Below are 98,138 nucleotides of genomic sequence, written 5' to 3' on the forward strand. Positions count from 1 at the left end.
GGATCGTCCTCGTACTGGGCGTACTTGGGCGATTCGGGCGTGCGTCCAGGCGGGATGCCCGGCGTCGCGGGCCCGGCAAGATCGGCCGGACAGGGACTAACCCCCGGCGAACCACCGACGGCCCGGCCCCCTCGCACCGAGGGGGCCGGGCCGTTTCGTCGCGGGCCCGTCCGTCCGACGGACGCCGTCACCTCGCGGCGGTCCGACCCGGGCGAACCTCCGTTGATGTTGGTCATGTGCAATGCTATGTACATCGCCACCATCGATCGACGGAGGTATTCGGATGTCCGTGACACAGATCGACATCGATGAAGACGCGCTGGAACGAGCAATGACGCTCGCCGGAGTTCGGACCAAGAAGGACGCCGTCAACCTGGCACTGCGCTTCTACGCCGAGCGGCAGGAACGTGCTGCCCGGATCAGCCGGCATTTCGAGCGGGCTCGGCACTGGGGAGCCGTCGAGGACGCAGAGCGGATGCACCGAGCAGAGAAGGACGCCCGGTGATCTATCTCCTCGACACCTCCGGACTCGTCCGGTTGTTGGGCGAGCCCAAGCTCCTGGCCGTCTGGTACGACGCGATCGACGCAGGGTCGATCGCGTCGTGCTACCCGCAGCGCGCAGAGTTTCTGTACAACGCGCGCAGCGGCCGGGAGTACGACGAGATCACCGAGATGTTCGCCGACCTGTACCCGGACGTCTCGGTACCGAAGAACGCTGGGCGCTGGATCGACACGGTTCAGCGGCGCATGGCCCTCGCCGGGCAGCACCGTAGTGCCTCCGCGGTCGACCTCATGATCGCGGCGACGGCCGCGCACCACGGCCTCACGGTCCTCCACGACGATGCGGACTACCGCACGGTGGCGCGGCACGCCGCCGACCTGAGCGAGCACAGCATCCTCGATCACGAGTGAGCCGGCCCCGTGGTCAGGCAGTGAGCGTCCGGGGCATCGCGGCAGCCGTACGCGCCTCGTCGTAGCGCTCCAGAAGGAGGGTCGCGAGTTCGGGGGCGGGGCCCAGGACGGCGGCGACGGCGTCCGCTCCGGCGGCGGCCTCGGCGATGCGGTCGGGCAGGAGGCCCGGGGCCAGCAGGTAGGGGGAGACGGCGGTGCGGGCGGCGCCCGCGGCGCGCAGGGCGGCCAGGGCGTCGGGCACGCGCGGGCCGGTGGCGGAGGCGTAGGCCACCTCGACGGCGGCCCAGCCGCGGCTGCGGCGCCACCCAGCGGCCACCGCGCGGGTGGCGGCGTCGGCGGCCGGGTCGGAGGAGCCGGCCGCCGCGAGCACCACGCCGGTGCGGGCCCGGACGGCGGCCGAGCGCACGTCCACCCCGGCCTCGGCGAGGCGGCGGTCCAGGGCGGCGAGCAGCAGCGGCGACGGGCCCAGGACGGCGGCGACGGGCAGGGCCGCGCCGGCCGTGCGCAGGGCGGCCGGGACGTCGTGTTTGGCGTGGTAGGCCCGGTTGAGCAGCAGCGGGACGGCCACCGCGTCGTCGAGCCGCCCGACGACCTGCGGGATACGCGGCGCGCAGTGGTCCAGGTAGGCGGTGGCGACGTCCAGCCCGGGGCGCAGCGCCCGCACCTCCTGCACCAGTGCGGCCACGGTCGCGGCGTGCCGCGGGTCGCGGCTGCCGTGGGCGATCAGCAGGAGGGCGGGCATCGGCGTCGGCCTTACTTGACGGCGGCCAGCAGGCCGCGGTTGCGCAGCACCCGGCGTTCGACCGGGGTGAAGACGAGCAGTTCGATGGCGATGCCGACGAACAGGATCAGGATGATGCCGAGCAGCACTCCGGACATGTCGGAGAACTCGCGCTGGTCCTCCAGGAACCGGCCCAGGCCCCGGCCGAGGTCGGGGGAGGAGGCGACGAGTTCGGCGGCCATCAGGGAGCGCCAGGAGAACGCCCAGCCCTGCTTGAGGCCGGCCAGGTAGCCGGGCAGCGCGGCGGGGATCAGCACGTGCCGGGCGCCGGTCAGGCCGGTGGCGCCGATGGTGCGGCCGGCCCGCAGGAACAGCGGCGGCACCTGGTCGATGCCGGCGACCAGGCCGTTGGCGATGGAGGGGACGGCGCCGAGCAGGATCACCGCGTACATCATCTGGTCGTTGATGCCGAGCCAGATGACCGCGGCCGGCACCCAGGCGACCGAGGGCAGCGACTGCAGGCCCTGGAGGACCGGGCCGATGGCGGTGCGCACGGGCCGGACGCGGGCGACGACCAGCCCGATCGGGGTGCCGATGACGACGGCGAGCAGGAAGCCGGACAGGCCGCGCCAGACGCTGGTCCAGATGATCGAGAACAGCGTGCCCTGGTACCAGAGCTCCTGGGCGGAGTGCCACACGTCGGTCGGGCTGGGCAGCTTGTAGGCGGAGGTGAGGTGCAGGCTGTAGGCGCCCTGCCACAGGGCGAGCACGACGAGGACGCCGATCAGCGGCGGCAGGGCCTTGCTCCGCAGCGCCTCGCCGAGCGAGCCGCGCTGGGCGGAGACGGCGTCGAGGGCGTCCAGGCCGGCGCCGACCCCGGCGGTGTCCGTGGCGGCGGCCCGGTCGGCCTTGTCGGTCTTGTCGGCCTTCTCCAGGACCGGGGTGCGGTCAGTGCTGGCCATGGCGACGGATCTCCCCACGCAGTTCTTCGGTGATCTCGATGGACAGGTCGGCGACGCCGGTGGACTCGATGCGGCGCGGTTGCGGCAGGTCGATCCGCCACTCGCGGGCGACCCGGCCGGGGCGGGAGGAGAGCAGGACGACGCGCTGGGCCAGGCGCACGGCCTCGCGCACGTTGTGGGTGACGAACAGGACGGACAGCTGCCGCTCGGCCCAGATCCGGGTGATCTCGTCGTGCAGCACGTCGCGGGTGATGGCGTCGAGCGCGGCGAACGGCTCGTCCATCAGCAGCACCTGGCTGCCCTGGGCGAGCGCGCGGGCCATCGCGACGCGTTGGCGCATGCCGCCGGACAGCTCGTGCACGCGCTTGCCGTACGAGCCCTTGAGGCGGACGAGTTCGAGCAGGCGCTCGGCCTCGGCGCGGCGCTCGGGGCGGGGGACGCCGGCCAGCTTGAGGGCGAGTTCGATGTTGCGGCCGGCGGTGAGCCAGGGGAACAGCGCGTGCTCCTGGAACATCAGCGCGGGGCGGCCGCCCGGGACCTCGATGGCGCCGGCGGTGGGCTGGTCGAGGCCGGCGACCAGGTTGAGCAGGGTGGACTTGCCGCAGCCCGAGGCGCCGAGCAGGGTGACGAACTCGCCGGGGGCGACGTCGAGGGTGATGTCGTCCAGGACGTGGGTCTGCGCGCCCGGGCGGCCGAAGGACTTGTGCACGTGCGAGATCCGGACGGCGGGCGCGGCGCCGCCGGCGTCGGCGCCGGCGGTGTCCGCCGAGGTGGTCAGTGCCGGGGTCATCCGGACACCTCCTGCGTGAGTGGTCTGGCTGAGGGCTGGCGGAGTGGGGGCCGGGGCCCGGCCCCGCCCGTCCCGGTGGGCATCGATCGCGGATCGACCGGGTGGGCGGGGGTCCGGACCGCGGAGCTACTTGGCGCCGAGTCCGGCGTCCGCCACGGGGCCCTGTCCCTTGGCCGCGAGCACCTTGTTGAGCAGGGTGAGGTCGTAGATGCCGTTCAGGTTGGGCTTCTTGAGCAGCCCGGCGGTGACGGCGTGGTCGGCCTCGGCCTGGAGGGTGTTCGCCAGCGGGTCGTCGAGGAAGTCGATGTCGGCCCAGGCCGGGTCGAGGATGGCCGGCTCCAGCGCGTTGCCGGCCTCCTTCTTGATCGCGTCGTTGGCGTCGGCCTTGGCCTTGTCCGGGTTGGCCTTGATGAAGGCGTTGGTGTTCACCGAGCCGCGCAGCACGGCCTCCACCACGTCCGGGTGCTCCTTGAGGAACTTCTGCGAGACGATGATGTTGGTGATCACGAACTTCTTGTCCGGCCAGACGTCCTTCTCGTTGAGCAGGACCTTCGCGCCGAGGGTGACCAGCTTGGAGGCGGTGGGCTCGGGCACCCAGGCGCCGTCGATGGAGCCCTGCCGGTAGGCGTCGGGGGTGACCTTGTTGTCGGTGCGCACCACCGAGACGTCGCCGGCGCCGGACGCCGCGTCGACCTTGTAGCCCTTGCCGGCCAGGTAGTTGAGCAGCGCCACGTCCTGGGTGTTGCCCAGCTGCGGGGTGGCGATCTTCTTGCCCTTGAGGTCGTCCAGCGAGGAGATCTTGTCCGGGTTGACCACCAGCTTGACCCCGCCGGAGGCCGAGCCGCCGATGATCTTCAGGGACTGGCCGTCGGACTTGGTGTAGCCGTTGATCGCGGGGGAGGGGCCGATCCAGCCGATGTCGATGGAGCCGGCGTTGAGCGCCTCGATCTCGGACGGGCCCGCGTTGAAGACCTGGGTCTTGATCTGGGTGGTGCCCAACTCCTTCTGGAACAGCCCCTCCTGGAGGCCGACCAGGGCGGTGCCGTGGGTCAGGTTCGCGAAGTAGCCGATCTTCACGGTGTCCGCGGACAGCTTCGCGCCGGAGGCGCCGGCCGAACCGGCGGCGGAGTCGGCGCCCGGCTTCCTGTCGTCCGCCTTGGAGCCGTAGCTGCACGCCGACAGCAGGGTCACGGCGGTCAGGCCGGCCACCGCGGCCACCGCGGAGCGTCTGATCCGGCCGGCATTGGGGCGGGCGCGGGTATGCGAGGGGGCCAGGTTCGGTGCCATGGTGAAGTCCTGTTCATCGACGGACCGTCAGGAGGCGGTCTCGGGGACGTGGCGGTCGCCCGTCGGGGCGGCCGGGGGTCGCAACTCAGCGCTGTCGGCCCGCACATCGGGTCAGGCCGCCCTGGCCGCTGCCGAGGACGCCGCTGCCGATGCGGCCGCCTTCCTTGTCCATGTCCGAGAACGCCTCGCTGGGCATCAGACCCAGTCCTCCTCAGCGGGTTCGGTGGCGCGTACGGTCGCGAAGGCCTCGCCCGCCATGCCGGCGGTGAGGGTGGTGCCGTCGGCCGGGTCGATCAGCAGGAACGAGCCGGTGCGGCGGTTGTCGGAGTAGGCGTCGAGCGCCAGCGGCTCGGCGGTGCGCAGCACCACGTGGCCGAGGTCGTTGACGTTCAACCCCTCGGCGCCGGAGCGCTGTTCGAGGGTGTCGCCCGCCTTGGTCGGCAGCGCGATGCGGTAGGTGATGTCCTTGACCAGCGCGCGCACGGTGCGGGTGGTGTGCTTGAGCAGGACCTTGTCCCCGGCGCGCAGCGGGCGCTCGTCGAGGTGGCTGACGGTGGCCTCGATGTCCCTGGTGGGCACGGGGATCACGCCGGCCGCGATCAGGTCGCCGCGGGAGACGTCGAGGTCGTCGGCGAGCCGGACGGTGACCGACTGGGGCGCCCAGGCGAGGTCGGTCTCGCGGCCGAGCGCGTCGATCCCGGCGACGGTGGTGGTGTGGCCCGAGGGCAGTACCGTCACCGGGTCGCCGACGCGCAGCACGCCGGAGGCCAACTGCCCGGCGTAGCCGCGGTAGTCGGGGTGCTCCTCGCTCTGCGGGCGGATCACGTACTGGACCGGGAAGCGGGCCGGCTCGGCGCCGGGGTCGCTGCCGACCGGGACGGTCTCCAGGTGCTCCAGCAGGGTCGGGCCGCCGTACCAGTCCATGTGCGCGGACGGCTCGACGACGTTGTCCCCGGCGAGGGCGGAGATCGGCACGGCCACCACGTCGCCCACGCCGAGCGAGGCGGCGTAGGCGGTGAACTCGGCGGCGATGGCGGCGAAGACGGGCTCGGCGTAGTCGACCAGGTCCATCTTGTTGACGGCCAGCACGACGTGCGGCACCCGCAGCAGCGCGGCGACGGCGGCGTGCCGGCGGGTCTGCTCGACGACGCCGTTGCGGGCGTCGACCAGCACCACGGCCAATTCGGCGGTGGAGGCGCCGGTCACCATGTTGCGGGTGTACTGCACGTGCCCGGGGGTGTCGGCGAGGATGAACCGCCGCCGGGGGGTGGCGAAGTAGCGGTAGGCCACGTCGATGGTGATGCCCTGCTCGCGCTCGGCGCGCAGGCCGTCGGTGAGCAGCGCGAGGTCGGGCGCTTCCTGGCCGCGGCCCAGCGAGACGCGTTCGACGGCCTCCAGCTGGTCGGCGAGCACGGACTTGGAGTCGTGCAGCAGGCGGCCGACCAGGGTGGACTTGCCGTCGTCGACGGAGCCGGCGGTGGCGAAGCGCAGCAGCGACGTGGCGGTGGCTTCCTGGGTGGTGCTGGTCATGGTTAGAAGTACCCCTCGCGCTTGCGGTCTTCCATCGCGGCCTCGGACAGCTTGTCGTCGGCGCGGGTGGCGCCGCGCTCGGTGAGGCGGCTGGCGGCGATCTCGGCGATGACGGCCTGGATGTCGGTGGCGTCGGAGTCGACGGCGCCGGTGCAGGACATGTCGCCGACGGTGCGGTAGCGGATCAGCCGCCGCTGGACGGGCTCGTTCTCCTTGGGGCCGCCCCACTCGCCGGCGGTCAGCCACATACCGGCGCGGGCGAAGACGTCCCGCTCGTGGGCGTAGTAGATCTCCGGGAGGTCGATTCCCTCGCGCTCGATGTACTGCCAGACGTCCAGCTCGGTCCAGTTGGAGAGCGGGAAGACGCGCACGTGCTCGCCCACGGCGTGCCGGCCGTTGTAGAGCGACCAGAGTTCGGGGCGCTGGCGGCGCGGGTCCCAGGCGCCGAACTCGTCGCGCAGGGAGAAGACGCGCTCCTTGGCGCGGGCCTTCTCCTCGTCGCGGCGCCCGCCGCCGAAGACGGCGTCGAAGCGGTTCGTCTCGATGGCGTCGAGGAGGGGGACGGTCTGCAGCGGGTTGCGGGTGCCGTCGGGGCGCTCGCGCAGCCGGCCGTCGTCGATGAAGTCCTGGACGTGGGCGACGTGCAGGCGCAGGCCGTGCTCGGCCACGACGCGGTCGCGGTAGGCGATCACCTCGGGGAAGTTGTGGCCGGTGTCGACGTGCAGCAGCGAGAACGGCACGGCGGCCGGGTGGAAGGCCTTGAGCGCCAGGTGCAGCATGACGATGGAGTCCTTGCCGCCGGAGAAGAGGATCACCGGGCGCTCGAACTCCCCCGCGACCTCGCGGAAGACGTGCACCGACTCGGCCTCCAGCGCGTCCAGGTGGGACAGCGCGAAGGGGGTGTCGTCGTGGGTGCGGACCGGGCCGTCGGTCGCGGTGGTCATGCGAGACCCCTCTCGGTCAGGAAGGCGTGCAGCTCGGCGGCGGACTCGGCGACCGCCCGGCCCTGGGTCCGGATCCGCAGCTCCGGCTTCTCCGGCGCCTCGTACGGGTCGTCCACGCCGGTCAGCCCGGCGAGCTCCCCGGCGGCCTGCTTGGCGTACAGGCCCTTGACGTCGCGTTCGGCGCACAGCTCGACCGGGGTGGCGACGTGGACCTCCAGGAACTCGGTGCCGGCCGCCGCGTGCCGCTCGCGCACCGCGGCGCGCGAGTCGGCGAACGGGGCGATCACCGGGGCGAGCACCTTGACGCCGTGGGCGGCCAGCTTCTCGGCGACGAAGCCGATCCGGGTCACGTTGGTGTGCCGGTCCTCGCGGGAGAAGCCGAGGCCCTTGGAGAGGAACTCGCGGATCTCGTCGCCGTCCAGGACCTCGACCTGGTGGCCCTCGGCGCGCAGCCGTCCGGCCAGCGCGAAGGCGAGCGTGGTCTTGCCCGCGCTCGGCAGCCCGGTCAGCCACACGGTGGCGCCGCGCTCGCAGGGGGCGGCCGCGGGGGCCGCCTCCGCGGCTCCGTCGGCGGCCCGGGTGTGAGCTGTCACAGTCTCAAGTCCTTCGTCGGTAGTGGGGGGGGGGTCAGAGGTGGATGCCGCACTCGGTCTTGCCGGAGCCGGACCAGCGCCCGGCCCGGGCGTCCTCGCCCTCGGCGGGCTTGCGGGTGCAGGACAGCGGCGAGCAGCCGATCGAGGTGTAGCCCTCCCACAGCAGCGGGTTGAGCAGCACCCCGTGGGCGGCGACGTAGGCGTCCACGTCCTCCTGCGTCCACCGGGCGATCGGGGCGATCTTGACCTTGCGGCGCCGGGCGTCCCAGGACACCACCGGGGTGTCCGCCCGGCTCGGGGACTCGTCGCGGCGCAGCCCCGTCGCCCAGGCGTCGTAGCCGCCGAGGCCGCGGTTGAGCGGCTCGACCTTGCGCAGCGAGCAGCACAGGTCCGGGTCGCGGTCGTGCAGGTGCGTCCCGTGCTCGGCGTCCTGCTCGGCCACGGTGCGCAGCGGCCTGAGGGTGATGACGTTGACCGGCATGGTCGCGGCCACCGCGTCCCGGGTGCCGATGGTCTCCGGGAAGTGGTAGCCGGTGTCCAGGAACACCACGTCCACTCCGGGGAACACCGAGGAGGCGAGGTGGGCGACGACCGCGTCCTCCATCGAGGAGGTGACGCAGAAGCGGGGGCCGAAGGTGTCGGCGGCCCAGGCCAGGATCTCCCGGGGCGTCGCCTCCTCCAGCTCGCGGCCGGCCCGGACGGCTATCTCCTGGTAGTCAGTCGTCGCGCTGGTCACCGGACGAACCCCCGTCGTTCGCGGTCGAGTTGGCCGAAGTCGCATGGGCCGCAGTCGCAGTCGCGGCCGAGGCGGTCGGGGACAGCAGGCCGAGGAACTTCAGCTGGAAGGCGCGGCGGCACCCGTGGCACTCCCAGGCGCCGTGCCCGGCCTCGGAGGGGCGCAGGTCCTCGTCCCCGCAGTACGGGCAGAAGAACGGCGCGGCGCGTTCGCTCACGACAGCTGCTCCTCGCCGGCCCGGGCCGCCCACTGGGCGAAGCGCTCGCCCTCGGTGCGGTCGGCCTGGTAGCGGGTCAGGACGCGCTCGACGTAGTCGGGCAGGTCGTCCTTGGTGACCTTGAGGCCGCGGACCTTGCGGCCGAACCCGGCCTCCAGGCCGAGCGCGCCGCCCAGGTGCACCTGGTAGCCCTCGACCTGCTCGCCGTTGCCGTCCGGGACGAGCTGGCCCTTGAGGCCGATGTCGGCGACCTGGATGCGGGCGCAGGCGTTCGGGCAGCCGTTGATGTTGATGGTCAGCGGCTCGGCGAAGTCCGGCAGGCGCTTCTCCAGCTCGTCGATGAGCGTGCGGCCGCGCTCCTTGGTCTCGACGATGGCGAGCTTGCAGTACTCGATGCCGGTGCACGCCATGGTGCCGCGGCGGAACGGCGACGGGGTGACCCGCAGGTCCAGCGCTTCCAGGCCGGCCACCACCGAGTCGACCTGGTCCTCGGCGATGTCGAGGACCAGCATCTTCTGTTCGGCGGTGGTGCGAAGCCGGTCGCTGCCGTGCGCGGCGGCGAGGTCGGCGATCCGGCCGAGCAGCCGGCCGTCGACCCGGCCGACGCGCGGCGCGAAGCCGATGTAGTACCGGCCGTCCTTCTGCCGGTGGACGCCGACGTGGTCGCGCCAGCGGCCGCTGGGCTCCTGCGGCGCGGGACCGTCGACCAGCCGGTACCCGAGGTACTCGTCCTCCAGCACCTGGCGGAACTTCTCCACGCCCCAGTCGGCGACCAGGAACTTCAGCCGGGCGCGGTTGCGCAGCCGGCGGTAGCCGTAGTCGCGGAAGATGCCGATGACGCCGCCGTAGACGTCGGCGACCTCGTCCAGCGGGACCCAGGCGCCCAGGCGCACGCCCAGCTTGGGGTTGGTGGACAGCCCGCCGCCGACCCACAGGTCGAAGCCGGGGCCGTGCTCGGGGTGGACCACGCCGACGAAGGCGACGTCGTTGATCTCGTGCGCGACGTCCAGCAGTGGGGAGCCGGAGACGGCGGACTTGAACTTGCGCGGCAGGTTGGAGAAGTCCTTGTTGCCGATGAAGCGCCGCTGGATCTCCTCGATGGCGGGGGTGCCGTCGATGATCTCGTCCTCGGCGATGCCGGCCACCGGGGAGCCGAGGATGACGCGCGGGGTGTCGCCGCAGGCCTCGGTGGTGGACAGGCCGACGGCCTCCAGCTTCTGCCAGATCGCCGGGACGTCCTCGATCCGGATCCAGTGGTACTGGACGTTCTGGCGGTCGGTCAGGTCGGCGGTGTTGCGGGCGTACTGCTCGGAGACCTCGGCGACCGCCTTCAGCTGGGCGACGGTCAGCCGGCCGCCGTCGACCCGCACGCGCAGCATGAAGTACTCGGCGTCGAGCTCGTGCGGCTCCAGGATCGCGGTCTTGCCGCCGTCGATGCCCTCCTTGCGCTGGGTGTACAGGCCCCACCAGCGCATCCGGCCGCGCAGGTCGGCGGGGTCGATCGAGTCGAAGCCCCGGTGCGCGTAGATCGTCTCAATACGTGTCCGTACGTTGAGACCGTCGTCGTCCTTCTTGAACTGCTCGTTGGCGTTCAGCGGGGTGAAGTGGCCCATGCCCCACTGGCCCTCGCCGCGGTGACGGGTCACCTTGCGAGGCGCGGCGGGGCGGCGCGCGGCGGCGCGGTCGGCCGTGGGCTCGGCGGTCTCGGGGGTGGTGGCCATGGTGAAGTCCTTCGGGGCAGATGGCTCTGACGCCGGGTGGGTCGCTGGGGGTACGTGGCGGTGCGGTGCTGCTGTGACCTGCGGGTATTCCCAGGTCCGGGGAGAGCAGTGACCGTGGCCGGCCGGGCGCCCGCGCGTCCGCTCCAGCGGGGACCGCGAGGTGGGTGGCGCCGGGTGCGGTGGTGCGGCGGGGTGGGCTCAGATCGCCGGACAGATGGCGCTGGACACGCGAAGGAGATCGACGTGGAGTCGACCAACTAGGGTGGTTCCGGCGCTCGGCATGGCAAGAGATTGGCACGGCGCGGGACTCGCGGTCCACTAACATCCGAATGGCGGACGCTGAGGTTTCGCTATGTGAGACCACCGGGAATCCCCGCCGCTCCCCGCCCCGACGTCCGTCCACGCGCCCGTACCCCGGGGGAGATCAACCGCGCGGCCCCGGCCCGATACCGTTAGACCCGTGCAAGCAGCAGGCGAGACGAGCAGACCGAACCCCGAACGGCCCTCCCGGCGCCGGGGCAAGGGCTCCCGACGCGCGGCCAAACAGGCCGCCTGGCGCCGCACGGCGTGGGAGCTGGTCAAGGACACCACCAACACCTGCGTCGAGTACCGGGTCACCGGACTCGCCGCCGAGGCGGCCTTCTTCACCCTGCTGTCGATCCCACCGCTGCTCCTCGGCCTGGCCGGCACCCTCGGCTACCTCGACGAGTTCCTCGGCGCCGGCACCATCGACCGGCTCAAGCACGACATCGTCTCGGCCTCCGGGACGGTCCTGTCGGACTCGTCCGTCAAGGAGGTCGTGGTGCCGCTGCTGGACCAGGTCTTCGCCCACTCCCGGCCCGACCTCGTCTCGATCGGCTTCCTGCTGTCGCTGTGGTCCGGCTCCAGAGCGCTCTACATCTTCATCGACACCATCACCGTCATGTACGGGCTCGACGGCAAGCGAGGCATCGTCAAGACCCGGCTGATGTCCCTCGGCCTCTACTTCGGCGCCCTCGTCATCAGCTCCCTGGTGCTGCCGCTGCTGATGGCCGGCCCCGGACTCATCGAGAACGCCGTGCCCGGCGTCGCCGGACTGGTCGGCGCCGCCTACTGGCCGGTCGCCATCGTGCTGCTGATCGTCTCCCTCACCACCCTCTACCACCTGGCCGTCCCCGTCTCCACGCCCTGGCGCGAGGACGTGCCCGGCGCCCTGGTCGCCCTGGTGGTGCTGGTCGTCTGCAGCGTCGCCTTGCGGATCTACCTGGTCAGCTCGGTCGAGGTCCCCTCGGTGTACGGCTCGCTGGCCGCGCCGGTGGCCGTACTGCTGTGGATCTTCGTGGTCGCCCTGGCCGTCCTCATCGGCGCCGCCATGAACGCCGCCATAGACCGCCGCTGGCCCACCCTGGAGACCGCCGACGCCCGCGCCGAGAACGAGCGCGCCCAGGAGGAGGCCGCCGCCGCCGTGGTCCGCGAGGTCGCCGCCCGGCGCGCCGCCGAACGGGCCCGGCGCGCCCGCGAACTCGGCCTCGCCGAAGGCGCCGAGGAGGAGTGGGGCGAGGAGGACGGCGACGACGTCGACGTCCCCGCCGAGTACCCGGAGCGCTGGGCCGACGTCCTGGCCGCCGACAACGTCCGCGGCCGGCTCACCGCCCGTGGCGGGCCCCACCACCGGCCCGGCCCGCCCCCGCCGGACAGCGACCGGCCGTCCGGGCCGCCGCCGGAACGGCGGGCGCCCGACTACCCGCCCCGGCCGCCGTGGGAGCGGCCGTAGCGGCAGGGCTCCGGGCAGGACGACGAACGGCACAGGGCCTCCCCCGCATCCCGCGGGGGAGGCCCTGTGCCGTTCGTCGTCTCCTGACGTCCGGTCGTCGCGTGGCGCCGGTTCGTCGGTTCGCCGGTTGGTCGTTGCCCGGAGGGCGGCCGGCGCAGGGTCAGGCGGTCGCCGGGTCGGGCGGGAAGGGGTACTGCGGGGCCGGGTGGTACCCGTACGGGGACTGCTCGGCCGGGGGGTGCGGGGCGGCCGGGTTGACCTCGGTCCGGTCCGGATCCGGGCCCGGGGCGGCCGGGCGTGGGATCGTCAGCTCCGGGGCCGTCGGGTTCGGGCCGCTCGGCGCGGTCGGGCTCGGGTTCTGGCTCGGGTTCCGGCTCGGATCCATCGCGGCCGGACCGCCCGGGGCCGCCGACCGGCCCGCCGGCCCGGCCTGCGCCGGGAGCGGATCGGGGCTCGGCGGCGCCGGCTCCAGCGCCGTGCGCCCGGCCGAGTCGCTCAGCTTGATCAGCAGCGCCACGATCAGCCAGTTCGCCAGCAGCGACGAGCCGCCCGCCGCCAGGAACGGCAGCGCCTTGCCGGTCAGCGGCACCAGCCCGCTCACCCCGCCGACCACCACGAACACCTGCAGCGCCAGCGCCGTCGACAACCCCGTCGCCAGCAGCTTGCCGAACGGGTCGGTCAGCCCGACCGCCGTCCGCAGCCCGCGCTGGACCAGCAGCAGGTACACCAGCAGCACCGCCGTCACCCCGGCCAGGCCCAGCTCCTCGCCGATCGTGGTGAAGACGAAGTCGCTGCGCCCGGCGAAGCCGATCAGCCACGGTCGCCCCGAGCCCAGGCCCGTCCCGGTCAGGTGCCCGGTGCCCAGGCTGAACAGCGCCTCGGCGGGCTGGTCGGAGATGATCGCCGGGTCGTGGTGCTCCTTGTAGATGTCGAGCGGGTGCAGCCAGGCCTCGACGCGCCCGTGCACGTGCGGCTCCACGGTGCCGACCACGGCCGCGCCGCCGACCGCCATCAGCAGGCCGAGCACCACCCAGCTGGTCCGCTCGGTCGCCGCGTACAGCATCACGACGAAGACGCCGAAGAAGATCAGCGAGGTGCCGAGGTCGCGCTCGAAGACCAGCACCAGCAGGCTGACCACCCAGATCGCCAGCACCGGGCCGACGTGCCGCCCGCGCGGCAGGGTCATCCCCCAGATCTTCCGGCCGGCCAGCGCGAGCGCGTCCCGGGAGGCCATCAGGTACCCGGCGAAGAAGATCGTGATCGCGACCTTCACGAACTCGTCCGGCTCGAAGGAGAGCCCGAACAGGCGGATCCAGCGCTTGGCGCCGAAGTCCTCCGGCCGGCCCGGGAAGAACGCGGGCGCCGCCAGCAGGACCAGCGCCCCCGTCATCAGCAGGTACACGTACCGCTGGAAGAACCGGTGGTGCTTGATCAGGGCGATCAGCGCGATCGCCACCGCGACCGAGACGAACACCCACATCAGCTGCGAGGGCGCGGCCGGAAGCTTCTGGTAGTCGCCCTTCCTGGCGTGCGCCGCCGCGTAGGAGATGTCCAGCCGGTCCAGCAGCATCAGCCCGAAGCCGGTCAGGAAGACGCCCAGCGGCAGGATCAGCGGATCCGCGTACGGGGCGAACCGCCGCACCGACAGGTGCGCCACCCCGGCCAGGCCGCCCAGCGCCAGGCCGTGGACCAGCAGCCCGGGCGGCATCTTGCCGGTCAGTGCCAGATCGGCGTCGATGTGCCCCGCCAGACAGACGGCCACCGCGAGCGCCAGCAGGCCCAGCTCGATGTTGCGGTGGCGCGCCGCCAGCCGGCGGCCCTCGCCGCGTGCAGTGCTTTGCACCCTTGTCGTCCCCTTGTCATCACCCGCGTGGCCGGTATCGCCGACGGTGCATCCTGCCAGACGAACACAGCCCCGCGCCGGTTGCGGTCCGGGGGCCGTCGAGGCCGGAACTTTGCCTGGGCAAAGCTTTTCCCGGGCCCGGTAAAGCTTTGTCCAGGTGCAGGTATAGAGGCGGGCCCCGGGCGCGGCGGGCCCCGGCCGGGAGGCCATCATGGCCGGGCGCCGCGGTCCGGTCCGCGGCGCCCGACGGACCGCCGGACGGCGCCGGCGGCGGCAGCGCGCGAACGAGGTGGGCGGACGGATGGACGGCGCGGTGCGAGTGCTCGCCTACAGCGGACCACCGCCCTGGCAGTGGTCCGACCTGGCCACCTCGTGGACGGCCGAACCGCTGGTGCTCGCCCTCTCCGTGCTGCTCGGCGGCTGGTACCTGGCCGCGGTGCGCACCGTCCACCGGGCGGGCGGCGAGCGCTGGCAGCCGTCCCGCACCGCCGCCTTCCTGGGCGGGCTGCTGCTGTGGATCTGGTGCACCTGCTCCGGCCTCGGCGTGTACGAGCGGATCCTGTTCACCGACCGGGCCGTCCAGGTCGTGCTGCTGCTGATGCTCGTCCCGCTGCTGCTCGCCCTCGGCGCGCCGGTCTCGCTGCTGGTCGCGGCCGCGCCGCCGGCCCGGCGCGAGCGCATCCTGCGGGCGCTGCGCAGCCGGCCGTCCAAGGTGCTGATGTTCCCGGCCGTCTCCACCGCGCTGCTGATGGCCCCGCCGTGGCTGCTCTACTTCACGCCCTGGTACGAGGAGTCGGTGTCCAGCGCGTTCGGCAACGTGCTGCTGCACCTGGCGCTGGTGCTGCTCGGGCTGGCGTACTTCTGGCCGCGGCTGCAGATCGACCCGGTCGGGCGCGAGTACCCGCACCTGGTCGGGCTGTTCATCACCTTCGCCGAGGTGATCTTCGACGCGGGGCTCGGGCTGGTGCTGATCTACGGCGGCCACCTGGTCGCCGAGCACTACTACGTGGCGCTCGGGCGGCCGTGGGGGCCGAGCCTGGCGCAGGACCAGACCTGGGGCGGCAACATGCTCTGGGTGCTGGGCGACCTGGTCGGGCTGCCGTTCCTGGCCGCGCTGGTACGGCGGATGGTGGTGCAGGGGCGGGAGGAGATCAAGGCGGTGGACGCCGAACTCGACGCCCGTTTCGAGGAGGCCGCGGCGCAGGCGCAGGCGGCGGGGCTGCCGGCCGAGGAGGAGGCCGGGATGCGGCCCTGGTGGCTGGACGACCCGAACCTCAAGCACCGGTACGGCGGGTAGTCGGCTCCGGAGGGTTCCCGGGCGCGGCGAGCCCGCACTTTTGTGGGTCCAATGTTGGCCCCTTGTAGCTCCCTTCACCGCGTTTCCGCAGGTCAAAAACCAGTTGGCCCCGCCACCCCGACCAGCTAGCGTTTCTCCCGTCCAGATCGGGGGCCTTCACGGCCGCCCGAGGAGTAGAGAGCAGGAGGTGAACCCCGTGGTCGTTGTCGCCCCGATAGCTGCCTTGGGCAGCACTCGCGTTCACCTCCTCTTCCCGGCCGCCGGCTGACCCTTTCCGCGTCAGCCGCAGCCCGCCGGGATCATCTCCTCCCGAAGGGCCCACCGCGTTGTTCAACGCTGCCTCCACTTCGTCGTTCTCCTCCACCCCCTCTGGCTCCCTCTCCGACGAGCTGCCGCTCTCCGGCTACGGCTGGACGCCCGAGCTCGCCGAACTCTTCACCCCACTCGCCGAGGCCGGGCTGATCCCGGCCCGGATCGTCCGGGTCGACCGCGGCCAGTGCGACGCCGTGCTCGCCGATCCGGAGACGGGCGAGCCGCGCACCGTCCGGCTCGACACGCGCCCGGTCGGCGACGCCGACATGATCAACTGCCCGTGCACCGGCGACTGGGCCGCCGTGGACCTCCACGCCCGGCCGATGGCCGCCGTCACCGCACTGCTGCCCCGCTCGACCGCGATCATCCGCAAGGTGGCCGGCAAGCGCTCCGACGGCCAGGTGCTCGCCGCCAACGTCGACACCGTCCTGATCGCCGCCTCGCTCGCCGCCGATCCGGACCTCGGTCGGATAGAGCGCTTCCTCGCCCTGGCCTGGGAGTCCGGCGCCGACCCCCTGGTCGTCCTCACCAAGGCCGACCTGGTGGACGACGCCGAGTTCATCCGCGCCGACGTCGAGGCGGTCGCGCCCGGCGTGACCGTGCTCGTGGTCAGCGCCGGGACGGGCGAGGGCATGGACGTGCTGCGCGCCTGCACGCCCGGCACCACGGCCGTGATCGGCCAGTCCGGCGTCGGCAAGTCCACGCTCACCAACGCGCTCGCCGGCGTCACGGCGATGGCCGTCCAGGAGGCCCGCTCGGTCGACCAGAAGGGCCGCCACACCACGACCACCCGTGAACTGATCCCGCTGCCCGGCGGGGGTGTGCTCATCGACACCCCCGGGCTGCGCGAGGTCGGCCTCTACGGTGGCGAGGGCGTGGACCTGGCCTTCGCCGACATCGCCGGACTGGCCGAGGAGTGCCGCTTCCACGACTGCGGACACCACACCGAGCCCGGGTGCGCGGTGCAGGCGGCGCTCGCCGACGGCACCCTGCCGCAGCGTCGGATGGACAGCTACCTCAAGCTCCAGCGCGAGAACGAGTGGATCGCCTCCCGCTCGGACGCCCGACTGGCCTCGGCCCGGGCGAAGAAGTGGAAGTCGCTCTCCAAGTCGGTGCGCGCCGCGGGAGGCCCCGTGAAGCGTTGACCAGGAGCTGACCAGGAAAGCCGACGAGGACATCAGGAGGCCGGGCGGGCCGGCAGCCGGAAGTGCCTCAGGGCCACCGGGGTGGCGTCGTCCACGGTGAAACCCGGGTCACCGTGGGCGGCGAGCCGCCCTGGCCGGTGGGCGGACCGCGAGCAACGCGTGCGTGCGCTGAGTGCTGAGGCGCGCTCTTCCGCCGGCGTGGGTCCCCTTATGCGGGCCCTCTGGATGGGTCCCGGTGTGGGCCCACACCGCGCCGGTGCCCGGTGTGGGCCCACACCGCGCCGGTGCCCGGGATGGGTGGGTGGAGGTGGCTGGAGGGTGGGGGGGAGGGGGGGAGGGGGGAGGGCCCCCAACGGCCATGTCCGATTCCCGCCAGTCACCCCCCTCCCAGTGCCGCAGACTGGACAGCGTGATCGACGACGACATCCGGTACCGAGCCGTGGACAGCCGCGACGCCCGCTTCGACGGCGTCTTCTTCACGGCCGTCACCTCCACCGGCATCTACTGCCGACCGAGCTGCCCCGCCGTGACCCCCAAGCGCGTGAACTGCGTCTTCTACCCCAGCGCCGCGGCCGCCCAGGGCGCAGGCTTCCGCGCCTGCCGCCGCTGCCGCCCCGACTCCGTGCCGGGCTCCCCGGAGTGGAACCACCGGGCCGACCTGGTCGGTCGCGCGATGCGCCTGATCGGCGACGGCGTGGTGGACCGCGAGGGCGTCGCGGGTCTGGCCAGCCGCCTCGGCTACAGCTCCCGCCAGCTCCAGCGCCAGCTCATCGCCGAGCTGGGCGCCGGCCCGATCGCGCTGGCCCGCGCCCGCCGTGCCCAGACCGCCCGCCTGCTGCTGCAGACGACCGAACTCCCGGTCACCGACATCGCGTTCGCCGCCGGCTTCGCCTCGGTGCGGCAGTTCAACGACACCGTCCGCGAGGTCTACGACCGCACCCCCAGCGGTCTGCGCGCCGAGGTCGTGGCCGGCCGCCGCGTCGCGACCCCGGCCGGCGGCCTCACTCTGCGCCTGGCCTACCGCGGCGCGCTCGACAGCGACCACCTGATCGACTTCCTCGCCCTGCGCGCCGTCCCCGGCGTGGAGGAGGTCGTCCCCGGTCCGCGCGCAGGCGTCCGCACCTACCGGCGCACCCTCGCGCTCCCGTACGGGCACGGCATCGCCGAGGTCGACGGGCTGGCGCCGGGCGAGCCGCGCACCCGCGGCTGGCTCGACTGCCGCCTGCTGCTCGCGGACCTGCGCGACCTCCCGACCGCCGTCCAGCGCCTGCGCGGCCTGTTCGACCTGGACGCGGACCCGGACGCGGTCGACGAGCAGCTCGGCACCGACCCCGTGCTCGGCCCCCTGGTCCGGGAGCGCCCCGGCCTGCGCTCGCCCGGCCACGTGGACCCGCACGAGCTGGCCGTCCGCGCCGTGCTCGGCCAGCAGATCACGGTCAGCGCCGCCCGTACGCTGGCGGGCCGGCTGACCGAGAAGTACGGTGCCGCGCTGCCCGAGCCGAGCGGCGGCCTGCGGCTGCTGTTCCCGACGGCGGCGGTGCTGGCCACCGCCGACCCGGAGGACTTCGCGATGCCCGCGGCCCGCCGCCGCGCCCTCACCGGCCTGTGCGCGGCCCTGGCCGAGGGGGCGGTGCGACTCGACGGCGGGGTGGACCGGGAGGAGTCCGCGGCCCGGCTGCTGGCCCTGCCCGGCATCGGCCCCTGGACCGTCGGCTACCTGAGGATGCGGGCCCTCGCCGACCCCGACGTCTTCCTCCCGGGCGACGTGGGCGTCAGGCACGGCCTCGTCCGGCTCGGCGCCCCCGGCGACCCGAAGAACGCCGCCCGCGCGGCCGAGGCGTGGGCCCCGTGGCGCTCCTACGCCGTGCACCGGCTGTGGGCCGGGCCCGCGAGCGCCAGCACTGGAACGGAGAAGGCAGAGGCATGAGTACCACCGTCTACACCACCATGGAGAGCCCGTTCGGCCGGCTGCTGCTGTCCGGTGTCCTGCCCGAGGGCGGCGGCGCGGCGGCGCTGGCCACCGTCACCGCGCCCGGGCAGAAGTACGCGCTGGCCGAGCCCGCCGACGACTGGGTCCTCGACCCGGAGGCGCTCGCCGAGCCGGTCGCCCAGCTGACGGCCTACTTCGCGGGCGAGCGCACCTCCTTCGACCTTCCGCTCGCCCCGGTGGGCACCGAGTTCCGCCGGCGGATCTGGGCCGTCCTGGACGAGATCCCGTACGGCGAGACCGTCACCTACGGCCGACTCGCCGAGCTGGCGGGGGAGTCGCCGCGCGCGGTGCGGGCGGTCGGCGGCGCGGTGGGTGCCAATCCGCTGCTCATCGTCCGCCCCTGCCACCGCGTCATGGGCGCCAACGGTTCGCTGACCGGCTTCGCGGCGGGCGTGGACCGCAAGCGCCGGCTGCTGGAGCTGGAGAGCGGCACACTGTTCTGACGCGCCCGCCCGGGCGGCGGCGCGGCTCAGCCCGTCGCCGCCCGCAGGTCCACCCGCCAGTTGTGGCTGCGCATGAACCGCCCGGGCGGGAACTCGAAGTCCGTCTCGCCGACGAGGCTGAACCCGGCCTTCGCGCAGACCGCGTTGGAGGCCGGGTTGTCCACCGAGGGGAAGGCGTGCAGGTGGCGGTGGGCGGCCTCGCGGCGGGCGGCCGCGACGGCGGCGCGGGTGGCGGCGACGGCGATGCCCCGCCCCTGGTGGCCGGGCAGGACGTTCCACCCCATCTCGTGGACGGTCTCGCCCTCCCAGGTGCGGGTGCCGTAGCCGACGGTTCCGACGGCCTCGCCCTCGGGGAGCAGCACGATCCGGTACATGCAGCCCAGGCCGGACGGGACGAAGTCCAGGTAGCGCCGGTGCCGGACGAGGAGTTGCTCCTCGGTCTCCGGGCCGCCGACGTGCTTCTTCATCTCCGGGGTGTTGACCCGGCGCAGCAGTGCGAGGTCGGCGTCCGTCCAGGGCTCGATCAGTACCTGTGCTGTGCTCATGCCGGGGACGGTAGCGGTCCGTACGGGTCGGTGACCAGCGGTTTTGCGGGCGTCAGGGGCGCAGGCCGGGGTTCGGTGGGGGCCCGGCCGGGGTTCGGGCCCGGCCGCGGTTCAGGCCTGGTCGGGGCCCTGGCTGGTCTCGGCGAGGGCGCGGGCGAGCTGTTCGAGGGCGGGCAGGGCGTGGACGACGGCGTCGCGGTCGGTGGGGTCGAGGGTGCCGAGGGCGGTGGCGATGCGGCGCTCGTGGGCGCGCTGCCAGTCGTCGAGCTGGCGCCGGCCGGCCGGGGTGAGGGCGATGCGGGCGGTGCGACGGTCGCCGGGGTCGGCCTGGCGGTCGACGAATCCGGCGTCGAGGAGCTTGCCGATCAGTCCGCTGACGGTGTTGGGGGCGAGCCGCTGCCGGGCGGCGAGTTCGCCGACCCGCAGGGGTGCGGCGGCGAGGGTCTGGAGGAGTTCGACCTGCGCCATGGGCAGGGACTCCCACGGGTAGTCGGTGCGGATGCTGCTGCGCAGGGCGCGGCGCAGGCGGGTGACGGTGTCGGTGAGCCGCCGGGCGTGGTCGACCGCCGTTTCGGGGGTTTCGGTGGCGGGGTCGGGGACGTGTGGTGACGACGGCATGGCGGACAGCGTATCGCCTGGTACGGGCCGGTCCGGCGGACTGTCCACCGTCGGGCGGGGGCCTCCCGGAACTTCGCGGATCCCCCTGGGGCTCGGTGGAACTCGGCGTCCCAGGGCTCCCGTCGGAAGACGAGCAAGTCGTAGAAAGAACATATCTGCATCCGATATATTTGTGGCATGAACGCCACCGCCCTTGCCGCGCGGCTGCTCACCGAGCGGCCCCGGCCCCGCGGCATAGCCGGCTGGCGTCACGCCCACTGGCTGGCCGTCGGCACCGTCTGCCTCGGGGCCTTCCTCGGCCAGCTCACCGCCAGCGTCACCGCCCTCGTCTTCCCGGCCCTCGGCCGGCACTTCGACGCCGGCTTCGCGGCCGTCGAATGGGTCGCCCTCGCCTACCTCCTGGTGCTGGTCGCCCTGCTCGCCCCGGTCGGCTGGCTCTCCGACCTCATCGGCCGCAAGACCATGTACCTCGGCGGCTTCGCCGTCTTCGCCCTGGCCTCGCTCGGCGCCGGATACGCCGGCAGCCTCGGCGTGCTGGTCGCCTGCCGGGCCGTCCAGGCCGTCGGCGGCGCGATGATGCAGGCCAACAGCGTCGCCCTGGTGGCGCGCGGCGTCCCGGAGCACGCGATGCGGCGCGCGCTCGGCATCCAGGCGGCGGCCCAGGGGCTCGGTCTGGCGCTGGGCCCCAGCCTCGGCGGGCTGCTGGTGGAGCACGCCTCCTGGCGGTGGGTGTTCTGGATCAACGTGCCGATCGGGGTGCTGGGCATCCTGGCCGGCTGGTTCCTGCTGCCCCGCACCCGCACCGGGCCCCCGCTTGCCGTCGGCGCCGGGAAGCAGCTCATCGCCGGTACCGGGGGTCCGCTCACCGCCGATTCCGGGACCCTGCCCGCAGGAGCCGCCGCGAGCCTGCCCGCTCCCCGCGCCGCGAACCCGCCCACCACCGCGTCCACCACCACGCCCACCACCGCGTCCGGCGCCCGCTTCGACCTGGCCGGCCTGCTGCTGCTCACCGGCTCCACCACCGCGCTGCTGCTCGCCCTGTCCACCGCCTCCGGACTGCCGCTGCCCGGCTGGGCCGCCGCCGCCCTGCTGCTCGCCGCCGCCGTCCTCGCGTTCGCGCTGGTCCGTCAGGAACGGCGGGCCGCCCGGCCGATCCTGGCGCCCGGCCTGGTCAACACCCCCGGGGTGCGGTCCGGGCTGGTGGTCTCGCTGATCGGCTACCTGCTGCTGTTCTGCCCGCTCGTGCTCGGCCCGGTGCTGCTCACCGGCGCGGGCGTGCCGGTGGCCCGGGCCGGCCTGGTGATCACCCTGCTGCCCGCCGCGTTCGCACTCGCCGCGACCGTCGGCGGCGCGCTGCTGCCGCGCGGCTGGTCGGACGTCGCCCGCTGCCGCGCGGGCGCGGTGCTCGCGGGCGCTGGGCTGCTGCTGTTCGCCCTGCTGCCGGTCTCCGGGGCGGCCGTGGCGGTGCCGCTGCTGCTCGCCGGCTACGGGCTGGGACTGCTGCTGCCCGCCAACAACGCACTGGTGATGCGGGCGATACCGGCGCAGTGCTCGGCGGTCGGCGGCGGCATGGTGAACATGGCCCGCAGCCTCGGGACGGCACTCGGCACCGCCCTGCCCGTCCTCGGCGTCCACCTGGCGGGCCCGGCGTCCGGCGGCCGGACGGTGCTGTTCGCTCTCGCGGCGGTCGCGGTGGCGGCCGTGGCCCTGACCCGGCCGGTCCGCCAGGCCTGAGCCGGGAGCTCCGTCCCCGGGTCCGAGATCTGGCGCTAGGGCTCCGAGCGGACGTTCAGCGCGTCCTGGGCCCGGTTGAGGCCGCGCCGCACCAGCGTGTCCAGCGCGTCCGCGCACCGGTCCAACACCCCTGGCAGGGCGGCCTGTTCGTGGTCCGAGAACTTCTTCAGCACGAAGTCGCCGACGCTCTGCCCCTTCGGGGGGCGCCCGATGCCGAAGCGCAGCCGCACGAAGTCGGGGGTGCCGAGCACCTCGCCCACCGAGCGCACGCCGTTGTGGCCGCCGGGGCCGCCGCCGCGCTTGAGCCGTCCGGTGCCGAACGCGAAGTCCAGGTCGTCCTGCACGACCACCAGGTGCTCGACCGGGACGCCGTAACGCCGCAGCAGGCCGGACACCGGCCGGCCGGACAGGTTGATGAACCACTGCGGCTTGGCCAGCAGCACCCGGTGGCCGTCGACCTCGATCTCCGCCACCAGGGCGCCGATCCCGCGCCGCCGGAACCGCGCGCCGTACCGTTCGGCCAGCCGCTCCACGGTCAGGAAGCCGGCGTTGTGCCGGGTCAGCCGGAACCACGGGCCGGGGTTGCCCAGTCCGGCGATCAGCCAGGGTGCGGCGGGGGTCATCGTGAACTCCAGGGGCTTGTCGCGGACGCGGGACGGCCGGGGCGCGGTACGCACGGTACGGGACCGTCGACCGCGCCCCGGCCGTCCGAGGGCACGCGCAGTGGGGTGGGTCAGGACTCGGGCACGCCGGGGGCGGCGCCGCGCTCCGTGAGCATGTCGGTCATCAGCTGAACCTCCGAGGTCTGCGCGACCACCATCGACTGGGCGAGCCGCTTCTCGGCGTCGTTCTTCGCCAGGTCCACGTAGCCCTGGGCCATTTCGACGCCGCCCTTGTGGTGCTGGATCATCAGCTGCAGGTAGTACACCTCGGCGTCCCGCCCGCTGAGCGAACGCAGCTTCGCCAGTTGGGTGTTGGTGGCCATGCCGGGCATCAGCGAACCGTCGTGGGCCTGGTAGTCGTGGCCCATCCTCATCCACGCCATCGGCTTGGCCGCCGAGTGCTGCGGCAGCCCCCACTGGTCGATCCAGCCCATCATCATCCCGCGCTGGTTGGCCTGGGTGTTGATGATGTCGAAGGCGAGGGTGCGGGTCGCGTCGTCGCCGGTGCGGTCCCGGACGATGAACGACAGGTCCACCGCCTGCTGGTGGTGGGTCGCCATGTCGCGGGCGAACCCGGCCTCGGGCGAGTCGTCCGCCGGGACGGCCACCGAGGCCGACCCGGACGCCGACGTCCCGCTCGCCACCAGGGCGGGCACCCCGAGGGCCAGCGCGAGGGCGGCGGCCAGCGCGGCCGGCCACCACAGCCGCCGACGGGCCGGGCGCGGCGTCCCGGCCTCGTCCGCGAACTCCTCGGCGGCGTGCTCGGAGCCGTCCTCGGGCGGCGCCGCGTCGGCGGTCACATCTGCCCCATGGTGCAGGAGGCGCCCGGCTCCTGGGTCTGCTTGCCCTGGACGTACTTGGTGAAGAACTGGTTCACCCGCGGGTCGCTCGCGCTCTCCACGATCAGCTGGGTGCTCCAGGCGTTCAGGGTGATGGTGCCCTTCTCGTCCGGGTACGGGCTCATCAGCGAGTACGGGGTGGTCTTGACCTTGTCGGACAGGGTCTTGATGTCGTCCGGCGTCGCCTTGCCGTTGTACGTCACCCAGACCGCGCCGTGCTCCAGCGAGTGGACGGCGCGCTCGTTCTCGACCGGCTGGTCGTAGACGTGGCCCATGCAGTCCAGCCAGATCGCGTTGTGGTCGCCGCCGACCGGCGGGGTCATCGGGTAGCTGACCTTGTCCTTGACGTGGGTGCGGCTCAGCTCGCCGAAGGTCTGCACGCCCGGGATGTCCGCGTTGGCGGCGGCCTGCTCCTTCTTCTTGCTCTGGTTGGCGTCCATGACGATCCAGGTGCCGGTGGCGATCGCGCCGATCACCAGCACACCGGCCGCGACCGAGGCGATGACCTTGTTGCGGCGGTCGCGGCGCTGCTCGCCGGCGCGCAGCTCGGCTATCCGGGCGCGGCGGTCGGTCGGGCCGGGCTTGCCGGACTGCTTGCCGGACTGCTTCGAGGCGGAACCCATGGTGGTTGTCCTTGTCCCCGCCGCGCGCTGCTGGAGGCGCGGCGGTCAGCTGAAAGAAGGGGAGGGGCGGATCCGCCGGCGGATGCCGGGCGGTGGGTTCCGCTCAGGACCGGTGTACTTGCAGCTCGTGTAGATCGGGTGCCGGATGCGGACCGTCCAGCAGCCCGGCGGGCACCACCCTGGGCAGCGCCTCGGCTGCCGGCGCGAGCGGTGACGCGGCCGGCTGGGGATGCGGCGGCGGGTTCGGCAGCTGGGCGTCCTGCGCGCAGTACGGGTGGCTGGAGCAGCCGTTGTCACGGCGCGGCTGCCCGCCGTCGGCGGTGCACCACGTCCAGTGCCGCTGCTCCCCGGCGCGCTGGCGCTGGTCGGAGGCCTTGGCGGCGGGGCCGGCGTGCGGGGCGTGACCGGAGACCGTCGCGGCGGTGACGGTGGTGGTGACGGCGGCGGTGACGGTGGTCGGCATCGGAGCGGCGTGCGCGCCGACCGCCTTCGACTGACCGGCGCACGGCAGCGTCGTGAGCAGCGCGACCAGCAGCAGGACCCACAGCACACCCGCCGGGCGGCCCGCCGGTGCGGCCCTCCCCGGTCGAGGTGAGCTGGGGGCCGACGCGGTCATGCGCACATTTAATCAGCCGAACGAGTGAAGCGATGCCCCTCCTCCACCCCCATTTTCGGCCGCTCCCGGACCCGAACACCCCGGAAACGCCCTGCTCCGGGCACATCCGGCAAGCACGGACGGAACGGGACCGAACGCGGGGGTGAACCCGGGGGCGGACGCAGGGGCGGACTCCTCGGTGAAACCCGAGGTGGGCGCGGTGGCCGGGAACGGCCCGGCGCTGACCGGTTGTCGCCGAAACCCGGACAGCGTCGTTGCACTTGGAGACAATGACGTCGAGTCCGGCCCCGCCGGGGGCGGCGCGACCACGGACCGACCAGGAGCCGCCAGATGAGCAAGCAGGGTGCCCCCGCACAGTCGCACCGGCCGGACGACGGCTGGTGGGACACGGTCTACGACGGCCCGGCGGGCACCCTCCCCGACACCCCGCACGCGGACCCCGGCGACGGCAGCGTCGACGACTGGTTCGACACGGCGGTCGGTCTCATCGGCCAGCAGCGCACGGCCGAACCGGAGCCGGTTCTGGACGCGGAGCCGGTGCTGGACGTGGAGCCGGAGCCGGAGTCGGCAGCGGTGCCGGCAGCGGACGAGGTGCTGGAACGGGACAGCATCGACGACTGGTTCGACACCGCGATCGGCGTCATCGGACCCCAGCGGACGGACGAGGAGCGGGTCATCGCCCCTGACGTCCGGGAAACCGAAGCCGACACCGCCCCCGCACCGGTCTCCCTGGACAAGCCCACCCCCGAGCCCGCGCCGCAACCCGAGCCGGAACCCGCGCCGCGACCCGAGCCGGAGCCCGAGCCGGAACCCGAGGCCGCCGCCGAGGAGCCCGAGCCCGAGTCCGAGTCCGAGTCCGAGCCCCAAGCCACCGAGGAACCCGACACCCTCGCCACCGCCACCGCCACCGTCCCCGACCCGCGTCCGGCCGTCCGCTCGCCGCTCGCCGACGGCGCCCCCACCGTGCCGCACATCGGCGAGCGCCCGCCGACCTACGGCCCGGAGCCGACCGCCGTCCCGGAGGCGGACCCGGGCGTCCTCGGGGCGCTCGTGCCGGACACCGTTCTGGAGGGCGCCCAGTACGGGTCGTCCGTCCTGCGCGCCGTCTCCGTCCGCGGCGACTCCGCCCGCTACCGGGGCGAGTCGCGGCGCGACGCGCTGCTGGTCACCAGGTTCGGTGACGGCCCGGACGGACTGCTGCTCGCCGTGCTCGCCGGTATCGACCGGACCGGCACCGCCGCGGACGAGGCGCTCCCCCCGGAGGCCGTCGCCACCAGCACCCGCGAGGCCTGCCACCATCTGGCCGCCGCGGTCGGCCGCAGCCGCGAGGGCCTGGCCGCGGACCTGCGCGACGGCGCCCGGGACCGGCTGCGCTACGGCCTGCAGCGGCTCGCCACCGGCGCCGTCGCCCCGCTGCGCGCGCTCGTGCCCGGGGACGAGGAGGACGGCATGCCGTCCCCGGCCTCGCTGCACTGCCTGCTGCTGTCGCTCGACCCGGCGGCCGGCCACCGGGCGGCCTTCGGGGTCGGTCCGGGCGGGCTCTACCTGTTGCGCTCCGGCCACTGGATCGACGCCTACGCGGCCCGCCTGCTGCACCACCCGGACGGCCAGCAGCCGCCGGAGGAGCCGAGGCCGTTCCGCTTCCGGCTGGTCCCCGCCACCCCGGGCGACGTGCTGCTGCTCTGCACCCCCGGCCTGGCCCGCCCGATCGCCGACGAGCCGGCCGTCGCCCACTTCCTGTCCACCCACTGGGCCCACCCGCATCCGCCCGGCTCCGTCGACTTCCTCCGCCAGGTCCAGGTCCGCGCCAAGGGCTACGCCGACGACCGTACGGCGGCCGCCGTCTGGACCGAGTGACGACTGACCGGCCGACCGGCCGACCGACCGACCGACCGACTGACCGACCGACCGACCGAACGCCGACCGCACACCAGGCGCCCGACGCCCGGTCAGCGCGCCTTGGGAAAGGCGGCGCGCAGCGCGGAGCCGCGGACGGTGACCGCGGCCCGGAGGACGGGCAGCATGCAGACGACCTGCACGGCGGCGTACCAGGGCGGGCAGACGCCCGGGATCAGGTCGACGCCGACGATGGCGATCGGCATGACGAGGGTGAGGGCGCCCAGTCGTTCGAAGGCCCGGCGGGATCCTCGGGAGGCGGCGACCGCCAGCCGGTGGAGCAGCACGGCGACCACCGGCAGCAGCACCGCCCGGACCCACATGAACGTGTTCACCGGGTGGCCGCTGCCCGCCACCGCGACGACCGTCAGGAACCCGACGGCGCCGAGCGCGCCGTAGACCTTGACGCAGGCCGTCACCGTGCCGAAGGCCCGTCGGGTACAGGGGTCGTGGAGCAGCGCCGCCTCGGGCGCGCCGGGCAGGTCGCTGCCGGACGTGTCCGTGCGGTGCGTGTCCGTGCGGTGCGTGGTGGTGCGGTGCGTGTTGGTGTCCATGTCCACCGACGCTACGAACCGCCCCGCCGGGGCGGTATCGGTCTGGGCCCACGGGTGGGTGGGGCCGGCCCCACTCCCCGGCCGATCGGGGCGGTGGCGGGCTCGGCGCGGTGCACAGTTGGGAGCACCGTACGGAAGGGGAGAGACGTGGGACGGCTGGGTTCGTGGGTGGCGCGCGCCGGGGTGGGGTTCGTGCGGGCGTGCGTCGTGGCGGCCGTCTGCCTGCTGCTGCCGGCCGTGTGGGCCGCGGCCGTGGCGCTGGGGGTCTGGTGGGGGGCGGGCAACCCGTGGTCGTGGACGGCGCCGTTCGTGCTGGTGGGCGTGGGCACGCTCGCCCTGCCCCGCCCGGTCTGCCGGATCGTCCGCTTCCTCGTCGCGCGGTGGACCGCCACGGTGATCCCCGCCGGATACCGGCAGGCCGGGCCGGTGACGCTGATGTCCACCGGGTTCTGGTGGAACGGTTTCTCCTACGAGCGCACCCGCCGGGACGCGCTGATGGACCAGCGCTGGAGGGTCCGCTGGCGGGATCCGGCGAACTGGCGAGACCTGCGGTTCACGGGGATCGCGCCGTTCACCGCCGGTCTGCTCGCGTGCCTCCCGCCGGCCGGGGCGGTCGTGGCGGCCCGCGCGGTCCTCGGGTTCGGCGGGCCGGAATCCGCCGCGGGCCCGGCCGGGGCGCTCGGCGCGGTCGTGGCCGTGGCCTCCGCCCCGTACGCCTGGCGGCCGGTCGTGCCGGTGGCGGTCCGCTTCCTGCGCCCGTCGCCGGCGATGGCGCTGGCGGAGCGGGTCGAGGAACTGACCGCCCAGCGCGCGGACGTGACGGTCGCGCAGGCCGCCGAGATCCGCCGGATCGAACGGGACCTGCATGACGGGGCACAGGCCCGCCTGGTCGCGCTCGGGCTCTCCCTGGCGACCGCCGGGAAGCTGATGGAGCGTGACCCCGACCAGGCCAGGGCGCTGATGCGGGACGCGCAGGCCGGTGCCACCGCCTCGCTGGCCGAACTCCGCGATCTGATCCGGGGGATCAGCCCGCCGGTGCTGAGCGAGCGGGGGCTCGTCGACGCCGTCCGCGCGCTCGCCCTGGACGTCCCGCTGGAGGTGGCCGTCAGCGCCGGCGCCCCGCTGCACCTGGACGCGCCGATCGAGTCCGCCGTCTACTTCGGTGTCGCCGAGCTGCTGACCAACGCCGTCCGGCACGCCGGGGCGTCCGGGGTGCGGATCTCCCTCACGCGGGACGGCACCGGTGTCGCCGCCGCGGTCGTCGCCGAGGTCGAGGACGACGGCCGGGGCGGGGCGGACGTCCGGGCCGGCGGCGGGTTGGCGGGCCTGCGCCGCCGGCTGGCGGCCTTCGACGGCACCCTGGAGGTCACCAGTCCGCCGGGCGGTCCGACCCGTGTCAGGATGACGGTGCCATGCGAATCGTTGTAGCCGAAGACCTCTACCTCCTGCGCGACGGGATGGTCCGCCTGATCGAGGCCTGCGGGCACCAGGTGGTGGCCACGGCCGCCACCGGGCCCGAGACGCTCGACGCGTTGCGCAGGTGGCGCCCGGACGTGTCCGTCATCGACGTCCGCATGCCGCCGACCCAGTCGGACGAGGGGCTGCGGGCGGCCCTCGCCGCCCGCGGCGAGATACCCGGGCTGCCGGTCCTCATCCTCTCCCAGCACGTCGAGCAGTTGTACGCGCGGGAGCTCCTGGCGGACGGCTCCGGCGGCGTCGGCTACCTCCTCAAGGAGAGCGTGTTCGACGCCGACCAGTTCATCGGCGCCCTGGAGCGCGTCGCGGACGGCGGGACGGCCATGGATCCGGCCGTCATCGCGAGACTGCTGTCCAACACGCCACCGAACCGGGGGCTCGAACGGCTCACCGAACGCGAGTACGCCGTGCTGGGGTTGATGGCCGAGGGGCTCTCCAACCAGGCCATCGGCCGTCGGCTCTTCCTGAGCGAGAGCGCCATCGGCAAGTACACCACCGCGATGTTCGGCAAGCTCGGCATCACCGACGACGACGACACCAACCGCCGCGTCCGCGCCGTCCTCACGTACCTGAACAAGTCGTAGCCTGACGGACCGCCCGGCCTGTCCACCCCGCCGCGGCCTCCGGGGGTCAGGTGCGCAGGAGGATCGCGGTGACGGCGGTGGCCTGGGTGAGGGCGGCGGGGCGGTGGGTGCCGGGGAGGCCGATGGCGAGGGGGACGGCCAGGCCGTCGAGGAGGGCGCGGATCTGGGTGGCCCGGTCGGCGGCGGGCCCGGGGGTGAAGTGGCCGGTGGCGGTGCCCTCCTCGATGAGGGCGACCAGGTCGGCCTGCCAGGGCGCCTCGATCTCCTGCTGGCCCTGGCGGATCTCGGCGCTGGCGGGGGAGCGCCCCCACACCTCGACCCACAGGATCCAGCGCGGATCGCCCGCCCCGTCGGGCAGGTAGAGGCGCAGGTAGGCGTCGAGCCGCTGCCAGGGGTCGCGGGAGCGGTCGGCGAGGGCGTCGCGGCGCCGGGCGCCGAGCTGGTCCTCGCTCCAGCGGAGGGTTTCCAGCAGCAGCTGGTCCTTGCTGCCGAAGTAGTAGAGCAGGTGTCCGGCGCTCATCTGGAGCTGTTTGCCGAGCCCGGCCATGGTGAGTTTGGCGAGTCCGTGTTCGGCGATCGCGGCCCGGGCGGTGGCGAAGACCTCCTCGCGGGGGCGCGCCGGCCGGCGCGGGCGGGGGTCGGCCATGTGCGGTGCGCTCCCTCGGTGGTGCGGGGGTCGGAAGGCTGCCGGGGCGGGGGAGGTGCCCCCGCCCCGGCAGCCGGGTGGCCCGGGTGCCCAAGGCGGCCCGGGTTCCCCGAGTGGCCTGGGGTCAGGCGGACTTCGGCTGCTGCTGGGTGATGCAGTGGATACCGCCGCCGTTGGCGAAGATCTCGCGGGCGTCGACGAGTTCGACGGTGCGGCCCGGGTAGGCGCGGCCGAGGACGGCGGCGGCCTCCTGGTCGCGCGGGTCGTCGAAGGCGCACAGGATCACGGCGTCGTTGGCCACGTAGTGGTTGATGTAGGAGTAGTCGACCGGTTCGCCGTCCTCGTCCAGCAGGACGGTGGGGGCGGCCAGTTCGATGATCTCCAGGGACCGGCCCCGGGCGTCGGTGGCGGCGCGCAGGATGGCGACGAGCTCCTGGCAGACCGCGTGGTCGGGGTGGGCGGGGTCCGGCTGGACGTGGGCGACGACGACGCCGGGGCGCACGAAGGAGGCGACGATGTCGATGTGCCCGCGGGTGCCGAACTCGTCGTAGTCGCGGGTGAGTCCGCGCGGCAGCCAGATCGCCTTGGTGGTGCCGAGGAAGGCGTGCAGCTCGGCCTCGACCTCCTCCTTGGTCCAGTCCGCGTTGCGGCCCTCGCCGAGCTGGACGGTCTCGGTGACCAGGACGGTGCCCTCGCCGTCGACGTGGATGCCGCCGCCCTCGTTGATCAGCCGGGAGGCGAAGCGCTGGACGCCCGTCAGTTCGCTGATGTGCTCGGCGATGTGCTGGTCGTGGTCCCAGCGGGCCCAGGACTGGGCGCCCCAGCCGTTGAAGATCCAGTCGGTGGCGGCCAGCGAGCCCTTGCCGTCGATCAGGAAGGACGGGCCGATGTCGCGCATCCAGGCGTCGTCGAGCGGGCGCTCGACGATCTCCACCTGCTCGGAGACGTACCGGCGGGCGTCCGCGGTCTCGCCGGTGTTGACGACCAGCGTGACCGGCTCGTACCGGACGATGGTGTTGGCGACGGCGGCCCAGGCCTCGCGGCCCGCGTGCAGGTTCTCGGGGGTGTCGAAGGTGGGGTTGGCGGTGGGGAAGGCCATCCAGGTGCGGTCGTGCGGGTGCCACTCGGCGGGCATCCGGTAGCCGAGGGAGGCGGGCGTGGGGGTGGTCATCCGGGAGTCCTAGGGGGAGGCGTTCGGCGGAGGTGTCGGCGGAGGTGTCAGAGGAAGTAGAGACGGCTGAGCGAGACGCTGTCCGCGGGCTCGGAGCGCAGCGGTTCGCCGTCCAGCGAGACCAGGCCGGTCTGGGTGACGTCGACGCGGCCGATCCGGGCGTTGCGGACCATGTCGCGGGGGCCGATGCCGCGGGTGTTGCGGACGCCGACGCGGCGGCGGCGGGTGGGCAGCCCGTCGGCGGGGCGGTCGAGGTAGGCGCCGTCGGCGGCGGCCTGGGCGACGAAGGCGACCGAGATGTCGGCGGCGGTGGCGCCGTGGGCTCCGAACTGCGGTCCGAGGACGAGGGGTTCGCAGGTGTCGGTGGAGGCGTTGGGGTCGCCGACCACGCCGTAGGCGGGGAATCCGGCCTTCAGGACCAGCTGGGGCTTGGCGCCGAAGTGGTCGGGGCGCCACAGCACGATGTCGGCGAGTTTGCCGACCTCGATGGAGCCGACCTCGTGGGCGAGGCCGTGGGCGATGGCGGGGTTGATGGTGAGCTTGGCGATGTAGCGCAGGACGCGCTCGTTGTCGTCGCCGGCCTCGGTGGTGCCGTAGCCACCGTCCAGGGGGCCGAGTTCGGCCTTCATCTTGCCGGCCATGGCGAAGGTGCGGCGGACGGTCTCGCCGGCGCGGCCCATGCCCTGGGCGTCGGAGGAGGTGATGCCGATGACGCCGAGGTCGTGCAGGACGTCCTCGGCGCCCATGGTGCCGGCGCGGATGCGGTCGCGGGCCATGGCGGCGTCGCCGGGCAGGTCGGTCTTGAGGTCGTGGGCGGAGACGATCATGCCGAAGTGCTCGCCGAGCGCGTCGCGGCCGAACGGCAGGGTGGGGTTGGTGGAGGAGCCGATGACGTTGGGCACGCCCGCCATCTTCAGCACGTTGGGGACGTGTCCGCCGCCGCAGCCCTCGATGTGGAAGGCGTGGATCGTCCGCCCTTCCAGCACCTTGAGCGTGTCCTCCACCGACAGGCACTCGTTCAGGCCGTCGGTGTGCAGGGCGACCTGGACGTCGTACTCCTCGGCGACGCGCAGCGCGGTGTCCAGGGCGCGGGTGTGGGCGCCCATGTCCTCGTGGACCTTGAAGCCGGAGGCGCCGCCCTCGGCCAGCGCCTCGACGAGCGGGGCCGCGTCGGAGGACGAACCGCGGCCCAGGAAGCCGATGTTGACGGGCCAGGCGTCGAAGGCGTTGAAGGCGTGGCGCAGCGCCCACGGGGAGTTGACGCCGACGCCCCAGACCGGGCCGAACTCCTGGCCGATGATCGTGGTGACGCCGGAGGCGAGGGAGGCCTCCATGATCCGCGGCGAGAGCAGGTGGACGTGGGTGTCGATGGAGCCGGCGGTGGCGATCATGCCCTCGCCGGAGACGATGGTGGTGCCGGTGCCGACGACGACGTCCACGCCGTCGAGGGTGTCGGGGTTGCCGGCCCGCCCGATCGAGGCGATCCGGCCGCCGATCAGGCCGATCGAGGTCTTGCGGATGCCCTGGACGGCGTCGATCACCAGGACGTTGCTGATCACCACGTCGCAGGTGTCGCGGACGGCGGCGGCCTTGAGGTGCAGTCCGTCGCGGGCGGTCTTGCCGAAGCCGGCCAGGAACTCCTCGCCGGGGGCCTGGGAGTCGGACTCGACCCGGACGATCAGGCCGGAGTCGCCGAGCCGGATCCGGTCGCCGGCCCGGGGGCCGTGCACCGAGATGTAGTCGTGGGGGGTGATGGACGTCATGACGGCACCTCGGCGTCGTCGAAGGTGGTCAGGTAGCCGGTCGCGCGGGCCTTGGCCAGGGCGGCGTCCTTCGCGCCGGGGGCGTCCAGCGGTCCGTCGACCAGGCCGGCGAAGCCGATCGCGACGCGTTCGCCGCCGATCGGCACCAGGCCGACCTGGACGGTGGCGCCGGGGTCGAAGCGCACCGAGGAGCCGGCCGGGACGGCCAGGTGGGTGCCGTAGGCGGCGGCGCGGTCGAAGGCGAGGCGTGGGTTGGCCTCGAAGAAGTGGAAGTGCGAGGTGACCGAGATCGGCACCTGGGAGGTGTTGTGGACGGGCAGCAGCACCGTCTCCTCGACCGGGTCGTAGCCGGCGCCGTCGCCGGGCAGCGCGCCGCCGGGGGCCTCGTCGCCGAGCGAGCCGGCGCCCCGGAAGGGGTCGTTGACGACGGCCAGGCGGGTGCCGTCGTCGAAGACGGCCTCGACCTGGACGACGGTGACGACGTCCGGCACGCCGGGCAGCACGTCGTCGGCGGTGAGCACGCTGCGGCCGGCCTCGATGGCCTCGGCCAGGCGCCGGCCGTCGCGGGCGGCCTCGCAGACGGTGTCCGCGATCAGGGCGGTGGCCTCGGGGATGTTGAGGCGTACGCCCCGGGCGCGGCGGGCGCGGGCCAGTTCGGCTGCTGTGAAGATCAGCAGCCGGTCCCGCTCGGTGGGGGTCAGTCGCACGGTTCCTCGCTCGCGGTCGCCGGGGAGGGGGTCGGCTTTCGGGGCGATGTTAGAACGTCGTTCAAACATCTCGGGCCATTGAACCCGGACCGGGCCGCCGTGTCCAGCGTTGCCGGTCCGCAGGGGTTCGGCTCGCCGGGCGCGCGGCGGGGGTGAAGCCCCGCGGCGGCGGGGGCGCAGCCCGGGAGGGGAGGGTGCGCGGCCGGGGTGCGCCGGGCGCGCGGAGCGGGACGGGGCCCGGCGCGCGGCGGGGTGCGACAGGGAGCGGGAGGGCGGCGCGGGCCGGTGCCCGGGCGCCGGGTGTGCGCGGGATCGAGCGGGGGCGGGCTCGAAAACAGGCTCTGCGCTTCGCAAACCTGTCCGGCGCGGGCAGTTGGATCACGTGAACCTCCCCGTGCCCCTTTCACCCCACGTGATCGGACGCACACTGTTGCAAACGCCGTCAACTGGGCATGAGGATGGGTGGTCAGAACGTGGGGGCCACCCGGCCGGCGGGGGATCCGGAGGCGGGGGCCCGGATTCGAGGGCGGGGGCATGTGTTGATGGACGGTCAGTCGCGATTCCCGCGGCAGCGGACGAGTTCGGGTGACGCCTACCGGTCCGGGCCCGCCCCGGGCGCAGCCGGCGGCACCGGGACGACCCTGCCGGGCACCTCGGCCCCCGGCTGCGCCCTGCACCGCCGGCTGCACCTGACGCTCGACCCGGCCGACCTGGTCGCGGTCGGCTCGGTCCGCCGGCGGCTGCGGACGGCGCTCAGCCACTGGGGGGTGCCCGAGCTGTCGGACACCGCCGAACTGCTCTCCTCCGAGCTGGTGACCAACGCGCTGCTGCACACCGGCAAGGGCGCGGTGTTCGACGCGGTGCTCGGGTCGGACCACCGGCTGCGCATCGAGGTGCAGGACGGCACGACCCGGCTGCCCGGCCGGCGCCGCGATCCGGACGCCGAGTACGCGACCTCGGGGCGCGGCCTGCTGCTGGTGGAGTCGCTCGCGGACGCGTGGGGCGTGCAGCTGCGGGGCGACGGCAAGGTCACCTGGTTCGAGCTCGCCATGCCCTGAGCCCGGCCGCGCGCGGGGTGCGGGCGCGGGGTGCGGGCGCGGGGTACGGGCGCGGGGTACGGGCACGGAGTACGGAGCAGGGGGCGCGAAGCACGGGCGCGGGGCGCGGCGCATGAAGGGGTGCGCGGTCCGCGGCACGGTTCGCCGTCGATTCATTCGCCTTCGAAGCATGCCCGGAACAGAAGGCGGAGCGGAAGATTTCCGGCCCGTTGCCATTGCCGCTCGGCCCAACATTGGACAGGATGGTGGGAATGTGTGTCCACGTGCGGCAAGCAGCGGGGAGACCGAACCTCGACCGACCCCGCCCGTCGACACCGTCCGATCCAGCACCACCCATCACACCGCCACGCGGCCCGTCCGGACGGTCGGCACGGTCCGCCACGGCAGCGGCAGGAGCAGCATGCCCACTGAGCCCGAGTCGCCGGGGCCGGCGCTTCCACCCGGTGCGCCCACCGTCGAACCGCAGCAGGCAGCCGCCACCCACACCACCGGTCCGAACCCCGCCGCTCCCGCTCCCGTGACGGTCGACCAGCCCCCCGCCGGCCCCACTGCGGCCGGGCCGGGCCGGGCGAAGCCGCCCGCGCAGGCGGTGCGCCGGCCCGTGCCGCGCCCGGCGCCCGCGCTCGCCGCCGGACGGCTGGCGACGGTGCTCCCCGGCAGCCTGCCGCCCGCCTCCGCGGACACCATGCCGGACTGGCTGGAGCCCGCGATGGCCGCCAACGGCATCGGCTCCTTCGACTGGGACATCCGCCGCGACATCCTGGAGGGCGACCACCGGGCCTGCGCGATCATCGGCCTGGACAGCATGGACCAGGGCCGCTTCGACCGCACCGCCGGTTCCTTCCTGGCCCTGCTGCACCCCGAGGACGCGCCGGTCGTGCGCCGCCGGGTCGAGCGCGCGGTGGCCGAACTGGGCCAGTGCGGCGCCTACTACCGCACCGTCGGGCCCAACGGCACCATGCGCGCGGTGCGCTTCCGCGGCCGGGTGCTCGCGGACGCCTTCGGCCGGGCCTCGCGGATGGTGGGCTTCGTCTGGGACGCCACCGTCGAACTGCACAAGCGCGACCGCGCCGACCGGATGGCCCTGCTGCGCGAGGAGCGCTCCCGGTTCATCAAGGAGGCGGCCCGCGCCCTCTCCGAAGCCGTCACCGTCCGCGACGTGGCCCGGGTGTTCACCGGACTGCCGCTGCCCGGACTGCCGCCGGACGGCCTGGTGCTGGCCTCCTTCGAGGCCGGCCGGGCGCAGGTGCTCGGCGCCTCCGGCTACCGGACCGAGGCGCTGGCGGTCTGGGACCGCACGGTGCTGCCGGCCGGGCACCCGGCCGCCGAGGCGGTGCGCCACCGGGCGCCGGTGTTCATCCCGACCCGCGAGGAGTTCCGCGCGTCCTACCCCGAGGTCTGGGAGCCGACCAGCCGTACCGGGCGCGGCTCCTGGGCGTTCCTGCCGCTGGTGGCCAGCGGGCGGGCGATCGGCGTCTGCGTGGTCAGCTTCGACGACGAGCGCGAGCTGGACGCGGACGAGCGCACCCTGCTGTCCACCCTGGGCGGGCTGGTCGCCCAGTCCCTGGCCCGGGCCCGGCTGCACGACGCCGAGCACGAACTGGCGGCCGGCCTCCAGCGGGTGATGCTGCCGCGCACCGTGCCGTCGGTGCCGGGGGTGACGACCGCCGTGCGCTACCTGGCGGCCGGTTCCGGCCTGCAGATCGGCGGCGACTGGTACGACGTGGTGCCGCTGCCGGGTGGGCACGTCGGCCTGGTGATCGGGGACGTCCAGGGCCACGACGTGCACGCCGCCGGGATCATGGGCCAGCTGCGGATCGCGCTGCGCGCCTACGCGGCCGAGGGGCACCCGCCGGCCGCGGTGATGGCCCGCGCCTCCCGCTTCCTCGCCGACCTGGACACCGACCACTTCGCGACCTGCGCCTACGCCGAGGTCAACGTGGACTACGGCGTGGTCTACGCCGTCCGGGCCGGCCACCTCGACCCGGTGGTGCGCCGGGCGGACGGCACCGCCGCCGTGGTGCCGGTGGCCGGCGGGCTGCCGCTGGGCATCGACCCGGACCAGGAGTACCGGGTCACCCGGTTCAGCCTGGACCCGGGCGAGACGGTGCTGCTCTGTACCGACGGCCTGGTCGAGGCGCGCGGCATGGACCTGGACGAGGGCATCGCCCGACTCACCCGGGCGTTCGCCCGCCCGCTGCCGCCCGCCGAGGAGTCGGCCCGCGACCCGCTGGAGGACCTGGCCGACCGGATCGCCTCCCAGGCCGCCGACTCCAGCGAGCGCGAGGACGACATAGCGCTGCTGCTCCTGCGCTGGGACGGTCCGGCCGGCGGCCTGGCCGCCCAGCAGCTGCGCCGCCGGATCGGCCAGGCCGACCTGGCGCGGATCGCCGAGGTCCGGGCGGAGCTGCGCGACGCGCTGCGCCGCTGGGGCGTCGCCGAGTTCATCGACACCGCCGAACTGCTCTCCTCCGAACTGGTCACCAACGCCATCCGGCACACCGACCGGGACGCCATGTTCACCGCCCGGCTCTACCGGGAGCCCGCCGCGGACGGCGGACGGGCCCGGCTGCGGGTCGAGGTGGAGGACGAGTCGGACCTGTGGCCGACCCGCCGGACCCCGGGGGAGCAGGCCTCCTCCGGGCGCGGGCTGATGCTCGTCGAGGCGCTGGCGGACGCCTGGGGCGTGGAGCCGCGCGGGTCCGGCAAGCGGATGTGGTTCGAGCTCAGCGGCACGCCCGCAGCCTGAATCCGGCTACCCGAACTGCTGCTCCAGGTCCTTCAGTTTGCGCTCCAGCGAGTCCAGCCGGGGCAGCGTCACGGTGTCCTCGTCGACGGTCAGGTCGATGGTGCGCCGCTCCGGGCGGGCGGGCAGGCCCGGCTGGGCCACCGTGCCCTCGGCGGGCACCACCGCGCCCTCGGCGGCCTCGACCTCGCGCGGCCCGGCGGGCCGCTCCGCCGCGGGGCCGCCGGCTATGGCGGGTTCCGAGCCGGACTCCAACTGCCGTGCGCCGCCGCCGCGTCCGCGCCAGGCGTTGTTGCTGCGGCTGATCGCCCGGATCTCCGCCCGCTCACGGCGGCCGGCCAGCCTGCGGCGCTCGCGCTCTACGGCCCTCTCCCGCTTGTCCTCGCGGACCTCGTCCACCGCCTCGTCGAGGCTGCGAACGCCTTCCAGGAGCATCAGCGACCAGGCCGCGTAGGTCTCGCGCGGGGCGCGCAGCCAGCGCACGATGCGGATCTGCGGCAGCGGGCGGGGGACGAGCCCCTGCTCGCGCAGCGCGGCCCGGCGGGTCTGCTTGAGCGCCCGGTCGAACAGGATGGCCGCCGAGAGGGACATGCCGGAGAAGAACTGCGGGGCGCCCGCATGGCCGAAGCCGCGCGGGGCGTGCACCCAGTTGAACCAGGCCGAGGCGCCGGCGAACAGCCAGACCAGCAGCCGGGAGCCGAGCGCGGCGTCGCCGTGGCTGGCCTCGCGGACGGCGAGCACCGAGCAGAACATCGCGGCGCCGTCGAGGCCGAACGGCACGAGGTACTCCCAGCCGCCGGACAGCCCGAGGTTCTGCACCCCGAAGCCGACCAGCCCGTGGAAGGACAGCGCGGCGGCGACACCGGCGCAGCAGAACAGCAGCGTGTACGAGGCGCCGCCGTACAGGGATTCCTTGCGGCGGCGCCGTTCCTCGGAACGCTCCCAGGAATCCGGCCCTCCGGCGGCGGCGGATCCCCGGCTCCGGACCAGGGCCACCAGGAGCGCGCTGACCAGCAGCCCCGCACCTCCGGTGACGGCCCAGCCGAGCGGTATGTCGGACAATTTCATCGCCGGAACCAGCCTCGCTTTCCTGCGTCGCGTTCCTGCGTCGTGATGGCGGGGACCATCATGGCGGACGCTCGGCGGGGGAATGGCCGATTCGGTGCCAATGCGCTGAGTAGAGGGATTTCTGACCCCGCGACAATCGCATTTTCTTATGCATTTGAAGCGGTTTATTCCCGGAATTCCGGGCTTTCCGGATCCGGCCTCGCACGTATTTTCGTCAACCCCGCATGACGCGGGGGCAGCCGCCGCAGATGTCCTCCGGTTGGGCGGTGTACACGAGGCAGCAGCTGGCCCGGGCCCGGTCGGTGCCCGAAGCATCCCCGCCCCCGGGCGCCGGCGCGGCGAACCCGGCACCCGGGGTGAAGGGGGATGGGGCCGGAGCGGGGCCGCCGGTCACGCCGGGCGCGCACGCCGGTGCCGCCGCCGCGCCGCCCGCCTGCGGGGGCTCCAGCAGCGCGGACAGCTCGGCGCGCGCCCGCTCCTGCTCCCCGAGCAGCCCGCCGGCGTACCAGAGCCCCTCCACCGCCGCGTCCGTGGCCATCGCCCACAGCACCCGCGGCCCGCGCCGCACCTCGGGCCGGAAGGCGGCCAGCACCGGCTCCAGGAACCCGCCCAGCGCGCACCGCAGTTCGGCGGCCAGCGCGTTCGCGTCCGGCACCGTACGGGCCTGCGGCGCGCCGCCCGCCGGGTCGTCCGGCAGGCAGGCGAACGCCTCCGGGCGGACCGTCAGCTCCACCCGGTCGGCACCGCGGCGCACCGAGACGTCCTCCGGGCCGAGCAGCAGGACCCGGCGCTCCAGGAACCACGGCAGCGTGAACAGCAGCGAGAGCGGCCACACGACGCGGTGCAGGCCGAAGCCGGCCGCCACGTCCGGGCGCAGCGGCCGCCCGTAGCGGGCCAGGCCCTGCCGGGCGTCGTGGGCGATCAGCTCGCGGACCGCCTCGGGCCGGGTGGTCAGGTCGGCGGCGGGGATCCAGCCGTCGCCGCGGCGGGGCGGGGCGCAGCGCACCCGCAGGACGGGGGCGAGCGCGGTGAGCCGGTGGTACGAGGTCGCGCCGGGGGCGGTGGCGGCCGGTGCGGGGGCGAGGGCGTGCGCCTCGGTGGTGCGGGGGGCGCACGGCGTGGGGCCGGGCCGGGTGCTGCTCGCGGTCATGGGCGGGCCCCATCGGGTCGACCGGGGACCGCCCATGGACCGCCCGGCGGTGCCCGGTCGGGGTGGTGGCCCGCCCGGGCCCGGCCGGACCGGGGCATGGCGGTGCCCGGGGAACGGCAAGGCGAACCCGGCCGGGGTACTGCTCACCCCGGCCAGGTTAGGCTCACCTTAGCTGATCGTCCCCCAGGTCTCGCTGGTGATGCGCCCGTCCGGGGGAGGCCCCGGCGTGTGGGCCCCCTCCGGGGGGAGCCCCGGCGTGCGGGCCCCCTCCGGAGGAGGCCCCGGCGTGCGGGTGGTGCCCAGTTGGCGTGCGAGCCAGACCGGCACGCCGCCCAGGGCGTGGACGAGCCGGGCCGCCTCGGCGCGCAGCCGGGCGGCCTCGGCCGGCTCGGACACCTCGGCGAGCGCCGCGAGCGCCGGCGCCACCCCCACCGTGAAGCCGAGTTGCTCGCGCAGCCGGAGCGAGGCGTCGAAGCCCTCGCGGGCGTGGTCGCGGTCCCCGCGGGCCTGGGCCAGCGCCGCCAGGTGGCGCCAGGTGTACGAGCGCAGCAGCTCGTCCCCGCGTTCGCCCGCGCCGTCGTGCGCCCGGCGGTAGGCGATCCAGGCGGCGCCGCGGTCGCGCAGCAGGTTCTCGGCGACCAGTCCGCGCCGGAAGTCCAGCAGCGGTCGGCCCGGCGCGTCCGGCGGCAGCAGTGCCGAGGTGCGTCCGAGCGCGGCCTGCGCCTCGTCCAGTCGGTCCCGGGGGCCGAGCACGCTGGCCACGTACGCCAGGAAGCCGCGGGCGCAGGAGGCGGCCGCGCGCTGCTCGGTGCTGGCCACCACGGCCTCCGCGAGGCGCAGCGCCTGTTCGGCCTGGGTCCACTGTGCGGCGGTGAACAGGCACTGCTCGATGAGGAGTTCGGCCCGTGCCAGGGCCGCCGTCGGGTCCTGTTCGGCGGCCGGGCGCAGCAGTTCGGCCGCCTCCTGCCAGCACCCCCGGGACCTCAGTCGCCACACGGTGTCGCCCGGCTCCTCCGCTGCCGCCCGCCCCCGCCCGTTCGGGCCGTTCGGGCCCCATCCGTGCTCTGACAACGCCACCTCCTTGTGTGCGCCATCCAGCGGGGCGCGGCCCTGCCCGGCGTCGCCGCCGTCGACTGTCGGCGGCACGGCGACGGCAGCGCAAGGGCCCGCGCTGTGGCGGCAATTCAACACGGGGGTGAGCTTGTGCACCAGATCACGAGCGGAGGTTCTTGCATTCGCGGGGGAAATGATCTAGGGCTCGGGCTGATCCGCGAGGCGCGCCCTGGCGGACGCGCCCGGGCGGCTCTCGGCCGGTCAGGACGTCCAGCCGGTTTCCATCAGGGCCTCGGCGGCGCCGTTGGCGGGCTGCGGCACCCCTGCCAGGTCCAGGCTGAACAGGGCGACCAGCAGCTGTTCGCCGCGCACGGTGGCCTGGTGGGAGTAGCCGGCCAGGGTGAACATGGCGGCGGCCATCTCCTCGGCGTGCAGGGTCTGCAGCCACAGGCACTCGACCGACTTCACGTCGGCCGGCTCGGTCCAGGTGTCCACCTGGGCGACCATCCGGCTGCCCAGCAGGGTCACCCCGTCGCGCTCCTGGGCCTCCGTCAGTTCCAGGTCGTCGAAGCCGAGCCACTCCAGGTAGCGGGCGGCGGTGAAGACCGCGTCCTGCGAGGTGCGCACCGGGTGCGGGCGGAACGGCGCGCGGTGGCGGAACGGCTTGGGCTGGCTGCCGGAGCCGCCGGGCGGGGCGGGCACCGGGGCGCCCATCGGGTGGGCCGGGTAGGGGCGGGAGGCCTGCGGGCCGGGGGTGGCGAGCGGGCCGGCCGTGCCGCCGCCGAGCCGGGTGGTGCGGTCCACCGGCAGCCGGACGGTGGCGCCGCAGTTGCAGGTGAACTCGGGCTGCGGCCACTGGTCGGAGCGGCCGCAGTGCGGACAGCGCATGCTCAGCCAGGAGTCCTCCCAGGAGCGGAACCGCACCTGCACCGGCACCCCGCCGCGCAGCAGCGGCACCTTCAGCGAGGCGCCGCACGGACAGGGCAGCGACGGCGGCTCGTAGAGGTGCTCGCGGCGGCAGGCGGGGCAGCGGATCGCCCGGGCGCCACCGCCCGCCCCGTGCCCTGGCCTCGCGGGGTCGTGTCCGGTGAAGTCGTCGGGCAGTCCGGCCATCGCGGGCTCCGTCCGTTCGAGTCGGGTGGTGGAACGGTTTCCATGCTCCCCGAAACGTTGGGTCCTTGGCACGGAATGGGGCAATCCTCAGGGTCGGATCAGGGGTGTGCGCCCGGCCGTTGCCGGCCACGGGTGCTTCGGGCACCCGGGCCGGCCGGGTGCGGTCAGCCGGCGGACCAGCGGGCCAGGTCGGCTGGGGTGTCCAGGTCGTCCGGGACGGCGACGTCGGCGCACTCGACCAGCGTGACCGCGTCCGGGTGCGCGGCCAGCAGGGTGCGGGCCCCGGCGTCGCCGGACGCGCCCGCGGCCGCCTCCGTGAAGTGCCGGGCGCCGATCAGCACCGGGTGCCCGCGCCGCCCCGCGTAGGCCGCCGCGGCCAGTTCCGCGCCGGCCCGGTGCGCGGCCAGCAGCCGGGCCACCGCGGCCGGGGTGACGCCCGGGGTGTCCACCAGCATCACCAGCACCGCCGACACCTCCGGCGCCAGCGCGGCCAGCCCGGCGCGCAGCGAGGAGCCCATGCCGCCCGCCCAGTCAGGGTTGGCCACCAGCCGGCAGCCCGGCAGGTGCGCCGTGGAGCGGACGCGCTCGCCGGCCGCGCCCAGCACCACCGTGACGTCCGCGCAGCCGCCCGCCCGCACCACCGCCACCGCGTGCTCGACCAGCGGGCGCCCCTCGTACCGGATCAGGGCCTTGGGCCGCCCGCCGAGGCGCCGCCCGCCCCCGGCGGCGAGCACCAGCGCGGCGACGGGCCCGGCGGGGTCTTCGGTGGTCTGCATGGGCCCAGCCTGCCCGCCGGGGCCGGGGCCGCGCAGCCGTACGAACCGACAGTTGTACGAATGTACAAGGGGAACCCGCAGGTGGTGGCCGCCGCCCGGCGGTTCGGCCGCTGGTCCTGCGGCCCGCCGACCCCTGTACTGGGTCGATGAACACCGCACCGCGCCCGCTGCTGGACCGTTTCGGCCGGGTCCACACCGACCTGCGGGTCTCGCTGACCGACCGCTGCAACCTGCGCTGCACCTACTGCATGCCGGCCGAGGGCCTGGACTGGCTGCCGAGGGCGCAGGCGCTGGGCGACGACGAGGTGGTGCGGCTGGTGCGGATCGCGGTCGGGCGGCTGGGGATCGCCTCGGTGCGGCTGACCGGCGGGGAGCCGCTGCTGCGGCGCGGCCTGCCGGACCTGGTGGGGCGGATCGCCGCGCTGGGGCCGGAGGTGTCGCTGACGACGAACGGGATCGGGCTGGCCCGCACGGCGGTGGCGCTGCGGGCGGCGGGGCTGGAGCGGGTGAACGTCAGCCTCGACACGCTGCGCCCGGAGCGGTTCGCACGGATCACGCGGCGGGACCGGATCGCGGACGTCTTCGCGGGCCTGGCGGCGGCGCGGGCGGCGGGACTGGGGCCGGTGAAGGTGAACGCGGTGCCGGTGCGCGGGGTGAACGAGGACGAGATCCCGGAGCTGGCGGCCTTCGCGGTGGAGCACGGGTACCGGATGCGGTTCATCGAGTCGATGCCGTTGGACGCGCAGGGCGCCTGGGACCGTTCGGCGATGGTCACCGCCGCGGAGGTCCTGGAGCGGCTCGGGGAGCGCTTCGACCTGCTGCCCGTGGGAAGGCGGGGCAGCGCCCCGGCACAGGAGTGGCGGATCGCGGGCACGGACGCCGTCATCGGGGTGATCGCCTCCGTGACCCGCCCGTTCTGCGGGGGCTGCGACCGGGTCCGGCTGACCGCCGACGGCCAGTTGCGCAACTGCCTGTTCGCGACGGAGGAGTCCGATCTGCGCGTGCTGCTGCGCGGCGGCGCGGACGACGACCGGATCGAGGCGGCCTGGCGGGCCTCGGTGGCCGGGAAGGGGCCCGGACACGCCGTCAACTCCGCCGGTTTCGTCCGGCCCGTCCGCCCGATGTCCGCCATCGGCGGCTGACGACCGGGGTGTGAGCTTCGACATGGTCGGCGGCGTTCGCGTGGCGTCGCCTTGACCTGCTCTCGGACTGGCTGATCTGCTGGTTCGCCGTCAACCCGCCACAGATCCCGGGAGTTATCCGTGCCCGCCCGCCGCACCGCCCTGTCCGCCGCCACCGTGTTCCTGATATGCGCGCTCGCGCTGGCCGGCTGGCTGCTCGGCGGCCGTGACCACAAGAGCGGCGACTCCGCCGCGCCCGCCGGGGGCCTGGGCACCAGCCCGCTGCAGAACCCGGACGGCACCAAGCCCGGCCTGGCCCCGCTGACCACGCCCGAGGAGCAGAAGGCGGGCCGGGACGTGATAGCCAAGGTCGCCACCGCCGCCGCCGGCCCCAAGGACGGCTACGACCGCAACGAGTTCGGCCCCGCCTGGACGGACAACGTCGACGGTGTCCCGCTCGGCCACAACAACTGCGACACCCGCAACGACCTGCTCGCCCGCGACGGCACCGCCGTCGAGCGCAAGGACGGCTCGAACTGCGTCGTCACCGCGATGACCATCTACGACCCGTACACCGGCAAGAACGTCCAGTGGACCAAGCAGCAGGCCACGAAGATCCAGATCGACCACGTGATGCCGCTGTCCTACGACTGGCAGCTGGGCGCCGCCAAGTGGGACAAGGCCAAGCGCGTCCAGATCGCCAACGACCCGCTCAACCTGATCCCCGCCGACGGCTCGCAGAACGCCTCCAAGGGCGACTCCGGCCCGGCCACCTGGCTGCCCGCCAACACCGCCGTCCGCTGCTCCTACGCCGTCCGCTTCGCCCAGGTCTCCCTGAAGTACCAGCTCCCCGTCACCGTGGCCGACAAGCAGGCCATGCTGCAGCAGTGCGGCGGCTGAGGAATCGTTACGGCAGGTGCTGGTGTGACGGGAGCGGGCGCCGGGTGGTATTCGTGGGCGGTGCACTCGTCGAACCCCCGTCGCCCGCTCCGCGCCCTGCTCACCGTCGCCCTCCTCGTGCTCGCCGCGGGCTGCACCGGGCCGTCGGACCCGGGCGCCCGCCGGCCCGGCACCGCGGCCGCGGCCGCGGCCGGGCCCCAGGACCTGGTGCCCGGCACGGCCGCCCCCGCGCTCGCGGCCCTGTACCTCCAGCCGCTGGACTGGAAGGACTGCCCGGACCGGCCCGAGCGCCCGGCCGGGGAGCCGGTCGCGCAGTGCACCGGGCTCAAGGTCCCGCTGGACTACGCCGATCCGGGCGGCGCGACGATCGACGTCGCCGTCTCCCGGATCCGCGCCACCGAGGCCGACCGGCGGATCGGGGCCCTGGTGCTCAACCCCGGCGGGCCCGGCAACTCCGGCGTGGACCGGGTGGTCTGGGGCTGGGAGGACTACCGCGGCACCCTCTCCGACCACTTCGACCTGGTCGGCTTCGACCCGCGCGGCGCCGGCCGCACCACCCCCGTGCACTGCCTCGACGACCGCACCCGGGACGAGTGGACCAGCACCGACGACCCCGGCTACGACCGCGGCCGGGTCCTCGCCGACGCCTGCCAGGCCCGGTACGCCACGCTGCTGCCCCACCTCTCCACCCGCGACACCGCCCGCGACCTGGACGTGCTGCGCGGCGCCCTGGGCGAACGGCGGCTCGACTTCCTCGGCAGCTCCTACGGCACCTACCTGGGCGCCCTCTACGCCGAGGAGTTCCCCGCCCGCACCGGCCGCCTCGCCCTGGACGGCGCCTTCGAGCGCAGCCTCGACCCGGTCCGGATGAACGTCGAGGCCGCCGCCGCCACCGAGACCGCGCTGCGGGACTTCGCCGCCGACTGCGCGGGCCGCGACGGCTGCCCGCTCGGCCGCGACCGCGCCGCCGCCCCGCAGCGGCTCGCCGACTTCCTGGACGGCCTGCGCGCGCACCCGCTGCCCGCCGCCGACGGCCGCCGCCTCACCGCCACCCTGGCCTGGAACGGCACCCTCGACACCCTCTACGACGGCCACCGCTCCTGGGAGCGGCTGCGCCAGGCCCTCGACCCGGCGATCACCCGCGGCGACGCCGCCGAACTGCTCGCCCTCGCCGACGGTGCCAACGGCCGTGCCGAGGACGGCGGTTACTCCACCGCGGCGGACGCCTTCGCCGCCATCAGCTGCGCGGACGCCCTGATGGCCCCCGGCGCCGGGGACCTGCGCACCGACCGCGCCGAACTCGCCGCCCGCGCCCCGCTGATGAGCCGGCACGACACCTCGGCGGCGCTGTTCGCCCCGGACTGCCGCTCCTGGCCGTACCGCACCGTCGAACGGCCCGCCCGGATCCGGGCCGAGGGCAGCGCCCCGATCCTGGTGATCGGCTCCACCGCGGACCCGGTCACGCCGTACCCGTGGGCGCAGCGGATGGCCTCCAACCTCGCCGACGCCGTCCTGCTCACCCGGGACGGCGACGGGCACACCGGCTACGACAAGAGCGGGTGCGTGCGGGACGCGGTGGCCGCGTTCCTGGTGGACGGCACGCTGCCCGCCGCCGGGACGCACTGCCCGTCCGCCTGACGGGAGCTGACGGGGCTCGCCAGGGGGCAACGCGAAGGGGCGCACCGCCGGCTGCGGTGCGCCCCCTGGGGTGGGACGGTCAGGACGTCGGGGCCGTCAGGTCGTAGAAGGTGGTGGAGCCGACCGTCTTCGCGGTGAAGTGGCTCGTCACCCAGCTCTCGATCTGGGAGGTCTCCGACTCCTTCTCCCCGGTGTCGCCCTGTCCGCTCCCGGCCCCGCCGAAGCCGCGGTGGGAGCCGCCGGCGATGAACCAGTGCACCTTGCCCTCCTGGACGTACTTCCGGAAGCCGGCCAGGCTGAGCGAGGGGTCGGTGCCGTTGAAGCCGCCGAGGGCCATCACCGGCTTCCCGGTGGCGAGTTGGTAGCTGGCGGCGTTCTGCGAGCCGCTGGTGGCGGCCGCCCAGGTGTACTGGTCGGCGTTCTCCTCGAGCAGGGCGGAGGCCTCCTCGCTCACCTTGGTGCCGCCGAGCAGGCCGCCCATGCCGCCCGCGCCGGCGGGGCCGCCCGTGCTGCCGGGGCCGAAGGCGCCGGGGTCCTCGCCGCTGCCGGGGTTGCCGGTGCCGGGGTTGCCGGGGTCGGCGGTGCCGGGGTCGGCGCCCGCGCCGCGCTCGCGGTGACCGCCGCCGCCCAGGCCCTTGCCCGAACCGCCGCCCGGCCAGCCGCCGTTGCCGCCGTTGAAGCCGCCCTGGCCGCCGCCGTTGAACCCGTTGCCGCCGCCCTGGGTGCCCGGCCAGCCGCCGTTCTGCCCGCCGCCGTTCTGGCCGGGCTGGAACGCCCGCCCGTTGCCCGGGAAGCCCTGCCCGCCGTGCCGGCCGCCGCCGCCCGGGCCGGAGGCGCCCTGGACGGCCGGGCCGGCCGTGACGATGGAGCCGCTGTGCGCCGTGCCGACGGTGTCCACCGCGTACGCGGCCGGCCCGCCGAGCGCCGCCGCCAGGCCGACCAGGCCGGCGACCGAGGCGATCCGGGCCCCGAGCCGCCCGTCGGCCCGCCCGGCCAGCTGTCCGGCGACCAGTGCGGCCGCCGCCACCAGCCCGCCGACCAGCGCCGCCCAGCGCAGCCAGGGCAGGAACTCCGCGCTCCGCCCGAGCAGGACGAACGCCCACACCGCCGTCACCGCGAGGGTGCCGGCCAGCACCAGCACCCACGGAAGCCGGTGCCGGGCCCGCCACAGGCCGTCCACGCCCATGCCGACCAGCGCCGCGACGGCCGGGGCGAGCGCCACCGTGTAGTACTGGTGGAAGATCCCGGACATGAAGCTGAACACCAGCGCGGTGGACAGCATCGCGCCACCCCAGACCAGGAACGCCGCGCGGGCGGTGTCGGTGCGGGCGTAGCGGCGCGTCGCCCACAGGGCGGCGACCAGCAGGATCAGCGCGGCCGGCAGCAGCCAGGCGATCTGCCCGCCGATGTCGCTCCCGAACAGCCGGGTGAGGCCGGTCTGGCCCCAGCCGCGGCCGCCGCGCATCGCCCCGGCGGGCAGGTCGAGCCCGGCCGGGAGCCGCCCGCCGCCACCGACGCTGCCGGTCTCGTCGCCGTTGATCCGGCCGAGGCCGTTGTAGCCGAAGGTGAGGGAGAGGAAGCTGTCGTCCTGCGAGCCGCCGACGTACGGGCGGGCCGAGGCCGGCAGCAGCTCGACCACCGCGACCCACCAGCCGCCCGCGACCACCATGGCCGCGCCCGCGAGCAGCAGCTGCCGCACCCGCCGCCACAGGCCGGTGGGCGCGACGACCAGGTAGACCAGCGCGAAGGCGGGCAGCACGAGGAAGGCTTGCAGGGTCTTGGTGAGGAAGGCCAGGCCGAACATCGCCCCGGTGAACACCAGCCACCGGGTGCCCGCCGCCTCGATGGCCCGCACCAGCCCGTACGCGGCCAGGGTGAGCAGCAGGGCCAGCAGCGCGTCGGGGTTGTTGAAGCGGAACATCAGCGCCGCGACCGGGGTGAGCGCCAGGGCGGCCCCGGCGAGCAGGCCGCCGAGCGGGGAGAAGCGCCGGCGCACCGTCGCGTACACGACGCCGACGGTGGCGGCGCCCATCAGGGCCTGCGGGGCGAGCACGGACCAGGAGGACAGGCCGAAGACCCGCACCGAGAGGGCCATCGGCCACAGCGACATGGGGGGCTTGTCGACGGTGATGAAGTTCCCGGCGTCGGAGGAGCCGAAGAAGAAGGCCTTCCAGCTCTGGCTGCCGGCCTGGACGGCGGCCGAGTAGAAGGCGTTGGCCCAGCCGGAGGCGCTCAGGCCCCAGAGGTAGAGGACGACGGTCGCGGCCAGCAGGGCCAGCAGGGCCGGGCGCACCCAGCGCGGGTCGTCCGCGCGGCCGCGCCAGGCGCGGGCGGGGAGGGTACGCAGCCGGCCGGACCAGGAGGCGGGGCCCTTGGGGCCGGTGGGCGGCAGGGGCTGCTCGGGGAAGAGCGGCGCCTGGTCCGGCCGGGCTGGGTCCGGCTGCGGCACCTCCGGCGGCGGGAAGTCCGCGGCCTCGGGCCACGGTTCGCCGGCCGGAGTGGAGTAGCTGGTCGTGGTCATGCGCCATACCGTGCGTGGTGCGGCTGAGAGGAGCGTGAGACGACGCTGTGAGACGGGTGTGATCTGCGGGGCGTTCGGGTGATCGGGTGATCGGGGCGGGCCGCCGGGGGATCGGTCAGGAGGCCTTCGGCGTGGTCAGGCGGCCTTCGGCATGGTGAGGTGCTGGCCGAGCCACTCCAGGGCCGGGGGGATCTCCCGGGTCCAGGTGTGGAAGTTGTGGCCGCCGGTGTCCAGGGTGATGGTGGACAGCTTGGTGGGGGCCTTGAAGGCGCCGACCATGGCCTGGGTGTCGGCGTAGTTGTTCTCGTCGTAGCTGGTGGTGAGCAGCAGGGAGACGGGGGCGGCGGGCTGGTTCTTCAGCCGCCACAGCAGGTCGTTCTGCTGCTTCAGCTGGTCGTTTCCGCCGAAGAGGTCGCCGGTGGTCTCGTCGTGCGCCGCGCTGTAGTAGCCGGAGAGCGCGACCGCCGCGCGGTAGGAGTCGGGCTTGCGCATCGCGAACTTGAGCGCGCAGTAGCCGCCGGTCGAGTTGCCGATCACGGCGCGGCTCGCCGGGTCGGTGCCGAGCCGGTAGGTGGTGGCGAGCGCCTTGGGCAGGTCGGTGGTGAAGAAGGTCTCCGCCTGGGGGCCGCCCGGCACGTCGACGCACTCGGTGTCCCGGTTGCCGACGACGGTGGGGCGCATCATCACCAGGACGGTCGGCGGCAGCTTCTTCTGCTCGATCGCGGTGAGGGTGGAGGCCGGGTACTGCATCAGCGAGATCAGCTTCTCCGGGGTGCCCGGGTAGCCGGTGAGCACCAGGGCCATCGGGAACCGCTGCTGCGCGTAGTCCGGCTGGAAGTACTGCGGGGGCAGGTAGACGAACGCCTCGGTGCTCAGGCCGGTCGAGGCTCCTTTGACGGCGACCTGCTGGATCAGTCCGGAGCGCTCCCGGTCGGAGCCCTGGGCCGAGTAGAACTTCTGCTCGCCGGTGACGGCCACGGCGGCGTTCGGCGTGTGGTCGACGACGGTGCCCGGCTTGCCGTCGGTGCCGAGCAGGTCGCTCCAGGAGCTGTAGAAGCCGAAGTAGCCGTTGGCGATCAGGCCCATGGCGACCAGCACGGCGATCTGGGTGGCGAGGAAGGCGCCGATCCGGGCCGTCCAGGACTTCCAGCCCTTCCCGCCGAAGCGCGGCCAGAGCCACATGGTGGCGCCGAAGACGAGGATCGCGACGACCGAGGCGACGATCTGGAGGGGGAGTCCGGTGAGGCTGAGCACGCCCCGATCGTAGTTGACCTCGATCAGCGCCCCCGGGCGCCCCCTGCACGCCCTCCGCACGCCCTCGGAATCCGGTTGACCGCGCCGGGCGGGCCCGCCAGCATGGCGGCGGACACGTGCACGCTGTGTGCGCGGGGCGTCACGGGGGCGGGGTTCATGAAGTCCATCACCAAGGCCGGTCTGGCCGTCGGCACGGTACTGCTGCTCGCGGCCTGCTCCAGCGGCACCGGGGGCGGCGGGGGGAGCGCCGCGGGCGGGCCGTCCACCGGCGCGGCCCCGGCCCCGCCCGCGCCGACGCGGACGCCGACCCCCACCCCGACGCCGCCGCCGTACGGCCCGGTGCTCGGCACGACCATCGACCCGGTGAACACCGCGCTCGGCCAGGTGGCCGGGGCCAAGACCCTGGGCGACCTGGACGGCGTGCTCGGCGGCATCGCCACCAGCGCGCGGACGGCCGGGCGGGGCCTGGGCCTGGCGGACGAGCCGGCCGCGGTCACCACGGCGCGGACCGAACTGGTGGCGGCGCTGACCTCGCTGGCCGCCGACGCGACGAAGGTCCGCGGCGACATCAAGAGCAGGAGCGTCTGCGCGGTGGGTTCCGCGCAGGCCGAGCTGGGCGCCTCCGAGGGCCTGGCGGCGGTGTCGGCGGCCCTGGCCAAGATGGCGGCGGCCGGCTACCCGACGACCTTCGCCGTCCCGCAGACCCCGAAGCAGCAGTCCCGTTCGCTGGACAACGGCACCCTGGTGCGCGAGGGGCGGTTGCGCGGCGAGGGCGTGTTCAAGGTCGACAACGGCGGCAGGGGGGACGCGGTCGTCTCGCTCGCGCTGAACGGCAGGTCGGTGCACTCGGTGTACGTGGCCAAGGGGCAGAAGGCCAGCATCGAGGGCGTCGAGGACGGGACGTACGAGGTGTACTTCGCGGGCGGGGTGGACTGGGACTCCGACGCGAAGGCGTTCACGCAGAGCTGCCGGTTCACCAAGTTCCAGGACACGCTGGCGTTCGAGACCGGGCGCACCGCGACGTCCTGGTCGATCACCCTCCAGCCGACGGTCGGCGGCAACGCCAAGACCGACGAGGTGGACGAGAACTCCTTCCCGCAGCCGTAGCCCCGGCGGGCGGGCGGACGGACGTGACGCCCCGGCGGGCGGGCACGGCCGGTGCCGTGGGGTGCCATCGGGCCCGCCCTTAACGGGCATACCGGGGCGGATGGTTGCCGCCCCGGGCCGCAACGGCCGATTACCGTCGGCGAGTTCGGCCAATACGGTTGACCACTTGAAGTGACCATGGCACTTTCGTGCGGCGCGGGCCTCGGCGACCAGTCGTACACCCCGCGATCCCCCACAAGGAGAGCCATGTTCAAGAGACTTGCCGCGATGGCCGGCGTCGGCGCCGTCGTCGCGGGCGGACTGACCCTCGCCGCCGCCCCCGCGCACGCCGTCCAGGCCAGCGACCTGACCTCCACCATCGCGCTGAGCAACTGCTCGGCCTCGCTGGTCCGTTACCCCACCTCGGTGGCCGGCGACCGGGCCCTGATGCTCACCAACGGCCACTGCCTGCCGACCATGCCCACGGCCGGCCAGGTCATCCAGAACGCGAGCGCGAGCCGCAGCGGCACCCTGCTCGACGGCGCCGGCAACAGTCTCGGCACCGTCCAGGCCGACAAGGTCGTCTACGCGACCATGACCGGCACCGACGTCGCGCTCTACCAACTCACCGACACCTACGGCTCGATCAGCTCCAAGTACGGCGCCACCGCGCTGACCGTCAACGACACGCACCCGACCGACGGCGCCGCGATGTACATACCCTCCTCGTACTGGAAGCAGGTGTGGAACTGCTCCGTCAACGGGTTCGTGCCCACCCTGCGCGAGGACCAGTGGACCTGGCACGACTCGCTGCGCTACAGCTCCGGCTGCAACACCACGCACGGCACCTCCGGTTCGCCGATCATCGACTCCGCCAGCGGGCGGATCATCGGCATCAACAACACCGGCAACGACAACGGCGAGATGTGCACCCTGGACAACCCTTGCGAGGTTGCCGCGGACGGCACCACCAAGGCCGTCAAGGGCCAGAGCTACGGTGAGGAGACCTACTGGTTCACCACCTGCCTCGGCAACGGCCGGGTCATCGACCTCAACGTGGCGGGCTGCCTGCTCACCAAGCCGGCCGGCAGCGGCGCGGTCTCCGTCAGCAGCCCCGGTGACCAGTCCACCGCGGTCGGTGGTGCGGTGAACCTCCAGATCAACGCTTCCGGTGGTACCGCGCCGCTGTCGTACAGTGCGACGGGTCTGCCGGCCGGGTTGGCGATCAACGCGTCCACGGGTGTGATCACCGGTACCGCCACCACGGCGGGCTCGTCCAGCGTGACGGTGACGGTGAAGGACTCGGCGGGCAAGTCCGGCACCACCAGCTTCACCTGGGTGGTGACCGGTGGCGGTGGCGGCACCTGCACGCCGGCGCAGCTGCTGGGCAACGCGGGCTTCGAGACGGGCTCGGCGGCGCCGTGGACGACCAGCTCCGGTGTGGTGGACAACAGCTCCTCGCAGGCTGCGCACGGTGGTTCGTGGAAGGCGTGGCTGAACGGCTACGGTTCCTCGCACACCGACACGCTGGCGCAGACGGTGACGATTCCGGCGGGCTGCAAGGCGACGCTGAGCTTCTGGCTGCACATCGACACCGCTGAGTCGGGCAGCACCGCGTACGACAAGCTGGCCGTGTCGGTGAACGGCACCACGTTGAAGACGTACTCCAACGTGGACGCGGCGGCGGGCTACCAGCAGCGGACCTTCGACCTCTCGTCCTACGCGGGCCAGAGCGTCACCCTGAAGTTCACCGGCACCGAGGACGCCTCGCTGCAGACGAGCTTCGTGATCGACGACACCTCCATCCAGACCGGCTGACGCACCACCGGCACGCCGTCCGGCCCCGGGGCTCCCGCACCCCGGGGCCGGACCGTGCGCGCCGGAGGCCGCCCGGTGTCACGCCCGGCGGGCGTCGGCGATCACGGCCGGGGTGGTGCCGAGCCACCAGGTGGGGTCGGCGGTGCCGTCGGTGGTGCGGCCGTCGCTGTGGACGTAGTGCCGGACGTCGCGGCCGGGCTCGGCGAACTCGCCGTTCAGGGCGCGTTCGACCCATTCGGCGCCGAAGCGGAAGACCTCGGCGGCGGTGCCGCCCAGCGGGTGGAACTCGTTCTCGTAGACGCGCATCTCCTTGGGCGCGCGGATGCGCTCGTAGTTGGCCAGGGCCTGCTCCAGCACGGTGAGTTCGTCGAACTCGCCGATGCCGTAGACGACCGGGCAGGTGATCTCCCGGACCAGGTCGCCCAGCGGCATCCGGGCGACCAGCTCGGTGTCGAAGGCGTCCTCGTCGGTGTAGCCGGCCATGTACATGTAGTTGTTCTTGAAGGTCGGCTGGGCGCGCTCGAAGATGGTGGTGAAGTCGCCGGTGACGGCCTCGAAGGCGGCCAGTGCGGCGAGGCGGCGGTCGGTGGCGGCGGCGCGCGAGCCCCAGTAGCCGCTCATCGAGATGCCGAACATGCCGATGCGGGCCGCGTCGACCTCGGGCAGCGAGGCCAGGTGGTCGATGTAGCGGCTGATCGCGCGCTCGTAGTTGGTGAGGTCGACGGTCAGCCCGTTGGCCCGGCTCTCGCCCTGGCCCGGACCCTCGATGGACAGGGCCACGATGCCGTGCGAGGTGTAGTACCGCTCCGCCGCGTAGATGTAGTCCTCCTTGATCATGTCCATCCCCGGGCCGAGGATCACCGCGGGGGCATTGCGGACCTCACCGGCCGGCAGGTGCAGCAGGGCGAAGATCTGCCTGCCCTCGAAGTCGAGGACGACGCGGCGCACCCGGTCGTCGCGCAGCGCGCCCAGGCGCTCCACGCAGTGGTTGGCGTGCTCGCGGAAGGCGAGCTTGCGCGGGTCGGTGGCGTCGAAGACCGAGTACTGCGCGCGGCCCCACATCACCGAGGCGCGCACGTAGAGGTCGGCGGCGGTCCGGGCGAAGCCGCCCCGCTCGTGGTGGGCGGCGCGCTCCTCGGCCTGCCCGGCGACGGTGGCCCAGGCCTTGGGCAGCATCACGCCGCTCTGCACCAGGTCGAAGACCTTGTCGAAGTCGGTGTGGTCGTGGCCCAGCTGCTCCAGGGTGCCCTTGGCCTGGGGGTGCAGGGCGTCGAAGCCGCCCTGGGCGAGGGCGATGTCCAGGGCCCAGTTCTGTGCGGTCGAACGAACGGTCATGACGGGTGTCCTCCGTGTCGGTAGGGGGTTCGGTGGCGGCGCCGCCGAGTCGCTAAGTACTTATCTATTAAGTACTTAGGATATTCTGTTGTCAACCCGCCCATCGATGCGAGCCACGGAGGCCGCCCCCATGTCGCAGCCCCAACCCACCCCCACCCGCGAGCAGGCCCTCGACCGGCTCGCCCGCGCCGCCTACAGCCTCAGCGCCGCCGACTCCCGCCTGCGCGGCCGCGCCACCCGCACCCCCGGCGCGCTCTCCCTCACCCACGCCCGGGCCCTGCGCGTCCTGGCCGAGACGGGCCCGCTGTCGATCGGCCAGCTCGCCGCCGCCACCGAGACCACCAGCGCCGCCACCACCCAGCTGGTCAACAACCTCGCCACCGCCGGCTACGTCACCCGGGAACGCCCGCCGGGCGACAAGCGGTCCGTCCTGGTCGCCCTCACCGACGCGGGCCGCCGCCGCCACGACGAACGCCAGGCCGCCCTGGCGCAGGCGCTCGACACCGCCCTCGCCCACCACGACGCCCCCGCCCTGGGCGCCGCGACCGACGTGCTCCGACAGCTCGCCGCCATCTACGACCGCCTCTGACCCGGGGCGTGTCCTGCGGATCGCGCCGGATCGGCCCGCACTCGGGCGATTCGGTGCCGCCGAGACGGTCGCCGAGTTCGTCGAGGAGGCGGTAGTACTCGGCGGTGGACTCCCGGCTCGGGCCGCCGATCGGGCCGAGGGTCTTCATGGCGCCATTGACAAAGCAATGCGGGAATTTAAAGCAAAGGCATAAGGATTACTTGGAATCGCCTTGCGGAATCCAGCGCGGCACGCGGTGCTGCCATTCCCGGGCGAACACCACCGAACCGGCCTCCAGCGCGCGCAGCTGCACGACGCTGAGGAAGTGCCCGGCGTCGCAGCGCAGTTGGGTGCGGGTCTGGACGGTGACGTCCCAGCCGATGTCGGGGCGTTCGAGGCGCACGGTGTGGTCGGTGCGGGCCTGGGCGCTGAGCGGGGCGCCGGTGAGCACCCGGTAGGCGGTGACGGTGTGCTCGTCGCGGACCAGGCCGTCGGGGTGGGTGCGGCTGCCGTCGGTGGCGGGGGAGAGTTCGGCGCGCCATTCCCGGCGGCCGATGTCGTGCACGGTGACGTGCTCGGGCCGGGCGGTCAGCGGCTCGGTGCGGTGGACGTCGAGCGGCTCGGGCAGGGCGGGCGCCTCGAAGGCGACGGGGGCGGCGCCGACGTCGGCGGCGAGGTGCCGGGTGGGCAGGGTGAGGGTGGAGCGGGACGGGTCGAGCGCGTAGCCGGCGCCGTCCGGGGTGGGCCACACCCACGGCCAGTAGACCGAGGAGAGGGCGAGCCGCAGCCGGTGCCCGGCCGGGAGGGTGCCGGCGCAGGCGGCGAGCTCGACGTCCGCGTCGGGGCCGGTGGCGACCAGGACGCCCCGGGTGAGCAGCGTGGAGGTGCCGTCCGGGCCGACGGCGCAGAGCCGGGCGGTGATCTGGGCGGGCGGGCCGCCCTCGCGCAGGCGCAGCCGCACGGTCGGGATGCCGAGCAGTTCGACCGGTTCGGGCAGCGGCTGGGAGTCGAAGCAGACCGAGCGGCCGTCCTCCTCGCGCTGGTCGGGCGGCTGGTCGGCGGGGCGGCCGAGCGGGACGTAGGCGCCGGCGTTGAGGCCGGTGTGCTGCGGGGAGCGGACGCGGACGTGGCGGTCGTCGGAGGCGGTGCCGGCGGTGCGCAGCGGGCCGTCGAGGCCGTAGTGGATCTCCCGGACGTCGGGGGAGGGCCAGGTCTCCTCGCCGGTCCAGCGGGTGCCGATCCAGCTGCGCAGGGCGGGCTCCGTCAGGGCGCCGGTGTCGAGGTCGCGCAGCCAGTGGTCCCACCAGCGCAGGGTCTCGGGGAGGGTGTCCTCGGGCAGGCCGTGCGGCCAGGGGCCGAGCAGGGCGCGGGCGGTGGGGGAAGTGGCGAGCAGGCGCAGCACGAAGGAGCAGGACGGGTCGCCCCAGCCGGCGACGGCGAAGGTGGGGGCGGGTACGGGGACGGTGGTCTCGCCGGCGGCGAGCCAGGCGTCGACGGGCGGGTCCAGGGATTCGAGGCGGGCCAGCCAGTCGGTGCGCCAGGCGTCGCCGACGTGCCGGGGGTCGGGCGGGAGGGCGGCGTCGGCGACCAGGGCGGTGAGCCGGGTGTGCAGGTCGGCGGCGAGCAGGGCGCCGCCGAGGCGGTGGCCGCCTTCGGGGCAGACGGTGACCACGGCGCCGACGGTGTCGGGGGCGCGGGCCGCGAGCAGCAGGGCGGTGGTGCCGGCGGCGCCGACGCCGAGCAGGCCTACCCGGCCGCTGCACCAGGGGCGGCGGGCGAGCCAGTCGAGGACGGCGGCGCCGTCGTCGAGCTCCTGGTCGCCGCCGGGTTCGCCGGGCAGGCCGTCGGAGTTGCCGTGGCCGCGGGTGTCGACCCGGACGGCGCCGTAGCCGTGGCCGGCGTACCAGGGGTGGCGGCGGGCGTCCTCGGCGGCGGTGCGGTCGGTGAGCCGGCCGACGGAGTACTCCAGCAGGGCGGGGACGGGTTCGTCGCTGACCGGGCGCCACAGCCGGGCGGCCAGCCGGGTGCCGTCGGGCAGCGGGATGCGGAAGTCCTCGCGGGTGGTGCGGAAGGGGTAGGACGGCATGGCCGCTCCCATCGGATCCCGGGCCGGTGAGCGCCGGAGGGCCCGGGGCGCGTACGGGGAGCGCGCCGCGGGCGTCGGCATCTCGACCCTAGGGGAGGAATCGTCCGATTTCCTGACGAAGCTTGCGAGGTGGTCGCGGCCCGCCGGTCGGGGTGTCGGGTGGGGAGGCCGGGTGGGGAGGCCGGGTGAAGGCCGGTGCGAGCGGGCGTGTGCCTGTCGCCGCGCGCCCCTCGTCCGCGCCCGCGTGCCCCCGTTCGCCGTCGCCCGGCATTTGCACATGACTTGCAACTGCTTCCCGGAGGGGGGAAAGATGGCCCAGCTTCGCCCGGATCACCCGAAAGGACCACAGGATGTCCAGCCCCGCCGCAGGTGCCTCGCCCGTCAGATGGCGGGACCGCCTCACCCGGGAGGAGTGGATGCGCCTGGCCGGGATGGGCGGGTTCATCCTCGTGCTGCACGTCGTCGGCTGGTTCACCCTGCTCGCGCTGGTCGCGCCCGAGCACTACGACGTCGGCGGGCAGGTGTTCGGCGCGGGCATGGGCCTGACCGCCTACACCCTCGGGATGCGGCACGCCTTCGACGCGGACCACATCGCGGCGATCGACAACACCACCCGCAAGCTGATGGGCCAGGGCAAGAGGCCCCTGTCGGTCGGCTTCTGGTTCTCGCTCGGGCACTCCTCGATCGTCTTCGGTCTCTGCGCGCTGCTCGCCTTCGGCATCCGCTCGCTCGCCGACCAGGTGGAGGCGGACGACTCGACCCTGCACACGATGACCGGTCTGATCGGCACCACCGTCTCCGGGACGTTCCTGCTGCTCCTCGCCCTGATCAACCTGGGCGCCTTCAACGGCATCCTCAAGGTGTTCCGCCGGATGCGCGTGGGCGAGTACGACGAGGCCGAGCTGGAGCGCCAGTTGGAGCGGCGCGGGCTGATGAACCGCATCCTCGGCCGGGTGACCAGGGCCGTCACCAAGCCCTGGCACATGTACCCGGTGGGCCTGCTGTTCGGCCTCGGCTTCGACACCGCGACCGAGGTGTCGCTGCTGGTGCTGGCCGGCGGCGCGGCCGCGTTCTCGCTGCCCTGGTACGCGCTGCTCACGCTGCCGATCCTGTTCGCGGCCGGGATGAGCCTGCTGGACACCATCGACGGCTCGTTCATGAACTTCGCCTACGAGTGGGCCTTCTCCAAGCCGGTCCGCAAGATCTACTACAACCTGACCGTCACCGGCCTGTCGGTGCTGGTCGCGCTGGTGATCGGCCTGGTCGAGCTGATCGGCCTGCTCGGCGAGAAGCTGGACATCACCAGCGGCCCGATCGCCTGGATCGGCGGGCTGGACCTCAACTTCGTCGGCTACGCGATCGTCGGCCTGTTCGTGCTGACCTGGGTCGCGGCGATCGCCTACTGGAAGTTCGGCAAGGTCGAGGAGAAGTGGTCGGCCGGCCTGGCCGCCGCGGCCGCCAAGTCGGAATAGCGGAAACCCCGAGGGGGCGGCGACCGGACTCCGGTCGCCGCCCCCTCGGGGTTTCCGGGGCCTACCGCAGCGCGGCGAGCACCGCGTCCGCCATCACCTTCTCGCCGGTGGCGTTCGGGTGGAACGGCACGGCGGGCGAGCCGGGCAGCGCGCCCTCGATCCAGCGGTCGTCCGAGCACACGTCGTGCCCGGCGGTGGGCGTGGCGGTGTCGACGTACGTCGCGCCGCCGGCCGCCGCGGTGCTCCTGAGCGCGGCGTTCAGCTTGTCGAGCACGCCGTGCATGTACTCGACGTCGCCCGGGGTGACGGGCTGGCGCAGGATGCACGAGCGGCCGTCGGCGGGCAGCACGGACGGGTAGCCGACCAGCAGCACCCGGGCCCGCGGCGCCTTGGCGTGGATGCGCCGCAGCGTGTCGGCGACCTGCGGCGCGATGCTGCCGGTGATCCGCTCGGCGAGGTCGTCGTTGCCGTACTGCCAGGACCAGCTGCTCCAGTCCCAGTAGCCGTGGTGGTAGACGTCCTTGCAGGGCGTGCCGAGCGGGTTGACGACCGCGCCGGCGATGCAGGTGGCGACGAGTTCGCCGAGGCCGAGGTCGCTGGCCGCGAGGTCGTTGCCGCCGATGCCGAGGGTGACCAGGTCGGTGTCGGGGGTCACCGCGTCCAGCTGCGGGTCGTTGACCCGGATGAAGGCGTCGTACTGCGGCTGCGTCATGGCCTTGACCTTGGCGGCGGCGCAGGTGACGTCGGTGTACGCGCCGGCCTTGAGGGCGGCGGCGACCAGGTGGCCGTAGTTGCGGTCGGAGCGCAGGCAGAGGCCGGCCGACTGGCCGGGCACGCCCGCGCCGGCGGCGTAGGAGTCGCCGAGCGCCACGAGGTGCCTGGGCGCCGGGGTGGCGGCCTGGGCGCTGGTGGAGGTGAGCGCGAGGGCGGCGCCCAGTGCGACGGTGGCGAGTGCGGTGGAGCTGCGCAGGTGTCGGGGTTTCCGGGCAGGGGGGAGCACGGTTCCTCCTGGGGGGAGAGAAACGACGGGTGGGGGTCGTGCCGGGCCGCGGCTACTCGCAGGTAAGTTACTTGTTGGTTTCGTGGACGTCCATGCCGTGCGCGGAAATTTCCGAAATTCCGTCAGATCGCATTTCGCATTTCGCTCCACCGCGTGTCGAAGACATTTCCGAAACGGTGTGGAGCGGAATTGCCGCAGTCGGTTGTTACCGGCCGGTTGACCGGACGTCACCGCAGGACGCAGTATCGGGCGCACAGCGACGGCGCCCACCCCGCGCGCGCCGTCCCGCCCGCCGCGACGGAGGACTGCGCATGGCCCTGGACGCCGACGTCATCGTCATCGGAGCAGGACTCGCCGGACTCGCCGCCACCGCCGAACTCGCCGACGCCGGGCGGAAGGTGATCCTGCTCGACCAGGAGCCCGCGGCCTCGCTCGGCGGCCAGGCGCACTGGTCCTTCGGCGGCCTCTTCCTGGTCGACTCGCCCGAGCAGCGCCGGATGCGGATCCGCGACTCGCACGCCCTGGCCCGCCAGGACTGGTTCGGCACCGCCGGCTTCGACCGGCCCGAGGACGCCTGGCCGCGCCGCTGGGCCGAGGCCTACGTCGACTTCGCGGCCGGCGAGAAGCGCTCCTGGCTGCACGGCCTGGGCGTCCGGTTCTTCCCCGTCGTCGGCTGGGCCGAGCGCGGCGGTCTCCTCGCCGACGGCCCGGGCAACTCGGTGCCCCGCTTCCACATCACCTGGGGCACCGGGCCCGGACTGCTGGAGCCCTTCGTCCGCCGGGTCCGCTCCGCCGCCGCCCGCGGGCTGGTCGACCTGCGCTTCCGGCACCGGGTCACCGGCCTGGCCGCCACCGCGGGCGTCACCGACACCGTCACCGGCGAGGTGCTGGTGCCCAGTTCGGCGGCCCGCGGCGAGGCCAGCTCGCGCGAGGCCGCCGGACGGTTCGAACTGCGCGCCCAGGCCGTGATCGTGACCTCCGGCGGCATCGGCGGCAACCACGACCTCGTCCGCAAGGCCTGGCCCGCCCGGCTCGGCACCCCGCCCGCCAAACTGCTCTCCGGCGTCCCCGCCCACGTCGACGGACTGATGCTCGGCATCGCCGGCGACGCCGGTGCCAGCCTCATCAACGGCGACCGGATGTGGCACTACACCGAGGGCATCGAGAACTGGGACCCGATCTGGGCCCGGCACGGCATCCGCATCCTGCCCGGCCCGTCCTCGCTCTGGCTGGACGCGCGCGGCAACCGGCTGCCCGTCCCGCTCTTCCCCGGCTTCGACACCCTCGGCACGCTCGACCACATCATGTCCACCGGGTACGGGCACACCTGGTTCGTGCTCAACCAGCGCATCATCGAGAAGGAGTTCACCCTCTCCGGCTCCGAGCAGAACCCGGACCTGACCGGGAAGTCCGTGCGCGGCGTCCTCGGCCGCGCCCTGCCCGGCGCCCCCGGTCCGGTCCGCAGCCACCTGCGGCACGGGCCCGACTTCGTCGTCGCGAGCAACCTCGCCGACCTCGCCCGCGGCATGAACGCCAGGACCCGCGAGGCGCTGATCGACCCCGCCGAACTGCGCCGCACCGTCGAGGCCCGCGACCGGCAGTTCGCCAACCCCTTCGCCAAGGACCTCCAGGTCACCGCCGTCCACGGCGCCCGCCGCTACCTCGGCGACAAGCTGATCCGGGTGGCCCCGCCGCACCGCATCCTCGACCCCGGCGCCGCCCCGCTGATCGCCGTCCGGCTCAACGTCCTCACCCGCAAGTCCCTCGGCGGCCTGGAGACCGACCTCTCCTCACGCGTCCTGCGCCCCGACGGCGAACCCCTCCCGGGCGTCTACGCCGCCGGCGAGGCCGCCGGTTTCGGCGGCGGAGGCGTCCACGGCTACCGATCCCTGGAGGGCACCTTCCTCGGCGGCTGCCTCTTCTCCGGCCGCACCGCCGGCCGCGCGGCGGCGCAGGCCACGGCGTAGCGGACGGGAACGGGGGCGCGGGCGGGTGAGGGCCTCAGCGCTCGTCGGTGAGGCCCAGCCGCAGGTGCTCGACGTGGTACACGGCCTGGTCGAGGAGGGCGGCGACGTGGTCGTCGTGCAGGGAGTAGACCACCGAGCGGCCCCGGCGCTCGCCGACGACCAGGCCGAGGTTGCGCAGCAGCCGCAGCTGGTGGGAGCAGGCGGACTGCTCCATGCCCACGGCTTCGGCGAGTTCGGTGGCCGCGCGCGGGCCCTCGCGCAGTTCGGCGAGGATGAGCAGCCGGGAGGGGGTGGCCAGCGCCTGGAGGGTGGTCGCGACCTTGGCCGCGTTGGAGGCGTCCAGACGCATCCGCGGTACGGCTTTCTCGGTGGTCGCGTGTCCCATGGGGGCATCCTACGGACCGCCGTCGAACCCCGGCACCCGGCGGTGCCTCTTGGCATGCCAGGTAGGCTGCGCGTGCAGCGTGCCCCGTGACCAGGAGGAGTTCCAGAGCCGATGAGCCGCCGAGACCGGGACCGCAAGCAGGCGGCCGCCTCCCCGGTGACCGTCACCGTCTGCCGGGGCTGCTGCTGCGGCACCGAGGCCAAGCACCCGGGGGTCGACCACGCCGGGCAGTACGAGCGGCTGCGGGCGGCGGTGGGTACGGCGGGCCGGGTCCGCGCGGTCAAGTGCCTGGACGTGTGCACCCAGTCCAACGTGGTGGTGGTCGGCCCCTCCGGGGAGGGTCGGGCGGCGGGCGGGCGTCCGGTCTGGCTGGGCTTCGTGCTGGCGGACGACATGATCGACGAGATAGCCGCCTGGGTGCACGCGGGCGGGCCCGGGCTGGCCGACCCGCCCGGGCTGCTCGACCTCCAGCTGATCTCGGTGTCCCGCCGGGTCCGCGAGGGCCTGGCGGAGTAGCGGACGGTGGAGCCGATCCGTCCTCATCACGGTTGGGACGCAGCGGGGTTGGCCGATCCGGCGGCCGAGCAGGATCCGCTGGACGCCGCCCTCGGCGGTCCCACTACCATGACCGGTGGCTGCCAGCGGTTCCGCCCAGGGAGGACGACGATGACGACGGTCTGCCGCATCTGCGCGGGCACCGGCCGGACCGCCGGTCTCAGCTGCCGGACCTGTCAGGGCACCGGGACCACCGAGGTGGGTGGCGGGGGCGGCAACTGCTTCCTCTGCGACGGCACCGGGGTGTACGTCCGCTACCGGGTGGACGCGACCGGCGCCAAGCACGCCTACCGGGACGAGATCTGCCGCACCTGCGACGGCACCGGCAACCGGTCCCCCTCCACCTGGGACGAGCCCTCCGGCTGAGCGCGCCCCGTCCGCGGCGGCGCCGACGGTGGCTCAGACCACGCCGCCGGCGGGGGCCATGATCCGGGGTCGGTCCAAAGCGGGCGCGTTTCTTTACCTGATCATGGTCGAACATTGGTGTTCGAATGGGCGGCGCGCTGCGGCCCGTTCACCCCGCGTCCGTGTGCGGTCAACGCGTCGCTGGAAGAGTCCCGCGCATGGATATCCCTCACATGGGCGTACCGGCCAAGCTTGCCGACCGCATGAGCACGGCCGAGCAGCACGAGTACCTGCGGGCCCGCTTCTCCCGCCGCCGGATGCTGCGCGCCGGCGCCGTGACCGTCGGTGCCGTCGCCGTCGGCGGCGCGCTGGGCAGTGGAACGGCCTTCGCCGCGCCGGCGAGCCCGCAGCTGCTGACCGGTGCCACGACGGCGGGCGTCGACGGTTCGCTGGTCGCGCCGATCGGGCGCCACCTCCAGTTCGGCCCCGAGCCCGACACCCAGTTCCGCATCTCCTGGCAGGTCCCGGCGCCGGTCAAGAAGCCGTTCCTGCGCTACGGCAAGACCCCGTGGGAGCTCAGCCACAAGCTCCAGGCCGAGGTCCGCACCCTGCACACCCCGGCGCTGAGCCCGAACAGCCAGCCGGTGGACCAGTACTACCTGCACGTGGCGCTGGAGGACCTGCACCCCGACACCACCTACTACTACGGTGTCGGCCACGAGGGCTTCGACCCGGCCTCGCAGCAGCAGATCTCCACCCTGCACACCTTCCGCACCGCGCCCTCCCGCGACCACCGCTGGGGCAAGGTCTACGAGCCGTTCACCTTCACCGCCTTCGGCGACCAGGGCGTCAGCTCGCACGCGGCCGGCAACGACCACGTCATCCTGGCCCAGAAGCCGTCCTTCCACCTGCACGCCGGCGACATCTGCTACGCCGACCCGGCGGGCTCCGGCACGGACCCCGACAAGTCCGTGTACAACGCCAGGACCTGGGACGACTTCCTGGTCCAGACCGAGACGGTCGCGGCGACCGTGCCGTGGATGGTCGCCTACGGCAACCACGACATCGAGGCCTGGTACTCGCCCAACGGGTACGGCGGCGAGAACACCCGCTTCTTCCTCCCGGACAACGGCCCGGACCCGCGCAAGGTCCCCGGCGTCTACACCTTCCGCTACAAGAACGTCGGCGTCATCTCGCTCGACGCCAACGACGTCTCCTACGAGATCCCGGCCAACCTGGGCATCTCGGCGAACAAGCAGACCAAGTGGCTGGAGCGCACCCTCAAGGACCTGCGCAACGACGAGACGATCGACTTCGTCGTGGTCTTCTTCCACCACTGCGCCTTCTCCACCACCGTCGCGCACGCCTCCGAGGGCGGCGTCCGCGAGGCCTGGGTGCCGCTGTTCGAGAAGTTCCGGGTGGACCTGGTCATCAACGGCCACAACCACATCTACGAGCGCACCGACGCGATCCTCGGCAACAAGGTCTCGAAGCAGGTGCCGAGCGGCGCCACCATCGAGCCGGCGAAGGACGGCGTCGTCTACGTGACCGCGGGCGCGGCCGGCCGCAGCCTGTACAAGTTCGACGTGCCGGACACCTACGAGGGGCACGAGAACCACCAGGACGAGGTGAAGACCTACTACTGGGGGAAGGGCAAGGTGAAGGTCCCCGAGACCATCCAGTGGTCGCGGGTGCGCTACACCGGCTACTCCTTCATCAAGGTCGACGTCACCCCGGCCCACCTGGGCCAGAAGTCGTCCATGAAGGTGACCGCGCTGGCCGAGGACGGCACGCAGATCGACAACTACACGATCCTGCGCAAGGTCGGCGAGGGCTGGGACTCGGACCACGACGACGACGGTCAGGGCGGCGGCTGGGGTTGGTAGTCCCCGAACGGCTCGCCGGGCCCCGGCGTCGAGGAGTCCGCACCTCGACGCCGGGGCCCCGTGCGTGGAGGGCCCGGTGCGCTCAGCGCCGGGGCCCGTACATGATCACCGCGACCCCGGCCAGGCAGACCAGCGCGCCCACCACGTCGTAGCGGGTCGGCCGGAAGCCGTCCACGACCACGCCCCAGAGCAGCGACCCGGCGACGAACACCCCGCCGTACGCGGCCAGCACCCGGCCGAAGTGGCTGTCCGGCTGGAGCGCCGCGACGAAGCCGTACCCGCCGAGCACCACCACGCCCAGCCCGGCCAGCCACCACGGCCGCTGCTCGCGCACGCTCTGCCAGATCAGCCAGCAGCCGCCGATCTCGGCGAGGGCGGCGACGACGAACAGGGCGACGGAACGCAGGACGGTCATGACCGGCAACCCTAGGTCCTGTCCGGCCGATCCTGCCGGACAGGACCTGGGCGTCAGGACTGGCGGTACGTCGCGAGGAAGCGGCCGATGCGGTTGATGGCCGTCTCCAGGTCGTCGGCGCGGGGCAGGGTGACGAAGCGGAAGTGGTCCGGGCGGGGCCAGTTGAAGCCGGTGCCCTGGACGACGTGGATCTTCTCGCGGAGCAGCAGGTCCAGCACGAACTGCTCGTCGTCGACGATCCGGTGCACCGCCGGGTCGAGTCGGGCGAAGGCGTACAGGGCGCCCTTGGGCTTGACGCAGCTGACGCCGGGGATCTCGTTGAGGGCCCTGAAGGCGACGTCGCGCTGTTCGGTGAGCCGGCCGCCGGGCAGCACCAGGTCGTTGATGGACTGGTGGCCGCCGAGCGCGGCCTGGACGGCGAACTGGGCGGGCACGTTGGGGCACAGCCGCATGCCGGAGAGCATGGTCAGGCCCTCCAGGTAGTCGGCGGCGTGCTGCTTGGGCCCGGAGACGACCAGCCAGCCGCTGCGGAAGCCGGCCACCCGGTAGGCCTTGGAGAGGCCGTTGAAGGTGAGGGTGAGGACGTCGTCGGCGAGGGCGGCGAGGCAGTGGTGCTCGGTGTCGTCGTAGAGGATCTTGTCGTAGATCTCGTCGGCCAGGACCATCAGCTGGTGGCGGCGGGCGAGGTCGAGGATGCCCTCCAGCAGTTCCTTCGGGTAGACCGCGCCGGTGGGGTTGTTGGGGTTGATGACGACGATGGCCTTGGTGCGGGCGGTGATCTTGGCGGCGATGTCGTCGAGGTCCGGGTACCAGTCGGCCTGCTCGTCGCACAGGTAGTGCACGGCCTTGCCGCCGGCCAGCCGGACCACGGCCGTCCACAGCGGGTAGTCCGGCATCGGGACGAGCACCTCGTCGCCGTCGTCGACGAGCGCGGTGACGGCCATCTGGATCAGCTCGGAGGCGCCGTTGCCGAGGTAGACGTCGTTGACGCCGACTCCGGTCACGCCGCGCTGCTGGTAGTACTGCACCACCGCGCGGCGGGCGGGCAGGATGCCGCGCGAGTCGCTGTAGCCGTGCGCCTTGGGCAGGTTGCGGATGATGTCCTGGATGATCTCCTCGGGCGCCTCGAAGCCGAACGGGGCCGGGTTGCCGGTGTTCAGCCGCAGCACGCTGTGCCCGGCCTCCTCCAGGGCGTTGGCCTGGTCGACCACCGGGCCGCGGATCTCGTAGCACACGTTGTTCAGCTTGCTGGACTGCCGAAACTCCACTGCGGCCTCCCGACCGTCACCACCGCATCGTTGCTGATGCTTTGTTCTACCAAGTTGGCACTTGGAAAGTCCAACCTTTTGGCTATGCTGATCCACATGTCACGCCGAAGCTACGACCAGTACTGCGCCGTCGCCCGCGCCCTGGACGCGGTGGGGGAGCGCTGGAGCCTCCTGATCGTCCGTGAACTCCTCGGCGGCCCGCGCCGCTACACCGACCTGCACGCCGACCTGCCCGGCGTCTCCACCGACATCCTCGCCGCCCGGCTCAAGCAGCTGGAGGGCGACGGCCTGGCCCTGCGCCGCCGGCTCGAACGGCCCGCCAACGCCACGGTCTACGAGCTCACCGAACGCGGCCGCGAACTGCGCCCGGTGATCGAGGCGCTGGGGGAGTGGGGCCTGCCCGCCCTCGGCGAGCAGCGGCCCACCGACGCCGTCCGCGAGCACTGGTTCACCCCCGTCGCGGCGGACGACGGGGCGCCCGTCGCGGGTCAGGTGCCGGTGCCGGTGCCGGGGTCCGATGCCGGTGCCCGGACCGGCCGCGCGTAGCATCGTCGGGCCACGGAGCCATCGGAGGAGAGCGGAGACCGCCCGTGCCCACCACCTACCGCAGTTACGTCGCCGTCGGGGACTCCTTCACCGAGGGCATGTGCGACGACCTGCTGCCCGACGGCCACTACCGGGGCTGGGCCGACCGGGTCGCCGACGCGCTCGCCGCCGAGGCCGGCGGTGACGGCGGGTTCCGCTACGCGAACCTCGCCGTCCGCGGCAAGCTCATCGGCCAGATCCACGACGAGCAGCTCCCCGCCGCCACCGCGATGGGCGCCGACCTGGTGACCCTCGTCGGCGGCCTCAACGACGCGCTGCGCCCCGGCTGCGACATCGCCCGGGTCGAGCGGCTGCTCGGCCGCTGCGCCGAGGAGCTGCGCGCCACCGGCGCCACCGTGGTGCTGTTCACCAGCACCGACCCGACCCGCAGGATGGCGGGCGGCGCCCGGCTGCTCCCGGCCATCCTGCGGATGAAGGCCTTCGTGCACGAGCTCGGCCAGGACGAGGGCGTCGCCGTCGTCGACCTGTTCGCCGCCCCCTGCTTCGACGACCGCCGGCTCTGGGGCGAGGACCGCCTGCACCTGTCGCCCGAGGGCCACCGCCGGGTCGCGGAAGGGGTGTTGGAGGCGCTCGGCCGCCCCGCCGCCTTCGACTGGCGCGCCCCGCTGCCGCCCGCCGCCCCGGCCGGCCGGGCCGAGCGGCTGCGTGCCGACGCCCGCTGGCTGGGCGGCCACCTGGGGCCGTGGATCGGCCGCCGGCTCACCGGGCGCTCCTCCGGTGACGGCCGGCCGCCGAAGCGGGCCGAGCTGCTGCCCTACTCGGCTCCGGGTTCGGCCGCGGACTCGGCTCCGGGCTCGGTGGCGGATTCGGCCGCGGACTCGGCCGCGGGCTCGTAGACCAGGCTCGCCATCGGGGAGCGGGTGGTCCAGCCGAGCGAGGCGTAGAGCGCCCGGCCGTCCGGGGTGCCGACCAGGACGGCGGTGTCGGCGCCCGCCTCGTGCCCGGCGTTCTGGAGGGTCCGCATCACCAGGGCGCCCAGGCCCCGGCGCCGGTGCTCGGGCGCGGTCAGGATCTGGTCCGGGACGGCCACGGGGCCGGCCAGGCCCGCCTGGCCGCGTGCGGCGAGGTGTCCGGCCCCGGTGCGGACCAGGGTCCGGATGATCCCGCCCCGGGTCCAGGTGGTCACCGTGTAGCCGGCCGGTACCTCGGGCCGCTCGGCGCCCAGCGGGACGGTCATCAGATACCCCGGCTGGTCGAGCCGCCACTGCGGGCCCAGCCAGGGCCGGGCGACGGCGTCCTCGGTGAACAGCTTCAGCCAGGTGCCCGGTGCGGTGGTCGCCTCGGCGATCTTGCGGACGTCGGGCTCGGCCGGCTCGGGCAGCACGTGCCGGGCGACGTGGCCGACCACGCCGACGTCGATCGTCCAGCCCCAGGGCTCGTCCACCGCTTCGGCCGCGCCGCGCGAGACGCTCCAGCCGGCGATCCACATCCGGACGAGTTCGTTGATGCTCGGGTCCTGCATTCCTACCCCCGTATGCCGTGGGCGCGCACCTCGTAATAGGTGAACTGCCTATTGATACCTTACCGAGGGTGGGGTGGGTGTGGCCAGTGCCCAGTAGGCTTGGCGGTCCGACGCACCGGACGGCCGGTGCCCACGCTGGAAGGACCACGCGACGTGCGCGAGACCGAGCCGCCGCAGCACCCCACGGCGGCTCAGCCGACCGAGCTGCGCTCCGACTGCACCAGCTGCTTCGGCCTCTGCTGCGTCGCCCTGCCCTTCGGCGCCGGTACGGACTTCGCCGTCGACAAGGCCGCCGGCAGCGCGTGCCGCAACCTGCAGACCGACTTCACCTGCGGCATCCACGAACGCCTCCGCGACCGGGGCTTCCAGGGCTGCACCGTCTACGACTGCTTCGGTGCCGGGCAGCGCGTCTCCCAGGTCACCTTCGGCGGCCGCAGCTGGCGCGAGGCGCCGGCCGACGCCAAGCCCATGTACGACGTCTTCCCGGTGGTGCGCCAGCTCCACGAACTGCTCTGGTACCTCACCGAGGCGCTCGGCTACGCCCCCGCCCGCCCGGTCCACGCCGACCTGCGGCAGGCCCTGGAGGAGACCGACCGGCTCGCCGGCGGCACCCCCGAGGAGGTCCTCGCCGTCGACGTCCCCGCCCACCGGCAGCGCGTCAGCGACCTGCTGCTGCGCGCCAGCGAGCTCGTCCGCGCCGCCGTCCCCCGCCGCCGCGAACACCGCGGCGCCGACCTCTTCGGTGCCCGTCTGCGCGGCGCCGACCTGCGCGGGGCCAACCTGCGCGGCGCCCTGCTCGTCGCCGCCGACCTCTCCGGAGCCGACCTGCGCCTCGCCGACCTCGTCGGCGCGGACCTGCGCGACGCCGACCTCTCCGGCGCCGACCTCACCGAGGCGCTCTTCCTCACCCAGGCCCAGCTGAACGCGGCCCGCGGCGACGCCACCACCCGCCTGCCGGCCAGCCTCACCCGGCCCGCCCACTGGCCCGCCACGGCCTCCGCCCCGGCGGCCGCCGCCACCGGCACGCGCGGCCCCCGCAAGCCGCGCAACGGCGGCCGTCCGGGCGGCCCGCGCCGCCGTTAGCGGCCGCCCGCCGCAACGACCGGGCCCGCGCCGGCAGGTGTCTGCCGGACGGGCCCGGTGTTTCCGGTGCCTGCTGCCTGCTGCCTGCTGTCTGGTGCTGACACCTGTGCCGTCGACCGTCCGTCGGGTGAGGTCAGGCGGTGAGCAGGCGGGAGCGGAGGGCGGCTATCCGGGCGGGGGAGAAGCCGAGGGCGCCGGTGGCGTAGTCCTCGACCGAGCCGTGGCGGGCGGCGAGGTCGGCGAGGGCGAGGCGGATGACCGCCTCGGGGGCGCGTCCGTAGCCGGGCCAGCGGAGGGTGCGGCCGGGGTGGGCAGCGTGCCATTCGGCGATGAGGTGCGGCGTGGCCAGCTCGGTGAGGGCGAAGTCGGCGGCGATGTCGTCCTCGGCGACGCCGAGCAGGGTGAGGACGAGGGCGGCGATGAGCCCGGTGCGGTCCTTGCCGGAGGCGCAGTGGAAGACCACGGGCTCCTCGGCGGCGGCGATCACCTCCAGGGCCTCCCGGATCTCCTCCACCCCGTCCTCGGTGACCTCGGCGAAGCGGTCGGCGAGGTACCGCCAGGGGTCGACGTCCGGGTCGATCTCGGCCTGGTCGTAGGTGCGGTGCTCGATCGAGAGGTTGTGGTAGACCAGCCCTTCGTAGTCGGGCACCCGGCCCTTGGCGGCGATCTCCCAGGGGTAGCGGAGGTCGATCACGGTGCGCACGCCGAGGGCCTGGAGCTGGTCGAGGTCGGCGGGCGAGGTGAGCTTGCCGAGCGAGTCGGAGCGGTAGAGCAGGCCCCGGCGGACGGACCGGCCGTCGGCGGCGGGGTGGCCGCCCAGGTCGCGGAAGTTGTGCAGCCGGTCGAAGGTGAACTGACGCGTTGTCATGCGCGGCACTCTAACCAGCGGTGTCCGTGGGGCCGGTGGGGCCCGGGTGTCCGGCGGCGCCTTCGTAGCCGGCGGTGAGGAGTTCGAAGGCGCGGTCGGCGTTGGTGGCGGCCTCGAAGCGGAGTTCGTCGGCGGTCCGGCCGTCGTCCCGGATCCGGTGCCAGTTGTGTTCGGCGAGGACCCGCTGGGTGGCGGTGACCTGGGCGGCGAGGAGGGGGGCGGTGAGGAGCCGGGGCGGGGCCAGGTCGGGGGCCTCGTGCAGCGCCCGGGCGAGGGACTGCTCGGCGCGGGCGAGGTACTCGGCGCCCCGGGCCTTCAGGCTCGGCGTGGAGTACACCAGATCGCTGAACGCCAGGACCCGGGGGTCGTCGTTGAGCCCGGTGATGGGATCGCGCCGGGCGAGCCCGTCCAGGAAGTCCCGGTGCAGGGCGGCCAGCACCGTCTCGCCGGCCGCCCGGCCGCGGACCACAGCGGCGGCCTGGTCCTGGTGGTCGGCGAAACGGTGGACGACCAGGTCCTCCTTGGTGGAGAAGTAGCTGAACAGCGTCGGCTTCGACACCTCGGCGGCGGCCGCGACGTCCGCCACCGAGACCGGGTCGAAGCCGTGCTCCAGGAAGAGCGCGATCGCGGCCTCGGAGATCGCCCGCCGCGTCCGTTCCTTCTTCCGTTCCCGCAGTCCGCTCATGGCGTCAGGCTAGCAGCAGGCCTTGACCCGGGCAGATTCCTGACCCGGTATGACATTTACTCCCGGTGGGGTGTCGCCTGCTGCCCGCCGTCTGCTGCTCGGGAGCTCAGGAGCTCAGCGAGTCCAGGATGCGGCGGATCGACTCCACCGCGGGGGCGCCGGCGGCGGCGAGGGCGGCGACGCCGGAGATGTTGCGCAGGGCGCGGCGCAGCGTGGCGGGCGGGGTGGTCGGCCCGCCGCCGAGATCCGCCAGCGACTCGTCCAGCACCGCGCGGTCCTCGGCCGGCACCTGCTCGCGCAACTGGCGTACGGCGGCGATGAGTTCGCGCATCGCGGCCTGCGGGTCGGCCGGGCCCTGGTGCTTGATGATGCCGATGTTGTGGTCGCCGTGCTGGGTGACCGAGTCCCCGAAGTGGATGCCGCCGCTCACAGGCTGACCTTCTTTCCGGTGTTGTGGTCGCCGTACTGGTTGATCTGGTCGCCGATGTGGATGTTCTCCACCTGGAGGGCGAACTCGGCCAGCGGGTTGTCGATCGCTTCCATGATCAGCTGGATCAGGTTGCCGACCTGCTGGGCGTCGTGGCTGACCACCGCGGTGTTCGAGGAGCTGGAGGTCTCGATGACCAGCTGGTAGACCGTGCGCATCCGCAGCCGCTTGACCAGCCGGTAGAGGCTGGCCGCGAAGAGCGCGAGCGCCACCAGGCCGATCACGTTCTTGGTCGTCTCCTGGTTCGCGCCGCGCCCGAGCAGCGAACCGAGGAGGGCGGTGGCCACCAGCAGGCCGATCACCTGCCGGGAGAACCGGATGATCACCCGCGCGCGTTTGGGCGGCAGCAGCTGGAACCGCCGGGCCCGGGCGATGTTGTGGAGCGGATAGGCGTCGCCGCCCACCCACAGCACCCGCCGGCTGACTCTGACGTCGATCACACTGCTTCTGCGTGCCAAGGTCGTCCCCCTACCCGTAGTGGCGGGGAGAACCATAGCAACGGCCGCCGACGGCGGCGGCCCCCGTCAGTGCAGTCGGCCGGTGCGGACGGCGTCGATGAAGGACTGCCAGGCGACGGGGCTGAAGTCGAGGACGGGGCCCTCGGGGTCCTTCGAGTCACGGACGAGCCGCCCGGGGTGGGTGGTCGCCACCTCGACGCAGTTGCCGCCGTTGTTACCGCTATAGCTGGACTTGCGCCATGGGGCGTCGGTCTTGGTGGCGATCATGTTGAGAAGTCCTTCCCTGACGCTGCGGATCCGATCGGCGCTCTCACGCGGCGACAGCGCGTTTGCCTGGAGCAGATCATAGGCCCGCTGCTTGCGCTGGACTTCCATGGGATCTTCGATGAAGTGTCCCTGGTCCAGGCTCTCGGAATAGAGCCTCGTCCGGCCGTCAGGGGAGGTGAGGAAGGAGACGAGAGTGTCGAACGGGATGCGTTCGCCGAGGCTGAACGGCGCGATCTGAATGACGACATTGGGCATCCGACCAACCGCCAGCAGGTGGCCGAGCTGCTCGTACATCACCTCGGGACCGCCGATGAGCGAGTGCAGTGCGGCCTCGGAGTGGACGACCATGAGGAGCGGGCCCCCAGGGGCCGTCAGCCGGTGCTGGCGGGCGATGCGTGAGGCCACCAGCTCCTCGACAAGTTCGGGGTTGCCCGCCGCGTCACCCGATCCAAGCAGTGCGCGGGCGTACCCCTCTGTCTGGAGGAGTCCTGAGATGAGGGCCACCTGGAACTCGCCGATCTTCGCGGCCTTGTTCTCGTAGCCCGCGTAGCGTCGGAACCAGTCGGGGTGTTCCACTCGTGCGTACCAGTCGATCTCCTTCCAGAGATCGATCAACTGGCCGCCCGTCTCCAGCAGTCGGTCCGCTGCTAGGACGAAGTCCTCCTGCGGGTTGCGGGTGCCGGCCTCGATGCGGGAGATGTGCGGGCGGCTGCACGGGATGAGGATCGCCAGCTGACCCTGTGACATCCCCTTCGACTCTCTCAGTTGCTTCAGCACCGCGCCGAACACGGCGCCCGCACTCGATCGCAGGTTTGGGTTCGTGAACTTCTTGCGGGTCACGGCGCAGGCCCCCCTGTGTCAGGACGTTCCCTGGAACCGGCTGATCACTCGTCACCAGCACGGTGATCGCCGATGCTTAATCATGGAACTGATCGCGCAATCGCACTAGTGAGTGCACGAAGCGGCCTGCCCGCGCGCGAAATCCTCAATGCATCCAAAGGTGGCACCGCTATGCCCGAAGCCCTTGACAGAGCCCTCGCCGATCAGCTGTGCACGCTCCCGCGACACCCTTCCTCGCCGACCGCCGCCCGGGTGGTGCTCCGGGGGTTCCTCTCCGACCTCAAGGGCGGTGAACACTACGCGGGCGACGGCGAGTTGATCGTCACCGAGCTGGTCGCCAGTGCGGTCCGGACTCCCCCCGCACACCACCTCATCGACGTGCTCTTCGAGTACTCCGCCCCCGCCGGCCTCTGGATCGAGGTCACCGCGATCGGGCAGTCCGGCCGCGCGGGGCCGGACTGCCCGGGTCTTCGGCTGGTGCGGCGGCTCTGCGCCGCCTGGGGGTGTGACCCCGCCGAGGGCCGCTCGTGGGCCCGGTTGGCCCCGCCCGTCGCTCAGTAGCCGATGGTGAAGCGGCGCTGGACGAACCGAGGGAGCTCGACCTCGTCGACGAGGCCGTCTGGCGCGCCGCCCCGGTGGAGGATCCGGCGGCCGGGATCCAGGCCTGGGCGCACGCCTTCCGCGGCTGGGCGCCGGCCAACGTCGAGGGCTTCCGGCTGATCTACGGCGACCCCGTCCCGGGGTGCCACGCCCCCGACGGCGGCGGCGGGAGTGCCGCCCCGCTGGTCAGGCGGCGGTGTCCGGTCAGGTGCTGCGGTCGGCGAGCACCTCGCGGACGACGTGACGGGCGTTGGCGGTGAGGCCCGGATTGGTGTGACGGTAGTAGGGGATCGTCACCAGCGCGATGGAGAAGGCCCAGGCGCGGCCGCGGGCCCACATGGCGTCATCGGCGCCGAGGGCGGCGCGGAAGGCCGGGCGGGCGGAGGCGGGCAGCAGGTTCCAGGCGACGATCAGGTCGGAGGTGGGGTCGCCGACGCCCATCAGGCCGAAGTCGAGGACGGCGCCGAGCCGGCCGGACCGGTCGAGCAGGAGGTTCCCGGGGGTGAGGTCGCCGTGCATCCAGGAGGGCGGGCCGGCGTACTCGGAGAGGCGAAGCGCCTTGTCCCACAGGGCGGTTGCGGCGTGGGTGTCGACCGCTCCGGCGAGTTGGGCGATGGCCGCGCGGGTGGCGCCGTCGCGGGAGGCGAGCGGGACGCTGCGGTGGCCGGCCGGGCCGCCGGCCGGGTTGACGGCGCGCAGGGCGTTGACGAAGGCGGCGAGGTCGCGGGCGAGCGCGGTGGGGGCGGCGAGGGCGCCGACGACCGGGTTGGCGCCCTCGAACCAGCGGAGCACCGACCACTCCCAGGGGTAGCCGGCGGCGGGCCGGCCGACCGCGAGCGGGGCGGGTATCGGCCGCGGCAGCCGGGGGGCCAGCGCCGGCAGCCACTGCTTCTCGCGGCGGACGTCCCCGGCCGCCCATTCCACCCGGGGGAGCCGGACGGCGAGTTCGGGCCCGAGGCGGAACATCGCGTTGTCCGTCCCGGCGGAGGCGACCGGCGTGACCGGCAGGCCGGCCCAGTCCGGGAACTGGGCGGAGATCAACCGCCTTACCAGGGCCGCGTCGATGACCAGTCCGTCGGGGTGCATCCGGGTGGCAGCGCACATGCCCGGCAGCGTACAGCGCGGATCGGTGCCCTTCAGCGGATTCCCGGAATGCGTACGGCCGGCCTCAGCTCAGCGTGACCCGCACGCCGATCGTCCCGCCCTTGCCGAAGCGCAGCACGTTCGCGGTCAGCGCGATCGCGCACAGCAGCCCGTACTTGCGCCGCAGCAGCTTCCGGTAGGCGGGCGCGCGCCCGGGGTCGAGGACGGCGGTGGCCGGGACCTGCTCGCCGAGCAGGTTGCCGCGGATGTCGCTCGGCCCGACCAGCACGTCGGAGCGGTTGCGCAGCCGCTTGACCTTGCCGGTGCGGGTGACGGTGGTGAAGACCAGCGCGTCGCCGTCGCGGGCCACCCAGACGGGGGTGGGTACGGGGGTGCCGTTCTTGCGGTGGGTGGTGAACAGCAGGTACTTGGCGGCGGCGAGTTCGTCCAGCCGGGCGGCGGCGTCCGGGGGGCGGGAGGCGTCCAGTGCGGGGGAGGTGTCCATGCGCGTCAGCGTAGGAAGGCGCAACGGGGCACTGCTTGAGTCCGGTTGGGGTCGCGGGCGGCGGGCGCCACGCCCGGCCGCCCCGGGTGCGGCCGGGAGCTGTCCCCGGTACCTGCCAGAATGCAGGGCGTACGGCGAAAGCACTGAAGGAGAAGGTGACCGGCTTCGTGACCACGCCAGTCGAACAGGTGGCCCGGCAGGCCCAGCAGGCGATCGAGCGCAAGATCGCCGAGGAACTGGGCGTTCGCGACGGGCAGGTGAAGTCCGCGGTCGAGCTGCTCGACGGCGGCGCGACCGTGCCCTTCGTGGCCCGCTACCGCAAGGAGGTCACCGGCTCCCTGGACGACGCCCAGCTGCGCACCCTGGAGGAGCGGCTGCGCTACCTGCGGGAGCTGGAGGAGCGGCGGTCGGCCGTCCTGGAGTCGATCGAGGCCCAGGGCAAGCTGGACGACGCGCTGCGCGCGCAGGTGCTGGCCGCCGATTCCAAGGCCCGGCTGGAGGACATCTACCTGCCGTTCAAGCCGAAGCGGCGCACCAAGGCGCAGATCGCCCGCGAGGCGGGCCTGGAGCCGCTCGCCGAGACGCTGCTCGCCGATCCCTCGCAGGATCCGGCGGCGCTGGCAGCCCGGTTCCTGAACGAGTCCGTCGCCGAGCCGGCCGCCGCGCTGGAGGGCGCCCGGGCGATCCTGGTGGAGCGCTTCGGCGAGGACGCCGACCTGGTGGGTTCGCTGCGCGAGCGGATGTGGACCCGGGGCCGGCTGGTGGCCACCGTGCGTGACGGCAAGGAGCAGGACGGCGCCAAGTTCGCCGACTACTTCGACTTCGCCGAGCCGTACACCAGGCTCCCCTCGCACCGCATCCTGGCGATGCTGCGCGGCGAGAAGGAGGAGGTGCTGGACCTCGACCTCTCGCCGTACGACGGCGAGGAGGGCGATCTGCCCGGCGAGAACGACTACGAGCGGCGGATCGCCGCCCGCTTCGGCATCGCCGACCACGGCCGCCCGGCCGACAAGTGGCTGGGCGACACCGTCCGTTGGGCCTGGCGCACCCGCGTCCTGGTCCGGCTCGGCATCGACCTGCGGTCGCGGCTGCGGGCCGAGGCGGAGGAGGAGGCGGTGCGCGTCTTCGCCGCCAACCTGCGCGATCTGCTGCTGGCCGCGCCGGCCGGCACCCGCGCCACCATGGGCCTGGACCCGGGCTTCCGGACGGGGGTGAAGGTCGCGGTGGTGGACGCCACCGGCAAGGTCGTCGCGTACGACACGATCTACCCGCACCAGCCCGCCAACAAGTGGGACGCCGCGCTCGCCACCCTGGCCGCGCTGGCGAAGAAGCACGACGTCGACCTGGTGGCGATCGGCAACGGCACCGCCTCCCGGGAGACGGACAAGCTCGCCGAGGACCTGCTCACGCGCCACCCCGAGCTGAAGCTCACCAAGGCGATGGTCAGCGAGGCGGGCGCCTCGGTCTACTCGGCCTCCGCCTTCGCCTCGCAGGAGCTGCCGGAGCTGGACGTGTCGATCCGCGGCGCGGTGTCGATCGCCCGCCGTCTCCAGGACCCGCTGGCCGAACTGGTCAAGATCGACCCGAAGTCGATCGGGGTCGGCCAGTACCAGCACGACCTGAGCGAGGTGAAGCTCTCCCGTTCGCTGGACGCGGTGGTCGAGGACTGCGTCAACGCCGTGGGCGTGGACGTCAACACCGCCTCGGCGCCGCTGCTGACCAGGGTCTCCGGCATCACCGGCACGCTCGCCGACAACATCGTGGCCCACCGTGACGCCAACGGTCCGTTCCGCACCCGCCGGCAGCTCAAGGACGTCTCCCGGCTGGGCCCGAAGGCCTTCGAGCAGTGCGCGGGCTTCCTGCGCATCCCCGACGGCGACGACCCGCTGGACGCCTCCAGCGTGCACCCCGAGGCGTACCCGGTGGTGCGCCGGATCCTGGCGTCCACCGGCGGGGAGCTGAGCGGGCTGATCGGCAACGGCGAACGGCTGCGGGCCCTGCGTCCGGGCGACTTCGCCGACGAGGTCTTCGGCATCCCGACCGTCACCGACATCCTCGGCGAGCTGGACAAGCCGGGCCGCGACCCGCGCCCGGCGTTCCGCACCGCGACCTTCAAGGAGGGCGTCGACAAGATCGGCGACCTGGAGGCCGGGATGGTGCTGGAGGGCGTGGTCACCAATGTGGCCGCGTTCGGTGCCTTCGTCGACGTGGGCGTCCACCAGGACGGGCTGGTGCACGTCTCGGCGCTGTCGAGGACCTTCGTCAAGGATCCGCGCGAGGTGGTCAAGCCGGGCGACATCGTGAAGGTCCGGGTCGTCTCGGTGGACGTGCCGCGCAAGCGCATCGGGCTGACCCTGCGGCTGGACGACGAGGTCGGCCGCGACCGGGGTGGCGACCGCGGCGACCGGGGCGAGCGCGGCGAGCGCGGCGGCGACCGTGGCCGGGGCGGCGAGCGCGGCGACCGGCAGGCCCGCCCGCCGCGCCAGGAGCGCCGGGGCGGCGGCCAGGACCGGCGCGGCCAGGGCGGCGGCTCCGGCGGTTCGGGTGGCGGCGCGCCGCTGGCGAACAGCGCGATGGCGGACGCGCTGCGCCGGGCCGGCCTGACCGGCGGCGACGCCTCGGGTGACCGCCGCTCCGGGCGGCGCTGAGGCGCTGAGGCGCTGAGCGGCTGACCGCCGCGGCCGGGGCCGGTGGACGTCTGCGCGTCCGCCGGCCCCGGCCGCCGTGCGGGTCGGGCCGGGTCAGGTCAGGTCAGGTCAGGAGCTTGTCCTTGGCCTTCTGGTACTCCTCCTCGGAGATGGCGCCCTTCTCCTTCAGGTCCGCGAGTCTCGCCAGGTCGTCGACGTGGCTGCCGCCGCCCCCGGGTGTGCCGGTTCCGGCCGCCTCCCGGATGTAGGCCTTGACGGCGGCCTCGCTCTGCCGGACCTGGGCGGCGTCCCGCTCGCTCATCGACTTCCCGCGGGCGATCACGTAGGCCAGCACGCCGATCAGCGGCAGCACGATCACCAGGAGCAGCCAGCCTGCCTTGGCCCAGCCGCCCAGGTCGTGGCTGCGGAAGATGTCCGTGATGATCTTGAACAGCAGGAAGAACCAGAGGATCCAGAGGAACAGCTCCAGCATCGTCCAGAAGATGTTGAGCACCGGGTAGTCCACGGCCAGCATGTTGGTGTCCATGGCCGAGTCATATCACCGCAAAACGGACAATGCTCTCTGCTGTTCGGCCGTTCCAGTGGTCTTCCGGCCCAGCGGGAATATCTCGGGGCGAGGGCCCGGAGGGGCGGGGGATCAGCCCCGCCCGGCCCGCCGTCGCAGCTCGACGGCCAGCCCGATCAGCTCGCCCCACCAGGCGTCGTGCCCGGCCAGCAGCAGCCGCTGCGCCTCGCCCGCCGACACCGCCCGCACCTCGACCACCTGCTCGCCGTCCGCCGGGTTGGTCGGCGTCGAGTCCACCGCGACCTCGGCCCAGCCCCACAGCCACGCCTTCTCCGGGTGCGGCTGCCACGGCCGGTACGGCGTCGGGTCCTCGGTGCGGCAGCGGTGCGCGCCGAGCCAGTCCGGCTCGCCGAGCAGCCGGGCGCCGGCCTCCTCGCGCAGCTCGCGGGCCAGACAGGTGGCGATGCTCTCGTCCTGCTCCCGGGTGCCGCCGGGCAGGAACCAGTGGTCCCGGTCGTCCCGGCAGAGGACCACCCTGTCGTCCGCGAAGCCCACCAGGTGGATGTTGGTCACCAGCTCGTCCGGCGGCAGCACGGTGGAGAACAGTGCGTCGTACCGGCCCCAGGTCCAGTACTGCGGGGCGTGCAACGCGGGGAAGAGGGTGGCGAGTTCGGCGGATCTGTCGTCGGTGTCCGCCTGGTGCGTGGTGTCGGTCATTCGGTGATCGTAGTGCCGGCCGGGAAACGCCGGGGGGTGCTCGGATGGACGAGCGTGATGTCCGAGGTGGAGATGGCCCGCGGCCGGCGGCGGGTGGCCTCGACCGGCTCGCCGACCCAACTCCCGAGCGAGATCTCGGCGGTGATGCCCGGCCCGAAACCGGCGATCAGGCCGGTGGTGCCGTCGGCCACGCCGCCGTCGGCGAACAGCCGGGCGAGTGCGTCGAAGACGACGGCGCTGGCGATGTTGCCGCGCTCGGTCAGCGTCGCGCGGCTGTACCGGAAGGTGGCCGGCTCCAGGTTGAGGAAGTGGCAGAGGTCGTCGAGGATGCGCGGGCCGCCGGCGTGCACGATGTAGAAGCCCAACCCGGAGACGTCCCAGCCGTGTTCGACGGCCAGGCCGCGCAGCGCCGGGGCGAGCATCTCCATGGTGCCGGGCACCCGCTTGTCCAGCTGGAAGTGGAAGCCGGTGTCCTTGACCCCGTAGGAGATCCAGTTCTCGGTGTCCGGGACGAGGTGCGAGCCGTTGCGCTCGACGTGCACCCCGGTGCCGCCGTGTCCGCGCATCACCACGGCGGCGACGGCGTCCCCGAACAGGCCGTTGGAGAGCAGCGAGCCGACGCCGAGGTCGGTCGGCTGGTAGCAGAGCGAGCAGAACTCGCAGGACACGATCAGCACGTTGGCGCCCGGGTAGGCGCGGCAGAAGTCGTGCGCGCGGTTGACGGCGGCGCCGCCGGCCGCGCAGCCGAGCTGGGCGATCGGCATCTGGCGGGTGTCGCAGCGGAAGCCCAGGGCGTTGATCAGCCAGGCGGTCAGCGACGGCATCATGAAGCCGGTGCAGGACACGTAGATGATCAGGTCGATGTCCCGGGCGCCCAACTCGGCGTTCCTCAGCGCCCGTTCGACCACCTCGGGGACGCGGAGCCGGGCCTCCCGCTCGTAGACCGCGTTGCGGGCGGTGAAGCCCGGGTGGGTGAGGGTCTGCTCGATCGGCTGGACCAGGTGCCTGGTCCGCACCCCGGTGTTCTCGATCAGCCGCAGGGCGAGGCCGAGTTGCGGGTGGCCGGCGTGCAGGCTGCGGGCCAGGTCGAGGGTCTGGTCGAGGGTGATGACGTTCTCGGGTACGGCGACGGCAGGACGGCACAGTGTTGCCATGGCGTGGGTCTCCCCTGGGTGGCCTGGCCGGGCGGGCTGGCGAGCGGCCCGGGCAGGCGGCCTACGGATGCGTCGAACGGGCGCCGCACGGTGCTCCGTGGCGGAGCCGGCGGCGCGGGGAGGAGGTCACCAGGCGAGCGGCAGGGTGCGGGGGTAGCGCCAGATCGACCCGGTGTGCCAGTCGAGTTCGGACGGCGGGACGGCGAGCCGCAGGCCGGGGAAGCGCCGCAGCAGGGTGCCGATGGCGACCTGGAGCTCCATCCGGGCCAGGTGCGCGCCGAGGCAGTGGTGCTGGCCGTGGCCGAAGGCCATGTGGGTGGGGGCGCCGCGGTCGAGGTCGAGTTCGTCGGGGCGCTCGTACATCGCCGGGTCGCGGTTGGCGGCGAGGTAGGAGACGTGGACGGCCTCGCCGGCCCGGATCAGCACGCCGCCCAGCTCGACGTCCTCGGTGGCGACCCGGGCGATGCCGACGCCCTGGCGGAACGGGATGAAGCGCAGCAGCTCCTCCAGACCGCGCGGCAGCAGTTCGGGCTGGGCGCGCAGCTTGGCGAGCTGTTCGGGGTGGGTGAGCAGGGTGTAGGTGATGTTGCTGAGCTGGTAGGTGCTGGTGTCGTGGCCGGTGACCAGCAGGACCATCGCCATGACGGCCAGTTCCTGGTCGTCCAGCAGTTCGTCGCCGTCGCGGGCGGTGGCCAGGGAGCTGATCAGGTCCTCGCCGGGGTGGGCGCGGCGGGCGGCGGTCAGCTCGGTGAAGTAGCCGCGCAGCGCGGTCTTGGCGGCTTCCTGGCCGGCCCGGCTGCCGGGGCCCATCGTCATCATGGCGACGGCGTGGCCGCGCAGTTCGGCGCGGTCCTGCTCGGGGATGTCCAGCAGTTCGCAGATGGTGGTGAGCGGGAGCCGGCCGGAGAGGAAGTGCACCAGGTCGGCGGGGGAGCCGTGTTCGGCCATCTCGTCGAGGTAGCCGTCGACGATCCGCTGGGTGGCGGGGCGCATCCGCTCGACCTGGCGGTTGGTGAAGCCCTGGGCGACGAGGCGGCGCAGCCGGTTGTGGCCCGGCGGGTCCATCAGGTTGATCGCCTCGGCCTGGGCGATCGGGGCGGGCGTCATCCGGGGCAGGTCGCGCCCGATGCCGGCGGCGCGGCTGAACCGCCGGTCGGTGGTGACGATCCGGACGTCCTCGTAGCGGGTGGCGAGCCAGGCCTCGCCCTCGCCGTGCGGCAGTCGGATCCTGGCGATCGGGGCCTCGGTGAGCAGCCGCTTGAGGAGCGGGTCGAACTCCAGGCCGTCGGTGTGGTTGAAGGGGCAGTCCCACACGGGGGCGGAGGTAGTCACGGGCCTGTCCAGATGTCTTGGAAATGCCGCCCGAACGGTCATTTCTCGTTCGGGCGCGGACAGAGAGATGTTCCCCCATGAACTGGCAAAAATGTGAATCGGACCGGGAGTTAGCTCTAACGAGTTAGATAGATGATTGTCATGCGAATTAAGGGAGTTGACTTGGCATCAGCTGACACCGCCTCCCGGCGAGACCAGCCCGGTCTCGTACGCGAGGACGACCGCCTGGGCCCGGTCGCGCAGGTCGAGCTTGGCGAAGATCCGGGCGACGTGCGTCTTCACCGTCGACTCGCTGAGCGTCAGTTCGGCCGCCAACTCGCTGTTGGACAGCCCGCGTCCGAGCAGCGCCAGCACCTCCGCCTCGCGCGGGGTGAGCGGGGCGAGGTTGCGGTGCAGCGGCGGGCCGTCGGCGCCGGGGGCGGGGCGCGGGGCGCCGGCCGCGAAGCGTTCGACCAGCCGCCGGGTGATCGAGGGGGCGAGCAGGGCGTCCCCGGTGTCCACCAGGCGTACGGCGGCGGCGAGATGGGCGGAGGTGACGTCCTTGAGCAGGAAGCCGCTGGCCCCGGCGGCGAGGGCGGCGTAGACGTAGTGGTCGAGGTCGAAGGTGGTCAGCATGATCACCCGGCAGCCGGGCGCCCGGGCGAGGATCCGGCGGGCGGCCTCCAGGCCGTCCATGCCGGGCATCCGGATGTCCAGCAGCGCGACGTCCGGCCGGTGCGCGACGGCGGCCGCCACCGCCTCGGCGCCGTCGGCGGCCTCGGCGACCACGTCGATGCCGCGCGCGGTGAGGATCATCCGGAAGCCGGTGCGGACGAGCTCCTGGTCGTCGGCGATCACCACCCGGGGGCGGCGCTCCCGTTCCGGCCGCTGCGCCGGCTCCCGCCGCACCTCGGCCCCGGTCACGGCCGGTCCAGCGGGATGCGGGCGCGGACCCGGTAGCCGCCGCCGAGCCGGCGCCGGGCGTCGAGGTCGCCGCCGTACACGGCGACGCGCTCGCGCAGGCCGAGCAGTCCGCGCCCGGCGCCGTCGGCCGGCCGGGCGGGCTGGGCGGGGCGGACGGGCTGGGCGGGGCGGACGGGCTGGGCGGGGGCGCCCGCCAGTACGCTCGGCCCGCTGTTGAGCACTTCCACCCGCAGGTAGTGGTCCGCGTAGCGCACCGTCACCTCGGCCGTCACCCCGTCCCCGTGTTTGAGCGCGTTGGTCAGCGCCTCCTGGATGATCCGGTACGCCGTCACGTCGACGCCGCCGGGCAGTGGTCTCGGCTCGCCCGAGATCCGCACCTCCACCGGCAGCCCGGCGAAGGCGAACCGGTCGATCAGCGGCCCGAGCCGGCTCAGGCTGGGCTGCGGCGCGAAACCGTCCGCCTCCTCCTCGGTGCCGTCGGCGGCCGGGGCGAGCAGCCCGAGCAGGTGCCGCAGCTCCGTCATCGCGTCGCGCCCGGCGGCCTCGACGGCGCCCATCGCCGCCGCCGCCTCCCCGGGCATGGTGGCGATCACCTCGCGCGCGGCCCCGGCCTGCACCACCATCAGACTCACGTTGTGGCTGACGATGTCGTGCAACTCGGCCGCGATGCGTGCCCGTTCGGCGTCGACGGCGGTACGGGCGGCGCTCTCCCGCTCCCGTTCCAGCAACCAGCCGCGCTCGCCGATGGCCGCCCGGTGCAGCCGCCGCGCCCGGGCGAGCGCGACGCCCAGCCAGCCGGCCGCCGCGACCGCCGTACCCGCCACCGCCGCACTCGCCACCGCTACGGCGGCCCAGTTCGTCCCCGTTCCCCACACGCCGCCAGTTTCCCAGCCCAGGCCATGATCGACATCATCCGGGAGTGCCGCCCGCGTACATCCCGGGTACTACGGCCGCCCCGGCTACACCCCGGGTGGGACGCCGGGCCCGGGGGCCCGCGCCTACCGTCGTCCACCATGAGCAACGACCACGACGGGACCACCCCGCCGGACGACGCGCAGACCGTCGTCGAGCTGTCCGGGGTCCACAAGGAGTTCGGCGACGCCAAGGCGCTCGACGGCGTCGACCTGCGGATCCGGGCGGGCGAGGCGGTCGCCGTGATGGGCCCCTCCGGGTGCGGCAAGTCCACCCTGCTGAACATGGTCGCCGGGCTGGACCGGCCGACCTCCGGCACCGTCCGGGTGCACGGCCAGGACCTCGGGCGGCTGAACGAGACCGGGCTGGCCCTGTTCCGCCGCCGCCACATCGGCATGATCTTCCAGTTCTTCAACCTGATCGACGACCTGCCCGCCCTCGACAACGTCGCCCTGGCCGCCCAGCTGACCGGCACCACGGCCCGCCAGGCGCGCCGCCGCGCCCTGGAACTGCTGGACGAACTCGGCGTCGCACACCGCAGGGACACCTACCCGGCCGCGCTCAGCGGCGGCGAGCGCCAGCGGGTCGCGGTGGCCCGGGCCCTGATGAACCGCCCGGCGCTGCTGCTCGCGGACGAGCCGACCGGCGCCCTGGACAGCCGCTCCGGCGAGCAGGTGATGGACCTGCTGATCGACCTCAACCAGATCGGCCAGACCCTGCTGATCGTCACCCACGACCCCGACCTGGCCACCCGCTGCGCCAGCCGCCTGGTCGAGGTCGCGGACGGCAGGGTGGCGCGCGAGCGGGCCCTGGAGGCGTCCGCATGACCGGCGCCGTGTGGCGGGCGTCCCGGGCGGCCGTGAAGCGCCGCCGGGTGCAGACCTTCGTGATCGGACTGGTCGTCTTCTGCTCGACCACGACCGTGCTGCTCGCCCTCGCGGTGATCAGCGCCGCCCGGGCCCCCTTCGACGACGCCTTCGCCGCCGAGCGCGGCGCCCACGTCGTGGCGGCCTTCGACCCGGCCAGGGCCTCGGCGGAGCAGCTGGCCGCCACCGCCCACCGGCCGGGCGTCGAGGCTGCCGCCGGGCCGTTCGACCAGGCCGTGGTGGAGATCCCCACCGACTGGGTCGGCCGCCCGCCGGGCCCGCTGACCCTGGTCGGCCGGGCCGATCCGGCCGGGCCGGTGGACCGGGTGCGGCTGCTCGGCGGCCGCTGGGCCACGGCGCCCGGCGAGGTGGTCGTCCAGCAACCGGGCGGCGGCGCCGCGGCGAGGTTCCTCGGCACCTCGCTCACCACCGCCACCGGGCTGAAGCTCACCATCGTCGGCTTCGCCGGCAGCATGAGCCAGTCCGCCGGCGGCTGGGTCGTCCCCGAGCAGGCGGCCGCCCTGCACCCCACCGGCCGCCAGATGCTCTACCGCTTCGCCGACGCGGACACCGAGCAACAGCTGACGGCCTCCCTCGGCGCGGCCACCGAGGGCCTGCCCGAGGGCGCGCTCGCCAGCGCGCAGTCGTACCTGGTGCTCAAGCAGGCCTTCTCCGCCGGCGCCGACGCCTACCTCCCGCTGATGACGGTCTTCGGCGTGCTCGGCCTGGTCGTCGCCGCGCTGATCGTCGGCAACGTGGTGAGCGGCGCGGTGGTCTCCGGCTACCGGCACATCGGCGTACTGAAGTCGATCGGCTTCACCCCGCGCCAGGTGGTCACGGTCTACCTGACCATGGTCTCGGTGCCCGCGGTCGTCGGCACGGTCCTCGGGACGGCGGCCGGCTGGGCGGGGGCGTACCCGATCCTGGAGACCGCCTTCAGCGGCATCTCGACCGGCACCGCCGTGATCGAGCCGGCCGGCTGGCTGCCCGCCGCCACCCTGGCCGGCGTCCCGCTGCTGGTCGTCGCCGCCGCGTTCGTCCCGGCCTCGCGCGCCCACCGGCTCTCCGCCGCCCAGGCGATCTCGGCCGGCAGCGCGCCGCGCACCGGGCGCGGGCTGAAGGTCCAGCGCCGGCTGAGCGGCACCCGGCTGCCGCGCGCCGTCAGCCTCGGCCTCGGCCAGCCCTTCGCCCGCCCGGGCCGGACGGCGCTGACCATGGCGGCGATCGTGCTCGGCGTGGTCACCGTGACGGTCACCACCGGCCTGAGCAGCACCCTGGCCAGGAGCATGGCCCCGGCCGACGACAAGACCCACGTCAACGTGCAGACCAGCCACTTCCAGAGCAACCCGGCCGAGCCGCGGCTGACCCCGGCCCAGACCGAGGCGATGCTGCGCGCCACCCCCGGAGCCGCGCAGGTCGTCACCCGGGGGCTGGTCCGGGTGGGCGTGGTCGGCTACACCCAGCCCGTCTTCATGGACTTCTACGGCGGCGACGACATCGCCGCCACCAGGTGGCTGCGGGTGGTCAAAGGCCGCCCGGCGACCGGGCCGGGCGAGGTCCAGGCCGGGCCGGCCTTCCTCGACCAGCGCGGGCTCAAGCTCGGCGACCGGATCACCCTGAGCCTGGAGGGCCGACAGCTGGCCGTCACCATCGTCGGCGAGGAGATCCAGGGCAACGCGAACGCGATCACCTCCAACGACACCACCCGGGCCGAGCTCACCCCCGACCCGCACACGGTCGAGTACGACGTGCGGCTCGCCGACGGCGCCGACACCGCGGCCTACCGGAAGGCGGTCACGGACGCCGACCCGAGCCTGACGCCCTCGGTGGTCGCCGCGAGTTCGGCGGGGCCCGTCGTCGCGATCCAGACCTTCAGCACGGTCTTCACCGTCCTGCTGTCGGTGGTCGCCTCGCTCGGCGTCTTCAACACCCTGCTGCTCAGCATCCGCGAGCGCCGCCGGGACATCGGCATGCTGAAGTCCATCGGCATGACGCCCCGCCAGGTCGTCGCGATGACGGTCACCTCGGTGGCCTGGCAGGGCGCGCTCAGCGGCGTCATCGGCATCCCGGTCGGGATCGTGGTGCACCGGCTGATCGCCGAGAACGTCCGGATCCTGGCCTTCCCGGAGCACATGATCGACGTCTGGGGCGCCCCGCTGCTCGCCGGGCTCGCGCTGGCGGGCGTCGCGATCGCCGTCCTCGGCGCCCTCGTCCCGGCCCGCTCGGCGGCCCGGCTGCCGATCGCCGAGGTGCTGCACAACGAGTGAGCGGGGGCGGCGCGCGGACGGCACCCGGATGGTCGGACGGTTCGCCGCCCGGCCGTCCGGGTGCCGTCCGACGGGCCTTCGTCCGCATGGCTGACGCCGGGTCAAGGCCCGGCGTTCGAGCGCCTATCATCGCGCCATGGCCACCGCTGAGCTGATCCGCATCGTCTCCCGCTCCTCGCCCATGGCGCTCGCCCAGGTCGAGCGGGTCCGCGCCGAACTCGCCGCCCTGCACCCGGGCCTGCGCACCGAGGTGGTGCCGGTCACCACCTCCGGCGACCGCTGGATGGGCGACCTCGCCCGGCTGGGCGGGAAGGGCGCGTTCACCAAGGAGGTCGACGCCGCGCTGCTCGCCGGGGAGGCCGACGTCGCCGTGCACTGCCTCAAGGACGTGCCCGCCGACCGCCCGCTGCCCGCCGGCACCGTCTTCGCCGCCTACCTGCGCCGCGACGACATCCGCGACGCCCTCGTCCACCCCGGCGGCCTGACCCTCGCCGAACTGCCGCCCGGCACACGGATCGGCACCTCCTCCGTCCGCCGGGTCGCCCAACTCGCCGCCTCCCACCCCCACCTGGTGTGCGTGCCGATCCGCGGCAACGCCAACAGCCGGCTGGCCAAGCTGGCCGCCGGGGAGGCCGACGCGCTGCTGCTCGCCGTCTCCGGGCTGGAGCGGATCGGCGAGCAGGCGCGGATCACCGAGATCCTGGACCTCGACGCGATGTGCCCGCCGATCGGCGCCGGGATCCTCGTCCTGCAGTGCCGCGAGGACGACGTCGTCACCGTCGACGCGGTCGCCGCGCTCGGCCACCGCGACACCTGGCGCGAGGCGGCGGCCGAGCGGATGTTCCTGCACGTCCTCCAGGGCCACTGCAACAGCCCGATCGCCGGCTACGCCAAGGCCGAACCGGACGGTCGGCTCTCGATGCGCGGCCGGGTCTTCAGCCCGGACGGCAAGCAGGTGCTGGACGCCCACGAGTGGGCCGGCGCGCTCAGCCCCGAGGACCTCGGCACCTCCACGGCGCTGGCACTCAAGCGGCAGGGTGCACAGGAGCTGATCGCGGGCATCCCGCACTGATCTCCCGCATCCCGCACTGACCTCCTGCATCCCGCACCGACCCCGGCATCCAGCGCTGACCCCCGGCATCCCGCACTGACCCCCGGCTCTGCGACCGCTACCGGAACAGCAGTTCGGCGAAGCGGTCCACCTGGTCCACCTCGGGGGACCAGCAGTACAGCATCACCTCGTCCGCGCCGATGGCCGTGAACCCGGCCACGGCGGCCCGGACCGCCTCCGGCGTGGTGAGCAGGCCCTCCTCCATCCGGTCGGCGCGGCCGCTGGACTCGTAGTACGCGCGGATGTTGCGCCGGGCCTGCTCGACCGTCTCCGCCGAGCCGAGGACGGCGTTCGCCTGGGCGACCAGCCGGGGCCGGCCGTCGCGGCCGTGCCGCTGCCAGGACTTCTCGACGTCCTGGAACAGCCCGGCCATCACCTCCGGCGGCACCCCCGCGCCGAGGAAGCCGTCCCCGAACCGGCCGACCCGGTCCAGCGCGGCCGGGGCGAAGCCGCCGAACAGCACCTCGGGGCCGCCCGGCGTCACCGGCGCGGGCCCGACCGGGCCGACCCCCTCGCCGAACGGCTCACCGGCCCAGAGGCGGCGCAGCACCGCCATCCGCTCGTCCAGGAGCCGGCCCCGGCGGCGCGGGTCGACGCCGGCGGCCAGGAAGTCGTCCTCCCGGGCGCCGACGCCGAGGCCGAGCGTGAACCGCCCGCCGGAGAGCAGGTCCAGGGTGGCGGTCTGCTTGGCGAGCAGCGCGGGGACGTGGTGCGGCGCGAGCAGTACCTCGGTCTGCAGGCGGACGCGGGACGTGGCGCCGGCCAGGGCGGCCAGCGTCACCAGCGGCTCGGGGTTGTCGAACACCACCCGGTCCGCCAGGCCCAGCGTGCTGAACTGGCCGGCGTCGGCCCGCCGGGCCCACTCGAACAGCAGGACGGGGTCCTGGAGGGGCAGACCGAGGCCGATCTTGACGGCCTGCGGGGCGGGCTGCGGGGCGGGCTGTGAGGTGGGCTGAGGGTCGGGCTGCATGGGGATCATCCTCCGGAGGGCAGGCCGCATACGGGCGCCGCCCCTCCGTGGGCCCGAGCGGTGCGAGGCCCTGCTCCCCGTCCTGCGGCTCGTCGTTGCGGGGAGCGTGCTCGTCGGAGTGCGGCGACGGTGGCGCGAGGTGTTCCCCGGGTTCAACGACGTTCCCCTCGCGTCCGTGCCTGGAATGATGCCCGGTCATCGCCGGAGAGTTGGCGATTCGCCATGCCAGGCGTCCGAAATCGGCTCGCCCGAGGGGTGCGGGAACCGGCAGAGTACGCCCATGACTACCGCGGGACTGGACGACGACGGCTTCATCGCACGGGAGGGCTCATTGGCCCGGGTGCCCCAGGCGTTCGCACCCGTGGTCGCCGCCGCCCGGACGCTGATCGCCGAGGTCTTCGACCGCCCCCGGCTGCACAGCGCCTACCTCTACGGCAGCATCCCGCGCGGCACCGCGATCCCCGAGGTCTCCGATCTCGATCTCCTGCTCGCCCTGAGGCAGGAGCCCTCCGCCGCCGACCGGGCTGATGCCGACGCGCTCGAATCCCGGCTCGATGCTTCCTTCCCGCAGGTCAACGGTGTCGGAATCCTCCTGTTCAGCGCCGACACGCTGCTGAGCGAGCTCGAACGTCACGATCTGGGCTGGTTCGTGGCCTGCCTGTGCACCCCTTTGCTCGGTGACGACCTCGCCGCCGGACTGCCCCGCTACCGCCCCACCTCCACCCTCGCCCGCGAGACCAACGGCGATCTCGCCCTCGCCCTCCCGCGCTGGCGCGAGCGGGCGGACTCGGCCGGTACGCCCGCCGAGCGCCGGGCGCTCAGCCGCGCAGTCGCCCGCCGGATCGTACGGACGGGCTTCACCCTGGTGATGCCGCGGTGGGGTGGTTGGACCAGCGATCTCACCGAGTCCGCCGGCGCGTTCGCCCGCTACTACCCGGAGCGCGCCGAGCAGATGCGTCTGGCGGCGGCCGCGGCCCGTACGCCGACGGCGGACCCGGCCGTCCTCAAGGTGCTCACCGAGGACCTCGGGCCGTGGCTGGCTGCCGAGTACACCGCCGTCCACGGGGAGAAGACGCCCCGGACCTGACATCGGACACGTCCTGTCCTACGCCCGGTGCTCGGGCAGCCAGTGCTGCGCGTAGGCGACGGCGTCGCGGAGGCGGAAGAGGCGGGTGGTGGCGGCGCCGACCGTGGCGTGGCGGACGGACTTCGGGCGGTCGGCCTCGAAGGCGGTGCCGAGTTCGGCGAAGTCGTCGGCGCAGACGGCCCGGTCGCGGACGGTGAGCCGTTGCCGGCCCTCGGGGGTGAGGGCGGCGAAGGAGATGTCCTCGCTCGGGCCCGGGACGCGGTATTCGGCGAGGTGGAAGCAGGTGCAGGAGCCGAAGTCGACGCCCAGCAGCAGGACCTGGGCGTCGCGGTCCTCCAGCCGGGCGAGCGGGCTGGATTCGCCGAGCAGGCAGTCGAGGGCGTGTCCGTCGGTGGTCTCGGCGGCGCCCGGGCCGAGGGCGGCGAAGGAGGTCTGCGGGTGGGCGCTGCGCCGGGCGCCGGGCCAGGTCCGGACGGTCTCGGGGATGGCGCCCATTCCCAGGGTCGGGCTCACCTGCGGGTCGTACGCGGGCCAGGACGCCCGGATGTCGGGCCACCAGGCCTTCGGCACCGGCGGGTTGGACCAGCCGGCGGGGTCGGAGTTGTCCCCGGTGTGGGTGGGGACGGCGAGGGTGCCGGTCGGTCCGAGGGCGTCGAGCAGGGCCTGGACGACGGCGACCGGTCCGCCGGAGACCCAGCCGAGGGAGCGCAGCGAGGAGTGCACGAGCAGCGTGCCGCCGGGTTCGACCCCGGCGGCGAGCAGCTCGGCGGCGAGTGACTGGCGGGTGCAGAGGGGGCCGTTGACGCGCATCGGGCCAGCTTGCAGGTCGGCGGGCCGGGTGCGCCAGCGGGTTTATCTCCCTCGCCCGGACACCGCTCGCGTGCCGCTTCTGACGCATCGCCAAATTGGTCTCGACCATTTGGTCTTGACCATTGCTTTGGGTTCGGAGGTGGAGGAGGATCACCGCGAAGCGCCGGGCGGCGGACTCCGGCGCTCCTCTTGGAGGGAAGAAGGCACCGGCATGGCAATGCGCAAAGCGGTTTCCACCATGGCCCTTGCTGGACTGCTGGCTGCGGGCGGGCTGATGGCCGCCCCGGCTGCTCAGGCATCCACGAGCGTGACGACCGGATACGTCTATGTCGGCATGTACCCGAGCGGCGCCGCGTGCGACGCCGCGGGTCGGGCCTACGTGGCCCGGGGCGAGGCGGTCAGCTACTTCTGTGATGTCGCCCCGAACACGGCCCGCCTCTCCATCTGGCCCTGGTAGGCGGGCGGGAGCGGCAGGCCGCCGGCCGGGCGGCCTGACCCCGAGCTCCTTGTGAAGGTTGATGGTCGCGGAGCAGGAAGTCGGTCCCGCCGACTTCCTGCTCCGTCTGTAGGTGGCCCTGCTCGTCGGTCGCCGAGCCCCGCGAGCCCGGCCGCCGGCTGATCGAGGACACCGAAGGCTGCCTCTCCGTCCCCGGCGCCGGCACCGAACTCGCCCGGGACCGCAAGCGCGTCCTGCGCCAGACCGCCGACCGCCGGGAGGACGTCTTCGCCAGGAGGGCCCAGCGGGCCGCCCGCGCCGCCCGGGCGTCGGCCCGCTGACCACGCCCGACCAGGACGTCGGGTGCGGGCCGGTCCGGGGGCGGCGCACCCGGACAGCTGGGGACTGTCGGCATTCGGCGTCGACGTGTCGGGTGAGCCGGCCGCGTTCCGCTGCGGGGCTGTCGGCGCGAACCGGTGTTCAGTAGCATGAGATCGCCAACGCCCGTGGCTCCGAGGGGACGAGTGACTGCCGAGTGCCTACCGTGACCGCAAGCAGCCCGGTCTTCGACGTCGTGGACATCGACGTGGACGCCGACCTCGCACTGGACGCCGACACCGCCGCCGACCGGCCCTTCCGCCAGGTCGGCCGGACGGACTCCGACCTGGACAGCCCGATCCTGACGGAGCCCGCACCGCAGATCACCCAGATGGACTTCGAGGTGGACGCCCCGGGCCTGATGGACCCCCCGCCGCAGGTCGTCCAGCTGGACTTCGCCGTCGATATCGCCTGACGCCGCCGACACCGACCGACACCGCCCGATGGACCCGGACCGCCCGTACGGCCGCCCCTTCGACCGCTTCCCGACCCGCCGCGAGCACGAGGACCGCTGGGCGGAGCTGGCCCGGGCCATCGCCGCCGCCCCCGGGCCGGGCCGCCCCGAGCGGGACGACGGGACCGTCGAACCAGCCACGCCCAAGGGCGAGTTGACCGTACTCGGCTCCGGCATCGAGGCCGCCGGGTTCACCCGCGCCGACGAGCGGCTGCTCCGCGAGGCGGACCACGTCTTCCACTGCGTCGCCGACCCGGTGACGGTGGTGCGGATCAAGGCCTGGCGGCCCGACTCCTACGACCTCGGCGTCCTCTACGACGACGCCAAGGACCGCTATCTGACGTACGTGCAGATGTCCGAGGCGGTCCTGCACTTCGTCCGGGCCGGGCGGCGGGTGGCGGCGGTCTTCTACGGCCATCCGGGCGTGTTCGTCCTCTCCAGCCACCGCGCCGTCCGGATCGCCCGCCGCGAGGGCCACACGGCCGTGATGCGTCCGGGGATCAGCGCGCTGGACGTCCTGTGCGCCGACCTCGGCGTGGACCCGAGCAGCCCCGGCATGCAGACCTTCGAGGCCTCGGACCTGCTGATCCGCGGCCGGCGGATCGACCCGGGCCTGCACCTGGTGCTCTGGCAGGTCGGGCTGGTCGGCGAACTCGGCTACCAGCGCACCGGGTTCTTCAACCACCGGCTGCCCGTCCTGGTCGACCGGTTGGAGGAGGTCTACGGCCCCGACCACCCCGTGGTCAACTACATCGGCGCCCGCTACCGGGGCACCGCCCCCGTCACCGACCGGCACACCGTCGCCGGGCTCCGGGACCGGGCCGTGCGGCGGACCGTCACCAGCGCCTCCACCTGGTACCTCCCGCCGGCCGTCGCCGCCCCGGCCGACCCGCGGATGCTGGAGCGGCTGGGCCTGATCCGGCCCGGCCAGACCGTGCGGCCGCCCACCGGCCCGGTCCGGAACATCGACGAGTACGGGCCGCGTGAACTCGCCGCCCTCGACGGCTTCACGGACTTCCACGTCCCCGGCGGCTACCACTGGCAGGAGGACACGCCCGCCGCCCGCTTCGTCCTCGCCCTGGGGGAGGACGGCGCCCTGCGCGAGCGCTTCGTCCGGGAGCCCGAGGCGGCGGTGGCGTCCTGGGCGCCGCCGGACCTCGCCGACGCCGAACGCGCCCTGCTGGCCCGCCGCGAGGACGCGGCCATGCAGGCCGCCGCCAAGGGCCGCTACCGGCGGCCGACCCCGGAGGCGGCGAGGAGGCTGCGCACCCTGCTCACCCGCAAGTCGGAGGCGCGCGCGCTGCTCCGGTCGGTGCGCGACGGCGGGCTCGGGGGCGGCGGGCTCGGGGGCGGCGGGCTCGGGGTCGACGGGAGCAGTATCCGTCGCGACCTGGACACCGTCCTGGCTGAGGCCCTGTACCCGTGGACGGGCCTCTACGGCACGCCGGACGGCGACCTCGACGTCTACGTCCTGGGCCGCGCCACCGACCCGCCCCGGCACCGGATCCACGTCAACGGCCGGCGGATCACCGCCCCGCGCCACGACCACGGCGTGCTGCGCTGGAGGGTCGAGGACGGCAACGACTGTGGTGGCGAACTGCGCACCGAGGTCGGCCGGGACGGGCGGCGCCGGCTGGTCGGCGCGGTGTGGCCCGCCGGGCGGGTGGCGTCGGCGGAGTTCTCGGTGCAGCTCGTCGAGTACGCCCTGCCGGACGTGCCGCCGCTCGCCGACCTGGTCGGCGACTACCGGGTGGCGGACGAGGCCGGGCGCGAACTGGTCGTCTCCGTCGGGCCGGGCGGGGACGGCCCGGCACCGCGGGTCCGCGTCACGGTCGACGGCGTGCCCACGGCGGCCGCCGTCGTGGTCGGCCCGGCGGGCTTCGAGGTGGACGGCGTCGCCGTCCCCTACGCCCAGGCCGTGGCGGCATCGGCCGTGCCACCGTATCTGTACGGCTGCTACCGGGTGCAGCTGCCGGGTGGCCGCGGCGCGCAGCTGCGGGTGGCCGAGGACGGCGTCGCCCTCAACGAACAGTCCATCCTCCACGCGGAGTTCACCGGCAGGCGCCTCACCTGGCGCGACGGCCCAGCACCGCTGCCGTCCGCCGAACTGACCCTGCTGCTCGACCCGATCACCCTGCACCCGATGCTCACCGGCACCGGCACCGGCACCGGCACCGGCACCGGCACCGGCACCGGCGCCGGCCACGCGACCGGCGCCGGCCACGCGACCGGCGGCCCGCCGCTGCCGGTGGTCGGCATGGTGCCGGTCGCCGCCGAAGCGGCCGAACGCCTGGCCGCTCGCCCGCAGTTCGGCCTCCCGGCCGGGCCGTGGGCGCACCTGACGGCGCTCGCCGCCGAGGCGAGCCACGGCGGCGGCCTGTTCTGGTGGCACGGCTGGGAACAGTCCGCCACCGCCCTGCACACGGTCCGGCGCGCGCTCTGGGAGGCGGGTCTCTGACCGCGTAGCCCTCCGGGGCCGGACAGGGCCCAGCCGCGCCGCCGCCGATCGGACACCCCTTCACCGCGGGCCGCCACCGTCCACGCAGCAGCGATCGGGTCGCCCTCGACAACTCCGGCTCACAGAAGTTGTGATGACGTCCCGTAGGGAAGTTCCACGCAGAAATCGGGGGACTTGTCGGGGGTCCACCCGGATGTCGCACCTTCGCGCCAGCGGAAGAATCGCCGCCATGAAGACAACCCGGCGGGCAACCAGATGCGCGGTGAGCTGTGCCGCCGCCATGGTGATCATCCCCCTGAGCGTGTCGGCCCCGGCTGTCGCGGCACCCACCGCGGCACCGCCGACGGCGTCCAGTGCGCCGAAGGCCCGGACGGCGAGTGCGTTGTCGTTGCCGAGGCCGACCGGGCCGTACGCGGTCGGTCGTGCCACCCTGCACCTCGTCGACGATCGGCGCGCCGATCCGTGGGCACCGCAGTCGGGACCTCGACAGTTGATGGTCGACCTCTACTACCCTGCCCGCGCCGACAGCGGCACGCCTGCCGCGTACATGAGCACCGCCGAAGCGTCGGCGCTGATCACCTATGCCGGTCTGTCGGGGGCCCTCGAACCGGCCCGCCTCGCCGACACCCGTACGTGGGCCCGGGCCGACGCGGCACCGGTGCGGGGCCGCTACCCGCTCGTCGTCCTGTCTCCCGGTTTCACGGTGCCCCGCTACACCCTCACCGCGCTGGCCGAGGAACTGAGCAGCCGGGGATTCGTGGTGGCGACCGTCGACCACGCCCACGAATCGGCGGCCACCCGATTTCCGGACGGCATCCTGCCCTGTACGGCGTGTGACGAGTACAACTCCGGCGCCGCCACCCAGGAACAGATCGCCGCAGGCCGCGCCCGGGACGTTTCCTTCCTGCTCACCGAGCTCACCGGTCCGCGCCCGGTGTGGCGGTACTCCACGCTCATCGATCCGGCGAGGATCGGCATGGCCGGACACTCCGTCGGCGGCGATGCGACCCTGGCCGCCATGGGCGCGGACCGACGCGTGCTGGCCGGTGTCGACCTCGACGGCGCCATCACCCCACCGGTTCCCGCGACCGGCATCGGCGGCCGCCCGGTCCTGCTGATCGCGGCGGCGGACCCGAGCGGCCCGGACATCGTGCCGTCCTGGAAGAGCAGTTGGCCGAACCTGGACGGATGGAAGCGCTGGCTCACCGTTGCCGGCGCCGACCACTACACCTTCACCGACCTGGACTACCTGGTCAACGAGAGCGGCGTGCTGCCCATTCCGAACGCCCCCCGGTCGATCGCGATCACCACCGGCTATGTCGGCGCCTTCTTCGAACGCCAACTCAAGGGAACCTGCGAGCCGTTGCTCAACGGCCCCAGCCGGGACTTTCCCGAGGTGACCTTCACCGGCCCCTGACCGGCACGGACGGCAGAAAGGGCCCCGGCGCCACGGAGGCGGCCCGCCCCCATCGAGGCGACGGCCATAGCGGATGCCCGCCGCTCGTCACCGTCCGCTGCGTGAAGGACTTCGGCCTCCAGACCCGGATGGACCCCCTCACCGCCCAGCACCCGTCCGACCGCCACCCCCACCCGAGTCCGACCTCAACCCCAACCCCACCCCCCGGTTCGCTGACCACGGCGTGAGAAGTCGGCCCCACCGACTTCCCGCGCCGAACCCGTCCCGGACTCACCTCCCCGGCAGCCGTCCCTGGCGCGAACACACCGGCGGAGTTCCGTCCGTGAGAACGGGCTCCTCGTAGCACTCGACGCGCAGGTCGCCGCGCAGGTCTTCGAGTTCGTAGAGCGCCTCCTCCAGGAAGGCGTCGGCCCAGGCCTCGATCGACATCGTCTCCAGCGCGTGGTTCGAGACCTGGCTGAGCGGTCCCCGATTCATCGGCTCCCACTCCGGTGCGAGGTCCGAACGGAACATCAGTCGCCACCAGTACGGCTGCCAGTACGGCTTCTTCGGCTGCAACGAGACCAGCTTCCGGTGTCCTTGAGGCGAGGCGGTCGTACCCCGACATCCGTGAAATGACGGGTTCCGGGGCCGAACGGTTGCTCAGGCATCCGCCCGCGCCGGATACATGGATCCCTGGACGGTATATGCCTATGAACGGTATGTGTATTCGCATGACATTGCGCTCCACGCAGGAGCTCACGTCGCTACGGCCCGGCGCCTGCGCACCTCCCGTCCGACGGCCGGGGGCCATCGCGTGAACACTGCCACCACCAGCACCACCGGCACCGTCTCGCTCGCGGCGTTCTCCAAGATCATCGGCTGCCGCTGACCCTCGGGCCGCCGTTCGAGCCCGCCGCCCGGTTGTCCCGGGCCGCGGGCTGCGGGCCGCGGGCCATGCGCCGGGCGGTGCCGTCCGCTCAGCCGATGTGGTGCCGGTCGAGCCAGTTGAGGGAGTGGTCGGCGAGTTCGGTCCAGCCGTGGTCGACGGTGAGGGAGTGGCCCCGGTCGTCGAAGCGGTGGTAGTCGGTGACGGCGGAGGACTTGCGGTACTGCTTGCGGGTGGAGCGGGTCAGCACGTCGGGCACGGTGTGGTCGAGCTTGCCGGACAGGAGGAGGAGCGGCCCGCGCTCCTGGTTGCGGGTGTCGACCTTGGCGGGGGAGTGGGGGGCGAAGTTGCTCAGGGCGAGCTGGAAGAGCGGGCGGGCCGGGCTGGGGATGGTCCATTCGTCGAAGAGCTCGTCGGACTCCTGCTGGGAGACGGCGTTGGCGAACGCGTAGCGGAACTGCCCGGGGTCGAGCGAGACGGCGCGCTTGGTGTTGGCCGGGTTGCGCAGGAACGCGAAGGCCGACTTGGCCTGGGCGGGCCCGACGGCCTTGACGCCCTTGATCTGGCCGGGGCAGATCGCGACGGCCGCCCGGGCGAGGTTCTGGCCGAGGAGGTGCTGGGCGATGAAGCCGCCGACGGAGTGGCCGACGAGGACGGGCGGGGTGTCGAGCTCGCGGATGATCCGGGCGTGGTGCGCGGAGATCTCGGCGAGGCCGATCCCGCCCTGGGGGTCGGGGTTCCTGCGGGCCTGGGCGACGGTGGCGGGGACGCCGGGCCATTCGGGGAGGATCGGCTCGTAGCCGGCGTCGCGGAACCGGTCGGCCCAGCCCTGCCAGCTCGTGGAGTGCAGCCAGAGGCCGTGGATGAACATGACCGGGGTGCGGTTGCTGGGCATGGCGGGGTCTCTCCTGGTGCGTGAGGGCTGGGGGCCGGATCGGCGGCCGGTTTGGGCCCGGTTTGGGCCCGGTCGTCCGGTCCAAGAAGTAGAAGGAGCGTTCTCTCTACATCTCCAAGGTAGAACGATCCTTCTGTTAGCGTCAAGCCATGACGACGAGAGACTCCACGCCACCGCGCGCTCGCATCCTGGCCGCGGCGATGCGGCTCTTCTACGCCCAGGGCGTGCGCGGGGTGGGCATCGACCAGCTGATCCGCGAGTCGGCGGTCGCCAACGCGACCTTCTACCGGCACTTCCCGTCCAAGGACGACGTCGTGCTCGCCTACGTCCACGAGCACGACCGGCTCTTCCGCGCGGCCGCCGCCGCGGTGGCGGACCTTCCGCCGCGCGAGGCCGTGACGGCCCTGTTCACGGGCATCGCCGACGAGTTCTGCGCCCCCGGCTTCCGCGGCTGCCCGTTCATCAACGCCGCCGCCGACTACCCCGACCCCGACCACCCGGTCAGCCGCGCGATCCAGGAGCACATGGACTGGTTCCGCGCCCTGCTCACCGGCCTGCTCGCCACCGCCGGCCACCCCGACCCCGACCGGGCGGCCGACACCCTGCTGATCCTGCGGCACGGCGCGATGAACCAGAGCCGCTTCACCGCCCCTACGGCGGTGCGCGAGGCGCTGGCGGGCGCGGTGTCCGCCGTCCTCGGCTAGATGATTGATGCCAAGGGCTCGTTGGCGCGCATGACATGAAGCGAGGGAGTCCAAAGGTCGGTTGTGACGCCTGACCTGGACTCCCTCG

Annotated in this window: 90 protein-coding genes and 3 pseudogenes; 39 read left to right on the plus strand and 54 right to left on the minus strand. The window is 73.7% G+C overall.

Features of this window, described 5'->3' with window-relative positions; translation table 11 throughout:
* The first annotated feature begins 283 nt into the window (after nucleotides 1–283).
* Nucleotides 284–505 (plus strand): type II toxin-antitoxin system VapB family antitoxin, encoded by a 222-nt coding sequence (locus ACIQVZ_RS29765; protein ID WP_363618990.1) that lies wholly within the window; start codon nucleotides 284–286, stop codon nucleotides 503–505.
* Nucleotides 502–912: a PIN domain-containing protein gene (locus tag ACIQVZ_RS29770; RefSeq protein WP_371516507.1), complete on the plus strand. Its 411-nt coding sequence runs from the start codon at nucleotides 502–504 to the stop codon at nucleotides 910–912. Before ACIQVZ_RS29765 ends, ACIQVZ_RS29770 begins: the two co-directional genes overlap by 4 nt.
* A gap of 13 nt (nucleotides 913–925) precedes the next feature.
* On the opposite strand, the gene ACIQVZ_RS29775 is transcribed toward ACIQVZ_RS29770, so the two are convergent.
* The 11 genes from ACIQVZ_RS29775 to ACIQVZ_RS29825 all read right to left on the minus strand — a co-directional run bounded on the left by ACIQVZ_RS29775 (nucleotide 926) and on the right by ACIQVZ_RS29825 (nucleotide 10,695).
* Nucleotides 926–1,654, minus strand: a complete 729-nt coding sequence (locus tag ACIQVZ_RS29775; protein ID WP_402454101.1) for a sirohydrochlorin chelatase — start codon at nucleotides 1,652–1,654, stop codon at nucleotides 926–928.
* An 11-nt stretch (nucleotides 1,655–1,665) separates the two neighbouring features.
* The gene (locus ACIQVZ_RS29780; protein ID WP_402454102.1) at nucleotides 1,666–2,595 is read right to left on the minus strand and encodes an ABC transporter permease; all 930 of its coding nucleotides are present in this window, start codon (nucleotides 2,593–2,595) and stop codon (nucleotides 1,666–1,668) included.
* Nucleotides 2,582–3,385: an ABC transporter ATP-binding protein gene (locus ACIQVZ_RS29785; RefSeq protein ID WP_350881622.1), complete on the minus strand. Its 804-nt coding sequence runs from the start codon at nucleotides 3,383–3,385 to the stop codon at nucleotides 2,582–2,584. Before ACIQVZ_RS29785 ends, ACIQVZ_RS29780 begins: the two co-directional genes overlap by 14 nt.
* Nucleotides 3,386–3,511: 126 nt before the next feature.
* Nucleotides 3,512–4,672, minus strand: a complete 1,161-nt coding sequence (locus tag ACIQVZ_RS29790) for an aliphatic sulfonate ABC transporter substrate-binding protein (protein ID WP_402454103.1) — start codon at nucleotides 4,670–4,672, stop codon at nucleotides 3,512–3,514.
* Nucleotides 4,673–4,867: 195 nt separating this feature from the next.
* Nucleotides 4,868–6,202 (minus strand): GTP-binding protein, encoded by a 1,335-nt coding sequence (locus tag ACIQVZ_RS29795; protein ID WP_350881618.1) that lies wholly within the window; start codon nucleotides 6,200–6,202, stop codon nucleotides 4,868–4,870.
* A gap of 2 nt (nucleotides 6,203–6,204) precedes the next feature.
* Nucleotides 6,205–7,146, minus strand: a complete 942-nt coding sequence (cysD, locus tag ACIQVZ_RS29800; RefSeq protein WP_350881616.1) for a sulfate adenylyltransferase subunit CysD — start codon at nucleotides 7,144–7,146, stop codon at nucleotides 6,205–6,207.
* Complete coding sequence (gene cysC / locus ACIQVZ_RS29805) at nucleotides 7,143–7,739, minus strand: adenylyl-sulfate kinase (protein ID WP_402454106.1); 597 nt, start codon at nucleotides 7,737–7,739, stop codon at nucleotides 7,143–7,145. The genes cysD and cysC overlap by 4 nt, the downstream gene beginning before the upstream one ends.
* 34 nt (nucleotides 7,740–7,773) lie before the next feature.
* Entirely contained in the window at nucleotides 7,774–8,475 is a 702-nt protein-coding gene (locus tag ACIQVZ_RS29810; RefSeq protein WP_402454108.1) for a phosphoadenylyl-sulfate reductase, read from the minus strand.
* Nucleotides 8,456–8,692, minus strand: a complete 237-nt coding sequence (locus ACIQVZ_RS29815; protein ID WP_402454110.1) for a hypothetical protein — start codon at nucleotides 8,690–8,692, stop codon at nucleotides 8,456–8,458. Before ACIQVZ_RS29815 ends, ACIQVZ_RS29810 begins: the two co-directional genes overlap by 20 nt.
* Nucleotides 8,689–10,413 carry a nitrite/sulfite reductase gene (locus tag ACIQVZ_RS29820; protein ID WP_402454112.1) on the minus strand — a complete coding sequence of 575 codons (1,725 nt, stop codon included), beginning with the start codon at nucleotides 10,411–10,413 and terminating at the stop codon, nucleotides 8,689–8,691. Before ACIQVZ_RS29820 ends, ACIQVZ_RS29815 begins: the two co-directional genes overlap by 4 nt.
* Nucleotides 10,414–10,611: 198 nt before the next feature.
* On the minus strand, nucleotides 10,612–10,695 hold the full coding sequence (locus tag ACIQVZ_RS29825; protein ID WP_347878562.1) for a putative leader peptide: 84 nt from the start codon (nucleotides 10,693–10,695) through the stop codon (nucleotides 10,612–10,614).
* A gap of 178 nt (nucleotides 10,696–10,873) precedes the next feature.
* Here ACIQVZ_RS29825 and ACIQVZ_RS29830 point away from each other — a divergent pair, with 178 nt between their 5' ends.
* Complete coding sequence (locus tag ACIQVZ_RS29830) at nucleotides 10,874–12,166, plus strand: YihY/virulence factor BrkB family protein (RefSeq protein WP_350881606.1); 1,293 nt, start codon at nucleotides 10,874–10,876, stop codon at nucleotides 12,164–12,166.
* A gap of 160 nt (nucleotides 12,167–12,326) precedes the next feature.
* Here ACIQVZ_RS29830 and ACIQVZ_RS29835 read toward each other — a convergent pair whose 3' ends face one another.
* Nucleotides 12,327–14,009, minus strand: coding sequence for an FtsW/RodA/SpoVE family cell cycle protein (locus tag ACIQVZ_RS29835; protein WP_402454113.1), 1,683 nt, complete (start codon nucleotides 14,007–14,009; stop codon nucleotides 12,327–12,329).
* 211 nt (nucleotides 14,010–14,220) lie between these two features.
* Here ACIQVZ_RS29835 and ACIQVZ_RS29840 point away from each other — a divergent pair, with 211 nt between their 5' ends.
* The 4 genes from ACIQVZ_RS29840 to ACIQVZ_RS29855 all read left to right on the plus strand — a co-directional run bounded on the left by ACIQVZ_RS29840 (nucleotide 14,221) and on the right by ACIQVZ_RS29855 (nucleotide 19,196).
* On the plus strand, nucleotides 14,221–15,306 hold the full coding sequence (locus ACIQVZ_RS29840; protein ID WP_402454114.1) for a cytochrome c oxidase assembly protein: 1,086 nt from the start codon (nucleotides 14,221–14,223) through the stop codon (nucleotides 15,304–15,306).
* Between the two features lie 326 nt (nucleotides 15,307–15,632).
* Nucleotides 15,633–16,763 (plus strand): ribosome small subunit-dependent GTPase A, encoded by a 1,131-nt coding sequence (gene rsgA, locus ACIQVZ_RS29845; RefSeq protein WP_402454117.1) that lies wholly within the window; start codon nucleotides 15,633–15,635, stop codon nucleotides 16,761–16,763.
* Nucleotides 16,764–17,121: 358 nt separating this feature from the next.
* Nucleotides 17,122–18,690 (plus strand): DNA-3-methyladenine glycosylase 2 family protein, encoded by a 1,569-nt coding sequence (locus ACIQVZ_RS29850; RefSeq protein WP_402454119.1) that lies wholly within the window; start codon nucleotides 17,122–17,124, stop codon nucleotides 18,688–18,690.
* A complete protein-coding gene (locus ACIQVZ_RS29855; RefSeq protein WP_350881598.1) occupies nucleotides 18,687–19,196 on the plus strand; it encodes a methylated-DNA--[protein]-cysteine S-methyltransferase in 510 nt (169 codons plus the stop codon). Before ACIQVZ_RS29850 ends, ACIQVZ_RS29855 begins: the two co-directional genes overlap by 4 nt.
* 26 nt (nucleotides 19,197–19,222) lie before the next feature.
* Here the strand turns inward: ACIQVZ_RS29855 and ACIQVZ_RS29860 are convergent, their stop codons facing one another.
* Both ACIQVZ_RS29860 and ACIQVZ_RS29865 read right to left on the minus strand, forming a co-directional pair.
* Nucleotides 19,223–19,741: a GNAT family N-acetyltransferase gene (locus ACIQVZ_RS29860; protein ID WP_350881595.1), complete on the minus strand. Its 519-nt coding sequence runs from the start codon at nucleotides 19,739–19,741 to the stop codon at nucleotides 19,223–19,225.
* A gap of 111 nt (nucleotides 19,742–19,852) precedes the next feature.
* Complete coding sequence (locus ACIQVZ_RS29865) at nucleotides 19,853–20,359, minus strand: MarR family transcriptional regulator (RefSeq protein ID WP_350881593.1); 507 nt, start codon at nucleotides 20,357–20,359, stop codon at nucleotides 19,853–19,855.
* Between the two features lie 177 nt (nucleotides 20,360–20,536).
* Between ACIQVZ_RS29865 and ACIQVZ_RS29870 the strand changes: the two genes are divergently transcribed.
* Nucleotides 20,537–22,093 (plus strand): MFS transporter, encoded by a 1,557-nt coding sequence (locus ACIQVZ_RS29870; protein WP_402454123.1) that lies wholly within the window; start codon nucleotides 20,537–20,539, stop codon nucleotides 22,091–22,093.
* Between the two features lie 35 nt (nucleotides 22,094–22,128).
* Here the strand turns inward: ACIQVZ_RS29870 and pth are convergent, their stop codons facing one another.
* The 4 genes from pth to ACIQVZ_RS29890 all read right to left on the minus strand — a co-directional run bounded on the left by pth (nucleotide 22,129) and on the right by ACIQVZ_RS29890 (nucleotide 24,833).
* Nucleotides 22,129–22,728: an aminoacyl-tRNA hydrolase gene (gene pth, locus ACIQVZ_RS29875; RefSeq protein WP_402454234.1), complete on the minus strand. Its 600-nt coding sequence runs from the start codon at nucleotides 22,726–22,728 to the stop codon at nucleotides 22,129–22,131.
* A 98-nt stretch (nucleotides 22,729–22,826) separates the two neighbouring features.
* A complete protein-coding gene (locus ACIQVZ_RS29880) occupies nucleotides 22,827–23,459 on the minus strand; it encodes a DUF305 domain-containing protein (protein ID WP_402454237.1) in 633 nt (210 codons plus the stop codon).
* 92 nt (nucleotides 23,460–23,551) lie between these two features.
* The gene (locus tag ACIQVZ_RS29885; RefSeq protein ID WP_350881589.1) at nucleotides 23,552–24,217 is read right to left on the minus strand and encodes a DUF3105 domain-containing protein; all 666 of its coding nucleotides are present in this window, start codon (nucleotides 24,215–24,217) and stop codon (nucleotides 23,552–23,554) included.
* A 103-nt stretch (nucleotides 24,218–24,320) separates the two neighbouring features.
* On the minus strand, nucleotides 24,321–24,833 hold the full coding sequence (locus ACIQVZ_RS29890) for a hypothetical protein (RefSeq protein WP_402454126.1): 513 nt from the start codon (nucleotides 24,831–24,833) through the stop codon (nucleotides 24,321–24,323).
* 330 nt (nucleotides 24,834–25,163) lie between these two features.
* Between ACIQVZ_RS29890 and ACIQVZ_RS29895 the strand changes: the two genes are divergently transcribed.
* Complete coding sequence (locus ACIQVZ_RS29895; protein WP_402454127.1) at nucleotides 25,164–26,690, plus strand: hypothetical protein; 1,527 nt, start codon at nucleotides 25,164–25,166, stop codon at nucleotides 26,688–26,690.
* 92 nt (nucleotides 26,691–26,782) lie between these two features.
* Here ACIQVZ_RS29895 and ACIQVZ_RS29900 read toward each other — a convergent pair whose 3' ends face one another.
* Nucleotides 26,783–27,283: a hypothetical protein gene (locus ACIQVZ_RS29900; RefSeq protein WP_402454130.1), complete on the minus strand. Its 501-nt coding sequence runs from the start codon at nucleotides 27,281–27,283 to the stop codon at nucleotides 26,783–26,785.
* Nucleotides 27,284–27,430: 147 nt separating this feature from the next.
* Between ACIQVZ_RS29900 and ACIQVZ_RS29905 the strand changes: the two genes are divergently transcribed.
* Nucleotides 27,431–28,711 carry a sensor histidine kinase gene (locus ACIQVZ_RS29905; protein ID WP_402454132.1) on the plus strand — a complete coding sequence of 427 codons (1,281 nt, stop codon included), beginning with the start codon at nucleotides 27,431–27,433 and terminating at the stop codon, nucleotides 28,709–28,711.
* Nucleotides 28,696–29,343 (plus strand): response regulator, encoded by a 648-nt coding sequence (locus ACIQVZ_RS29910; protein ID WP_402454134.1) that lies wholly within the window; start codon nucleotides 28,696–28,698, stop codon nucleotides 29,341–29,343. The genes ACIQVZ_RS29905 and ACIQVZ_RS29910 overlap by 16 nt, the downstream gene beginning before the upstream one ends.
* Nucleotides 29,344–29,389: 46 nt before the next feature.
* On the opposite strand, the gene ACIQVZ_RS29915 is transcribed toward ACIQVZ_RS29910, so the two are convergent.
* The 4 genes from ACIQVZ_RS29915 to ACIQVZ_RS29930 all read right to left on the minus strand — a co-directional run bounded on the left by ACIQVZ_RS29915 (nucleotide 29,390) and on the right by ACIQVZ_RS29930 (nucleotide 33,630).
* Nucleotides 29,390–29,989, minus strand: coding sequence for a TetR/AcrR family transcriptional regulator (locus tag ACIQVZ_RS29915; protein ID WP_350881577.1), 600 nt, complete (start codon nucleotides 29,987–29,989; stop codon nucleotides 29,390–29,392).
* 124 nt (nucleotides 29,990–30,113) lie between these two features.
* Nucleotides 30,114–31,160 (minus strand): agmatine/peptidylarginine deiminase, encoded by a 1,047-nt coding sequence (locus tag ACIQVZ_RS29920; RefSeq protein ID WP_402454137.1) that lies wholly within the window; start codon nucleotides 31,158–31,160, stop codon nucleotides 30,114–30,116.
* 47 nt (nucleotides 31,161–31,207) lie between these two features.
* Nucleotides 31,208–32,923 (minus strand): urease subunit alpha, encoded by a 1,716-nt coding sequence (locus ACIQVZ_RS29925; RefSeq protein ID WP_350881573.1) that lies wholly within the window; start codon nucleotides 32,921–32,923, stop codon nucleotides 31,208–31,210.
* Nucleotides 32,920–33,630 (minus strand): urease subunit gamma, encoded by a 711-nt coding sequence (locus ACIQVZ_RS29930; RefSeq protein WP_402454240.1) that lies wholly within the window; start codon nucleotides 33,628–33,630, stop codon nucleotides 32,920–32,922. The genes ACIQVZ_RS29925 and ACIQVZ_RS29930 overlap by 4 nt, the downstream gene beginning before the upstream one ends.
* A gap of 542 nt (nucleotides 33,631–34,172) precedes the next feature.
* Between ACIQVZ_RS29930 and ACIQVZ_RS29935 the strand changes: the two genes are divergently transcribed.
* Together ACIQVZ_RS29935 and ACIQVZ_RS29940 are read left to right on the plus strand one after the other, a co-directional pair.
* Nucleotides 34,173–34,688, plus strand: a complete 516-nt coding sequence (locus ACIQVZ_RS29935; RefSeq protein WP_350881569.1) for an ATP-binding protein — start codon at nucleotides 34,173–34,175, stop codon at nucleotides 34,686–34,688.
* Nucleotides 34,689–35,088: 400 nt separating this feature from the next.
* Entirely contained in the window at nucleotides 35,089–37,437 is a 2,349-nt protein-coding gene (locus ACIQVZ_RS29940; RefSeq protein WP_350881567.1) for a SpoIIE family protein phosphatase, read from the plus strand.
* A gap of 6 nt (nucleotides 37,438–37,443) precedes the next feature.
* Here the strand turns inward: ACIQVZ_RS29940 and ACIQVZ_RS29945 are convergent, their stop codons facing one another.
* From ACIQVZ_RS29945 to ACIQVZ_RS29965, 5 genes are all read right to left on the minus strand, one after another.
* On the minus strand, nucleotides 37,444–38,502 hold the full coding sequence (locus ACIQVZ_RS29945; RefSeq protein ID WP_402454141.1) for a DUF2637 domain-containing protein: 1,059 nt from the start codon (nucleotides 38,500–38,502) through the stop codon (nucleotides 37,444–37,446).
* Between the two features lie 214 nt (nucleotides 38,503–38,716).
* Nucleotides 38,717–39,652: a (2Fe-2S)-binding protein gene (locus tag ACIQVZ_RS29950; protein ID WP_402454142.1), complete on the minus strand. Its 936-nt coding sequence runs from the start codon at nucleotides 39,650–39,652 to the stop codon at nucleotides 38,717–38,719.
* Nucleotides 39,653–39,820: 168 nt separating this feature from the next.
* Nucleotides 39,821–40,723: a hypothetical protein gene (locus ACIQVZ_RS29955; protein ID WP_350881560.1), complete on the minus strand. Its 903-nt coding sequence runs from the start codon at nucleotides 40,721–40,723 to the stop codon at nucleotides 39,821–39,823.
* Nucleotides 40,724–40,966: 243 nt separating this feature from the next.
* Complete coding sequence (locus tag ACIQVZ_RS29960; RefSeq protein WP_350881558.1) at nucleotides 40,967–41,818, minus strand: hypothetical protein; 852 nt, start codon at nucleotides 41,816–41,818, stop codon at nucleotides 40,967–40,969.
* A 164-nt stretch (nucleotides 41,819–41,982) separates the two neighbouring features.
* Nucleotides 41,983–42,594, minus strand: coding sequence for an NTP transferase domain-containing protein (locus ACIQVZ_RS29965; protein WP_402454145.1), 612 nt, complete (start codon nucleotides 42,592–42,594; stop codon nucleotides 41,983–41,985).
* A 146-nt stretch (nucleotides 42,595–42,740) separates the two neighbouring features.
* Between ACIQVZ_RS29965 and moaA the strand changes: the two genes are divergently transcribed.
* The 3 genes from moaA to ACIQVZ_RS29980 all read left to right on the plus strand — a co-directional run bounded on the left by moaA (nucleotide 42,741) and on the right by ACIQVZ_RS29980 (nucleotide 46,253).
* Nucleotides 42,741–43,736, plus strand: a complete 996-nt coding sequence (moaA, locus tag ACIQVZ_RS29970) for a GTP 3',8-cyclase MoaA (RefSeq protein ID WP_402454148.1) — start codon at nucleotides 42,741–42,743, stop codon at nucleotides 43,734–43,736.
* Between the two features lie 120 nt (nucleotides 43,737–43,856).
* A complete protein-coding gene (locus ACIQVZ_RS29975) occupies nucleotides 43,857–44,615 on the plus strand; it encodes an HNH endonuclease family protein (RefSeq protein ID WP_350881552.1) in 759 nt (252 codons plus the stop codon).
* Between the two features lie 60 nt (nucleotides 44,616–44,675).
* The gene (locus ACIQVZ_RS29980) at nucleotides 44,676–46,253 is read left to right on the plus strand and encodes an alpha/beta hydrolase (RefSeq protein ID WP_402454150.1); all 1,578 of its coding nucleotides are present in this window, start codon (nucleotides 44,676–44,678) and stop codon (nucleotides 46,251–46,253) included.
* A 79-nt stretch (nucleotides 46,254–46,332) separates the two neighbouring features.
* Here the strand turns inward: ACIQVZ_RS29980 and ACIQVZ_RS29985 are convergent, their stop codons facing one another.
* Together ACIQVZ_RS29985 and ACIQVZ_RS29990 are read right to left on the minus strand one after the other, a co-directional pair.
* Nucleotides 46,333–48,774 (minus strand): ArnT family glycosyltransferase, encoded by a 2,442-nt coding sequence (locus tag ACIQVZ_RS29985; RefSeq protein ID WP_402454153.1) that lies wholly within the window; start codon nucleotides 48,772–48,774, stop codon nucleotides 46,333–46,335.
* Between the two features lie 135 nt (nucleotides 48,775–48,909).
* The gene (locus ACIQVZ_RS29990; protein WP_402454155.1) at nucleotides 48,910–50,028 is read right to left on the minus strand and encodes an alpha/beta hydrolase; all 1,119 of its coding nucleotides are present in this window, start codon (nucleotides 50,026–50,028) and stop codon (nucleotides 48,910–48,912) included.
* A 156-nt stretch (nucleotides 50,029–50,184) separates the two neighbouring features.
* On the opposite strand from ACIQVZ_RS29990, the gene ACIQVZ_RS29995 reads away from it, so the two are divergent.
* From ACIQVZ_RS29995 to ACIQVZ_RS30005, 3 genes and pseudogenes are all read left to right on the plus strand, one after another.
* Nucleotides 50,185–51,135 (plus strand): hypothetical protein, encoded by a 951-nt coding sequence (locus tag ACIQVZ_RS29995; RefSeq protein ID WP_402454156.1) that lies wholly within the window; start codon nucleotides 50,185–50,187, stop codon nucleotides 51,133–51,135.
* A gap of 267 nt (nucleotides 51,136–51,402) precedes the next feature.
* Nucleotides 51,403–51,999 (plus strand): annotated as a pseudogene (locus ACIQVZ_RS30000) (serine protease); the annotation flags it as partial.
* Between the two features lie 213 nt (nucleotides 52,000–52,212).
* Nucleotides 52,213–52,932 (plus strand): annotated as a pseudogene (locus ACIQVZ_RS30005) (putative Ig domain-containing protein); the annotation flags it as partial.
* Nucleotides 52,933–53,010: 78 nt separating this feature from the next.
* On the opposite strand, the gene ACIQVZ_RS30010 reads toward ACIQVZ_RS30005, so the two are convergent.
* Complete coding sequence (locus tag ACIQVZ_RS30010; protein WP_402454159.1) at nucleotides 53,011–54,267, minus strand: alpha/beta hydrolase; 1,257 nt, start codon at nucleotides 54,265–54,267, stop codon at nucleotides 53,011–53,013.
* A gap of 130 nt (nucleotides 54,268–54,397) precedes the next feature.
* On the opposite strand from ACIQVZ_RS30010, the gene ACIQVZ_RS30015 reads away from it, so the two are divergent.
* On the plus strand, nucleotides 54,398–54,856 hold the full coding sequence (locus ACIQVZ_RS30015; RefSeq protein WP_402454161.1) for a MarR family winged helix-turn-helix transcriptional regulator: 459 nt from the start codon (nucleotides 54,398–54,400) through the stop codon (nucleotides 54,854–54,856).
* Nucleotides 54,857–55,052: 196 nt separating this feature from the next.
* Here the strand turns inward: ACIQVZ_RS30015 and ACIQVZ_RS30020 are convergent, their stop codons facing one another.
* Nucleotides 55,053–56,921, minus strand: coding sequence for a CocE/NonD family hydrolase (locus tag ACIQVZ_RS30020; RefSeq protein WP_402454164.1), 1,869 nt, complete (start codon nucleotides 56,919–56,921; stop codon nucleotides 55,053–55,055).
* Between the two features lie 350 nt (nucleotides 56,922–57,271).
* Here ACIQVZ_RS30020 and ACIQVZ_RS30025 point away from each other — a divergent pair, with 350 nt between their 5' ends.
* Nucleotides 57,272–58,393 carry a HoxN/HupN/NixA family nickel/cobalt transporter gene (locus ACIQVZ_RS30025; RefSeq protein WP_402454167.1) on the plus strand — a complete coding sequence of 374 codons (1,122 nt, stop codon included), beginning with the start codon at nucleotides 57,272–57,274 and terminating at the stop codon, nucleotides 58,391–58,393.
* A 61-nt stretch (nucleotides 58,394–58,454) separates the two neighbouring features.
* Here ACIQVZ_RS30025 and ACIQVZ_RS30030 read toward each other — a convergent pair whose 3' ends face one another.
* A complete protein-coding gene (locus ACIQVZ_RS30030) occupies nucleotides 58,455–59,393 on the minus strand; it encodes an SGNH/GDSL hydrolase family protein (protein ID WP_350886392.1) in 939 nt (312 codons plus the stop codon).
* Nucleotides 59,394–59,704: 311 nt separating this feature from the next.
* Between ACIQVZ_RS30030 and ACIQVZ_RS30035 the strand changes: the two genes are divergently transcribed.
* Nucleotides 59,705–61,360 carry an FAD-binding dehydrogenase gene (locus ACIQVZ_RS30035; RefSeq protein WP_402454169.1) on the plus strand — a complete coding sequence of 552 codons (1,656 nt, stop codon included), beginning with the start codon at nucleotides 59,705–59,707 and terminating at the stop codon, nucleotides 61,358–61,360.
* A gap of 34 nt (nucleotides 61,361–61,394) precedes the next feature.
* Here the strand turns inward: ACIQVZ_RS30035 and ACIQVZ_RS30040 are convergent, their stop codons facing one another.
* Entirely contained in the window at nucleotides 61,395–61,745 is a 351-nt protein-coding gene (locus ACIQVZ_RS30040; protein ID WP_350886396.1) for a metalloregulator ArsR/SmtB family transcription factor, read from the minus strand.
* Nucleotides 61,746–61,856: 111 nt separating this feature from the next.
* Between ACIQVZ_RS30040 and ACIQVZ_RS30045 the strand changes: the two genes are divergently transcribed.
* The 3 genes from ACIQVZ_RS30045 to ACIQVZ_RS30055 all read left to right on the plus strand — a co-directional run bounded on the left by ACIQVZ_RS30045 (nucleotide 61,857) and on the right by ACIQVZ_RS30055 (nucleotide 64,531).
* On the plus strand, nucleotides 61,857–62,261 hold the full coding sequence (locus ACIQVZ_RS30045; protein ID WP_350886398.1) for a (2Fe-2S) ferredoxin domain-containing protein: 405 nt from the start codon (nucleotides 61,857–61,859) through the stop codon (nucleotides 62,259–62,261).
* Between the two features lie 150 nt (nucleotides 62,262–62,411).
* Nucleotides 62,412–62,666 carry a hypothetical protein gene (locus ACIQVZ_RS30050; RefSeq protein ID WP_063347060.1) on the plus strand — a complete coding sequence of 85 codons (255 nt, stop codon included), beginning with the start codon at nucleotides 62,412–62,414 and terminating at the stop codon, nucleotides 62,664–62,666.
* 197 nt (nucleotides 62,667–62,863) lie between these two features.
* Nucleotides 62,864–64,531 carry a metallophosphoesterase family protein gene (locus ACIQVZ_RS30055; RefSeq protein WP_350886400.1) on the plus strand — a complete coding sequence of 556 codons (1,668 nt, stop codon included), beginning with the start codon at nucleotides 62,864–62,866 and terminating at the stop codon, nucleotides 64,529–64,531.
* Between the two features lie 82 nt (nucleotides 64,532–64,613).
* On the opposite strand, the gene ACIQVZ_RS30060 is transcribed toward ACIQVZ_RS30055, so the two are convergent.
* On the minus strand, nucleotides 64,614–64,946 hold the full coding sequence (locus ACIQVZ_RS30060) for a YnfA family protein (protein ID WP_063347058.1): 333 nt from the start codon (nucleotides 64,944–64,946) through the stop codon (nucleotides 64,614–64,616).
* A gap of 53 nt (nucleotides 64,947–64,999) precedes the next feature.
* A complete protein-coding gene (locus tag ACIQVZ_RS30065) occupies nucleotides 65,000–66,214 on the minus strand; it encodes a pyridoxal phosphate-dependent aminotransferase (protein ID WP_350886403.1) in 1,215 nt (404 codons plus the stop codon).
* Between the two features lie 96 nt (nucleotides 66,215–66,310).
* Here ACIQVZ_RS30065 and ACIQVZ_RS30070 point away from each other — a divergent pair.
* Nucleotides 66,311–66,664, plus strand: a pseudogene (locus tag ACIQVZ_RS30070) (winged helix-turn-helix transcriptional regulator); the annotation flags it as partial.
* Between the two features lie 140 nt (nucleotides 66,665–66,804).
* Nucleotides 66,805–67,656 carry an SGNH/GDSL hydrolase family protein gene (locus ACIQVZ_RS30075; RefSeq protein WP_402454174.1) on the plus strand — a complete coding sequence of 284 codons (852 nt, stop codon included), beginning with the start codon at nucleotides 66,805–66,807 and terminating at the stop codon, nucleotides 67,654–67,656.
* Here ACIQVZ_RS30075 and ACIQVZ_RS30080 read toward each other — a convergent pair.
* On the minus strand, nucleotides 67,575–68,282 hold the full coding sequence (locus tag ACIQVZ_RS30080; protein ID WP_402454176.1) for a GNAT family N-acetyltransferase: 708 nt from the start codon (nucleotides 68,280–68,282) through the stop codon (nucleotides 67,575–67,577). The two genes, ACIQVZ_RS30075 and ACIQVZ_RS30080, sit on opposite strands and share 82 nt — an antisense overlap.
* A 153-nt stretch (nucleotides 68,283–68,435) precedes the next feature.
* Here ACIQVZ_RS30080 and ACIQVZ_RS30085 point away from each other — a divergent pair, with 153 nt between their 5' ends.
* Nucleotides 68,436–69,365, plus strand: coding sequence for a pentapeptide repeat-containing protein (locus ACIQVZ_RS30085; RefSeq protein ID WP_402454179.1), 930 nt, complete (start codon nucleotides 68,436–68,438; stop codon nucleotides 69,363–69,365).
* Nucleotides 69,366–69,498: 133 nt separating this feature from the next.
* Here the strand turns inward: ACIQVZ_RS30085 and ACIQVZ_RS30090 are convergent, their stop codons facing one another.
* The 5 genes from ACIQVZ_RS30090 to ACIQVZ_RS30110 all read right to left on the minus strand — a co-directional run bounded on the left by ACIQVZ_RS30090 (nucleotide 69,499) and on the right by ACIQVZ_RS30110 (nucleotide 72,970).
* The gene (locus ACIQVZ_RS30090) at nucleotides 69,499–70,233 is read right to left on the minus strand and encodes a tyrosine-protein phosphatase (RefSeq protein ID WP_402454181.1); all 735 of its coding nucleotides are present in this window, start codon (nucleotides 70,231–70,233) and stop codon (nucleotides 69,499–69,501) included.
* Nucleotides 70,234–70,243: 10 nt separating this feature from the next.
* Nucleotides 70,244–70,918: a TetR family transcriptional regulator gene (locus ACIQVZ_RS30095; protein WP_402454184.1), complete on the minus strand. Its 675-nt coding sequence runs from the start codon at nucleotides 70,916–70,918 to the stop codon at nucleotides 70,244–70,246.
* A 106-nt stretch (nucleotides 70,919–71,024) separates the two neighbouring features.
* On the minus strand, nucleotides 71,025–71,348 hold the full coding sequence (locus ACIQVZ_RS30100; protein ID WP_402454186.1) for a hypothetical protein: 324 nt from the start codon (nucleotides 71,346–71,348) through the stop codon (nucleotides 71,025–71,027).
* Complete coding sequence (locus ACIQVZ_RS30105) at nucleotides 71,345–71,845, minus strand: DUF6232 family protein (protein WP_402454188.1); 501 nt, start codon at nucleotides 71,843–71,845, stop codon at nucleotides 71,345–71,347. Before ACIQVZ_RS30105 ends, ACIQVZ_RS30100 begins: the two co-directional genes overlap by 4 nt.
* Nucleotides 71,846–71,929: 84 nt before the next feature.
* Entirely contained in the window at nucleotides 71,930–72,970 is a 1,041-nt protein-coding gene (locus tag ACIQVZ_RS30110) for a Scr1 family TA system antitoxin-like transcriptional regulator (RefSeq protein WP_402454190.1), read from the minus strand.
* A 171-nt stretch (nucleotides 72,971–73,141) separates the two neighbouring features.
* Between ACIQVZ_RS30110 and ACIQVZ_RS30115 the strand changes: the two genes are divergently transcribed.
* A complete protein-coding gene (locus tag ACIQVZ_RS30115; protein WP_402454192.1) occupies nucleotides 73,142–73,531 on the plus strand; it encodes an ATP-binding protein in 390 nt (129 codons plus the stop codon).
* 243 nt (nucleotides 73,532–73,774) lie between these two features.
* Here ACIQVZ_RS30115 and ACIQVZ_RS30120 read toward each other — a convergent pair whose 3' ends face one another.
* Nucleotides 73,775–74,674, minus strand: a complete 900-nt coding sequence (locus ACIQVZ_RS30120) for an aminoglycoside phosphotransferase family protein (RefSeq protein WP_402454195.1) — start codon at nucleotides 74,672–74,674, stop codon at nucleotides 73,775–73,777.
* A 64-nt stretch (nucleotides 74,675–74,738) separates the two neighbouring features.
* On the minus strand, nucleotides 74,739–75,158 hold the full coding sequence (locus tag ACIQVZ_RS30125; RefSeq protein ID WP_402454196.1) for a PPOX class F420-dependent oxidoreductase: 420 nt from the start codon (nucleotides 75,156–75,158) through the stop codon (nucleotides 74,739–74,741).
* Between the two features lie 167 nt (nucleotides 75,159–75,325).
* On the opposite strand from ACIQVZ_RS30125, the gene ACIQVZ_RS30130 reads away from it, so the two are divergent.
* Nucleotides 75,326–77,806 carry a Tex family protein gene (locus tag ACIQVZ_RS30130; RefSeq protein WP_402454198.1) on the plus strand — a complete coding sequence of 827 codons (2,481 nt, stop codon included), beginning with the start codon at nucleotides 75,326–75,328 and terminating at the stop codon, nucleotides 77,804–77,806.
* A 103-nt stretch (nucleotides 77,807–77,909) separates the two neighbouring features.
* On the opposite strand, the gene ACIQVZ_RS30135 is transcribed toward ACIQVZ_RS30130, so the two are convergent.
* The 6 genes from ACIQVZ_RS30135 to ACIQVZ_RS30160 form a co-directional block, all read right to left on the minus strand.
* Nucleotides 77,910–78,332 (minus strand): SHOCT domain-containing protein, encoded by a 423-nt coding sequence (locus tag ACIQVZ_RS30135; RefSeq protein ID WP_402454201.1) that lies wholly within the window; start codon nucleotides 78,330–78,332, stop codon nucleotides 77,910–77,912.
* A 111-nt stretch (nucleotides 78,333–78,443) separates the two neighbouring features.
* Nucleotides 78,444–79,028 carry an NUDIX hydrolase gene (locus tag ACIQVZ_RS30140; protein WP_402454202.1) on the minus strand — a complete coding sequence of 195 codons (585 nt, stop codon included), beginning with the start codon at nucleotides 79,026–79,028 and terminating at the stop codon, nucleotides 78,444–78,446.
* A complete protein-coding gene (locus ACIQVZ_RS30145) occupies nucleotides 79,025–80,182 on the minus strand; it encodes a type III polyketide synthase (protein WP_402454204.1) in 1,158 nt (385 codons plus the stop codon). Before ACIQVZ_RS30145 ends, ACIQVZ_RS30140 begins: the two co-directional genes overlap by 4 nt.
* Before the next feature lie 126 nt (nucleotides 80,183–80,308).
* Entirely contained in the window at nucleotides 80,309–81,514 is a 1,206-nt protein-coding gene (locus ACIQVZ_RS30150) for a cytochrome P450 (RefSeq protein WP_402454207.1), read from the minus strand.
* A gap of 168 nt (nucleotides 81,515–81,682) precedes the next feature.
* Complete coding sequence (locus ACIQVZ_RS30155) at nucleotides 81,683–82,417, minus strand: response regulator (RefSeq protein ID WP_402454209.1); 735 nt, start codon at nucleotides 82,415–82,417, stop codon at nucleotides 81,683–81,685.
* Nucleotides 82,414–83,292, minus strand: a complete 879-nt coding sequence (locus tag ACIQVZ_RS30160) for a sensor histidine kinase (protein ID WP_402454210.1) — start codon at nucleotides 83,290–83,292, stop codon at nucleotides 82,414–82,416. The genes ACIQVZ_RS30155 and ACIQVZ_RS30160 overlap by 4 nt, the downstream gene beginning before the upstream one ends.
* A gap of 138 nt (nucleotides 83,293–83,430) precedes the next feature.
* Between ACIQVZ_RS30160 and ACIQVZ_RS30165 the strand changes: the two genes are divergently transcribed.
* From ACIQVZ_RS30165 to hemC, 3 genes are all read left to right on the plus strand, one after another.
* Entirely contained in the window at nucleotides 83,431–84,156 is a 726-nt protein-coding gene (locus tag ACIQVZ_RS30165; protein WP_350886441.1) for an ABC transporter ATP-binding protein, read from the plus strand.
* Nucleotides 84,153–86,462 carry an ABC transporter permease gene (locus ACIQVZ_RS30170; RefSeq protein ID WP_402454212.1) on the plus strand — a complete coding sequence of 770 codons (2,310 nt, stop codon included), beginning with the start codon at nucleotides 84,153–84,155 and terminating at the stop codon, nucleotides 86,460–86,462. Before ACIQVZ_RS30165 ends, ACIQVZ_RS30170 begins: the two co-directional genes overlap by 4 nt.
* Nucleotides 86,463–86,598: 136 nt before the next feature.
* Nucleotides 86,599–87,534: a hydroxymethylbilane synthase gene (gene hemC, locus ACIQVZ_RS30175; protein ID WP_350886445.1), complete on the plus strand. Its 936-nt coding sequence runs from the start codon at nucleotides 86,599–86,601 to the stop codon at nucleotides 87,532–87,534.
* A gap of 97 nt (nucleotides 87,535–87,631) precedes the next feature.
* Here hemC and ACIQVZ_RS30180 read toward each other — a convergent pair whose 3' ends face one another.
* Complete coding sequence (locus ACIQVZ_RS30180; RefSeq protein WP_402454214.1) at nucleotides 87,632–88,543, minus strand: LLM class flavin-dependent oxidoreductase; 912 nt, start codon at nucleotides 88,541–88,543, stop codon at nucleotides 87,632–87,634.
* A 280-nt stretch (nucleotides 88,544–88,823) separates the two neighbouring features.
* On the opposite strand from ACIQVZ_RS30180, the gene ACIQVZ_RS30185 reads away from it, so the two are divergent.
* Nucleotides 88,824–89,630, plus strand: coding sequence for a nucleotidyltransferase (locus ACIQVZ_RS30185; RefSeq protein WP_402454217.1), 807 nt, complete (start codon nucleotides 88,824–88,826; stop codon nucleotides 89,628–89,630).
* Nucleotides 89,631–89,648: 18 nt separating this feature from the next.
* Here ACIQVZ_RS30185 and ACIQVZ_RS30190 read toward each other — a convergent pair whose 3' ends face one another.
* The gene (locus tag ACIQVZ_RS30190; RefSeq protein ID WP_350886451.1) at nucleotides 89,649–90,440 is read right to left on the minus strand and encodes an AAC(3) family N-acetyltransferase; all 792 of its coding nucleotides are present in this window, start codon (nucleotides 90,438–90,440) and stop codon (nucleotides 89,649–89,651) included.
* 70 nt (nucleotides 90,441–90,510) lie between these two features.
* Here ACIQVZ_RS30190 and ACIQVZ_RS30195 point away from each other — a divergent pair, with 70 nt between their 5' ends.
* The 4 genes from ACIQVZ_RS30195 (at nucleotide 90,511) to ACIQVZ_RS30210 (ending at nucleotide 95,583) form a co-directional block, all read left to right on the plus strand.
* Nucleotides 90,511–90,897 (plus strand): hypothetical protein, encoded by a 387-nt coding sequence (locus ACIQVZ_RS30195; RefSeq protein ID WP_402454220.1) that lies wholly within the window; start codon nucleotides 90,511–90,513, stop codon nucleotides 90,895–90,897.
* A 523-nt stretch (nucleotides 90,898–91,420) separates the two neighbouring features.
* Entirely contained in the window at nucleotides 91,421–91,669 is a 249-nt protein-coding gene (locus tag ACIQVZ_RS30200) for a hypothetical protein (protein ID WP_402454222.1), read from the plus strand.
* Nucleotides 91,670–91,697: 28 nt separating this feature from the next.
* Nucleotides 91,698–94,166 carry an SAM-dependent methyltransferase gene (locus tag ACIQVZ_RS30205; protein WP_402454225.1) on the plus strand — a complete coding sequence of 823 codons (2,469 nt, stop codon included), beginning with the start codon at nucleotides 91,698–91,700 and terminating at the stop codon, nucleotides 94,164–94,166.
* Nucleotides 94,167–94,446: 280 nt separating this feature from the next.
* On the plus strand, nucleotides 94,447–95,583 hold the full coding sequence (locus ACIQVZ_RS30210; RefSeq protein WP_402454226.1) for an alpha/beta hydrolase family protein: 1,137 nt from the start codon (nucleotides 94,447–94,449) through the stop codon (nucleotides 95,581–95,583).
* Between the two features lie 270 nt (nucleotides 95,584–95,853).
* Here ACIQVZ_RS30210 and ACIQVZ_RS30215 read toward each other — a convergent pair whose 3' ends face one another.
* Both ACIQVZ_RS30215 and ACIQVZ_RS30220 read right to left on the minus strand, forming a co-directional pair.
* Entirely contained in the window at nucleotides 95,854–96,141 is a 288-nt protein-coding gene (locus ACIQVZ_RS30215) for a hypothetical protein (RefSeq protein ID WP_402454227.1), read from the minus strand.
* 401 nt (nucleotides 96,142–96,542) lie between these two features.
* Nucleotides 96,543–97,346 carry an alpha/beta hydrolase gene (locus ACIQVZ_RS30220; protein ID WP_402454229.1) on the minus strand — a complete coding sequence of 268 codons (804 nt, stop codon included), beginning with the start codon at nucleotides 97,344–97,346 and terminating at the stop codon, nucleotides 96,543–96,545.
* A 149-nt stretch (nucleotides 97,347–97,495) separates the two neighbouring features.
* Here ACIQVZ_RS30220 and ACIQVZ_RS30225 point away from each other — a divergent pair, with 149 nt between their 5' ends.
* Nucleotides 97,496–98,050: a TetR/AcrR family transcriptional regulator gene (locus ACIQVZ_RS30225; RefSeq protein WP_402454231.1), complete on the plus strand. Its 555-nt coding sequence runs from the start codon at nucleotides 97,496–97,498 to the stop codon at nucleotides 98,048–98,050.
* Nucleotides 98,051–98,138: the final 88 nt, after the last annotated feature.

Source organism: Kitasatospora sp. NPDC098663 (assembly GCF_044760075.1).
In the GTDB taxonomy this organism is placed as follows: domain Bacteria; phylum Actinomycetota; class Actinomycetes; order Streptomycetales; family Streptomycetaceae; genus Kitasatospora.

Excerpts from the sequence above, each read along its gene's own strand:
- ACIQVZ_RS29765 (WP_363618990.1), top strand. The coding sequence starts at position 284 with ATGTCCGTGACACAGATCGACATCGATGAAGACGCGCTGGAACGAGCA.
- ACIQVZ_RS29775 (WP_402454101.1), bottom strand. The coding sequence starts at position 1,654 with ATGCCCGCCCTCCTGCTGATCGCCCACGGCAGCCGCGACCCGCGGCAC.
- ACIQVZ_RS29780 (WP_402454102.1), bottom strand. The coding sequence starts at position 2,595 with ATGGCCAGCACTGACCGCACCCCGGTCCTGGAGAAGGCCGACAAGACC.
- ACIQVZ_RS29785 (WP_350881622.1), bottom strand. The coding sequence starts at position 3,385 with ATGACCCCGGCACTGACCACCTCGGCGGACACCGCCGGCGCCGACGCC.
- ACIQVZ_RS29790 (WP_402454103.1), bottom strand. The coding sequence starts at position 4,672 with ATGGCACCGAACCTGGCCCCCTCGCATACCCGCGCCCGCCCCAATGCC.
- ACIQVZ_RS29795 (WP_350881618.1), bottom strand. The coding sequence starts at position 6,202 with ATGACCAGCACCACCCAGGAAGCCACCGCCACGTCGCTGCTGCGCTTC.
- cysD (WP_350881616.1), bottom strand. The coding sequence starts at position 7,146 with ATGACCACCGCGACCGACGGCCCGGTCCGCACCCACGACGACACCCCC.
- ACIQVZ_RS29820 (WP_402454112.1), bottom strand. The coding sequence starts at position 10,413 with ATGGCCACCACCCCCGAGACCGCCGAGCCCACGGCCGACCGCGCCGCC.
- ACIQVZ_RS29825 (WP_347878562.1), bottom strand. The coding sequence starts at position 10,695 with ATGCCGAGCGCCGGAACCACCCTAGTTGGTCGACTCCACGTCGATCTC.
- ACIQVZ_RS29840 (WP_402454114.1), top strand. The coding sequence starts at position 14,221 with ATGGCCGGGCGCCGCGGTCCGGTCCGCGGCGCCCGACGGACCGCCGGA.
- ACIQVZ_RS29850 (WP_402454119.1), top strand. The coding sequence starts at position 17,122 with ATGTCCGATTCCCGCCAGTCACCCCCCTCCCAGTGCCGCAGACTGGAC.
- ACIQVZ_RS29855 (WP_350881598.1), top strand. The coding sequence starts at position 18,687 with ATGAGTACCACCGTCTACACCACCATGGAGAGCCCGTTCGGCCGGCTG.
- ACIQVZ_RS29860 (WP_350881595.1), bottom strand. The coding sequence starts at position 19,741 with ATGAGCACAGCACAGGTACTGATCGAGCCCTGGACGGACGCCGACCTC.
- ACIQVZ_RS29865 (WP_350881593.1), bottom strand. The coding sequence starts at position 20,359 with ATGCCGTCGTCACCACACGTCCCCGACCCCGCCACCGAAACCCCCGAA.
- ACIQVZ_RS29870 (WP_402454123.1), top strand. The coding sequence starts at position 20,537 with ATGAACGCCACCGCCCTTGCCGCGCGGCTGCTCACCGAGCGGCCCCGG.
- ACIQVZ_RS29885 (WP_350881589.1), bottom strand. The coding sequence starts at position 24,217 with ATGGGTTCCGCCTCGAAGCAGTCCGGCAAGCAGTCCGGCAAGCCCGGC.
- ACIQVZ_RS29890 (WP_402454126.1), bottom strand. The coding sequence starts at position 24,833 with ATGACCGCGTCGGCCCCCAGCTCACCTCGACCGGGGAGGGCCGCACCG.
- ACIQVZ_RS29895 (WP_402454127.1), top strand. The coding sequence starts at position 25,164 with ATGAGCAAGCAGGGTGCCCCCGCACAGTCGCACCGGCCGGACGACGGC.
- ACIQVZ_RS29900 (WP_402454130.1), bottom strand. The coding sequence starts at position 27,283 with ATGGACACCAACACGCACCGCACCACCACGCACCGCACGGACACGCAC.
- ACIQVZ_RS29910 (WP_402454134.1), top strand. The coding sequence starts at position 28,696 with ATGCGAATCGTTGTAGCCGAAGACCTCTACCTCCTGCGCGACGGGATG.
- ACIQVZ_RS29915 (WP_350881577.1), bottom strand. The coding sequence starts at position 29,989 with ATGGCCGACCCCCGCCCGCGCCGGCCGGCGCGCCCCCGCGAGGAGGTC.
- ACIQVZ_RS29920 (WP_402454137.1), bottom strand. The coding sequence starts at position 31,160 with ATGACCACCCCCACGCCCGCCTCCCTCGGCTACCGGATGCCCGCCGAG.
- ACIQVZ_RS29925 (WP_350881573.1), bottom strand. The coding sequence starts at position 32,923 with ATGACGTCCATCACCCCCCACGACTACATCTCGGTGCACGGCCCCCGG.
- ACIQVZ_RS29935 (WP_350881569.1), top strand. The coding sequence starts at position 34,173 with ATGGACGGTCAGTCGCGATTCCCGCGGCAGCGGACGAGTTCGGGTGAC.
- ACIQVZ_RS29940 (WP_350881567.1), top strand. The coding sequence starts at position 35,089 with ATGCCCACTGAGCCCGAGTCGCCGGGGCCGGCGCTTCCACCCGGTGCG.
- ACIQVZ_RS29945 (WP_402454141.1), bottom strand. The coding sequence starts at position 38,502 with ATGAAATTGTCCGACATACCGCTCGGCTGGGCCGTCACCGGAGGTGCG.
- ACIQVZ_RS29950 (WP_402454142.1), bottom strand. The coding sequence starts at position 39,652 with ATGACCGCGAGCAGCACCCGGCCCGGCCCCACGCCGTGCGCCCCCCGC.
- ACIQVZ_RS29960 (WP_350881558.1), bottom strand. The coding sequence starts at position 41,818 with ATGGCCGGACTGCCCGACGACTTCACCGGACACGACCCCGCGAGGCCA.
- ACIQVZ_RS29965 (WP_402454145.1), bottom strand. The coding sequence starts at position 42,594 with ATGCAGACCACCGAAGACCCCGCCGGGCCCGTCGCCGCGCTGGTGCTC.
- moaA (WP_402454148.1), top strand. The coding sequence starts at position 42,741 with ATGAACACCGCACCGCGCCCGCTGCTGGACCGTTTCGGCCGGGTCCAC.
- ACIQVZ_RS29985 (WP_402454153.1), bottom strand. The coding sequence starts at position 48,774 with ATGACCACGACCAGCTACTCCACTCCGGCCGGCGAACCGTGGCCCGAG.
- ACIQVZ_RS29995 (WP_402454156.1), top strand. The coding sequence starts at position 50,185 with ATGAAGTCCATCACCAAGGCCGGTCTGGCCGTCGGCACGGTACTGCTG.
- ACIQVZ_RS30010 (WP_402454159.1), bottom strand. The coding sequence starts at position 54,267 with ATGACCGTTCGTTCGACCGCACAGAACTGGGCCCTGGACATCGCCCTC.
- ACIQVZ_RS30015 (WP_402454161.1), top strand. The coding sequence starts at position 54,398 with ATGTCGCAGCCCCAACCCACCCCCACCCGCGAGCAGGCCCTCGACCGG.
- ACIQVZ_RS30020 (WP_402454164.1), bottom strand. The coding sequence starts at position 56,921 with ATGCCGTCCTACCCCTTCCGCACCACCCGCGAGGACTTCCGCATCCCG.
- ACIQVZ_RS30025 (WP_402454167.1), top strand. The coding sequence starts at position 57,272 with ATGTCCAGCCCCGCCGCAGGTGCCTCGCCCGTCAGATGGCGGGACCGC.
- ACIQVZ_RS30035 (WP_402454169.1), top strand. The coding sequence starts at position 59,705 with ATGGCCCTGGACGCCGACGTCATCGTCATCGGAGCAGGACTCGCCGGA.
- ACIQVZ_RS30040 (WP_350886396.1), bottom strand. The coding sequence starts at position 61,745 with ATGGGACACGCGACCACCGAGAAAGCCGTACCGCGGATGCGTCTGGAC.
- ACIQVZ_RS30045 (WP_350886398.1), top strand. The coding sequence starts at position 61,857 with ATGAGCCGCCGAGACCGGGACCGCAAGCAGGCGGCCGCCTCCCCGGTG.
- ACIQVZ_RS30050 (WP_063347060.1), top strand. The coding sequence starts at position 62,412 with ATGACGACGGTCTGCCGCATCTGCGCGGGCACCGGCCGGACCGCCGGT.
- ACIQVZ_RS30055 (WP_350886400.1), top strand. The coding sequence starts at position 62,864 with ATGGATATCCCTCACATGGGCGTACCGGCCAAGCTTGCCGACCGCATG.
- ACIQVZ_RS30060 (WP_063347058.1), bottom strand. The coding sequence starts at position 64,946 with ATGACCGTCCTGCGTTCCGTCGCCCTGTTCGTCGTCGCCGCCCTCGCC.
- ACIQVZ_RS30080 (WP_402454176.1), bottom strand. The coding sequence starts at position 68,282 with ATGCAGGACCCGAGCATCAACGAACTCGTCCGGATGTGGATCGCCGGC.
- ACIQVZ_RS30090 (WP_402454181.1), bottom strand. The coding sequence starts at position 70,233 with ATGACAACGCGTCAGTTCACCTTCGACCGGCTGCACAACTTCCGCGAC.
- ACIQVZ_RS30095 (WP_402454184.1), bottom strand. The coding sequence starts at position 70,918 with ATGAGCGGACTGCGGGAACGGAAGAAGGAACGGACGCGGCGGGCGATC.
- ACIQVZ_RS30115 (WP_402454192.1), top strand. The coding sequence starts at position 73,142 with ATGCCCGAAGCCCTTGACAGAGCCCTCGCCGATCAGCTGTGCACGCTC.
- ACIQVZ_RS30120 (WP_402454195.1), bottom strand. The coding sequence starts at position 74,674 with ATGTGCGCTGCCACCCGGATGCACCCCGACGGACTGGTCATCGACGCG.
- ACIQVZ_RS30125 (WP_402454196.1), bottom strand. The coding sequence starts at position 75,158 with ATGGACACCTCCCCCGCACTGGACGCCTCCCGCCCCCCGGACGCCGCC.
- ACIQVZ_RS30135 (WP_402454201.1), bottom strand. The coding sequence starts at position 78,332 with ATGGACACCAACATGCTGGCCGTGGACTACCCGGTGCTCAACATCTTC.
- ACIQVZ_RS30140 (WP_402454202.1), bottom strand. The coding sequence starts at position 79,028 with ATGACCGACACCACGCACCAGGCGGACACCGACGACAGATCCGCCGAA.
- ACIQVZ_RS30145 (WP_402454204.1), bottom strand. The coding sequence starts at position 80,182 with ATGGCAACACTGTGCCGTCCTGCCGTCGCCGTACCCGAGAACGTCATC.
- ACIQVZ_RS30165 (WP_350886441.1), top strand. The coding sequence starts at position 83,431 with ATGAGCAACGACCACGACGGGACCACCCCGCCGGACGACGCGCAGACC.
- ACIQVZ_RS30170 (WP_402454212.1), top strand. The coding sequence starts at position 84,153 with ATGACCGGCGCCGTGTGGCGGGCGTCCCGGGCGGCCGTGAAGCGCCGC.
- hemC (WP_350886445.1), top strand. The coding sequence starts at position 86,599 with ATGGCCACCGCTGAGCTGATCCGCATCGTCTCCCGCTCCTCGCCCATG.
- ACIQVZ_RS30180 (WP_402454214.1), bottom strand. The coding sequence starts at position 88,543 with ATGCAGCCCGACCCTCAGCCCACCTCACAGCCCGCCCCGCAGCCCGCC.
- ACIQVZ_RS30185 (WP_402454217.1), top strand. The coding sequence starts at position 88,824 with ATGACTACCGCGGGACTGGACGACGACGGCTTCATCGCACGGGAGGGC.
- ACIQVZ_RS30190 (WP_350886451.1), bottom strand. The coding sequence starts at position 90,440 with ATGCGCGTCAACGGCCCCCTCTGCACCCGCCAGTCACTCGCCGCCGAG.
- ACIQVZ_RS30205 (WP_402454225.1), top strand. The coding sequence starts at position 91,698 with ATGGACCCGGACCGCCCGTACGGCCGCCCCTTCGACCGCTTCCCGACC.
- ACIQVZ_RS30210 (WP_402454226.1), top strand. The coding sequence starts at position 94,447 with ATGGTGATCATCCCCCTGAGCGTGTCGGCCCCGGCTGTCGCGGCACCC.
- ACIQVZ_RS30220 (WP_402454229.1), bottom strand. The coding sequence starts at position 97,346 with ATGCCCAGCAACCGCACCCCGGTCATGTTCATCCACGGCCTCTGGCTG.
- ACIQVZ_RS30225 (WP_402454231.1), top strand. The coding sequence starts at position 97,496 with ATGACGACGAGAGACTCCACGCCACCGCGCGCTCGCATCCTGGCCGCG.